81 protein-coding genes and 1 tRNA gene (1 of these 82 cut by a window edge) are annotated in these 90,232 nt (G+C 70.4%); 44 read left to right on the top strand and 38 right to left on the bottom strand.

Translation table 11 applies throughout. The features are described from left to right. The coding region (locus tag N1032_RS17270; protein ID WP_259540421.1) for a YihY/virulence factor BrkB family protein at positions 1–1,143 on the bottom strand (1,143 nt) is incomplete at its 3' end. Between the two features lie 52 nt (positions 1,144–1,195). Between N1032_RS17270 and N1032_RS17265 the strand changes: the two genes are divergently transcribed. From N1032_RS17265 to N1032_RS17250, 4 genes are all read left to right on the top strand, one after another. Then, the gene (locus N1032_RS17265; protein WP_259540420.1) at positions 1,196–2,038 is read left to right on the top strand and encodes an exodeoxyribonuclease III; all 843 of its coding nucleotides are present in this window, start codon (positions 1,196–1,198) and stop codon (positions 2,036–2,038) included. 103 nt (positions 2,039–2,141) lie between these two features. Continuing rightward, positions 2,142–4,136 (top strand): APC family permease, encoded by a 1,995-nt coding sequence (locus N1032_RS17260; RefSeq protein ID WP_259540419.1) that lies wholly within the window; start codon positions 2,142–2,144, stop codon positions 4,134–4,136. Beyond that, the gene (gene trxA / locus N1032_RS17255; protein ID WP_259540439.1) at positions 4,093–4,569 is read left to right on the top strand and encodes a thioredoxin; all 477 of its coding nucleotides are present in this window, start codon (positions 4,093–4,095) and stop codon (positions 4,567–4,569) included. Before N1032_RS17260 ends, trxA begins: the two co-directional genes overlap by 44 nt. Before the next feature lie 86 nt (positions 4,570–4,655). Continuing rightward, positions 4,656–5,279 carry a TetR/AcrR family transcriptional regulator gene (locus N1032_RS17250; protein WP_259540418.1) on the top strand — a complete coding sequence of 208 codons (624 nt, stop codon included), beginning with the start codon at positions 4,656–4,658 and terminating at the stop codon, positions 5,277–5,279. A 70-nt stretch (positions 5,280–5,349) separates the two neighbouring features. Here the strand turns inward: N1032_RS17250 and N1032_RS17245 are convergent, their stop codons facing one another. Then, a complete protein-coding gene (locus N1032_RS17245; RefSeq protein ID WP_259540417.1) occupies positions 5,350–5,886 on the bottom strand; it encodes a DUF6328 family protein in 537 nt (178 codons plus the stop codon). Between the two features lie 49 nt (positions 5,887–5,935). Beyond that, the gene (locus N1032_RS17240; RefSeq protein WP_259540416.1) at positions 5,936–6,439 is read right to left on the bottom strand and encodes a metallophosphoesterase family protein; all 504 of its coding nucleotides are present in this window, start codon (positions 6,437–6,439) and stop codon (positions 5,936–5,938) included. 422 nt (positions 6,440–6,861) lie between these two features. On the opposite strand from N1032_RS17240, the gene N1032_RS17235 reads away from it, so the two are divergent. Further along, a complete protein-coding gene (locus tag N1032_RS17235; protein WP_259540415.1) occupies positions 6,862–7,887 on the top strand; it encodes a hypothetical protein in 1,026 nt (341 codons plus the stop codon). A 192-nt stretch (positions 7,888–8,079) separates the two neighbouring features. Here N1032_RS17235 and N1032_RS17230 read toward each other — a convergent pair whose 3' ends face one another. Both N1032_RS17230 and N1032_RS17225 read right to left on the bottom strand, forming a co-directional pair. Further along, complete coding sequence (locus N1032_RS17230; RefSeq protein ID WP_259540414.1) at positions 8,080–9,003, bottom strand: AEC family transporter; 924 nt, start codon at positions 9,001–9,003, stop codon at positions 8,080–8,082. Between the two features lie 14 nt (positions 9,004–9,017). Next, entirely contained in the window at positions 9,018–11,123 is a 2,106-nt protein-coding gene (locus tag N1032_RS17225) for an acyltransferase family protein (RefSeq protein WP_259540413.1), read from the bottom strand. Between the two features lie 152 nt (positions 11,124–11,275). Between N1032_RS17225 and N1032_RS17220 the strand changes: the two genes are divergently transcribed. From N1032_RS17220 to N1032_RS17210, 3 genes are all read left to right on the top strand, one after another. Beyond that, on the top strand, positions 11,276–12,724 hold the full coding sequence (locus tag N1032_RS17220) for a DUF6421 family protein (protein WP_259540412.1): 1,449 nt from the start codon (positions 11,276–11,278) through the stop codon (positions 12,722–12,724). A 64-nt stretch (positions 12,725–12,788) separates the two neighbouring features. Beyond that, positions 12,789–13,559: an SDR family NAD(P)-dependent oxidoreductase gene (locus tag N1032_RS17215; RefSeq protein ID WP_259540411.1), complete on the top strand. Its 771-nt coding sequence runs from the start codon at positions 12,789–12,791 to the stop codon at positions 13,557–13,559. Positions 13,560–13,649: 90 nt separating this feature from the next. Beyond that, positions 13,650–14,075, top strand: coding sequence for a hypothetical protein (locus N1032_RS17210; RefSeq protein ID WP_259540410.1), 426 nt, complete (start codon positions 13,650–13,652; stop codon positions 14,073–14,075). A gap of 57 nt (positions 14,076–14,132) precedes the next feature. On the opposite strand, the gene N1032_RS17205 is transcribed toward N1032_RS17210, so the two are convergent. Next, positions 14,133–14,270, bottom strand: coding sequence for a hypothetical protein (locus N1032_RS17205; protein ID WP_259540409.1), 138 nt, complete (start codon positions 14,268–14,270; stop codon positions 14,133–14,135). A gap of 195 nt (positions 14,271–14,465) precedes the next feature. Between N1032_RS17205 and N1032_RS17200 the strand changes: the two genes are divergently transcribed. Continuing rightward, positions 14,466–15,530, top strand: a complete 1,065-nt coding sequence (locus N1032_RS17200) for a threonine aldolase family protein (protein ID WP_259540408.1) — start codon at positions 14,466–14,468, stop codon at positions 15,528–15,530. Here the strand turns inward: N1032_RS17200 and N1032_RS17195 are convergent. After that, on the bottom strand, positions 15,527–16,105 hold the full coding sequence (locus N1032_RS17195) for a hypothetical protein (protein WP_259540407.1): 579 nt from the start codon (positions 16,103–16,105) through the stop codon (positions 15,527–15,529). The two genes, N1032_RS17200 and N1032_RS17195, sit on opposite strands and share 4 nt — an antisense overlap. Positions 16,106–16,186: 81 nt before the next feature. Here N1032_RS17195 and N1032_RS17190 point away from each other — a divergent pair, with 81 nt between their 5' ends. Together N1032_RS17190 and N1032_RS17185 are read left to right on the top strand one after the other, a co-directional pair. Then, entirely contained in the window at positions 16,187–18,790 is a 2,604-nt protein-coding gene (locus tag N1032_RS17190) for an HAD-IC family P-type ATPase (protein ID WP_407933052.1), read from the top strand. A 2-nt stretch (positions 18,791–18,792) separates the two neighbouring features. Beyond that, a complete protein-coding gene (locus N1032_RS17185; RefSeq protein WP_259540435.1) occupies positions 18,793–19,140 on the top strand; it encodes a metal-sensitive transcriptional regulator in 348 nt (115 codons plus the stop codon). Positions 19,141–19,149: 9 nt separating this feature from the next. Here the strand turns inward: N1032_RS17185 and N1032_RS17180 are convergent, their stop codons facing one another. Beyond that, positions 19,150–19,980 (bottom strand): DNA alkylation repair protein, encoded by an 831-nt coding sequence (locus tag N1032_RS17180; protein ID WP_259540405.1) that lies wholly within the window; start codon positions 19,978–19,980, stop codon positions 19,150–19,152. Positions 19,981–20,044: 64 nt separating this feature from the next. Here N1032_RS17180 and N1032_RS17175 point away from each other — a divergent pair, with 64 nt between their 5' ends. Together N1032_RS17175 and N1032_RS17170 are read left to right on the top strand one after the other, a co-directional pair. Further along, positions 20,045–20,773, top strand: a complete 729-nt coding sequence (locus tag N1032_RS17175) for a DedA family protein (RefSeq protein ID WP_259540404.1) — start codon at positions 20,045–20,047, stop codon at positions 20,771–20,773. Positions 20,774–20,889: 116 nt separating this feature from the next. Next, positions 20,890–21,519, top strand: coding sequence for a nitroreductase family protein (locus N1032_RS17170; RefSeq protein WP_259540403.1), 630 nt, complete (start codon positions 20,890–20,892; stop codon positions 21,517–21,519). 144 nt (positions 21,520–21,663) lie between these two features. On the opposite strand, the gene N1032_RS17165 is transcribed toward N1032_RS17170, so the two are convergent. Beyond that, positions 21,664–23,907 (bottom strand): ATP-dependent Clp protease ATP-binding subunit, encoded by a 2,244-nt coding sequence (locus tag N1032_RS17165; protein WP_259540402.1) that lies wholly within the window; start codon positions 23,905–23,907, stop codon positions 21,664–21,666. Between the two features lie 130 nt (positions 23,908–24,037). Between N1032_RS17165 and mptB (N1032_RS17160) the strand changes: the two genes are divergently transcribed. Beyond that, complete coding sequence (mptB, locus tag N1032_RS17160) at positions 24,038–25,546, top strand: polyprenol phosphomannose-dependent alpha 1,6 mannosyltransferase MptB (RefSeq protein WP_259540401.1); 1,509 nt, start codon at positions 24,038–24,040, stop codon at positions 25,544–25,546. 45 nt (positions 25,547–25,591) lie between these two features. Then, complete coding sequence (mptB, locus tag N1032_RS17155) at positions 25,592–27,217, top strand: polyprenol phosphomannose-dependent alpha 1,6 mannosyltransferase MptB (RefSeq protein WP_259540400.1); 1,626 nt, start codon at positions 25,592–25,594, stop codon at positions 27,215–27,217. Here mptB (N1032_RS17155) and N1032_RS17150 read toward each other — a convergent pair. The 7 genes from N1032_RS17150 to N1032_RS17115 all read right to left on the bottom strand — a co-directional run bounded on the left by N1032_RS17150 (position 27,189) and on the right by N1032_RS17115 (position 34,260). After that, a complete protein-coding gene (locus N1032_RS17150) occupies positions 27,189–28,328 on the bottom strand; it encodes a class I SAM-dependent methyltransferase (RefSeq protein ID WP_259540399.1) in 1,140 nt (379 codons plus the stop codon). The genes mptB (N1032_RS17155) and N1032_RS17150 overlap by 29 nt on opposite strands. A gap of 46 nt (positions 28,329–28,374) precedes the next feature. After that, positions 28,375–28,794: a heat shock protein transcriptional repressor HspR gene (locus tag N1032_RS17145; protein WP_259540398.1), complete on the bottom strand. Its 420-nt coding sequence runs from the start codon at positions 28,792–28,794 to the stop codon at positions 28,375–28,377. Positions 28,795–28,813: 19 nt separating this feature from the next. Then, positions 28,814–29,812, bottom strand: coding sequence for a DnaJ C-terminal domain-containing protein (locus N1032_RS17140; protein WP_259540397.1), 999 nt, complete (start codon positions 29,810–29,812; stop codon positions 28,814–28,816). Further along, on the bottom strand, positions 29,805–30,386 hold the full coding sequence (locus tag N1032_RS17135) for a nucleotide exchange factor GrpE (RefSeq protein WP_259540396.1): 582 nt from the start codon (positions 30,384–30,386) through the stop codon (positions 29,805–29,807). Before N1032_RS17135 ends, N1032_RS17140 begins: the two co-directional genes overlap by 8 nt. 3 nt (positions 30,387–30,389) lie before the next feature. Beyond that, the gene (dnaK, locus tag N1032_RS17130; RefSeq protein WP_259540395.1) at positions 30,390–32,264 is read right to left on the bottom strand and encodes a molecular chaperone DnaK; all 1,875 of its coding nucleotides are present in this window, start codon (positions 32,262–32,264) and stop codon (positions 30,390–30,392) included. A gap of 187 nt (positions 32,265–32,451) precedes the next feature. Next, positions 32,452–33,843, bottom strand: a complete 1,392-nt coding sequence (locus N1032_RS28310) for a S1C family serine protease (RefSeq protein ID WP_310795960.1) — start codon at positions 33,841–33,843, stop codon at positions 32,452–32,454. Between the two features lie 36 nt (positions 33,844–33,879). Beyond that, positions 33,880–34,260, bottom strand: coding sequence for a hypothetical protein (locus tag N1032_RS17115; RefSeq protein WP_259540394.1), 381 nt, complete (start codon positions 34,258–34,260; stop codon positions 33,880–33,882). A gap of 145 nt (positions 34,261–34,405) precedes the next feature. Between N1032_RS17115 and N1032_RS17110 the strand changes: the two genes are divergently transcribed. Then, entirely contained in the window at positions 34,406–35,785 is a 1,380-nt protein-coding gene (locus tag N1032_RS17110; RefSeq protein ID WP_259540393.1) for an MFS transporter, read from the top strand. Between the two features lie 327 nt (positions 35,786–36,112). Then, entirely contained in the window at positions 36,113–36,286 is a 174-nt protein-coding gene (locus N1032_RS17105; RefSeq protein ID WP_259540392.1) for a hypothetical protein, read from the top strand. 287 nt (positions 36,287–36,573) lie between these two features. Here N1032_RS17105 and crcB read toward each other — a convergent pair whose 3' ends face one another. Both crcB and N1032_RS17095 read right to left on the bottom strand, forming a co-directional pair. Beyond that, positions 36,574–36,951 (bottom strand): fluoride efflux transporter CrcB, encoded by a 378-nt coding sequence (crcB, locus tag N1032_RS17100; RefSeq protein ID WP_259540391.1) that lies wholly within the window; start codon positions 36,949–36,951, stop codon positions 36,574–36,576. Continuing rightward, positions 36,948–37,526 carry a fluoride efflux transporter FluC gene (locus N1032_RS17095; protein WP_407933051.1) on the bottom strand — a complete coding sequence of 193 codons (579 nt, stop codon included), beginning with the start codon at positions 37,524–37,526 and terminating at the stop codon, positions 36,948–36,950. Before N1032_RS17095 ends, crcB begins: the two co-directional genes overlap by 4 nt. Positions 37,527–37,794: 268 nt before the next feature. Here N1032_RS17095 and N1032_RS17090 point away from each other — a divergent pair, with 268 nt between their 5' ends. The 7 genes from N1032_RS17090 (at position 37,795) to N1032_RS17060 (ending at position 44,731) form a co-directional block, all read left to right on the top strand. Beyond that, positions 37,795–39,702: a GAF domain-containing protein gene (locus tag N1032_RS17090; protein WP_259540390.1), complete on the top strand. Its 1,908-nt coding sequence runs from the start codon at positions 37,795–37,797 to the stop codon at positions 39,700–39,702. A 107-nt stretch (positions 39,703–39,809) separates the two neighbouring features. Then, entirely contained in the window at positions 39,810–40,670 is an 861-nt protein-coding gene (locus N1032_RS17085) for a class II fructose-bisphosphate aldolase (RefSeq protein WP_259540389.1), read from the top strand. 1 nt (position 40,671) lies between these two features. Further along, on the top strand, positions 40,672–41,541 hold the full coding sequence (locus tag N1032_RS17080) for an HAD-IA family hydrolase (protein WP_259540388.1): 870 nt from the start codon (positions 40,672–40,674) through the stop codon (positions 41,539–41,541). Beyond that, positions 41,538–42,200, top strand: coding sequence for a dihydroxyacetone kinase subunit DhaL (gene dhaL / locus N1032_RS17075; RefSeq protein WP_259540387.1), 663 nt, complete (start codon positions 41,538–41,540; stop codon positions 42,198–42,200). The genes N1032_RS17080 and dhaL overlap by 4 nt, the downstream gene beginning before the upstream one ends. Beyond that, positions 42,197–43,192, top strand: coding sequence for a dihydroxyacetone kinase subunit DhaK (gene dhaK, locus N1032_RS17070; protein ID WP_259540386.1), 996 nt, complete (start codon positions 42,197–42,199; stop codon positions 43,190–43,192). Before dhaL ends, dhaK begins: the two co-directional genes overlap by 4 nt. Positions 43,193–43,233: 41 nt before the next feature. Then, positions 43,234–44,001 (top strand): GAF and ANTAR domain-containing protein, encoded by a 768-nt coding sequence (locus N1032_RS17065; protein WP_259540385.1) that lies wholly within the window; start codon positions 43,234–43,236, stop codon positions 43,999–44,001. A gap of 4 nt (positions 44,002–44,005) precedes the next feature. After that, complete coding sequence (locus tag N1032_RS17060) at positions 44,006–44,731, top strand: GAF and ANTAR domain-containing protein (RefSeq protein WP_259540384.1); 726 nt, start codon at positions 44,006–44,008, stop codon at positions 44,729–44,731. Positions 44,732–44,910: 179 nt separating this feature from the next. On the opposite strand, the gene N1032_RS17055 is transcribed toward N1032_RS17060, so the two are convergent. The 3 genes from N1032_RS17055 to N1032_RS17045 all read right to left on the bottom strand — a co-directional run bounded on the left by N1032_RS17055 (position 44,911) and on the right by N1032_RS17045 (position 47,345). Beyond that, positions 44,911–45,678, bottom strand: coding sequence for a copper resistance CopC family protein (locus N1032_RS17055; protein WP_259540383.1), 768 nt, complete (start codon positions 45,676–45,678; stop codon positions 44,911–44,913). 131 nt (positions 45,679–45,809) lie between these two features. Then, positions 45,810–46,637 (bottom strand): YcnI family copper-binding membrane protein, encoded by an 828-nt coding sequence (locus N1032_RS17050; RefSeq protein ID WP_259540382.1) that lies wholly within the window; start codon positions 46,635–46,637, stop codon positions 45,810–45,812. Positions 46,638–46,715: 78 nt separating this feature from the next. Next, complete coding sequence (locus N1032_RS17045) at positions 46,716–47,345, bottom strand: hypothetical protein (protein ID WP_259540381.1); 630 nt, start codon at positions 47,343–47,345, stop codon at positions 46,716–46,718. 191 nt (positions 47,346–47,536) lie between these two features. On the opposite strand from N1032_RS17045, the gene N1032_RS17040 reads away from it, so the two are divergent. The 3 genes from N1032_RS17040 (at position 47,537) to N1032_RS17030 (ending at position 52,262) form a co-directional block, all read left to right on the top strand. Further along, a complete protein-coding gene (locus N1032_RS17040) occupies positions 47,537–48,511 on the top strand; it encodes a sigma-70 family RNA polymerase sigma factor (RefSeq protein ID WP_259540380.1) in 975 nt (324 codons plus the stop codon). Between the two features lie 151 nt (positions 48,512–48,662). Continuing rightward, positions 48,663–49,931, top strand: coding sequence for a hypothetical protein (locus N1032_RS28305; protein ID WP_310795959.1), 1,269 nt, complete (start codon positions 48,663–48,665; stop codon positions 49,929–49,931). Between the two features lie 108 nt (positions 49,932–50,039). Then, complete coding sequence (locus N1032_RS17030) at positions 50,040–52,262, top strand: beta strand repeat-containing protein (protein ID WP_259540379.1); 2,223 nt, start codon at positions 50,040–50,042, stop codon at positions 52,260–52,262. A gap of 77 nt (positions 52,263–52,339) precedes the next feature. Here N1032_RS17030 and N1032_RS17025 read toward each other — a convergent pair whose 3' ends face one another. Next, positions 52,340–53,638 carry an APC family permease gene (locus N1032_RS17025; RefSeq protein ID WP_259540378.1) on the bottom strand — a complete coding sequence of 433 codons (1,299 nt, stop codon included), beginning with the start codon at positions 53,636–53,638 and terminating at the stop codon, positions 52,340–52,342. Positions 53,639–53,707: 69 nt separating this feature from the next. Here N1032_RS17025 and N1032_RS17020 point away from each other — a divergent pair, with 69 nt between their 5' ends. Further along, positions 53,708–55,102, top strand: a complete 1,395-nt coding sequence (locus tag N1032_RS17020) for a DUF2252 domain-containing protein (protein ID WP_259540377.1) — start codon at positions 53,708–53,710, stop codon at positions 55,100–55,102. A gap of 3 nt (positions 55,103–55,105) precedes the next feature. Here the strand turns inward: N1032_RS17020 and N1032_RS17015 are convergent, their stop codons facing one another. The 7 genes from N1032_RS17015 to N1032_RS16985 form a co-directional block, all read right to left on the bottom strand. Further along, positions 55,106–56,575 (bottom strand): SGNH/GDSL hydrolase family protein, encoded by a 1,470-nt coding sequence (locus N1032_RS17015; protein WP_259540376.1) that lies wholly within the window; start codon positions 56,573–56,575, stop codon positions 55,106–55,108. A 74-nt stretch (positions 56,576–56,649) separates the two neighbouring features. After that, complete coding sequence (locus tag N1032_RS17010; RefSeq protein WP_259540375.1) at positions 56,650–57,513, bottom strand: prenyltransferase; 864 nt, start codon at positions 57,511–57,513, stop codon at positions 56,650–56,652. Continuing rightward, on the bottom strand, positions 57,510–57,839 hold the full coding sequence (locus N1032_RS17005; RefSeq protein ID WP_259540374.1) for a lycopene cyclase domain-containing protein: 330 nt from the start codon (positions 57,837–57,839) through the stop codon (positions 57,510–57,512). Before N1032_RS17005 ends, N1032_RS17010 begins: the two co-directional genes overlap by 4 nt. Further along, positions 57,836–58,168, bottom strand: coding sequence for a lycopene cyclase domain-containing protein (locus N1032_RS17000; protein WP_259540372.1), 333 nt, complete (start codon positions 58,166–58,168; stop codon positions 57,836–57,838). The genes N1032_RS17005 and N1032_RS17000 overlap by 4 nt, the downstream gene beginning before the upstream one ends. Positions 58,169–58,180: 12 nt before the next feature. Next, a complete protein-coding gene (crtI, locus tag N1032_RS16995) occupies positions 58,181–59,992 on the bottom strand; it encodes a phytoene desaturase family protein (protein ID WP_407933050.1) in 1,812 nt (603 codons plus the stop codon). Positions 59,993–60,018: 26 nt separating this feature from the next. Continuing rightward, positions 60,019–60,924: a phytoene/squalene synthase family protein gene (locus N1032_RS16990; RefSeq protein WP_259540370.1), complete on the bottom strand. Its 906-nt coding sequence runs from the start codon at positions 60,922–60,924 to the stop codon at positions 60,019–60,021. After that, positions 60,925–61,995 (bottom strand): polyprenyl synthetase family protein, encoded by a 1,071-nt coding sequence (locus tag N1032_RS16985; RefSeq protein WP_259540369.1) that lies wholly within the window; start codon positions 61,993–61,995, stop codon positions 60,925–60,927. Between the two features lie 45 nt (positions 61,996–62,040). Between N1032_RS16985 and idi the strand changes: the two genes are divergently transcribed. From idi to N1032_RS16945, 8 genes are all read left to right on the top strand, one after another. Continuing rightward, on the top strand, positions 62,041–62,565 hold the full coding sequence (gene idi / locus N1032_RS16980; RefSeq protein WP_259540368.1) for an isopentenyl-diphosphate Delta-isomerase: 525 nt from the start codon (positions 62,041–62,043) through the stop codon (positions 62,563–62,565). 30 nt (positions 62,566–62,595) lie between these two features. After that, a complete protein-coding gene (locus tag N1032_RS16975) occupies positions 62,596–63,225 on the top strand; it encodes a helix-turn-helix domain-containing protein (protein ID WP_259540367.1) in 630 nt (209 codons plus the stop codon). A 121-nt stretch (positions 63,226–63,346) separates the two neighbouring features. Beyond that, positions 63,347–64,084, top strand: coding sequence for an ABC transporter ATP-binding protein (locus N1032_RS16970; protein ID WP_259540366.1), 738 nt, complete (start codon positions 63,347–63,349; stop codon positions 64,082–64,084). Beyond that, the gene (locus N1032_RS16965) at positions 64,081–64,908 is read left to right on the top strand and encodes an ABC transporter permease (RefSeq protein WP_259540365.1); all 828 of its coding nucleotides are present in this window, start codon (positions 64,081–64,083) and stop codon (positions 64,906–64,908) included. The genes N1032_RS16970 and N1032_RS16965 overlap by 4 nt, the downstream gene beginning before the upstream one ends. A gap of 98 nt (positions 64,909–65,006) precedes the next feature. Then, entirely contained in the window at positions 65,007–66,155 is a 1,149-nt protein-coding gene (locus tag N1032_RS16960) for a hypothetical protein (RefSeq protein WP_259540364.1), read from the top strand. Next, positions 66,152–67,285 (top strand): mandelate racemase/muconate lactonizing enzyme family protein, encoded by a 1,134-nt coding sequence (locus N1032_RS16955; RefSeq protein ID WP_259540363.1) that lies wholly within the window; start codon positions 66,152–66,154, stop codon positions 67,283–67,285. Before N1032_RS16960 ends, N1032_RS16955 begins: the two co-directional genes overlap by 4 nt. Continuing rightward, positions 67,273–68,160, top strand: coding sequence for an NAD-dependent epimerase/dehydratase family protein (locus tag N1032_RS16950; protein WP_259540362.1), 888 nt, complete (start codon positions 67,273–67,275; stop codon positions 68,158–68,160). The genes N1032_RS16955 and N1032_RS16950 overlap by 13 nt, the downstream gene beginning before the upstream one ends. Positions 68,161–68,194: 34 nt before the next feature. Next, the gene (locus tag N1032_RS16945) at positions 68,195–69,634 is read left to right on the top strand and encodes an alanine--tRNA ligase-related protein (RefSeq protein ID WP_259540361.1); all 1,440 of its coding nucleotides are present in this window, start codon (positions 68,195–68,197) and stop codon (positions 69,632–69,634) included. A 315-nt stretch (positions 69,635–69,949) separates the two neighbouring features. On the opposite strand, the gene N1032_RS16940 is transcribed toward N1032_RS16945, so the two are convergent. The 3 genes from N1032_RS16940 to dinB all read right to left on the bottom strand — a co-directional run bounded on the left by N1032_RS16940 (position 69,950) and on the right by dinB (position 72,029). Beyond that, positions 69,950–70,165: a hypothetical protein gene (locus tag N1032_RS16940; RefSeq protein WP_259540360.1), complete on the bottom strand. Its 216-nt coding sequence runs from the start codon at positions 70,163–70,165 to the stop codon at positions 69,950–69,952. 5 nt (positions 70,166–70,170) lie between these two features. After that, on the bottom strand, positions 70,171–70,770 hold the full coding sequence (dcd, locus tag N1032_RS16935) for a dCTP deaminase (RefSeq protein ID WP_259540359.1): 600 nt from the start codon (positions 70,768–70,770) through the stop codon (positions 70,171–70,173). 62 nt (positions 70,771–70,832) lie between these two features. Continuing rightward, positions 70,833–72,029 carry a DNA polymerase IV gene (gene dinB, locus N1032_RS16930; RefSeq protein ID WP_259540358.1) on the bottom strand — a complete coding sequence of 399 codons (1,197 nt, stop codon included), beginning with the start codon at positions 72,027–72,029 and terminating at the stop codon, positions 70,833–70,835. A 104-nt stretch (positions 72,030–72,133) separates the two neighbouring features. On the opposite strand from dinB, the gene N1032_RS16925 reads away from it, so the two are divergent. Beyond that, positions 72,134–72,207: transfer RNA gene (locus N1032_RS16925), tRNA-Gly, on the top strand. 126 nt (positions 72,208–72,333) lie between these two features. Beyond that, on the top strand, positions 72,334–72,732 hold the full coding sequence (locus tag N1032_RS16920) for a DoxX family protein (protein ID WP_259540357.1): 399 nt from the start codon (positions 72,334–72,336) through the stop codon (positions 72,730–72,732). On the opposite strand, the gene N1032_RS16915 is transcribed toward N1032_RS16920, so the two are convergent. Next, positions 72,729–73,589 (bottom strand): hypothetical protein, encoded by an 861-nt coding sequence (locus tag N1032_RS16915; RefSeq protein WP_259540356.1) that lies wholly within the window; start codon positions 73,587–73,589, stop codon positions 72,729–72,731. The two genes, N1032_RS16920 and N1032_RS16915, sit on opposite strands and share 4 nt — an antisense overlap. After that, positions 73,582–76,359: a DUF4062 domain-containing protein gene (locus tag N1032_RS16910; protein WP_259540355.1), complete on the bottom strand. Its 2,778-nt coding sequence runs from the start codon at positions 76,357–76,359 to the stop codon at positions 73,582–73,584. The genes N1032_RS16915 and N1032_RS16910 overlap by 8 nt, the downstream gene beginning before the upstream one ends. A gap of 122 nt (positions 76,360–76,481) precedes the next feature. Between N1032_RS16910 and N1032_RS16905 the strand changes: the two genes are divergently transcribed. Genes N1032_RS16905 through N1032_RS16895 form a run of 3 tightly spaced genes read left to right on the top strand, consistent with a single transcriptional unit; the run spans position 76,482 to position 79,575 of the window. After that, a complete protein-coding gene (locus N1032_RS16905; protein ID WP_259540354.1) occupies positions 76,482–77,543 on the top strand; it encodes an alpha/beta hydrolase in 1,062 nt (353 codons plus the stop codon). A 44-nt stretch (positions 77,544–77,587) separates the two neighbouring features. Then, a complete protein-coding gene (locus tag N1032_RS16900; protein ID WP_259540352.1) occupies positions 77,588–78,559 on the top strand; it encodes a nucleoside hydrolase in 972 nt (323 codons plus the stop codon). Next, on the top strand, positions 78,559–79,575 hold the full coding sequence (locus N1032_RS16895; protein WP_259540351.1) for an MBL fold metallo-hydrolase: 1,017 nt from the start codon (positions 78,559–78,561) through the stop codon (positions 79,573–79,575). The genes N1032_RS16900 and N1032_RS16895 overlap by 1 nt, the downstream gene beginning before the upstream one ends. Positions 79,576–79,640: 65 nt before the next feature. On the opposite strand, the gene N1032_RS16890 is transcribed toward N1032_RS16895, so the two are convergent. Then, positions 79,641–82,154 carry a helix-turn-helix transcriptional regulator gene (locus N1032_RS16890; protein ID WP_259540350.1) on the bottom strand — a complete coding sequence of 838 codons (2,514 nt, stop codon included), beginning with the start codon at positions 82,152–82,154 and terminating at the stop codon, positions 79,641–79,643. Positions 82,155–82,403: 249 nt separating this feature from the next. On the opposite strand from N1032_RS16890, the gene N1032_RS16885 reads away from it, so the two are divergent. The 3 genes from N1032_RS16885 (at position 82,404) to N1032_RS16875 (ending at position 84,137) form a co-directional block, all read left to right on the top strand. Continuing rightward, entirely contained in the window at positions 82,404–83,057 is a 654-nt protein-coding gene (locus N1032_RS16885) for a dienelactone hydrolase family protein (RefSeq protein WP_259540349.1), read from the top strand. A gap of 40 nt (positions 83,058–83,097) precedes the next feature. Beyond that, positions 83,098–83,397 (top strand): DUF2470 domain-containing protein, encoded by a 300-nt coding sequence (locus N1032_RS16880; RefSeq protein ID WP_259540348.1) that lies wholly within the window; start codon positions 83,098–83,100, stop codon positions 83,395–83,397. Positions 83,398–83,483: 86 nt separating this feature from the next. Then, on the top strand, positions 83,484–84,137 hold the full coding sequence (locus N1032_RS16875) for a biliverdin-producing heme oxygenase (RefSeq protein ID WP_259540347.1): 654 nt from the start codon (positions 83,484–83,486) through the stop codon (positions 84,135–84,137). 27 nt (positions 84,138–84,164) lie between these two features. Here N1032_RS16875 and N1032_RS16870 read toward each other — a convergent pair whose 3' ends face one another. The 3 genes from N1032_RS16870 to N1032_RS16860 form a co-directional block, all read right to left on the bottom strand. Continuing rightward, the gene (locus N1032_RS16870; protein WP_259540346.1) at positions 84,165–86,126 is read right to left on the bottom strand and encodes a YhgE/Pip family protein; all 1,962 of its coding nucleotides are present in this window, start codon (positions 86,124–86,126) and stop codon (positions 84,165–84,167) included. Positions 86,127–86,225: 99 nt separating this feature from the next. Next, the gene (locus tag N1032_RS16865; protein WP_259540345.1) at positions 86,226–89,129 is read right to left on the bottom strand and encodes an MMPL family transporter; all 2,904 of its coding nucleotides are present in this window, start codon (positions 89,127–89,129) and stop codon (positions 86,226–86,228) included. A gap of 30 nt (positions 89,130–89,159) precedes the next feature. Continuing rightward, positions 89,160–90,232, bottom strand: partial view of an ATP-dependent DNA helicase gene (locus N1032_RS16860; RefSeq protein WP_259540344.1) — the 3' portion only. The gene runs 202 nt beyond the window's last position; 1,073 of the gene's 1,275 nt are visible here — the last part of the coding sequence; its start codon lies off the right edge, out of view; its stop codon occupies positions 89,160–89,162.

Genomic DNA, 90,232 nt, shown 5'->3' with positions numbered 1-90,232 from the left:
CTCGCGCGCCGCGTTCGCCCGCCAGCGCGCCGCCGGGCGCCGCCACCACGGGGCGGCGGCCAGCTCGGCCGTCGCGTCGCGCACCTGCGCCTCGGCCACCACCACGCGGGCGTCGTGCTCGAGCGCGGCGCGCTCGGCCGCCGACGGAACGTAGAGCGACTCGTTGCGGTCCTCGCTCGCGACAGCGATCCAGGATGCCGCCACCAGCGTGATCACGCTCGTCAGCCTGAACCACAGCAGCATCGCCACGAACACCACGAACGTCGACAGCAGCGGGTTGCGCGTCGCTCCTCCGAGCAGTTGCCCGCCGGCCACCTGCAGCACGACCAGCGCGATGCCGCCGAGCAACGCGCCGCCGAGCATCCGTCGCACGGTCAGATTCGCGTCGGCGAGAAAGCGGAACAGCACCATCAGCGCCCCCGTGTCGATGAGGAACACCACCACGAGACCCGCCGCCATCACCAGGATCGTCGACCAGTCGCGCAGCACGTCGCCGAAGAGCGAGAAGAACCAGTCGAGGGCCGCCGTGCTCAGCACGCTCAGCACGGCGGCGGCGAAGAGGGTGAGCCCGATGCCGAGCGACACCACGAAGTCACGCGCTTTCAGCAGCACGTAGGCCCGGGGATCCTTGGGCAGACCGAACACGGCGCGCACCGCCATCCGGGCGTAGCTGATCCAGCCGATCGCCGTCCAGACCAGCACCGCGAGCGCCGCCACGCCGGTCGCCGTCAGCACGCCGCGGCTCGAGGTGGCGATGGTCGTGAGCTCGGCCGGCTTGATCACCCCGTCGTCGCCGATCAGGCCGGGCACGTAGGTGTTGATGAGCCGGATGAGCGCGTCCATCGTGTCGGGCGACCCGACCAGCCAGATGCCGGCGACCGCGAACACGATGTAGACGGCGGCGAACACCGCGAAGATCGCCTGGTAGCTCATGCCCGACGAGAGCAGAAAGCCGTTGCCGGCAAGAAAACGGCGCCACACCCGAGTGGGGAACAGGGCGAGGGTGTCCTGCGTGATGGTGTTCACCCGCGCGAGCGGCTCCTCGAACCGCTGCTCGAGGCGGTCTCGCAGGCGCTGGTCGCTGCTCAGGTCGCCGCTCTCGGCGGTGCGGTCTGGCGACCGGCCGGGCGCATCCGGGGTCATCTGCACAGCCTAGCGACGCAGCGGTGACGGATGCTCCGGGTAGCGTTAGGGCATGCGTGTTGCGACCTGGAACGTGAACTCCATCCGAGCCCGAGTCGGCCGCGTGGTCGACTGGCTGGTGCGCGAAGACATCGACGTGCTGGCCATGCAGGAGATCAAGTGCAAGGAGTCGCAGTTTCCGTTCGACGCCTTCCACGACGCCGGCTACGAGGTGGTGCTGCACGGCCTCAACCAGTGGAACGGCGTGGCGTTCGCCAGCCGGCTGCCGATGACGGATGTCGCGAACACCTTCACCGGCATGCCCGGCTTCGGCAAGGCGCTCGACGACGGGTCGCTGCCGCTCGAGGCCCGCGCGCTCGGCGTGACCGTCGACGGCGTGCGGCTCTGGAGCCTCTACGTGCCGAACGGGCGCCTGGTCGACGACCCGCACTACGTCTACAAGCTCGCCTGGCTGCACGAGCTCGCGGCGCAGACGAAGGCGTGGCTCGCCGCGCATCCCGACCAGCCGCTCGCCCTGATGGGCGACTGGAACATCGCTCCCCTCGACTCGGATGTCTGGGACGTGGCGGCGTTCGAGGGCTCCACCCACGTGTCGGCGCCCGAACGCGCCGCGTTCGAGGCCGTCGAGTCGATCGGGCTCACCGACGTCGTGCGCCCGATCGTGCCGACGGGCTACACCTACTGGGACTACAAGCAGCTGCGCTTCCCCCGCAACGAGGGCATGCGCATCGACTTCATCATGGGCTCGGCGCCGTTCGCGGCGCTCGTCAGCGGCGCCCGCATCGACCGCAACGAGCGCAAGGGCGACGCCCCGTCCGACCACGTTCCCGTCGTGGTCGAACTCGACGTCGACACCGAGGGCGACGACGACGATCGCCCCATGATCTTCGGCTGAGCGGGCCGCACCGCTCCTGCACCGGCATCCGCTGGCTGATCGCGTTATGCACAACTGACACGACCGTCGCTCGGCGACACCGGATGCGTGTATAGATGGAGCCATGTCCTCATCGACGGTCGGCGCCGGCTCGCCCATCACCCCTGGCGAGCCGCGGCCTGAGCGGGTCGACAACCGCTCGGCGCTGCGCCGCTGGCTCACCGACGGGTTGACCGATCGCACCGGGCGGCATCCGGGCCCCGGGGCGGCCAAACCGGTGAAGACGCACTCGTGGTGGCGGGTGATGTGCCTCACCGGCGTCGACTACTTCTCGACCCTCGGCTACCAGCCGGCCATCGCGGCGCTGGCGGCCGGCCTGCTGTCGCCGTTCGCCACCATCGTGCTGCTACTGCTCACGCTGCTCGGTGCGCTGCCCGTCTACCGGCGAGTGGCTCGCGAGAGCTTCCGCGGCGAGGGTTCGATCGCGATGCTCGAGCGCCTGCTGCCCTGGTGGGGCGGCAAGCTGGTGGTGCTCGTGCTGCTCGGCTTCGCCGCCACCGACTTCATGATCACCATCACCCTGTCGGCTGCGGATGCCACGGCGCACGCCATCGAGAACCCGTTCGCCCCGTCGTGGTTCGAGGGCAACCAAGTCGCGATCACGCTGGTGCTGATCGCCGCCCTCGCGGTGGTGTTCCTGCGCGGCTTCAAAGAGGCGATCAACATCGCCGTCGTGCTGGTCGCGGTGTTCCTCGCCCTCAACGCCGTGGTGGTGATCGTCTCGTTCGTGCACGTGTTCGAGAACACGGTGGTGATCGACAACTGGTGGCAAGCCCTCACGGCGCAGCACGGCAGCCCGTTCCTCATGGTGGGCATCGTGCTGCTGGCCTTCCCGAAGCTCGCCCTCGGGCTGTCCGGCTTCGAGACCGGTGTGGCCGTGATGCCACAGATCACCGGGTCGCCGACCGATCGCCCCGACAAGCCGCTCGCGCGCATCCGGGGCGCCCGGCGCCTGCTCACCACGGCGGCGCTCATCATGAGCGCGTTCCTCATCACGTCGAGCATCGTCACGACGCTGCTCATCCCGCAAGAAGACTTCCAGCCGGGCGGACCGGCCAACGGGCGAGCGCTCGCCTACCTGGCGCACCAGTTCCTCGGCGAGGGCTTCGGCACGATCTACGACATCAGCACCATCGCCATCCTCTGGTTCGCGGGCGCCTCGGCCATGGCGGGCCTACTCAACCTCGTGCCCCGCTACCTGCCGCGCTACGGCATGGCACCGCACTGGGCCGGCCTGGTGCGGCCGCTCGTGCTCGTCTTCACCGTGATCGCCGTCATCATCACGGTGTGGTTCGACGCGAACGTCGACGCGCAGGCCGGGGCCTATGCCACCGGCGTTCTCGTGCTGATCACCTCGGCATCCGTCGCCGTCACCCTCTCGGCGCTGCACAAGAAGCAGCGGGCGGCAACCATCGGGTTCACCGTCGTGTCGCTCGTGTTCTTCTACACGACCGTCGCGAACATCTTCGAGCGGCCCGACGGCGTGCGCATCGCCGCCCTGTTCATCGTGGGCATCATCGCGGTGTCGATCGTGTCGCGGGTGCAGCGGTCGTTCCAGCTGCGAGCCACGTCGGTCACCCTCGACCCGACGGCGCTCGACTTCGTGCTCACCGATGCCGAGGAGTTCGACTCCATCCGCATCATCGCGAACGAGCCCGACGACGGGTCGGCGCGGGAATACAAGCAGAAGGTGGCCGAAGAGCGGCGCGACAGCGGCATCCCGCAGCGGTCGCCCGTCATCTTCCTCGAGGTCTATCCATCCGACTCGTCCGACTTCGAAGAAGACCTGATCGTGCGGGGCGAGGCCGTGCACGGTTTCCGGGTGCTCAAGGTGACCAGCGGAAACATCCCGAACACCATCGCCACGGTGCTGCTCGAGATCCGCGACCTCACCGGGGTGGTGCCGAACATCTACTTCGAGTGGACCGAGGGCAGCCCCATTTCGAACATGTTCAAATACCTCATCACCGGCACCGGCGAGGTCGCTCCCGTGACGCGCGAGGTGCTGCGCCGCGCTGAACGAGACCGCCGGCACCGGCCCGAGGTGCACGTCAGCTGAGAACAGGGAATCTGGGCGCTGGGAGGGCGTTAATAGGAGTATGTCCACGAAGACTCTGACCATTGACAACCATGACGAGACCGTCGCCGACGGCATCGTGCTGATCGACTTCTGGGCCGACTGGTGCGGCCCGTGTAAACAGTTCGCCCCGGTGTTCGAGAAGGCGTCCGACGAGCACAGCGACATCACGTTCGCGAAGGTCGACACCGAAGACCAGCAGCAGCTCGCAGCCTCTTACGGCATCACCTCGATTCCCACCCTCGTCGGCTACCGCGACGGCATCCCGATCTTCGCCCAGCCCGGCGCGCTTCCCGGCACCGTGCTCGAAGACGTGATCGCCCAGGTGCGCGCGCTCGACATGGAGACCGTGAAGAAGGACTACGCCGACGCCGTGGCCAAGCAGGCCGCTGCCACCGAGCCTCCGGCCGAGTAGTCGCGATCCGCGTGTTCGGCGCCCCCGGTGGCCTGTCGGCCGACGGCCCCTGGGGTGCGGTCGATCGCCCGTGCTATGGTCCGTGCATGACCGAGCCGATCCCGCTCACCGGCGTGGGCGGGCTGCCGCTCGGGCCGCCGCAGCCGGTGGAGCGATCGGATGCCGCCCGCAATCGCGCCCGCCTGCTCGACTCCGCCCGCCGAATCATCGACATCGACGGCGTCGCGGGGCTGACGATGGACCGGCTTGCCACCGAGGCGGGAGTCGGCAAGGGCACGATCTTCCGTCGATTCGGATCGCGGGCGGGGCTGTTGAGCGCCCTGCTCGATGACACCGAGCGCGAGTTCCAGGCCGCCTTCATCAGCGGACCGGCCCCGCTCGGCCCCGGTGCCCCGCCGCTCGACCGCCTCGCCGCCTATGGCCGAGCGCGCATCGAGCTGTTCTCCACCCAGGGCGACCTTCTACGCGCCTCCGAGGCGGGCGGCATGGCCGAGGAGCGCTACACGGTGCCGGCTCGCCGCATCTCCGAGGTGCACATCGCGTCGCTGCTTCGGCAAGCGGAGGTCGGCGGCGACATCCGCATCCTCGCGTTCAATCTGCTGTCGGTGCTCGAAGCGATTCTTCTGCTCCCGCCCGGCGCGAAGGCCGAGCTCACGCTGTCGCGCCTCGCGCGGGGGTGGGACGAGCTGGTCGACCGACTGCGGCTCTGAGAGCTCGGCGGGCTGATCGTGGTCAGGGCTGATCGTGACCGGGGCTGATCGTGGCCGGGGCTGACCCTGGTCAGGCGCGCAGCTCGATGTGGTGGTTGTGTCGCACGACCCGCGGCAGCACCACCCAGATGCCGATCACCACGGCGAGGATCAGCACACCGATCACGATGCCAGCCGCGCGTCCGAGCACGAAATCGAAGATGAGCATGCCGGTGCCGGCGAGCGTGAGCGCCACCCCGACCATCGTGAACTGCAAGATGCGATCGGTCACGTGCACCACCTGCGACTTCGCGCGCTGGCGGAAGAGCGCCCGGTGCAGGCTCACGGGGGCCAATCCGAACACCGTCGTCAGGATCGACGTGACGACGAGACAGAGGTACACAGCGCGCTGGTAGTCGTCGAGATCGTCGAATCGCGACTGGAACGCCGCCGCGAGCAGGAATCCCGTGAGAATCTGCGTGCCTGTCTGGATGACGCGCAGCTCCTGCAGCATCTCGTTCCAGTTGCGGTCGAGCCGCTCGTTCTCGGTCTCGTCGCGACCGTCGCCGGGGGCGGCATCCGGGCCTTCGGAGGCGGTCGGGAGGGGGGCGTCGTTGGTGGCGTCCATGGTTCATGGGTACCACCGTTGACTGGGCTGCACCAGGGAGCGCGGCGGCTCAGCCCGCCGCGTCGAGAAAGGCGACGTCGCGGAGGATGCCGGCATCGACGACGGCCGTGGCGAAGGTGCAGCGCGGCTGACGACGGCGATCGGTCGGCGAACCCGGGTTCAGCAGTCTCAACCCGCCGGGGGCGGTGGAGTCCCAGGGAATGTGGCTGTGACCGAACACCAGCACATCGGTCTCGGGGAACGCGGCTTCGGCGCGCCGCTCGCGCCCGGAGGCCGAGCCGGTCTCGTGAGTCATCGCGAACCGCACGCCCTCGAGCTCGACACGCGCCACCTCGGGCAGGCGCGCCCGCAAGTCCGCACCGTCGTTGTTTCCGTAGACGCCGATCATCCGGGCCGACCGCGCCTCGAGCGCATCGAGGGTGGCGACGTCGACCCAGTCACCGGCATGGAACACGACGTCGGCGGCATCCACCGCCGCCCACACCGCATCGGGCAGCCGCCGCGCGCGCTTCGGCACATGCGTGTCAGCGAGCAGCACCAACCTCATCACCACGCCCCCATCCTGGCACCCCACCCTCCCCCTCCCCTCCCCCATCCGCCGAGTTGCGCCAAACTCCCCTTCCCCGCCCCGAAAGTGGTCACTCTGGCGCAACTCAACGTCTCCCCTTTGCCGAGTTGCGCCAAAGTGCCCTTCTGGAGGCTCGGGATGGTCACTTCGGCGCAACTCGTCGGCAAGGGAGCGAGGGCCCGGCCACTCTTCTGTTGAGTTGCGCCATAGTGCCCTTCTGGGGGCGCGGGATGGTCACTTTGGCGCAACTCGGCGGAACGAGAATGTAGCCCTTCCCACTCTTTTGTTGAATTGCGCCATAGTGCCCTTCTGGGGGCGCGGGATGGGCACTTTGGCGCAACTCGGCGGGGAGGGGGGACGTAGGCTCGGGGCCAGACGAGGAGACGGGAAGGGAGGGTGGGAGGGACGTGGATTCGCTGGAGGAGGTGGCACACGAGCTGTACGGGCTGCTGCCCGGGGACTTCACTGCGGCGCGCAACCAGCGGGCGAGCGACGCCGGCAAGGGGGGCGACCGGCCGCTCGGGGCGAGCATTCGCCGGCTCGCGAAGCCCTCGGTCGCGGCTTGGGCGGTGAACGCCCTCGTGCGCCACCGCGCCGACGAGGTCGACGACCTGCTCGAGCTCGGCGAGCGCCTGCGCACGGCACAGGACGAGCTCGATCGCGACGCCATCCAGAGCCTCGGCCGCGATCGTCAGCGTTCGCTCGCCGCCATCGGCCGCTCGGCCCGAACGCTGGGCGATGAGCTCGGGGTGCCGGTGTCGGAGTCCGCGGCGATCGAGGTGCAGCAGACCCTGCAGGCCGCGATGGGCGATCCCGCCGCGGCCGCCGCGGTGCAGAGCGGCATGCTCGTGCGCACCTTCGCGGGCTCGGGCCTCGACCCCGTCGACCTCGAGGGTGCCGTGGCGCTGCCCACGGGCACCGGCGACCAGGCGACGGATGCCGCGGCCTTCGACGAGATCGGCGCCCGCCGGCGCCTCAAGAATCGCGCGTCTAGTGGCGGCTCGAGCACACGACCGACGTCGCCGTCCCGCGACTCGGCGCCGGCCTGGTCACCACCGGACGACGACGAAAAGCGCGCGGATCGAGCCACCCGCGAACAGGAGCGCGCCGACGCCCGCGAGGCGGCGCGCACGGAGGCACTCGCCGCCGCCCGACAGGAGGCCGAGGAGACCCGCCAGGACGCCGAAGACGCCGACGCGGAGGTCGCGACGCTCGATCTGCGCATCCGGGACCTGGTCGAACAGCGCGACCGGCTCTCGCAGGAGTTGCGCGACCTCAAGGATCAGGTCGAGGCGGTGCAGGACGAACTCGCCGAGACCGAGAGCGCCAGAGCGTCGGCCCGCAAGGAGCGCCTCGCCGCCCAGCGCACGGCCGACACCGCCGAGCGGACCGCCGCCCGCGCCCGCAAGCGCCTCGACGGTTTGGAGCGCTAGCCCGGCCGACGCCGAGCCGCCCGCGGCCGCGATGCACCCGCACCGTGGACGCCAAGTCGGCCGGCGTCAGGCGGACGCAGCGACGCACCCGCCCCGCCGCCGACGCAAAGCCGCCCCACGCGATGCACCCGCCCCGCCGACGCAGCGACGCATCCCCGCCGCCGCCCCGCAGCGCGACCGACCGCAACGCCCCTACGGCGCCAGCAGCGCCGCCACGAGCACCAGCACGGGCACCGATCCGATCGTCGTCACCAGCACCGTGTCGCGCGCCAGAATCTCACCGCGCCGGTAGCGCGACGCGAAGTTGTAGATGTTCTGCGCCGTCGGCAGCGCCGCGAGCGCCACCACGCCGAAGAGCGCGTCGGGTGACAGGCCGAACACGAACCGCCCCAGAAGATATGCCGCGAGCGGCATGACCACGAGTTTGATCGCGCTCGCGACCACGATCTCGGCCCGCCCTGAGCCCGGCTGCAGCGGCCGCTGCCCCACGAGCGACATGCCGAAGGCGAGCAGCACGAGCGGAATCGCCGCTCCCCCGATGAGTTCGAACGGCGCCAGGATCGGGTCGGGGATGGTGATGCCGAGCAGCGCCACCACGAGCCCGGCGAGCGACCCGAGGATCATCGGGTTGCGCAGCGGCTGCATCAGGATGCTCTTGACCGAGGCCGATCCCCGGGTCGTGATGTCGAGAATGGTCAGCGTGATGGGCGCCAGCACGATCAGCTGTAGCAGCAGCAACGGCGCCACGAGTTGCGGGCTGCCGAGCACATAGGTGGCCACGGGCAAGCCGATGTTGTTGGCGTTCACGTAGGCGGAGGCCGCCGCACCCACGGTGGTCTCGGCCAGCGAGCGCCGGAACCACAGGCGCGACGCCACCACGAACAGCCCCGCCGAGATGACGACCGCGAGCAGCGTCACGAGGATCGACGACGAGAACACGGTCGACGGATGCGATCGCGCCAGCACCGTGAACAGCAGCGCCGGCGTCGCCACGAAGAACGCCACCCGGTTCAGCGCGAGCAGCGAGTCGCGGGGCAGGATGCCGATGCGCTGCACGACATAGCCGACCAGGATGACGAAACCGATGATCCCGAACCCGGTCAGCACCCCCAGCATGTCGGCGGCGCCGCTCAGCCCGAGATCGCGGAGGTCATGGCGCGGGCGATGAACGGCTCGAGCGTGAACGCGAACGTGCGGGTCAGGTGGTCGACGTCGCGGTAGACGTTCGCACCCCCGATCACGGCCGAGCAGGTCGTCGCCGAGCAGTAGGTGTCGCTGAAGTCGAGCAGCGTCACGTCGAGCCCCTGGGTGCCGGCGCCCTCGGCCGCCAGGGCGATCGGGTCGAACTCGGCGAGCCCCTCGTCGCGCGGCTCGGCGCAGTCGGCGGCCGGCGACGTGCGCAGGCACTTGTTGGGGTCGTCCTCCCACGAGGGGTTGTCCACCACGGTCACGATCGGGGTGCCCTGGTCGAGCACCTGCTTCCACGCCTCGCCGTAGCCGATGGCGGCCGCCTGCTCGTCATCGGCGGTGCCGGGCACGTTGCGGTCGGTGAGGGCCGCGGTGAAGATCGCGTCGAACGGCTCGTGCGATCCGAGCTCGGCCGTGAGCGACTCGCGCCAGGTGTCGCACGACACGGCGAACGCGTCGCGGGCCAGCAAGGGGGTGGTGGTCCAGGGGCAGCCACCCTTGAGATAGGTGGTGAGGTGCCATCCGTTGTTCTCGGCCATCTCGATGAACGGGTCCATCAGCGCATAGGCGTGGCTGTCGCCGATCAGCGCGATCTGGGGGGCATCCGGGGCGTCGCTGCCGAACTGGCAGTCGCGCAGGGTGGCGTCGTTGAGGGTCGAGAGGCAGCCGGGGTGCAGCGGCCGGTCGGCGTTGCCGAACCCGGGGCTCGGAATGATCTCGCCGTCGAGCGCCGGGTTGACGCAGAGGGGCGTCAGCGGTTCGAGGCCGTCGGTGGGGCCGGATGCCGCGCCGAAGCACTCCGGCGGGTTCGCCAGCGTCTCGGCCAGCTGAGTGGCCTCGGCGTCGTACTTCGGCTGCTGCACCGCCCAGGCCGTTCCGACGAAGAGGCTCGACACCGCCATGGCCGCGACCACGCCGAGCAGCGTGACGCGGGGCCGGCGCGAGGTGAAGAACGTCCACCGACGCGCGGGGTCTTCGACGAAGCGCTTGGTGGCCCATGCGATCACGAAGCAGAAGGCCAGCAGCGCCAGCCGGTTCCAGATGCTGAGCCCCCAGCCCGGAATGTAGGGCGCGATGATGATGAGCGGCCAGTGCCAGAGGTAGAGCGAGTAGGAGATGTCGCCGACGAAGCTCACCGGCCGCACGCTCAGCACCCGCCCGGCATCCCACGGCTTCTCGCGGTGGTGGGCCACGATGATCGCGGCCGTGCCGAGCACCGGGATGACGGCGATCCAGCCCGGGAACGGCGTGGCCTGGTCGAAGAAGTAGCCGCAGCCGAGCACCACGGCGATGCCCCCGTAGCCGAGGATGTTCGACTGCCACGCGCGGGTGGGCCGCAGGCGCGGCAGCAGCGCGAGGGCGCCGCCCACCGCGAACTCCCACACGCGGGTGTAGGTCACGAAATAGGCCGACGCCGGGTCGGTGGCCGTGTTGACGATCGAGAGCACGAACGACGCCACGCCCACCACCGCGAGCACACCGATGAGTCCGACCCACTTGCGCCGCTTCAGCACCTTCACGGCGAGAACGGATGCCCCGAGCAGCAGCACCGGCCAGAACAGGTAGAACTGCTCCTCGAGCGACAGCGACCAGTAGTGCTGCACCAGGCTCGCCTCGTTGGCCGCGGCGAGGTAGTCGACCGAGTTGATGGCAAGCACCCAGTTCTCGACATAGAAGGTCGAGGCGATGATCTCGCGCACGTTCTCGGTGAGCGCCGAGAGCGGCATGATGAACAGCGTGGCGAGACTGGCGAAGATGAGCACCACGATGGCCGCCGGCAACAGGCGCCGGGCGCGTTTGGCATAGAACGACGGCAGCGCGATGCGGTCGGTGCGCTCGATCTGGCGGGTGAGCTGCTGCGTGATGAGAAAGCCCGAGATCACGAAGAAGACGTCGACGCCGATGTAGCCGCCCGTGAGCCGGCCGGGCCAGAAGTGGTAGATCACCACGAGCAGCACGGCGATCGCGCGGAGCCCCTGGATGTGCGGGAGGAAGTGGTCGGGCCGCGCCGTCGTCGCCGCGCCGGGCGCTGCCGTCTGCTTCTCCATCGCGTCCATGCTACCGGGCGGGCCGAGAGCGGGCCGGATGCCGGAATCCCGCGCCGAATCGCGCCCGCCACGCCGATTTCCGGCTTTCAACTCAAAGAAGCGCGGATGCCGTGCGCCTAGGCTCGTCTGAACGAACGATTGGAGGTTCCACCATGTCCGCACGCCCCGCCGCCGAGTCCGTCACCACCGGATCGATCATCGGAGAACCCGAGGTCGTCGAAGACTCCCTCGCCACGCCCGCGCTCGTGCACTCGGCCGCCTGGGTGTCGCTGAAAGACGCCGTCTCCCGGCTGCAGCCGCTGCAGACGAAAGACGGCTCGGTGCCCGACCCGGTCGATCACCCGGCCGCCCGCGAACTGGTGGCCCGGCTCGTGCACGACATCGAGCGGCTCGAACACCACTTCCCCTCCGATCACGACTACCTCGCAGCCGTGCGCGACGACTTCCGTCGTTGGGCCGACGAGGGCTTCGGCATCCCCGACTTCCTGGCGTCGCTGGTGGCCTTCCGGCCCGAGCTCAATCGGGTCGACGGCGCTCGTCACCTCGTGGTCTTTCCGATGTACACCCAAAACGGCAGCACCGACCGGCACGTCGAGGCGGTGCTGGTAGAGGTGGTGTGGCCCGAGTTCGTGGCCCAGCTCGAGGCCGGCGACTATTCGAACGCGCTGTTCGTGCCCATCCGCTTCCTCGACTTCACGGCGGGCTACGACACCAACTCGGCCGTGCTGTTCCCCGAGTCCGTCGCGACCTCGAGCATTCCGCAGTACACCTGGGGCGCGATCTTCGCCGACCGCGAGGCGGCTCGGTTCCGCCGGGTGGTGCGGGAGGCGGCATCCGTGACCCGGCTGGAACTGCCCGACGACGCGGCGCGGCTGCTCGACGACCAGGCCCTCACCGAGCGCACCTTCGTGATGTGGGACCTCATCCACGACCGCACGCACATGCGCGGCGACCTGCCGTTCGACCCGTTCATGATCAAGCAGCGCATGCCCTACTTCCTCTATTCGCTCGAAGAGCTGCGCTGCGACCTGACGGCTTTTCGCGAGTCGGTGCGCATCCAGCGACGGCTCGAAGCGGCCGAGGCCGAGAACGCCGGCCTCTCGGCGGCCGACGCCGAGTTGCTCGAACACGCGAGGCTCGTGCAGTACGCGGTGCTCTTCGACCGCATCTTCCGGTTCGCCATCACGGGCTCGCGGGTGCGCAACTACGACGGGCTCGGCGGTCAGTTGCTGTTTGCGTGGCTTCACCAGCGCGGGGTTCTGCACTGGACCGACACCAAGCTCACCATCGACTGGCCGGATGTCGCCGACGCGGTGGTGGCACTCGGCGACGCCATCGACGAGCTCTACTGGCGGTCGATCGACCGCCCGAAGACGGCGCACTGGCTCGCGGCCTACGCCCTGATCACCCAGACGCTCACGCCCCACCCGGCGTCGGTGTGGGCGCAGGGGCCGGGCGCGCTGCCGCTCGACGGGCCGCCGCGCGGGCTCACCGACGCCGTGCTCGACGACGAGTTCCCGCTGTCGATGTTCTATGAGGCGCTCGACAAGAAGATGCACGACGTGATCGCGTCGACGGCCGGCATCACGGGGCGCGACTGACCGCCTCGAGGATCGTCGCCCCGGCCTGGGTGCCGCGCGCCCTCACACGGGCCAGAATGAAGGCATGAGCGAGTCAGGCCGCGAGGGCCGCCCGGGTGGTGTCGAGGGCGCCGAGGGCGTCTCCGGCGTCAAGGGTGTCGCCGGCAGACGCGTCGTCGTCGCGGGCGCGACGAGCGCGTCGGGCACCGCCGTGTGCGGCGCGCTCGTCGAGGCCGGCGCCGAGGTGGTGGCGCTCGGTTCGAACGCCGGCCGTCTCGACTCGCTCGCCCTCGCCGTGCCCGGCATCGCCACCGAGGTGTGCGACCTGAGCGACAGCTCGGCCGTCGACACCCTCGCCCTGCGGCTCATCGCGTCGGGCCCGATCGACGGCCTCGTGCACCTCGTGGGCGGTTGGGTCGGCGGCCGCGGCATCCCGGGCCAGACGGATGCCGGCTGGGCCACCGTCGAGCGCTCCTTCCGCACCCTGCGCAACACCACCCGGGCGTTCTACCCCGCACTCGTCGCGTCGGAGGCCGCTCGAGTGGCGTTCGTGTCGTCGATCTCGGTCGACGCCCCCACGGCATCCGGCGCCGACTACACCGCGGCCAAGGCAGCCTCGGAATCGTGGATGCGCTCGCTCGCCCAGGGCTTCCGCACCGACCAGGCCGACGGCCCCCTGCGAGCCGCCGCCGTGGTGTTCGCCGTGAAGGCGCTCGTCGACGACGGCATGCGCCGCGCGGAGCCGCAGAAGACCTTCCCCGGCTTCACCGACGTGCTCACGCTCGCCACCGCCGTCGTCGGGCTCTGGAGCACCCCGGCCGCCGAACTCGACGGCGCCCGCATCCGCCTGCCCTGACCGGGCCGATCCGCGACGCGCGGCGCCGCGCACGCTCAAAGCTGATAAATTCTCTTCTTGCGCCATGTTCGGCGGTGGAAGGGAGTCACAATGGCGGTCGATCTCAGCGGGGTGGCTCTCGCACGACTCGATTTCGACGACGACCCGGTGACGCGGGTTCGGCTCGACCTCACCGCCCGACGGCTCGAGTTCGATGCGGCTGCGGCGACGTTGCTCGACCCGCGGTCGCCCACTCTCGTCGGCAGCATCCGGGAGCTCGACGGGCGGCCGACGTCTGAGCTCCGCCGCGTGCGCGTCACCGTCAGCGGGTGGCAGCTGCTGACCATGCGCGAGTTCGACCGCGACGACCAGGAGTGGTTCTCGTCGTCCGCCTTCGACCTCGTGAGCGTCGGCTGGCTGCGCGCCGAGAAGCGTGCGATCACGATCGCCGGCACAGCAGGAGGCAGCGGGCGGTGGAAGCACGTCGACCTCGCCGGGCCCGACCTCCGGGCCCGCGCCACCGCGGAGTTCGCCTGATCCGATTTGGCCGCGACGACTGCCGGTCCGAAGCGCTCGAGGCCGGCGCCGGCGGCGCTACTTCTTCTTGACGTTCGAGACGACGTCGGCCGAGTGGTCCTGCCGGTCGCTCTTGGCCTTCTTGTCGGCGCGCTTCTCTTTGAGTGAGCGGGCGGCGGGCTTCGCGACCGTCTTTCGAGCGGATTTCTCGGCCATGGTGATTCCTCCATCGCAAGCCACGATGACTCGGTATCCGAAGGGTATGCCCTGCGCGCACCGGTGCCGGCCGATTCGGGCGGATTGGCAGGCTCCTCCGTTTCGGGAGGAGCTGCGCGCACGAGCGTCGCACGCGGGCGCCTCGTGACGCAGCTCCTCCCGAAATCTCACGCGCGGGTTTGAGAGACTGGTGCGGTGACCGATATCGCTTCCGCCCCGACCCTGCACGACCGCGCGCTGCGCGGCTTCGCCTCTGACAACTACGCCGGCGCCCACCCCGAGGTGCTCGAGGCCATCGCGGCCGCGAACGGCGGGCACCAGATCGCCTACGGCGAAGACCTCTACACGGCCGAGCTGCAGAACGTCGTGCGCGGGCACTTCGGCGATCAGGCCGAGGCGTTTCCGGTGTTCAACGGCACGGGAGCCAACGTGGTGGGCCTGCAGTCGATGCTGCCCCGCTGGGGTGCGGTGGTGTGCTCGACAACGGCGCACATCCACACCGACGAGAACGCGGCGCCCGAGCGGGTGGCCGGGCTCAAGCTGCTCACGGTGCCGACCCCCGACGGCAAGCTCACCCCCGAGCTCATCGACGTCGAGGCCTGGGGCTGGGGCGACGAGCACCGGGCTCAGCCGCTCGCGGTGTCGATCACGCAGACCACCGAGCTCGGCACCGCCTACACGGTCGACGAGGTGGCCGCGATCGCGTCGCACGCCCACTCCCTCGGCATGACCGTGCACCTCGACGGGTCGCGCATCTCGAACGCGGCGGCCTCGCTCGGGGTGCCGCTGCGGGCCTTCACCACCGATGCCGGCGTCGACGTCGTGTCGCTCGGCGGCACCAAGAACGGGTTGCTCTACGGCGAAGCGGTCGTGGTGGTGAACCCGGCGGCGGCGACCGGCATCACCTTCCTGCGCAAGCTCGACATGCAGCTGGCGTCGAAGATGCGGTTCGTGTCGGCGCAGCTGATCGCGCTCTACGGCGGCGACCTGTGGCTGCGGTCCGCTACGCACGCGAACGCCATGGCGGCGCGCCTGCGCGAGGCGGTCGCCGACGTGCCGGGCGTGACGTTCACGCAGCCGACGCAGTCGAACGCGGTGTTCGCGGTGCTGCCGGCCGGCGTGGCCGATCGGCTGCGCGAGTCGTTCCGGTTCTACGACTGGAACACCGCGACCGGCGAGGTGCGCTGGATGTGCGCCTTCGACACCACCGAAGCCGACATCGACGCGTTCGTGGCGGCGCTCAAGCGCGAGCTCGGCTAACCGGCTTCGGGGTCGGGCGTGCACCCGGGCGGCTGCGAGTTGCCGCTGATGGCGAAGTCTTCGCAGGTGAGAAACTTCGACTGGTTGAGACCGAGCACGAACGACGCCACCGCGATCAGCAGCACCGACCCGATCACGACGAGCCGCCGCGGCCACGAGATGTCCTCGGCGAACTCGGGCCAGATGATGCGGGCCAGCACCCAGATCGTCGCCGGCACGGCGAGCAGCGCCACCACCAGCGCCAGGAGGTTGACGATGAGGTTCGCGATGTTGCCGTCATCCGCGTCGATCGTGAACGACAGGAAGAGCCACAGGCTCGGCACGAGCAGAGCGAGCGCGCGCCACAGCCGCGGCTTGCCCCGGGGCTGGATGAGCACCACGATGAGGGCGCCGGTGGCCGCCGCCCACACGGTGAGCATCTGATCGAAGAAGAAGTCGCCCCACGCACCGAGCGTGAAGGCGGGCCACCAGACGGCGACACTCATGCCCACGACGATCACACCCGTGATGCGCGAAGGCGCATCGGTGCGACGGGCGGCCGGCTGCGGTGCCGGGGCGGGCTCGGTGCCTGACATGGCCATACGGTACCGGATGAATCGACTGCGCCCCGCGCGAACACGCTTGCGCTGTACCCCCTGGGGGTATACCGTGGCGGCATGAGCACCGACCGCGATCCTGTGTCCCTCTCGCCCGCCACGGAGCACGGTGGGCATGACCACGGCGGGCACGCGGGCCACGATCACACGGGCCACGACCACTCCGGTCACGAAGAGCACGACCACTCCGGTCACGACCACGGCGCGATGGCCAGCCACGACCACAGCGACCATGCCGGGCACGCCGGCCATGGCGGGCACGGCGGCCACGGCGGCCACGGCGGCCACGGCGATCATGTCGGGCAGTTCCGGCGCTTGTTCTGGGTGATGCTCGTCATCGCCGTGCCGGTGGTGGGGTTCAGCTCGTTCAACATGATCGTGGGTTACCCGCTGCCCGAGTCGGGCTTCACCACCTGGATCTCCCCCGTGCTCGGCACCATCATGTTCGTGCTCGGCGGCCGCCCGTTCCTCACCGGTGGGGTCGACGAGTTGCGCGCCCGCAAGCCCGGCATGATGCTGCTCATCGCGCTCGCCATCACCGTCGCCTTCGTGGCGTCGTGGGGCGCGACGCTGGGGCTGCTCGACGAGCAGCTCGACTTCTGGTGGGAGCTCGCGCTGCTGATCGTCATCATGCTGCTCGGCCACTGGATCGAGATGCGGTCCCTGGCGCAGACGACGTCGGCCCTCGACTCGCTGGCTGCGCTGCTGCCCGACGAGGCCGAGCGACTCGACCCCGCTCCGGATGCTGAGGCGAACGGCACCGCCGAGCCCACCGTCACGACGGTCGCGCCATCCGCTCTTCGCCTCGGCGACCTGGTGATCGTGCGCCCGGGCGGTCGCATCCCGGCCGACGGCGAGATCGTCGAGGGCATGGCCGCCGTCGACGAATCGATGATCACGGGCGAGTCGCAGCCGGTCACCCGTGGCCCCGGCGACCACGTGGTCGCGGGCACGGTCGCCACCGACACGGCCCTGCGCATCCGCATCACCGCGGTCGGCGACGACACGGCGCTCGCCGGCATCCAGCGCCTGGTCGCCGAGGCCCAGAACTCCACCTCGCGGGCCCAGCGCATCGCCGACACCGCCGCGGGCTGGCTGTTCTGGTTCGCTCTCGGGTCGGCGGCGGTCACCGCCCTGGTCTGGTCGCTCGTCGGTAGCCCCGACGATGCCGTCATCCGCACCATCACCGTGCTCGTCATCGCGTGCCCGCACGCGCTCGGGCTGGCCATCCCGCTCGTCGTCGCCATCGCCACCGAGCGCGCGGCGTCGGCTGGGATCCTCGTGAAAGACCGGCTCGCCCTCGAGACCATGCGCACCGTCGACACCGTTCTCTTCGACAAGACCGGCACCCTCACCAAGGGCGAGCCGGTCGTCACCTCGGTGACGGCGGCGCCCGGTCACGACGACGACGAGGTGCTCGCCCTCGCGGCGGCCGCCGAGGCCGACAGCGAGCATCCGCTCGCCCGCGCGATCGTGGCGGCGGCCCGCCAGCGCGGCCTCGCCGTGGCCACGGCCACCGGTTTCCAGGCCTCCACCGCCGTCGGCGTCAGCGCCGTGGTGGGGGGCGCGACGATCAGCGTCGGCGGTCCCAACCTGCTCGAGGCGCACGGCGCCCAGCCGCTCGCGTCAGCCGCCGGCGCTCCCACGGGCAGCGTTCGGGAGGAGCATCCCGCGCACGACGCGCTCAGCGCCCCGGCCGGCCCCACCTCCTCCCGAGCCGCAAGCGGCAGCGGCACAACAACGCACCCCGAGACGCCCGCCGCCGCGGCTCCCGCGAGCAGCGTTCGGGAGGAGCACTCCGCGCACGACGCGCCCAGCGCCCCGGCCAGCCCCACCTCCTCCCGAGCCGCAAGCGGCAGCGGCACAACAACGCACCCCGAGACGCCCGCCGCCGCGGCTCCCGCGAGCAGCGTTCGGGAGGAGCACTCCGCGCACGACGCGCCCAGCGCGCCGGCCGGCGTCACCTCCTCCCGAACCATAAGCGGCACCGGCACCGCACCGCATTCTGAGGCGCCCGCCGACGCGTACGCGGGCCAGACCGTGCTGCACGTGCTGCGCGGCGACGAGGTCGTCGGGCTGATCGCGCTGGCCGACGAGGTGCGCGCCGAGTCGCGCGACGCCGTCGCCGGACTGCGGGCCCGCGGCGTCGAGGTCGTGATGATCACCGGCGATGCGGCTTCCGTCGCTCACGCGGTGGCCGCCGAGCTCGGCATCGAGCGTGTGTTCGCCGGAGTGAAGCCGGGCGACAAGTCGGCCAAGGTGGCTGAGCTGCAGTCCGAGGGCCGCAAGGTCGCGATGGTCGGCGACGGCGTGAACGACGCACCGGCGCTCGCGCGCGCCGACGTGGGCATCGCGATCGGCGCGGGAACGGATGTCGCCATCGCCTCGGCCGGCGTCATCCTGGCCAGCGACGACCCCCGGTCGGTGCTCTCGGTGATCGACCTCTCGAAGGCGAGCTACCGCAAGATGACCCAGAACCTCTGGTGGGCCGCCGGCTACAACCTGCTCTCGGTGCCGCTCGCGGCCGGCGTGCTCGCACCCGTCGGGTTCGTGCTGCCGATGGCGGTCGGGGCGATCCTGATGTCGCTCTCGACGATCATCGTGGCCCTCAACGCACAACTGCTGCGCCGCATCGACCTGCGACCGGCGAGAATCGGAGCATGACCATGGATGCCGCCCCCGCACCGGATGCCGCCTCGCCCGACACGCCCGCCCCGGCCGACGCCCACGCCCACCACGGCTACATCTCGAACAAGGACGACTACCTCAAGCGCCTTCGGCGCATCGAGGGGCAGGCCCGCGGGCTGCAGAACATGGTGACCGACGAGAAGTACTGCATCGACATCCTCACCCAGGTGTCGGCCATGACGAGCGCGCTCGAATCCGTGGCCCTCGGGCTGCTGAACGACCACCTCAACCATTGCGTGGTCGAGGCGGTCGCCGAGGGCGGCGAGGTGGCACAGGCGAAGCTCAAAGAGGCGTCGGATGCGATCGCGCGGCTGGTGAAGTCCTGACGGTGGTGGTCAGCCGAGCGAGCGGTAGTGCCGCCTCTGCTCGGCATCGAGATGCTCGGTGGCGTAGCTGAGCATCGTGCGCGGCATGCGGGCGGCGTAGTCGTCGAGAAAGCCGAGCAGCAGGGCGCGGTCGACGCGTTTGCCGACTTCGCGCAGCATCCAGCCCACCGCCTTGTGCAGGAGGTCGTGCGGGTCGTCGAGCAGTAGGGGTGCGATCTCGAGGGTCGTCGTGGCGTCGCCGCTCTTGATGAAGGCGAACGTGGCGAGCACGCCGACCCGGCGCTGCCACAGGTCGTCGCTTCGCGCCAGCGCGAACAGCTCGTCGCGGGGCGCGCCGGTGAGCAGCAGCCATCGGCCGAGGATCTGGTCGGCGGAGGAGTCGACGAGATCCCAGTTGTCGACCCGCCCCCGGCGCACCGCCCTGCGGTACTGGTCGACGACCCGCCGCTCGTCGGCCTCGTCGCGCGTGCGCGGGGCGACGGCTCGGTCGAGGTCGGCGATCAGCAGGAACAGGCCCACCAGGCGGTGCTCGTGCACCCGGCTCTCGAGCAGCGCGTCGATCTCGGCGGGCGCCAGCCGGTTCGCGAACCGCTTGGCCACGGCGCGACTCGCCGGCACCCGCACCCCGATGAACTCGTCGCCCTCGCCGTATTGCCCGGGCCCGGTCTTGAAGAACCGGCGCAGGTTCACCGCGTCGGCGGCGTCGGCGATATCGGCGAGCGCCGCCTCCACTTCGGCGGCGGTCGCGCGCGCGGCGGGGGCGGCTCCCGCGACAGGGGCGTCGCCCCTGGCGGTGCCCGCTCCCGCGGCAGGGCCGGTGCCCGCGGCACGTTCGTTCACGCGCCCACCCTAAGCCCCCCCCGGCGATCAGGGTCACCCCAGCCGAAGCCCCTACCGTTGAGGCATGAGCCTGGCCGCAGCCGACCCATCCGTCTCCCTTCCCCACTTCGCCGTTCCCCGGGCGGCTTCCGAGAGCTCGGGCCTCGGAGCGATCGGCGACTGGGTCGTGTCGCTCATGCAGACGCTCGGCGCCCCCGGCGCGGGCATCGCCGTGGCGGTCGAGAACCTCTTCCCGCCCATTCCGAGCGAGGTCATCCTGCCACTCGCGGGGTTCACCGCGAGCCGGGGCGACCTCGACCTCACCGCGGCGATCGTGTTCACCACACTCGGCTCGCTCGTGGGCGCCCTGGCGCTCTATGGGCTGGGTGCCTGGCTGGGGCGTGACCGCATGCGCAGGCTCGCCCGTCGCATGCCGCTCATCGACGTCGACGACATCGACCGCACCGAAGCCTGGTTCCAGCGGCACGGCAGCAAGGCGGTGTTCTTCGGGCGGATGGTGCCCATCTTCCGCAGCTTCATCTCGATTCCGGCCGGGATCGAACGGATGCCGCTCTGGCGGTTCGCCCTGCTGACCACGGCCGGCAGCCTCATCTGGAACTCGGTGTTCATCGTCGCCGGCTTCTTTCTCGGCGAGCAGTGGCACGTGGTCGAGGAGTACGCGGGCATCTTCCAGGTGGTGGTGATCGTGGTGGTCGCCGCGGCCGCGGTGTGGTTCGTCGCGAAACGCGTGCGCCGGGCGCGGCAGCAACGGGGCCGAGCGCCCTCGACGAGCCCGGTCGACGACGCGGAATAACTGCGGCGGGGAGTCGGTTGCATGAAGCGGACCGCAGTCCGATTCGATCACTGCCCGGCCCGACTCATCCGCTGTCCAATGGCGTGCAGAACACCGCTCGATCCCTTGGAGTCGTCATGACCATCACCGCAGACCCCCGCACGTTCGACGCCCCCGTCTCGCGAGGCTCGTTCGACCGCAGCGCTGAGACCAGCGCCCCCATCCACCCCGTTCTGGCCGACCGCTGGAGCCCCCGTTCGTTCGACGCCGCCGCGCCCATCGACGAGACCGCGCTGACCGCGGCTCTCGAGGCCGCCCGGTGGTCGCCGTCGGCCGCCAACTCGCAGCCCGCGCGATTCATCGTGGCGCGCCGCGGCACCGAGGCGTTCGACAAGGTCGCCGCCACCCTGATGGGCTTCAACTCGGTGTGGGCCACCTCGGCCGCCGTGCTCGTCGTGGGCGTCGTCGCGACCACCGGCGCCGACGGCAAGCCGCTGCGCTGGGCGGAGTACGACCTCGGGCAGGCCATGGCGCACCTCTCGGTGCAGGCCCACCACGACGGACTGCACGTGCACCAGATGGGCGGCTTCGACGTCGCCGCGATCGCGCAGGCCTTCGACCTCGACGACACCCTCACCCCGGTGACGGTCGCGGCGATCGGCACCCTCGCCTCGCCCGACGCGCTGCCCGACGAGATTCTGCGCACGCGCGAGTCGGCGCCGCGCACCCGTCTGCCGCTCGCCGAGCTGCTGCTCGCCAACGAGTGAGCGCGGAGACGGCGGCGGCCTCGGCGTTGGCTTCGCGCTGAGCCGCCTGACACACCGCCGAACAAGCCGCAATCCGCCCACAACACAGAACGCCGGGCCCCCGAACGAATCAGGGGCCCGGCGCGTTCTCGCGTGTGCGCTCGGCTAGCTCTGCACCTCGTCGTCGAGCTCGTCGAGGGCCTCGGCCACCCCGAGCTCGTCGGCCACCCCGAGCTCCTCGGCCGCCGCGGCCTCGTCGGCCCCCGCACCCACGACCAGGCCCTCGCCCGTCGGGTCGAGCCCCACGAGCACGGTGTCGCCGTCGCGCACCGAGCCCGAGAGCAGCGCGGTCGCCAGCCGGTCGTCGATCTCGTGCTGCATCAGGCGCCGCAGCGGCCGCGCACCGTAGATCGGGTCGTAGCCGCGCTCGGCGAGCCAGGCCCGCGCATCCGGAGTCACCGCGAGCGAAAGGCGCCTCGACGAGAGCCGGCGGGCCAGCCGGTCGATGTAGAGCGACACGATCTGCGCCAGGTCGGTCTCGGAGAGCGCCTGGAACACCACGATGTCGTCGAGCCGGTTCACGAACTCGGGCTTGAACGCCTGCCGCACCGCCGCCTGCACGAACTCCTCGCGCTGCTCGGCGGTCAGCGCCGGGTCGACCAGATATTGCGACCCGAGGTTCGAGGTGAGGATGAGGATCGTGTTGCGGAAGTCGACCGTGCGACCCTGGCCGTCGGTCAGCCGCCCGTCGTCGAGCACCTGCAGCAGCACGTCGAACACCTCGGGGTGCGCCTTCTCGACCTCGTCGAGCAGCACCACCGAGTAGGGCCGCCGGCGCACCGCCTCGGTCAGCTGGCCGCCCTGCTCGTAGCCGATGTAACCGGGAGGGGCTCCGAGCAGCCGGGCGACGGAGTGCTTCTCGCCGTACTCCGACATGTCGATGCGGATGAGGGCCTTCTCGTCGTCGAACAAGAACTCGGCGAGCGCCTTGGCGAGCTCGGTCTTGCCGACACCCGTCGGGCCGAGAAACAGGAACGACCCCGTCGGCCGGTCGGCGTCGGCGATGCCGGCCCGCGAGCGGCGCACGGCGTCGGCCACCGCGCGCACGGCCTGCTTCTGGCCCACCAGCCGGCGGCCGAGTTCGCCCTCGAGGTTGAGCAGCTTCTCGGTCTCGCCCTGGGTGAGGCGGTCGAGCGGGATGCCGGTCCACGCGGCGATCACGGCGGCGATGTCGTCGCTCGTGACCTGGTCGTTCACCATGCGCTCGGAGCCGTCGTCGGCCACCTCGGCGGCCTCGGCCTCGGCGAGCGAGCGCTCGAGCACCGGGATCTCGCCGTAGAGCAGCCGCGATGCTTGCTCGAGGTTGCCCTCGCGCTGCGCCCGCTCGGCCCGCATGCGGGCGCTGTCGAGCTTCTCTTTCAGCTCGCCGACGCGGTTGAGCGCGGCACGCTCGCGATCCCAGCGCGCCTGCAGCTCGCCGAGCGTCTCGGTGCGCGAGGCGAGCAGCGTGCGCAACTCGGCGAGGCGCTCTTTCGAGGCCTCGTCTTTCTCTTTCTTCAACGCCAGCTCTTCGAGCTTCAGCCGGTCGACGCTGCGGCGCAGTTCGTCGATCTCGACCGGGGCCGAGTCGATCTCCATGCGCAGGCGCGAGGCGGCCTCGTCGATGAGGTCGATGGCCTTGTCGGGCAGCTGGCGGCCCGGGATGTAGCGGTTCGACAACGCGGCGGCCGCGATGAGCGCGGAGTCGGCGATCGACACCTTGTGGTGCGCTTCGTAGCGCTCCTTCAGGCCGCGCAGAATGGCCACCGTGTCTTCGACCGACGGCTCGCCCACGAACACCTGCTGGAAGCGCCGCTCCATGGCGGCGTCCTTCTCGATGAACTCGCGGTATTCGTCGAGCGTCGTCGCACCGATCAGGCGCAGTTCACCCCGCGCGAGCATGGGCTTCAGCATGTTGGATGCCGCCACCGAGCCCTCGCCGCCGCCCGCACCCATCAGGGTGTGCAACTCGTCGATGAACGTGATGATCTGGCCGTCGGCCTCGTTGATCTCTTTCAGCACCGCCTTCAAGCGCTCTTCGAACTCGCCGCGGTATTTCGCGCCGGCCACGAGCGCCGCCAGGTCGAGCGACACGATCTGCTTGCCCTTCAGCGAGTCGGCCACGTCGCCGGCCACGATGCGCTGGGCGAGCCCTTCGACCACGGCCGTCTTGCCCACGCCGGGCTCGCCGATGAGCACGGGGTTGTTCTTGGTGCGGCGCGTCAGCACCTGGCTGACCCGCCTGATCTCGGCGTCGCGGCCGATCACCGGGTCGAGCTTGCCGCTCGCCGCGATGTCGGTGAGGTTCACGCCGTATTGCTCGAGGGCGCTCTTCTGCTCGTCGTCGCCCGCGTTCGACTGGTTGACCATCGGTGGATTCGACTCCTTGTCTTCTGCTTGCCGGTTCCAAAGTTGAGTTGATCTGACTCAAGTTTAGCAGAGCGGCGGATCTTGTGCCAGCGTTCGCCGCGCATTCAACTGAGGGTGGTAAGACAAGATCGTGCCTGTCATCCCCCCTCGAGTGCGCCTGCTGCTCGGAGTTCTCGGCTCCGTGGCGATCGCGGTCGGGTCGCTCGGAGCAGGGTGGCTCGGACCGGCATCCGTTCTTCGCACCTGGCACCTGTTCGTGCTGCTGCGCGACTACCGCGGAGCCGTGACGATCTGCGGCCTGCTCGTGGTGGCCGGCGCCGTGATGCTGCTCGTGGCGTGGATCGCGCTCGGGATGTCGCTGCTCGAGCGCCGCTCGGGCCCCAAGACCGACGCGCGCAAGAAGGCGGCGCAGGTGCGCCAGGTCGCGCTCTCGGCGGCCGCATGGGCGGCGCCGCTGCTGTTCACCCTGCCGATGTTCAGTCGCGACATGTTCGCCTACGTCGGCCAGGGCCGGCTGATGGCCGCCGGGCTCAACCCCTACACGACCGGGATGGCCGATCTGCCGGGCTGGTTCGGCCTCGGCGTCGATCCGCTCTGGGCCGACACGCAGACCCCCTACGGACCGGTGTTCGTGTGGCTCGAGCGGGTGGTGGTGATGTCGACGGATGCGCTGCCGGCCGAGGTGGCGGTGTTCGCGTTCCGCGCGCTGGCGGTGGCGGGCCTGGCGATGCTCGCCTACTACGCGTGGCGCATCGCCCGCCTGCGCGGGCTCAACGAGGCCGGCGTGCTCTGGGTCGTGGCCGCCAGCCCGCTCGTGCTGATGAACTTCGTGGTGGCGGGCCACAACGACTCGCTGATGCTGGGGCTGATCGTGGGCGGCGTCTACTACGCCCTCAAAGACCGCCCCGTTCTCGGCACCGTGCTGGTGGCCCTGGCGATCGGGGTCAAACCCATCGCGCTGATCGCCCTGCCGATCATCGGGCTGATCTGGGCGGGCCGCGAGGCCGGCTGGGGGGTCGTCGTCCGCCGCTGGCTCGCGGTCGCGTCGATCGCGCTCGGTGGCATCGCCGTGCTCGGCTGGGGCATCGGGGTCGGTGTCGGCTGGATCGGCGCGCTCGCCACGCCCGTCACCATCTCGTCGTGGTACGCGCCCGCGAACATCCTGGGCATCGGCATCGGCGGCCTCGCCAACGGGGTCGGTCTCTCGGGCGACGTCACCCAGAGCGTGTTCAAGCTCGTGCTGCTCGGGCTGGGCGCGGCGGCCGCCGCCGTGCTACTCATCGCGCGGCGCCGGGCCGATCCGGTGTGGCTGCTCGCCGGATGCTTCGCGGTAGTGATGCTCGCCTCGCCCGTGCTGCACCCGTGGTACGGCCTCTGGCTGCTCACCTTCTTCGCGGTGGCCGGCGTCGAGCGGCTCTGGCGCATCCGGGTGGTGCTCTACTCCACCGCCTTCTTCATGCTGATCGGGCTCGCGGAGCCGCTCAACCTCGAGCAACGCCTCGAGGGCGACACGATGATCCCGGTCGCCGTGATCGGCGCGGCGCTCGTGGGCGTCACCGCGGTGCTCGTCGCCACCGAATACCGCCTGCGCCGCACCTTCCCGGCCCGCGTCTTCGCCGCGTCGTCGCTGCCGGGTTAGCCCGCGGCGCACGCCCCGCCCAGCCGGGTCGTGATAAGACATACTGTGCTCTCTCTCCCCCCGCCGCTGCGCCTGGTCATCGGCCTGGTCGGGTCGCTCGCAATCACCGCGGGATCACTGGGGGTCGGCTGGCTGGCGCCCGGCTCGTCGCTGCAGACGCAGCCGTTCATCGCGCTGCTGCGCAACAGTCACGCGGCCGCGTGGGTGTGCACCCTGCTCGTCGTGGCCGGAGTGCTGCTGCTGCTCGCGGCGTGGCTCTCGCTCGGCCTGTCGCTCCGTGCGTCGCCCCGCCTGTCGCCCAGCCTGTCGCCCCGCTTGTCGCCCCGCGGCCGAACGGATGCCGCCGGCACACGGGCTCCGGATGCCGCAGCCGCCCGCCGCGCGAGCACCCGTGCTCCCCTGCGCCAGGTCGCCACCTCGGCCATCGTGTGGTCGGCCCCCCTGCTGTTCGCGCTGCCGCTGTTCAGCCGCGACATCTACGCCTACCTCGGCCAGGGTCGGATGCTCGTGGCGGGTCTCGACCCCTACACCGACGTGATGGCCGACGTGCCCGGCTGGTTCGAGGCGGGCGTCGACATCAAATGGTCGACCACGGTCACCCCTTACGGTCCGCTGTTCGTGCTGCTCGCCCGGATCGTGGTGGTGGCGACATCCTGGCTGCCGATCGAGGCGAGCCTGTTCGGCATGCGGCTGCTCGCGGTAGCCGGACTGGCCATGCTCGCCTACTACGGCTGGCGCATAGCGCGGCTGCGCGGGTTCAACGAGGCGGCGGTGCTCTGGGCGATTGCGGCGAGCCCGCTGGTGCTGATGAACTTCGTGGTCGCCGGGCACAACGACGCCCTCATGCTCGGGCTCATCGTCGCCGGTGCCTACTGGGCGCTGCGGCAGCGCCCGGTGCTCGCCACCCTGCTCGTCACGGCGGCCATCGGCATCAAGCCGATCGCACTCATCGCGCTGCCGATCATCGGCATCATCTGGGCGGGCTCCACCGCGAACTGGGGTGCGCTCATCCGGCGCTGGGCCGCCGTGGCCGCCATCGCGGCCGGCAGCATCGTGGCCCTCGGCGTGGGCCTGGGAGTCGGCGTGGGCTGGATCGCCGGGCTCGGCACCCCGATCGAGATCGGCTCGTGGTATTCGATCCCGCGCATCCTGTCGCTCTGGTCGCGTGATCTCGCCGACGGCCTCGGCGGCGACGGCGACCAGGTGCGCTCGATCGTCGTGCTCGCCTTCCTCGCCATTGGCTGTGCGATCGCGGCGTTCCTCGTGACGGTCAAGCGGCGGGCCGACCCGCTCTGGCTGCTCGCCGGGGTGTTCGCCGCCCTCGCGCTCTTCTCGCCACTGCTGCACCCCTGGTACGGCCTCTGGCTGCTGAGCCTCTGCGCGGTGGCCGGGCTGCGGCGGCTCTGGCAGGCGCGGCTGTTCGTCTACGCCACTGTCTTCTTCGTGCTGATCGGCATCAGCGGCGAGCAGGTCGACCTCATCGACCGGCTGCGCGCCGACCCGGCGATCCCCACCGTCTACGGCCTCACTGGACTCGTCGGCGCGGTCGTGCTCGTGGCCCTGTTCGAGTGGACGCTGCACCGCCGCTTCACGGGCCGGGGCCTGGCGGCCCCGATGCTCGCCCTGCCGGCCGCCGAGCGTGTCAACGCTTCGTCGACACCATCACCGTGAACTTGGCGTTGCGGTCGACCTGACGGGTGGCGCCGACGGCACGCTGCAGGGCGGCGCGATACGACAGGTGCGAGTTGAACACGGTCCAGAGCTCGCCGCCCGGGGCCAGCACGCGGCCGGCCGCCTCGAACAGCTTGAGCGCGATGCCGGCGTGCACGGTCGATCCGGTGTGGAAGGGCGGGTTGAGCACGACGAGATCGGCACTGCCGTCGTCGAAGCCGCTCAGGGCGTCGTCGCGCACGACGTCGACCCGATCGGCGAGGCCGTTGGCCTCCATGGTCGCCGTGGCCGACTCGACCGCGGCCAATGACTGATCGGTCGCGATCACGGCGAGGCCGGGCCGGGCGCGCGCGAGGGCTGCGGCCAGGGCACCGGTGCCGCAGCCGAGATCGATGGCGGTGGCGGCATCCGGTTTCATCTCGTCGAGATGCCCGAGCAGAAAGCGGGTGCCGATGTCGAGTTTCGTGCCGGCGAAGGCGCCGCCCGAGGCGCAGATCCACAGTCCGACGTCGTCGTGGAACTCCCGCCGGGGCAGCGCGACACCGACCCCGGGACGGGGTCCGCTCGCGATGAGCACCCGCGACTTCTGGCGGGCGAGCCGCGCCGTGACCGAGTCGAAGGATGCCGCGAGCACCTCGTTCATGGCGGTCGTCATGTGCTTGACGCGCCCGCCGGCATAGACCGTCACCGAGGGGTCGGCGTAGGCAGCGATGGCACGCGCGATGTCGTCGAGCGCCGCGAGGCTGCGGGGCAGCTGCAGCAGCACCACGGTCGCATCCTCGAGCAGCTGCTTCGAGAGCGGCAGGTTCACGAACCGGCCGCTCAGATCGAGGTCGGTCACCCGGCGCGCGTTGGCGGCGAGAGCGAGCTCGCCGGCCAGGGCGTCTTGATGCACCCGGATGCCGTGCAGCTCGAGCACCGCGGCGGCACCGAGCGTGAGGGCGCCGTAGTTGTCGCCGATCACCACGACCCGACCCGGGTCGCCCACGGTCTCTTCGAGCGCGGCATCCGCCTGGTCGAGGATGAGCCGGTCGCTGGCGTCGACCGCGAACAGATTGTCGGCTTCGACGTCGGGCGCACGCCTCAGCGCGTCGAACGAGAACTCGGTCACGCCTCAACCGTACGGGACGCGGGGCCACCGCCGGGCGAGCGACGGGTCAGTCGCCCTTGCCGAGCGGGCGCCACACCACGAGTTCGGTGCGGCGCTGGGTGCGGGTGCCGTGCTTGAGCGAGATGATCTCGCCCTCGACCCCGGCGGCGAAAACCCGGCGCCCCGGGCGGTTGAGCAGCTCGTCGGCGAGCGTCGACTCGAGCTCGCGCACGCGCGACTCGAGGGCGTTGACCTGGTTCTCGAGCTGCAGGATGCGGGCGATGCCCTCGAGCGACACCCCCTCCGACGAGAGGCGGGCGATCTCGCGCAATTGCACGACATCGCGCATCGAGTAGCGCCTCGACTTGCCCGACGTGCGGTTGGGGCTCACGAGCCCCAACCGGTCGTACTGGCGCAGGGTCTGCGGATGCATGCCCGCGAGCTCTGCGGCGACGGCGATCGCGAACAGGGGCGACGACTCGTCCATCAGCAGCGTTCCTCTCCTGCTACTCCCGCGCCTTGGCGAGCAGTTCGGTGCGCGGGTTCTCCTGCGGCTCCACCTGGTGGAAGTGCTCGAGCGCCTCGCGCTGTTCGGCGGTGAGGTGCGACGGCACCGCCACCTGAACGACGGCGAGCAGGTCTCCCTTGCCCTTCGACGACTCGACTCCCCGGCCCTTGACGCGCAGCACGCGCCCCGACGGGGTGCCGGCCGCGACCTTGAGCTTCACCGGAGGGCCACCGAGCGTGGGCACCTCGATGGTCGCCCCGAGGGTGGCCTCGACGAAGGTGACCGGCACGTTGACGCGCAGGTTGAGGCCGTCGCGTTCGAACACCGGATGCTTACGCACCGACACCGTGAGCACGATGTCGCCGGGCTCGCCGCCGTCGGGCGAGGGCTCGCCCTTGCCGCGCAGCTTGATCTTCTGCTGGTCGGCCACGCCGGCGGGGATCTTCACCGTGATCGGCTTGCCATCCGCTGTCTGCAGCTTGATGGTGTCGCCCTTCACCGCGGTGATGAAGTCGATCGTGGTGCGCGCGGTGACGTCGCGACCGCGCGTGGGACCGCCGAAGCCGAACCCCGCGCGCTGCGAGCCGAAGCCGCCGCCCCCGCCGAACATGCCGCCGAGGATGTCGTCGAAGCCGCCGGGAGCCTGCTGGTAGCTGTAGCTCTGCCCCCGAGCACCCCCGCCGCCCTGACCGAACATGCCGCCGAACACGTCTTCGAAGCCGCCGCCCTGACCCCCGCCGCCCGCGGTGAAGCGAGCGCCGGAGCCCATGGCGCGGATCTGGTCGTATTCTTTGCGCTGCTCCTCGTCGGAGAGCACCGAGTAGGCCTCGCTGATCTCCTTGAACCGGGCCTCGGCCTTCGCGTCACCCTGGTTGGAGTCGGGGTGGAACTGGCGCGCGAGCTTGCGATAAGCCTTCTTCAGGTCGGCCTGCGTGATGTCTTTCGACACCCCGAGCACTTTGTAGAAGTCTTTGTCGAACCAGTCCTGGCTAGCCATTGGGCACCGCCACTACGACCTTGGCGGCGCGTAGCAGCGTGGAACCAAGGTAGTACCCGGATTCGACCACGTCGGCGATCGTCGGAGTCTCGACGTCGGCACTCGGCTGCTGGAAGATCGCCTCGTGCACCTGGGGGTCGAAGAGATCGCCGGCCGCACCGAAGGGCGTGAGCCCCACCCGCTCGACGCCCGACCGCAGCTTCGCCGCGATCGCCGTGAACGGGCCGCCCTCTTCGAGGTCGCCGTGCTTGGCGGCCCGGTCGAGGTCGTCGAGCACCGGCAGCAGAACCTTGACCACGTCGCCGACGGCGCGCTCGCGCTCGACTTCGCGGTTGGCCTCGGTGCGCTTGCGGTAGTTCGCGTATTCCGCCGTCACCCGCTGCAGATCGGCGAGCCGCTCGGCCGCCAGCTCGTCGGCCGTCGTCTGCCCCGAGAGGAACGACAGGTCGGCGTCGGTCAGCGAGGTCTCGACATCAGGTCCTTCAGCCTGGATGAAGGCCGAGTCGGGCGTCTCTTCGGAAGAGGCGCCCGACTCGTCATCAGGCTGACGACCGTTGGTGTTGTCGTCAGTCATGGATTACTTGTCCTTCGGCTCGTCTTCGTCTTCGACGACCTCGGCGTCGACGACGTCGTCGTCGGAGGGCTGCGTCGACTCGGTGGGCTCACCCTGCTCGCCCGCACCGGGCGCCGCAGCATCTGCCTGAGCAGAAGCATAGATGGCCTGGCCGAGCTTCTGCTGGCTCTCGTTGAGCTTGTCGAACGCGGTCTTCACGGCGTCGTCGTCTTCACCCGCGAGGGCGGACTTCAGAGCGTCGACGTCGGCCTGCACGTCGGACTTCACGTCGTCGGGCAGCTTGTCGGCGTTGTCTTTGATGAGCTTATCGGTCGAGTACGCGAGCGTCTCGGCCTGGTTGCGCACCTCGGCGGCCTCACGGCGCTTCTTGTCTTCGGCCGCGTGCTCCTCGGCCTCGCGCACCATGCGGTCGATGTCTTCCTTCGGCAGCGACGAGCCGCCGGTGATGGTCATCGACTGCTCCTTGCCGGTGCCCTTGTCTTTCGCCGACACGTGCACGATGCCGTTGGCGTCGATGTCGAAGGTCACCTCGACCTGCGGGATGCCGCGGGGGGCCGGCGCGATGCCGGTGAGCTCGAACGTTCCGAGGTTCTTGTTGTCGCGGGTGAACTCACGCTCGCCCTGGAACACCTGGATGGCGACCGACGGCTGGTTGTCGTCGGCGGTCGTGAAGGTCTCGCTGCGCTTGGTGGGGATGGCCGTGTTGCGCTCGATGAGCTTGGTCATGATGCCACCCTTGGTCTCGATGCCGAGCGACAGGGGGGTCACGTCAATGAGCAGCACGTCTTTGCGCTCGCCGCGCAGCACGCCCGCCTGCAGGGCGGCGCCCACGGCGACGACCTCATCGGGGTTGACGCCCTTGTTGGGCTCCTTGCCACCGGTGAGCTTCTTCACGAGCTCGACGACGGCCGGCATACGGGTCGATCCACCCACCAGCACGACGTGTGCGATGTCGTTGACCGACACGCCCGCCTCGGCGATGACGTCTTTGAAGGGCTTCTCGGTGCGAGCCAGCAGGTCTTGCGTGAGCTCTTCGAACTTGGCGCGCGTGAGGGTGACGTCGAGGTTGGCCGGGCCGTTCTCGGTCAGCGACAGGTAGGGCAGCGTGATGCTGGCCGACATGCCCGACGAGAGCTCCTTCTTGGCCTGCTCGGCGGCCTCCTTGAGGCGCTGCAGGGCGATCTTGTCCTTCGACACGTCGACACCGGTGGTGTCTTTGAAGTTCTTGATCAGGTAGTCGACGACCCGCTGGTCCCAGTCGTCGCCGCCGAGCCGGTTGTCACCGGCGGTGGCACGCACCTGGATGGTGGAGAAGTCGTCGTCTTTGCCCACTTCGAGCAGCGAGACGTCGAACGTGCCTCCACCGAGGTCGAAGACCAGGATGAGCTCGTCTTCCTTGCCCTTGTCGAGGCCGTAGGCGAGAGCCGCAGCGGTGGGCTCGTTGATGATGCGCAGCACGTTGAGGCCCGCGATCTCGCCGGCCTCCTTCGTGGCCTGACGCTCGGAGTCGTTGAAGTAGGCGGGAACGGTGATGACCGCGTCGGTCACCGCGTCGCCCAGGTAGCTCTCGGCGTCGCGCTTGAGCTTGCCCAGGATGCGGGCCGAGATCTCCTGCGGGGTGTACTTCTTGCCGTCGATGTCGGCGGTCCAGTTCGTGCCGATGTGGCGCTTGACACTGGAGATGGTGCGGTCGACGTTGGTGACGGCCTGACGCTTGGCGGTCTCTCCGACGAGAACCTCTCCGTCTTTGGTGAATGCGACCACTGACGGCGTGGTGCGGAATCCTTCCGCGTTCGCGATGACGGCGGGCTCCCCGCCCTCGAGCACGGCGACCACCGAGTTGGTGGTTCCGAGGTCGATACCTACTGCACGAGCCATTCGGCTGTTCTCCTTCTGTTGTGGATGTTCTGGTAGTACGAAGCTTGTCAAGACTTGAGCCTTGTGACTTCAAGTTTTCCATCCGGCGGCATCGCCGTCAAGTCCTGTCTGAAAAACTTGAGTCACTATGGCTCAACTCTCAGCTTCGCTCCTCTATTCCACGCGGAAGGAGAACAGCCGAACCCGATCAGGCCGCGGGGCCGTCGACCAGGGTGACGGTGGCCGAGGCGGCGGATCCGGCCGAGGTGGTCCAGCTGAGCGACACCTGCTCGCGCGGTTCCATGGCGCCGAGCACGGCCGACAGCTGGCTGCCGGAGGTCACCGCCGTGCCATTCACGGCGGTGATCACGTCACCGGCGGCGAGGCCGGCATCCGCTGCGGGTGTGCCGTCGATCACGCCGGCGACGCCCGCTCCGGCCACGGTGGCGTTCGACGCGACCTGGATGCCGAGGAAGCCCGGGTAGCCGATCTCGATGGTGTCGGTCTCCTGCCCCTGCTCGATCTGCGCCGCGATGTCGAGCGCCGTGGCGATGGGGATGGCGAACCCGACGATCTGGGCCGAGCCCGACGACGCAGCGGTGTCGATGCCCACCACGTCGCCGTCGGCGTCGAGCAGCGGGCCGCCCGAGTCGCCCGAGACGATGTCGGCGTCGACCTGCAGCATGCCGGTGAGGGTCTCGCCGGCCACGCTGCCCTCGGCCTGGGTGGTGACGGGCTGGTCGGTGGCGACGACGGTTCCGGATGCCGCCACGAGGTCGCCCGTGCCCTCGGCGTTGCCGACGGCGGTGACCGCGTCGCCGGTGGTGGCCGGGTCGGCGGACTCGATCGAGGCGGGGGTGAGGCCCTCGGCGTTCTGCAGCTGCAGGAGGGCGACGTCGTGGGTGGCGTCGGTTCCGACCACGGTCGCGGTGTAGGCCTCGCCGGTCGACTCGTCGGTGACCTGGATGCTGGTCGAGCCCTCGACGACGTGGTTGTTGGTGAGGATCAGCCCGTCGGAGGTGAGGATGATGCCCGTGCCGGCGGCGGCCGCGTTCTGGTAGGCGAGCACGGTGTCGATGGTGACCACCCCGGAGGTCTGGGCGGCGGTTGCCGGGACGGCGTCGGTGGCGGTGGAGCCCGAGGCTGAGCCGGAGGAGCCTGAGCCGGAGGAGCCCGAGCCGCCCGAGCCATAGCCATAGCCGTAGGGCGACGATGAGCCGGAACCCGAGCCGTAGCCGTAGCCGTAGGGCGTGACGCCCGACCCCGAGCCGAACGAGTAGCCGGTCGAGGGCAGGCCCCCGGTGACGTCGGTGACGGCGGACGAGTCGCCGGTGCCGGTGCCGGCCAGGGCCGAGGCGGCCTGCGTGGTGGCGAAGGCGGCGGTGCCGCTCGCTCCGAGGGCGGCGACGAGGGCGAGTCCGGCGACGCCGGCGATGAGGCCGGTGCGACGCCGACGGGAGCCGGGCCGGGTGAAGGCGGAGGAGGCAGCGGGGGCTGGTTGCGAGGGGCTCCCGGCGGGAGCCTCGGAGAAGTCGATCATGGTGAGTCCTTGGAATAGGGGCCGCGGATGCGCCTGGCTGACGCGGTGCGACCCATCCATTGCAACTCCCCCAGTCAAGGGCTCGCTGGGCGTTGGCTATGAGCGGGCTATGATCGCGTCTCCCGCGGCCCGCAGCGCTCCGCTGTGAGCGATCTCGAACGGAATCCGGGCCACTACCTCGCCGTTCCGGCGAACTCGCAGGCCGTAGACGCCCGGCGCCAGCGCCCGCACGCCCAGTACCCTGGCCCGGTAGTGACCGAGCCCGTCGCGATCGGCGCCGCGACGGTCGACCCGGATGTCGCCGTGCTCGGCCCCGGTCGTGGCCACGAGCTCGCGCCCGTTGCGGTGGAGGGTGGCGAGCAACTCGGCGGTGCCGTCGGCCGCGTCGAGCGGCATCCGGAACCCGATGGAGAGCACGGTCGCGCCCTCTCGGCCGCGCGCGTCGAAGCCGACGGTGGTCTCGATGATGGCGTGCATGGCGTCTCCGTTCTCTCGTGCGGGATGTGGGCGTGAGTTTTGCTCATCATAAGCAGCGGAGGGCAGGAAGCGTCGTGAGTAATTCGGCGCGGATGCGGGCCCGGCGCGGCGCCGATTGTTCACCCGCTGCCGTTACTGTGGCTGCATGACCGACGGCCCGACGCCCACCGCCTCGACCCCCTCACCGCTGCGCCGGCACGTGCTCGCCTGGGGTCTGTGGGACTGGGGTTCGGCCTCGTTCAACGCGGTCATCACGACCTTCGTGTTCACGGTCTATCTCACGAGCGATTCGTTCGGCGGCGAGACCGCCGTCTCGGCCCAGCTCGGCATAGCCATGACCATCGCGGGCGTGCTGGTGGCTCTGCTCGCGCCGATCACCGGGCAGCGTTCCGACCGCCGTGGGCGCCGTAAGCTCTGGCTGGGTGTGAACACCTACATCGTGGTGCTCATCTCGGCGCTGATGTTCTTCGTGGCGCCCGACCCGGGCTACCTCTGGCTCGGGTTGTTCCTGCTCGCGGCCGGCACCATCTTCTACGAGTTCGCCACGGTGAACTACAACGCCATGATCACCCAGGTGTCGACGCCGGCCACCATCGGCAAGGTCTCGGGCTTCGGCTGGGGCATGGGCTACGTGGGCGGCATCGTGCTGCTGCTCGTGGTGTATTTCGGCTTCATCGAGCCCATCGGCGGCACCGCGTTGTTCGGCGTGCCGGCGAGCGACGGACTGCCGGTGCGGGTGACCGTGCTGGTGTCGGCCATCTGGTTCGGGCTGTTCGCGCTGCCCGTGCTGCTGTCGGTGCCGGAGTACCGCTCGCCCGATCAGCGGTCGGGAGCGGCGGTGCGCATCGGCATCGTCGAGTCGTATCGGGTGCTGTTCCGCGACATCCGGTCGCTGTTCAGGAGCGATCGGCAGACCGCGTACTTCCTGCTGGCGAGCGCCGTGTTCCGCGACGGGCTGACCGGTGTGTTCACGTTCGGCGGTGTGCTCGCGGCGGGTTCGTTCGGGTTCTCGTCGGGCCAGGTCATCATCTTCGCGATCGCGGCGAACGTGGTGGCCGGGGTGTCGACCATCCTGGTCGGTCTGCTCGACGACCGGTTCGGGGCCAAGCCCGTCATCGTGGCGGCGCTGATCGGGCTCGTGGTGTGCGGGCTGGCGGTGTTCGTGCTGCACGACGGAGGCCAGGCCGTGTTCTGGACCTTCGGCCTCGCGCTCTGCGCCTTCGTGGGCCCCGCGCAGTCGGCGAGCCGGTCGTTCCTCGCGCGCCGCATCCCCGAGGGCCGCAACGGCGAGATCTTCGGCCTCTACGCCACTACGGGCAAGGCCGCCACGTTCCTGGCCCCGGCCATGTTCACCCTCTTCATCGGCATCGGCGCGGCCATCGGCGGGCCGGACGCGAACGTGCAGTACTGGGGCATCCTCGGCATCGTGCTCGTGCTGCTCGTGGGCCTGCTGCTCATGCTCGGCGTGCGCGGCGACCGCCGCCCCGCCCCGACGTCGCGCCCCGGCGCGGTCGCGTCGCGCTGACGCCCGCGCCCTCGGGAGGACGTCGCGACACCCGCCCCGAATAGCTGGGCGAGTGCGCGGAGGTTCGCCCGAAGCGGTCGCCCGGGTCAGGGGCGGGTCGGCAGCACACCCCGACGGCGGGTCGGGCGCGTCGCGCTGACGCTCCGCGTACGGGAGGACGTCGCGCCAGGTGGCCCGAATAGCCCGGCGAGTGCGCGGAGGTTCGCCTGAAGCCAGTGCCCTGGGCAGGGGCGGCTCGGCAGCACGCCCCGACGGCGGGGCGGGCGCGTCGCGCCGACGCCCGTGTACGGGAGGACGTCGCGCCAGGCCGCCCGCATGGCGGGGTGAGTGCGCGGAGGTTCGCCCGAAGCGGTCGCCCGGGCCGGGCTCGGCGCGGCAGCACGCCCCGACGCCGGGCCGGGCGGGCGCCCGCCGCCCACCTCCGACGGAGCGCCCCGGGGCGGGCGCGTCGTGCTGACGCCTGCGCCTACGGGAGGACGTCGCACGAACCGGCCTGAATAGCGGGGTGAGTGGGCAGAGGTTCGACCGGGGCCGGTGCCTGAGGCAGGGTCAGCATGGCGGCACGCCCGACGCCGGGCCGGCGGGCGACCACTGCCCCGCCCCGACGGCGCGCCCTGGGCGGGCGCGTCGCGCTGACGCGTGCGCGTACGGGAGGACGTCGCGCTAGGCGGCCCGCAGGGCGGGGTGAGTGCGCGGAGGTTCGCCCGAAGCCGTTGCCCAGGGCAGGTGCGGCGCGGCCGCACGCCAAGACGTGAGCGGGGCAGCGCGGCAGCACGCCTCGAGGTCGGTCAGAGCAGGGAGGCGAGCCAGAGGCCGAGGGTCGCGGCTGCCACGGATGCCACGAGCATGCCGACGCCGTTGGCGAGCGCCGCCCAGGGGCGGCCGGTCTGCAGCAGGCGAACGGTCTCGAAGCTCGCGGTGCTGAAAGTGGTGTATCCGCCGAGGAATCCGGTGCCGAGCACGAGCTGCCACTCCACCCCCACCAGGTGGCCGAGCGCCACGCCCGTGACGAATCCGAGCAGCAGTGACCCCGAGACGTTGATGATCGTGGTGCCGACTGGGTAGGGCCACCGGATGCGCGCCTTGACCGCGCCGTCGACGAAGAAGCGGGTCGCGGCCCCGACGCCCCCGGCCGCGGCGAGCGCGACGAACACGAGGGGGGTCATGAGGCCACCCCCCGCTGCCGTTCCCGGCCCCACCGCATGCCGAGGGCGATTCCACCCCAGGTCGCGATCGCGCCGAGCACCACGGTGAGGCCGGCGTAGAGCGCCGCGGGTGCGGCGCTGCCGTCGCCGAGCAGGAGGGCGGTGTCGGTGGCGAGGGCACTGTAGGTCGTGAAACCGCCGAGCACCCCGGTGCCCACGAACAACCGGATGCGCCGACGCCGACCCTCGTCGGGGCCGCGGAGGGCGAGCGCCTCGAGCAACGCGCCGAGCACGAAGGCGCCCACCACGTTGATGCCGAAGATCGCGATCGGGAATCCGCCGAGCGCGGGCGTGGCCAGCGAGATGGCCTCGCGGAGGCCCGTGCCGATCGCACCGCCCAGGGCGACGAGCGCGAGGTAGGCCGGCCGGAGGTGCGCCGGCCGCGACCCCGCCGGCGCAGGCGGCGCCACCCCGGGCGACAACGCCCCGGGCGACAGAGCACCGGCCGACGACCCAGGCGACGACCCCTCGCCGGCGCCGAGCTCCTCGACGTCGCTGTCCATGGGTAGTTCGGCGTTCGGGTCTGGGCTGTTCATCGGGCTCCTATCTCCGGGCGCGCCGTGGGCACGCAGAACTCTTGAGATAGGGACTGTTGTCGGCCGCCGCATGCGGCCTGGCCGAGGTTGGTTACGGTGAGCCCCACCGCCGTAGCGCCCCGGGAGCATGCGGACGCTGCCATCAGCCTATTCGCGACCCGCCCGCCGACGCGACCTCGCGCATGCGGCCCCTGGTGCCCGCGACCGCGCCGATGAAGAATAGGCGTGCGGGCGACGACGTGGTCACCGCGGAACCCGAGGTCTCACCATGGATCAAGACGCGTCACACGCGCGGCGCCAAGTCGACACCCTCGCCGCGATGGCGAACGACCTGGCCGGGCAGTTCGCGCTCGAGCCGCTGCTCGAACGCATCCTGACCCACACGATGGAGCTGCTCGGCTGCGAGAGCGGATCGATCTGCACCGTCGACGAGGTGGCCGGCACCTACCGCAAAGAGGTCGACCTCGGCGTCGGCTGCCAGTCGGGCCAGACCTTCCCGCTCGACGAGGGCGTCACCGGCGCCGTGGTGAGGCAGCGCAGCGCCGTGATCTTCGACCGCTATGCCGATGTTCCCGGAGCCCACATCGCGCCGCCCGAACGCGACCTGCTGCACGGCGTGATCGGGGTGCCCATCCGCTGGAACGGCGCCGTCATCGGCACCTGCGTCGTGTTCAGCCGCGACCCCGACCGCCGCTTCACCGACGCCGACAGCGGCCTGCTCGAACTCTTCGCCACGCACGCCGCGATCGCCATCACCAACGCCCGACTGCACGCCCTCGCGGCCGAACGCGCCAGCGAGGCCGCGACCCTCGGCGAGCGCGAGCGAGTCGTCCGCGACGTGCACGACACCGTGGGCCGCGGCCTCGCCGCCATCCTGCTGCACCTCGACTCGGCCGAACGCGCCCTCGCCACGCTGCCGGATGCCGCCACCCCACAGCCCCCGGATGCCGCCACCCCGCCGCCCCCGGACGCCGCCGCCCCACAGCCCCCGGATGCCGCCACCCCGCCAGCCCCCGACGCCGAGTCCGCCCGCGCCGCCGTCGCCCAGGCGCGCAGCGCCGCGAACGCCGCCCTCACCGAGACCCGCCGCACCGTGCTCGGCCTCGGCCCCTCGCTGCTCGACGGCCGCTCGCTCGGCGAGGCCATCGCCCTCGAGCTCGGCTGGGTGGAGTCGACCGCCGGCGTGGCCACCCGGTTCGTGGTGATCGGCGAGCCGCGCGCGCTCGCGCCCGAGACGGCGCGCCAGCTCTTCCGCATCACCCAGGAGGCCCTGACCAACGTGCTCGAGCACGCGCGCGCCCGCAGCATCCGGGTGGGGGTGGTCTACGGCGACGAGAGCATCGCCGTGCTCATCGACGACGACGGGCGCGGTTTCGACATCACCGAGCTGACGCACCCAACACGACCGCGCGCGACCTCCCGGCCCCGTCCCGGCCCGGGGCTCGGCCTGCGCGGACTCGTCGCCCGCGCCCAGCATCTCGGCGGCTCGGTGCAGGTCGACTCCACACCCGGCTGGGGCACGCGGCTGCGCGTCGAGCTGCCCTACCAGGCGCCCACCCACCTCGACGGATCGTCGCGCTCCCGCTGGCGCGTGCTCGTGGTGCACGACAGTCCCGTGGTGCGCGCCGGACTCGTGCGCATGCTCGCGCTCGTCGAGCCCGACATCCAGGTGGTGGGCGAGATCGCCGAGTCGTCGCAGGTGGTCGACGCCTACCGCCTGTTGCGCCCCCACGTCGTGCTCACCCACCTGCGGATGCCGCACATCGACGGCGTGCGGCTGACCTCCTATCTGCGGGCGATCGACCGCGACGCCGCGGTGGTGCTGCTAGTCGACACGGTCTCCGACGACGGCGTGCGCGAAGCCGCCCAGGCCGGCGCCGTCGGCTTCGTGAAGCACGACGTGGATGCCGCCGGGCTCGCCCGGGCCGTGGTGGCGGCGGCCCGCGGCGACTCGTTGATGACCGTCGAGCTGTTCACGAGCTCGACCGGCGTCGACGGCCCCGACCACCTCACCGCGCGGGAACGCGAGGTGCGGAGCCTGGTCGAAGACGGCCTGCCCTACAAGCAGATCGCCGCCGCCCTCGACATCTCCGTGAAGACGGTCGAAAAGCATGTCGGCGCGATCCTGCGCAAGACCGGTGCGCCCAACCGGCGCGCCCTCGCGGGCCACTCCTGACGGCGAGCGCCGCCCTACCCCTCCCCTACCGGCCAGGTGGGGGAACCCCCCATTCCCCACCGTCGGCGCGCTGCCTAGCGTGAAGGCAGGCGAATGAGGAGGTTCCCGTGGCGGTCGTGTCATTGAAGCAGATCGTCGATCGGGCGTTCCAGGAGCGTTACGGCGTGCCCGCCATCAACATCGTCAACGACCTCACGCTCGAAGCCGTTCTGGCCGGTGCCGTCGAGGCTCGCTCGCCGCTCATCGTGCAGACCTCGGTGAAGACGGTGAAGCAGATCGGCTACGACGTGCTGTTCGCGATGTGGACGTCGATGACCGAGGGCATCGACGTGCCCGTGACGCTGCACCTCGACCACTGCCCCGAGCGCGAGGTCATCACGCAGTGCCTCGAGCGCGGCTGGAACTCGGTGCTGTTCGACGCCTCCACCCTGCCGGTGGAGGAGAACCAGCGGCAGACCGTCGAGGTGGTAGCCGAGGCGCGGCGGCACGGGGCGCACGTCGAGGGCGAGATCGAGTCGATCACCGGCGTCGAAGACGGCATCGGCAGCGACACCGTCGCCCACCGCCAGTCGCTCGACACCGCCGTGTCGTTCATCGAGACCACGGGCGTCGACGTGTTCGCGCCGTCGATCGGCAACGCTCACGGGGTGTATTCGCAGAAGCCCGAGCTCGACTTCGAACGCGTCACCGACCTGGTGGAGGCCACCGGGGTGCCGATCGCCCTGCACGGCGGCAGCGGCATGAGCGACGACCAGTTCGCCGACCTCATCGCGCGCGGCTGCGCGAAGGTGAACATCTCGACCGACCTCAAGATCACCTACATGAAGTCGAACCTGGCCTTCCTCAAGACCGCCGAAGAGAAGAACAAGTGGGACCCGCCGTCGCTCTTCGCCCACGTGCGCCGCGACGTCGTCGACCTCACTACGGGGCTCGCCGCGAAGTTCGGCAGCGCCGGCAAGGCGTGGTGACATGCCCTCGCTGATCTTCGACTGCGACGGCGTGCTCGCCGACACCGAACGCACCGGGCACCTGGTGGCCTTCAACCAGACCTTCCGCGAGTTCGGCGTTCCCGTGCAGTGGAGCGATGCCGACTACGCCGAGAAGGTGACGATCGGCGGCGGAAAAGAGCGGATGGCGAGCCTGCTGACCCCCGAGTTCGTCGCCGCCAACGGCCTGCCGACGGATGCCGACGGGCAGCGGGCCCTGCTCGCCGAGTGGCACCGGCGCAAGACCGCCATCTACACCGAACTGGTCGACGAGGGTCGGCTGCCGGCGCGACCCGGGATCGCGCGCCTGGTGGCCGAGGCCGCGGCATCCGGCTGGCTGCTGGCGGTGGCCTCGACGTCGGCCGAGCCCTCGGTGCGGGCCGTGCTCGAGCACGCGGTGGGGCCCGAGCTGGCCTCGCGGTTCGAGGTCTACGCCGGCGACGTGGTGGCGCACAAGAAGCCCGCACCCGACATCTATCTGCTCGCCCTCGACGGCCTGGGCTTCGCCGCCGACGATGCGGTGGTGGTGGAGGACAGCGCGAATGGCCTGCGGGCCGCCCTCGCGGCGGGCCTGCGCACCGTGGTGACCGTGAGCGCCTACACGGTCGACGAGGACTTCACCGGCGCGTCGCTCGTGGTGACCTCGCTCGGCGACGCCGATCAGCCCGCCGGCGTGCTCGTCGATCCGTTTGGCATCCAGCCACACGGCATCGTGGCGCTCGACGACGTGGCCGAGGTGCTGCGGCGCCCGCTGCCCGACACCACCGCTGTGCCGGAGGCCGCGCCCGCCCCCGCCGGCACCAACGCTGCGTCCGGCGCCCCCGCGCCCGACCGCCCCCAGGAGGAACGATGACCAGTCCCAGCTTTCGCGACACCGAATTCGTCGTGCGCGAGATCGCGCAGACCTGCCTCGACAACGAGAAGCAGTTCGGCGACCTCGACTCCGTGGTCGGCGACGGCGACTTCGGCTACTCGCTCGCCCGCGGCTTCGAGGTCGTGGTGAACGACTGGGACTCCTACGACCGCAGCGACATCGGCACCTTCCTGCAGAAGATCGCCGTCGCCATCACCGGGCGCATCGGCGGCACCTCGGGGCCGATCTGGGGCACCGCGTTCATCCGTGCCGCCGGGGTGGTGAAGGGCCGCGACGAGATCTCGGGCGACGACGTCGTCGCGATGCTCCGCTCCGCGATCGAGGGCATCAAGGCTCGCGGCAACGCCGACGTGGGCGACAAGACGCTGCTCGACGCGCTGGTGCCGATGACGGATGCCGCCGAGCAATCGATCGCCTCGGGCCAGGATGCCGCCGCCACGATCTCGGCCGCGGCATCCGCCGCCCGTGCCGCCGCCGACGCCACCACCTCGATGATCGCCAAACGCGGCCGCGCCAGCTACAGCGGCGAGCGCAGCATCGGCTCGCCCGACGCGGGAGCCGTGGCGGTGGCCGTCATCCTCGAACGACTCGACACCGACTGGCCGAACAGGATCACAGAAGAAGTGGAGACACCATGAAGAAGTTCGTCAACGACCCGCAGCAGTACGTGCCCGAGATGCTGAAGGGGCTCGCCCTCGCCAACCCCGACACGCTCACCTACGTTCCCGAATACAACCTGATCATGCGCAAAGACGCGCCTCGCGACGACAAGGTCTCGATCATCCAGGGCTCGGGTTCGGGGCATGAGCCGGCGCACGTGATGACGGTCGGCAAGGGGATGCTCGACGGCGCGTGTCCGGGCGACGTGTTCGCCGCGCCGCCGATGGACTACGTCTATGAGACGACGAAGCTGCTGGCGGGCCCGAAGGGCGTTCTGCTGCTGGTCAACAACTACACCGGCGACCGGATGGCGTTCGACATGGCGCAGGAGATGAGCCAGGCCGACGGCGTCACCGTCAAGACGTTGTTCATCGACGACGACGTGTCGGTGCAGGACTCCACCTACACGGTGGGTCGGCGCGGCGTGGCCGGCAACTTCTTCGTGATGAAGGCCGTCGGCGCCGCCGCCGAAGAGGGCGCCGACCTCGACGAGCTGATCCGCATCGGCGAGAAGGTCAACTCCGTCACCCGCACGATGGGGCTCGCGCTCACCGCCTGCACGCCTCCCGCGAAGGGGTCGCCGCTGTTCGAGCTCGGCGACGACGAGATCGAGATCGGCGTGGGCATCCACGGTGAGCCCGGGCGGCGCCGGGCGAAGATCGCGCCGGCGAACGACCTCGTCGACGAGCTGCTCGACCCGGTGGTGGCCGATCTGCCGTTCGAGAGCGGCGATCGCGTGGCCCTCATGGTCAACGGTCTCGGCGGAACGCCGATCAGCGAGCTCTACCTCGTCTACGGCATCGCCCACGAGAAGCTCGCGGCGCAGGGCATCACGGTGGCGCGCAGTTACGTCGGCGAGTACTGCACGTCGCTCGACATGGCCGGCGCGTCGATCACGCTGGTCAAGCTCGACGACGAGATCGAGCGGCTGCTCGACGCTCCTGCGGAGATCGGCTACCGGATCTTCTGAATCGTCGATCCGCATCGACCCGCGACGGGTACCGTGGGGTCATGGGCACACGGAGCGGGTTCGATGCGGCGATGGACGCGCTCGCCAACGCCCATCGGTCGCGGGCGAGCCTGTGTGATCCGTTCGTCGACGTGCTGCCGGTCACCGGGGCGTCGATCTCGGTGCTCTCGCGTGACTTCGGCACCCAGACCATCTGCGCGAGCGACCGCCAGGCGGCGCGGCTCGACGAGCTGCAGTTCGACCTCGGGGTGGGCCCGTGCTGGGATGCCGTCTCCCGCCACGTGCCCATCATCGAGCCCGATGTGCGCAACACGACCACGGCGGCGTGGCCGCCCTTCATCGAGGCGATCCAGCACGACGACGTGGGCGCGCTCTACGCCTTCCCGCTGGTGATCGGCGCGCTCGACGTCGGCGCGGTCGACCTCTACTCCACCTCGACCGGCGGGCTCTCGCCTGCCGACATCCGCCACGCGAGCTCGCTCGCCTCGGTCGCGGCGCGCCAGGTGCTGCGGCGGGTGGTGGCGACGGATGATTCGGCCGAAGCTCAGGGAGACGCCGCCCTGGTCGACGAACTCGACGCCGCCGGCGCCGGCGCATCGGACTTCGCGTCGACGGGGTTCGGGTCGTCGCGGCGCGAGATCCATCAGGCCACCGGCATGGTGCTGGCGCAGCTGTCGATCTCGGCCGAAGACGCCCTGCTGCTGTTGCGCGGCCGGGCCTACTCATCAGGCCGGTCGCTGAGCGAGGTGGCCAACGACGTGGTCGAACGGCGCCTCTCGTTCGCGCCCCGCGAAGACGGGGAAGGCTGACGGCATGGGTGACGGTTCGGGTGACGGCACGCGGGAGTCCCAGCTCGTGCACACGCTCGTGAGGCTCGCCGACACCCTCGTCGACACCTATGACGTGGTCGAGGTGCTGCAGACGCTCGTCGAGAACTGCGTCTCGCTCGTCGACGCCCAGGCGGGAGGCATCATCCTCTCCGACCAGGGCCGCCCGCTGGAGGTGATCGCCTCGACGAGCGAGGAGACCCGACTGGTCGAGCTCATCCAGCTGTCGGCCGGCGGCGGACCCTGCGTCGACTGCATCACGAGTGGCGTCGTCGTCTCGGTGCCCGACATCGCGACGCTGCCGGATCGCTGGCCGCTGTTCCGCGAGCGCGCCGAGCAGGGCGGGTTCGCGGCGGTGCACGCCGTGCCGCTGCGCTCGCGCGGCACCATCCTGGGGTCGCTGAACGTGTTCTGGAGTGCTCCGCTCCGCCTCGACCCCGAGAGCGCCGCTGTGGTGCAGGGTCTCGCCGACGTGGCGACCATCAGCATCCTGCAGGAACGCTCGCTGCGCGAGTCGGAACTCGCGCGGGAGCAGTTGCAGCATGCGCTGCAGAGCCGCATCGTGATCGAGCAGGCCAAGGGCGTCGTCGCCTTCCAGCTGGATGTCGGTGTGGAGGAGGCGTTCACGCTGCTGCGCGATCACGCCCGGTCGCACGGCGAGCGGCTGAGCGACGTCGCCGCACGAGTGGTGGCGCGCGAGCTCGACGTCTGAGGCGCGGTCGCGTTCCGGCGCCTGGCGCGCACGAGGCGGGTGGCGGCGGTTCCGTGGCATCGACGGAGGGCGGCGGTTCGGTGGGATGGCGGAATCGGGCGCGGGCTGCCCCGGTCGCGTCCTCCGGCCGTGCCACGGCGGGCCGGAGGATGACTCGTTCGGGACAGCCCGCGCGGGCCTCAGGCCCTAGGCGGTCGGCCGGCGTCGGCAGCACCGGGGCCTGCCGCGGGCGGCGGGTTCGTGGGATCGCCGGCGGCCGCCGCTGCCGGCGTGGAACGCCGACGACGGCCGAGCACGACCGCAGTGACGACACCGACGACCACGATGACGGCCGCGGCCGAGCCGACGCCGATGAGCAGGAAGGGCAGTTGCACTCCCCCGCCGGTCGACGCCGGTGCGCTGGTCGTGCTCTCGGCCGTCGGTGGCACGCCCGAGGCGGACGCGGCCGCCGAGGGGGTGGTCGGCGTGGCCGGCCCCTCCGTCGCCGCCGGCGTCGAGCTCGGTGCGCCCTCCCCTGATCCGGGCGAGCCCGTGGGGGTCGTCGCGCCCGACCCGCCCGCCGCGCCCGGCACTGCGCCCTCGTAGTCGAAGACGAACTGGCCCGACACGGCGTGCCCGTCACCCGACACCGTCTGCCAGAGCACCGTGTGCGGCCCGGTCGACACCGGTGCGACCGACGTGGTGAGGGTGCTGTTCACGATCGACACCGAGCCGACGGCGATGTTCGCGCCGCTCGGGTCGTGCACCTCGACGGCGATGGCGGCTCCCGCGTCGTCGAGCGGAGGCTCGTTGAACGTGAGCGACACCTCGGTGAGCGTGTCGGTCACCGTCGAGTCGGCGGCCGGCGAGGTCGACACCAGGAAGTCGTGCGCCGATGCGCCGCTCACCGCCCCGATGGTCGCCCCGCCGACGAGTCCCGCCGCCGCAAGGCCGGTCGCCCCGATCACGAGGAGCAGCCGGCGCGCGGCCGCAGCAGCGCGAACCCGACGCGACAGTGACGGTGACAGCGACGGCGATGGCGACGCCCCATGCGCCCGACCCCCCGACCGCGCCCTCACCGAGTGGACCTCACCGCGCATCATTTCGAGCCCGCGATTCGTCCCGCCGCCGGGCGACGCAACAGCGCCACCGCCGCGACCACGAGCGCCAGTGTTCCGAGCACCAGGCCGCCGAGGCCGAGGCCCAGGGCCGCCGATGCCACACCCGCATCAGCGGCCGCATCAGCCGCCGCCGCGACTCCGTCGGTCGAGGCCGTCAGGCCGTCGGCCGATGAGCCGGCATCGGTCGATCCATCGGCGCCCGCGCCGGCCGCGGCATCCGTCGTCGCCGCGCTCGTTTCGTCGCCGGCCGGGGGCGCGTCGGTGATGTAGAGGATCGGCGCCGGGTGCTCGGGCTCGTCTCCCGAGGCCGGAGTCGCGTCAGACCAGTCGACCGTCGTGCCGTCGGAGTAGCCCTGGTGCGCCGCGAGCGCGACCTGCCCGGTGTCGGGCACCGGCCCGAGCGACAGCGGGAACTCCTGGAACTGCCCCGGCGCGATGCCCGACCCCGGGTCGGCCGTCCACACCACCGAGACGGGGGCTTCGGTGACGGTCGCGTCGCCCGAGACGACAGGGGCGGACAGGGTGGCGGTGATCACCCGGGTGGTCCAGCCGGGCACGGGCTGGTAGCTCACGCTCGTGAACGGCGTGTCGGTCGGCAGGTCGACGGTGAGGCTGATGGTGCTGGCGGTCGCCGATTCGGTGGGCACCTTGAAGGTGACCGTGGGGTAGGTTCCCGGCGCCGCCTGACCGGGGTCGATGTGCACATGGGCACTGGCGGCGAGGGGTGTGCCGAGCGCGACCGAGGTGGCGACGGCGAGTGCGGCGGCAGCGGTGGCGGCCGCGCGCGCGAAGGAGTTCTTGTTCACAGGGGTCCTGTCCGGTTCGATTCGGTGGGATGCGGTGCGCGCACGCACGAACGCCCCACCGGCGTCGACCGATGAGACCTAGGGGTGCGTGGCCACCGCCACCGGCGGACCGCGGTGCCGAAGGGCACCGAACAGCACCCCGAGGTCGCTCAAGTGGTCGACCACGGCCAGACCGTCGGCACGCACCGGCGATCGCGGCGGCACGGGCTCGACGAACGCGAGCTGCGGCATCGTCACGAGCGACCGGATGCCGCCACGAGCGAGTCGGCGCAGGCGCGCGAGCGCCCGCTCCCCCCACTGCAGCAGCGCGATCGTGATCACCGCCGAGACACCGTGCGCCACCCACATCAGCGCCGGATCGTGGGCCGGGTGCACGGGCGCGGCGGCGGCATCCGGAACCGTCGCGAGCATCAGGCGACCGTGGTGACCGGCGGTCTCGACCAGCGAGGTCGACCCGTCGCCGGCGCCGACCCCGAACAGCAGGTGGAACGCGAATTGGCTGATCAGCACCGAAATGGAAAGCCTCGGCAGCGATATTCTGCGCCCCGCGAGCAGCACGCAGACCATGGCCGAGAGCGCGAGGGCGACGACGAGGCCGACCCCGCCCGGAGCGCCCCCGCCGGCCGCGACGTGCGAGAAGGCGGCGAGGAAGGTGGCGATGCCCGCGGCGCGCAGACCGCGCGCGGTGCGCGACCACCTGCTGCTCATGCGTGCGCCTTCCGACCGTGTGGGGGCTTCCAGTCTAGAAGGCGCGGCAGCCGCCATCCGGCGACGAAGCCGTAGAGCATGGCACCTTGAGCCGGGTCGTGTCAACCCCCCGTTCCCCCATTAGGGGGGTGCCCTGGTGCGGCGATAGCCTTCGGAACAACCGGGATACGGACTGAATAACGGAGATGAAGATGTCACGCACAGTTGTAGCTTCAGCAACCGAAATCGATGAGAGCGAGCCGCAGGCGCGCTTGGCGAACATCCGCGGTGCCTCAGAGGACCCGGTGAAGGACTACCTGCGCCAGATCGGTCAGACCGCGTTGCTGACAGCAGAGGACGAGGTCGATCTCGGCCGCCGCATCGAGGTCGGCGTGCTCGCCGACGCGAAGCTCAAGGAACAGCCGGTGATGGATTCGAGCCTGCAGCGCGAGCTGCAGTGGCTCGCCCGCGACGGGCAGGCCGCCAAGCGGCAGCTCATCCAGGCCAACCTGCGTCTGGTCGTCTCGATCGCCAAGCGCTACCTCGAGCGCGGGCTGCCGTTCCTCGACCTCATCCAGGAGGGCAACATCGGCCTCGTGCGTGCGGTCGAGAAGTTCGACTACCAGGCCGGCTTCAAGTTCTCGACCTACGGGTCGTGGTGGATCAAGCAGGCCATCAACCGGGCGCTGGCGGACAGCGGCCGCATCATCCGCATCCCCGTGCACACGTCGGAGAAGATCAGCTCCATCACCCGCATGCAGCGCCGGCTCGTGATCGAGCTCGGCCGCGAGGCGACCATCGACGAGATCGCGAGCGCCGTCGACCTTCCGCCGGCGAAGGTGCAGGAACTGCTGCGCCACGGTCGCGACACGGTGTCGATCCACACGCCCGTCGGCGACGACGACGCCGAGCTCGGCGACCTGATCGAGGACTCGACCCAGCTGCAGCCGTTCGACGCCGCTGCCGCATCATTGCAGCACCACGACCTCGAGGTGGCCCTGGCCACCCTGCCGCCCCGCGAGGCGCGCGTCGTGTGCATGCGATTCGGCCTCGACGGGCAAGACCCGATGTCGTTCGACCAGATCGGCGACGCCCTCGGCGTGAGCCGCGAGCGGGCGCGTCAGATTCAGCGCCGGGCGCTCGGGATGCTGCGCGACGAAGCACTGCACGACTACCTCATCGCCTGACGCGAGAGTGTTCGAGAGGGGCCGGTGCGCGAGTCGCACCGGCCCCTTTTTCACGTGAGAATTGCCCAATTCGGTAGTCAAAAGGCTTGACACGTGTCGAAAACGGGAGTTGTGTCGGATTAAGAAACGTCCAGCACAGGGGGTGACTGTCGTGGATCGTTCAATTGAAAAGCCGTCCCGACGGTGGCTCGCCATCGGTCTGGGCGCGTCGGGCCTGGCTGCCTGCTGGATCATCGCGGGCGCCGTCTTCGGCTCATCCTCTGCTTCTGCCGACGAGGCCGACTCCCCCGTCGGATCGCTGCTCGGTGGCGTGACCCAGTCGGTCTCGCAGACCGTCGGCTCCCTCGACGACACGGTCGGAGCCGTCACCGGGGGCGTCGGCGACATCGTCTCGGGCGCCACGTCGCAGGTCGTCACGCCCGCCGTCGACGAAGTCGTCGCACCCGTCGTGGACGAGGTCGTCGCCCCTGTCGTGAGCGACGTGGCGGTGCCGGTCGTCGACGAGGTCGTCGCACCCGTGGTCGACGAGGTGGTCGCACCCGTCGTCGAGAGTCTTCCCGAGCCGGTCGCGGCGCCGGTCGGTCAGGTGGCCGAGGTTGTTCCGGCCGTGACGGATGCCGTCACCGGGCTGGCCGCATCGGCACCGGTCTCGCAGCTGGTCGACCCCGTCGTCGACGCGGTCGACGGAATCGTGGCCGGTGTTCCGGTGGTGTCCGACATCGTCGGGCCGGCGCCGGTCGGCACGATCACCGCCCCCGTCACGAGCGCGGTCGACACGGTGCTCGAGGGCACGGCGACTGCCGTGACCCCCGTGGTTGCAGCCACGAATGACGCTCTGACGCCGGTCGTCACCGGCGGTGGCGCGCCGGGCGGGATCCCCGGAATTCCGGGCCTTCCCGGTTCCGGTCTTCCGGGTTCCGGCATTCCTGGCCTTCCCGGCTCGGGATCCGCTGGCGGATCGGGCGTGGGTTCCCCCGGCGGCCTGCCGCTCGGCCCGGCTGTGCCGACGAGCCCCAGCGCGCCTGCGTCGTCGGCCCCTGCGGCCGTCGTCGGGGCCGCCCTCATCTCGACCGGCTCGTTCTTCGGGTCGGGCGCCTCCGAATCGGCGGCACTCCTCGGCATCGCCGCGGCCGCCGCGGTGGGTCTGGCCGGCCTGGCCGGCTCCGGTGGTCTGCCGTTCCGCCCGGCGGCTCCGGGCGGTGCGTGGGGCCCGCTCGGCCCCGCCAGCGGTGGGGCGCTGCCGACGTCGGGTTCGTCGAGCGGTGGGGCTTCGTCGGGACCCGCCGCCGCGGCATCCGTCGCTTCTGATCTTCTGCTGGGCGCGGTCTTCGCGTCCGCCTTCGCAACACTCTCGGGTCGGGCGGTGAACGACGAACTGCCGTCGTCGCCTGTTTACGACACCGACACCTCTCCTGACTGAGTGAGGCCCGCTCCGCCTGCGCGCGGAGAACGGACCGAAGTCTCCTGCCGCGGCGCTGTGCCGTCGCATCGGAGCATCCTCATTCAATCGTTATGGAGAGTTCAACTCATGAATAAATTCGTCTCGCGAGGGCTGTGGACAGTCCTCATCACCGGGGGCCTGTGCGCTCTCGGCGCGGGCGTCGCGAATGCCGCTGAGACCAGCGGTGACGACGGCGCAGCAGCCGGCAATCAGGCGATCGTCTCGATCGACCTGCCCATCGACCTGAGCGGCAACGCCGTCTCGGTGATCGGCGACTCGGGCAGCTCCGACTCGTCGGCGTCGACCGAACAGGCGGCCTCGGTGCCGGTCGAGCTCTCGACCTCCGGTGCCGACAGCCTGCTCGGCGGCAATCAGGCGGTCGTGGATGTCGACATCCCCGTCACCGTGGGCGGCAACGCCGTCTCGGTGATCGGCGACTCGACATCGACCGACGCCACCAGCACCATCACCGACGACGCTCCGGTGGCCGACCCGGCTCCGGCGACCGACCCGGCTCCGGCCGCGAACGCAGAGGCGCCCGATGCCGCTGCGCCCGCGACCACGTCGGGTGACGACAGTGTGGCCGGCGGCAACCAGGTTCCGATCGATGTGTCGGTTCCGGTGGTCGTCGGCGGCAATGCCGTCTCGGTGATCGGCGACTCGTCGTCGACGGATGCCGCCAACTCCACCACCACGGATTCCGCCGCGGCGGGCTCCGAAGCCGCCCCCACCACCTCGGGTGAGGACAGCGTCGGCGGTGGCAACCAGCTGCCGATCGACCTGGGCATCCCGGTCACCGTCGGCGGTAACGGCATCTCGGTCATCGGCGACTCGTCGTCGAGCGACTCCGACGTCAGCACCACCGACGGCGGCGCCGGCACCTCGGGCTCCGGCAGCACCAGCGCCGGAGACGGCTCCAGCACCAGCGGAGAGGACAGCGTCGCCGGCGGCAACCAGATCGCGCCCGTCGTCGACCTACCCGTCACGGTCGGCGGTAACGGCATCTCGGTGGTCGGCGACTCGTCGTCGAGCGACTCCGACGTCGCCACCACCACCGGCAACGGCTCAGGTGGTGGCGGCGGATCGACCACCACGGGGAGCGACAGCATCGCCGGCGGCAACCAGATCATCCCCGATCTGGGCATCCCGGTCACCGTCGGCGGCAACGCCATCTCGGTGATCGGCGACTCCTCGTCGAGCGACTCCGACGTCACCACCACCGGCAACGGCTCAGGTGGCAACGGCGGATCGACCACCACGGGTGACGACAGCATCGCCGGCGGCAACCAGATCATCCCCGATCTGGGCATCCCGGTCACCGTCGGCGGCAACGCCATCTCAGTGATCGGCGACTCCTCGTCGAGCGACTCCGACGTCACCACCACCACCGGCAACGGCTCAGTTGGCAACGGCGGATCGACCACCACGGGTCACGGCAGCATCGCCGGCGGAAACCAGATCATCCCCGATCTGGGCATCCCGGTCACCGTCGGCGGCAACGCCATCTCAGTGATCGGCGACTCCTCGTCGAGCGACTCCGACGTCACCACCACCACCGGCAACGGCTCAGTTGGCAACGGCGGATCGACCACCACGGGTCACGGCAGCATCGCCGGCGGAAACCAGATCATCCCTGATCTGGGCATCCCGGTCACCGTCGGCGGCAACGCCGTCTCGGTGATCGGCGACTCGGAGACCGACGGTTCGACCGTCACCACCGAGACGGGTTCGGGCACCGGAACGATCGTCACCGACGGTGACGGCAGCATCGGCGGCGGAAACCAGATCATCCCGGGCATCGATCTTCCGATCACGATCGGCGGCAACGCCGTCTGCGTCATCGGGGACTGCACCACCGGGGGATCGACGGTGACCGTTCCGACGGATCCCACCGGCCCGACGGACCCGACCGATCCCACCGACCCGACCGACCCTACGGACCCTACGGACCCTACGGATCCCACGGATCCGACCGATCCCACGGATCCCACCGATCCGACCGATCCCACGACGCCGACGGATCCCACCGACCCGACGACGCCGACCAACCCCACCGATCCGACCAACCCCACCAACCCCACCGACCCCGGTGAGCCGACCACGCCCGGCGTGACGACGACTCCGGGCACCACGGTTCCGTCGGGCTCGACCAGCACCCCGCTGGCCGCGCAGGCGGGTGGCTCGGGCAACTCGGGCAGCCTCGCGCTGACCGGTGGCAACCCGTTCCCGCTCGTGGGTGGACTGGTGCTGCTGGTGCTCGCGGGCTTCGGACTGATGCGGCTGACGCGCCGGACGACACTCGAGAAGTGACATCCGGTCGCTGACGCGGCAGCAGTGCTGATCTGAGAACAGTGTTGAGCGGGGCGCCCTTTCGGCGGCGCCCCGCTTCAGCCTGCCCGCCGCGCGAGTCGCCGGGCCACGAGCCGCACGACCACCCCGACCGCCAGCACGCCCACGCCGACCACGATCGCGACCGGTGGCAGCGTCACCACGAGCACGAGGCATCCGATCGCCCCCAGCACCGGAAGCGGCCGCCAATAGCGGCGGTGCTCCCGCGGCTGCGTGAGGGCGGCGGTGTTCGCCACGAAGTAGTAGAGCAGCACGCCGAACGACGAGAATCCGATCGCTCCGCGCAGGTCGACCGTCAGCACCAGCACCACCACGATGGCACCGAGCACGAACTCGGCCCGACGCGGCACCGAATATCGCGGATGCACCGCGCTCAGCCAACGCGGAAGATCGCCCTCGCGCGCCATGGCGAGCGTGGTGCGGCCGACCCCGGCGATGAGGGCGAGCAGCGCGCCGAGCGAAGCGAGCGCCGCGCCGACGGTGACGACGGGAACCGCCCACGCCCAGCCGTTGGCCACCACCGCCGATGCCAGCGGATCGCTCGCGGACGCCAGCCCCGCGGGCCCCAGGGCGGCCAGGGCGGTGACCCCGATCGCCGCGTAGACCACCACCGCCACCCCGAACGCGATGCCGATCGCCCGCGGGATGGTGCGGGCGGGGTCACGCACCTCCTCGCCCATGGTGGCGATGCGCGCATACCCGGCGAACGCGAAGAACAGCAGCCCCGCGGCCTGCAAGACTCCGTAAACGGTGACGGATGCCGCGCCCACTGCTGCCCCGGATGCCCCGTCGGAGGTGACAGCCGTGACAGCCGTTGCCGCGGCATCCGCCCCGCCGCCCCAGAGGCCCGATGCCACGACGATCGCCAGCACCGCGAGCACCGCCACCACGATCACCCGCGCCACGAAGGCCGTGCGCGTGACCCCGAACGAGTTCACCAGCACCAGCGCTGCGACGGCCGCCGCCGCGACCGGCCGGCCCCAGGCATCCGGAACCGCGTAGGCCGCGAACGTCAGCGCCATCGCCGCGCAGCTGGCCGTCTTGCCGATGACGAAGCTCCAGCCGGCGGCGAACCCCCACCAGGGGCCCAGCCGCTCACGCCCGTAGACGTAGGTGCCGCCGGCGGCCGGGTAGACCGCCGCGAGCTGCGCCGACGACGTGGCGTTGCAATAGGCGACGACCGCGGCGATCGCCAACCCCACCAGCAGGCCCGCGCCGGCCGCGGCGGCCGCGGGAGCGAAGGCCGAGAACACGCCGGCGCCGATCATGGCGCCCAGCCCGATGAATACGGCGTCGCCGAGGCCGAGCCGGCGCGCGAGGGGGGTCGAGGCGGTCACGCCCGCAGAGTACCGCGGGCCGGTGAACTGCGGATGTCGCGGCCCGCCCCCGGCCGATAACGTTGCGCCATGAGCACCCACTTGAGCCGTCTGCAGCACGAGCACGGCCGTCACCTCACGATCGCGGAGGCCACGGCTCGCGGACGGGCACTCCGCGACTCTGTTCCCCGTTCGATGCACCGCGAGGGTGGCCGGCCGACGGCATCCGGTCGCGATCCGCTCGCGATCTTGGCCGAGCAGAACGCCGACCGGCTCGAGCACCTGGTGCCGCTGCGACGCGAACGCATGCTGCAGAGCCCGTTCGCGTTCTACCGCGGAACAGCGGGCATCATGGCGGCCGATCTCGCCGGATCGCCCACGACCGGCATCGACGTCGTGAGCTGCGGCGACGCGCACCTCAGCAACTTCGGGTTCTTCGCGTCGCCACAGCGCAGCCTCGTGTTCGACCTCAACGACTTCGACGAGGCGGCGCCGGCGCCCTGGGAATGGGACGTCAAACGTCTGGTCACCAGCGCCGTCATCGGCGCGCGCGACGCGAGGCTCGGCGAGAAGGCGGTTCGGCGCGCGGCGCTCGCCACGGCGACGGCCTACCGCACCGGCTTGCGCGAAATGATGCGAATCAATGCGCTCGAGCGCTACTACACCCGCATCGACACCGACGAGCTGCACCCCGAGCTCGACTCGGCGGCACAGAAGGTGCTCGATAAGGCCACCCGGCAGGCCAGGCGGCGCACGTCGAGTGCTTATGTCGAGAAGATCTCCACCCGGCTCGACGACGGCACCCTGCTGATCGTCGAAGACCCGCCCGTGCTCACGCACGTGCCCGAGGCAGTCGAGACCGAGGTGGAGGAGCTCTTCGAGCGCTACCGCACGACCGTGCCCGCCGACATCGCGCTGCTGCTGTCGCATTTCGTGCTCTCCGACCTGGCCATGCGGGTCGTAGGGGTCGGCAGCGTCGGCACGCGCTGCTACATCCTCGTCCTCACCGGGCCGGCCGGCGAATCGCTCGTGCTGCAAGTGAAAGAGGCGCAGACCTCGGTGCTCGAGACCTACGGCGGCACAGGCGCCCGCGCCGCCCGCATCGTCTCGCGCGCGATCGGGGGTGACGAGCGGAGCCGCTGGTCGGAAGGCCGGCGCGTGGTCGACAATCAGCGCATCCTGCAGGCCGTCTCGGACCCGTTTCTCGGCTATCTGCGGTTCGGCGGGCGCGACTTCTACGTGCGGCAGTTCCGTGACATGAAGGGATCGATCGACACCGCACGACTCGCGGCCGAGCAGTTCATCACCTACGCCAGAGGGTGCGGCACGGTTCTCGCTCGCGCCCACGCGCAGAGTCTGGATGCCCCCGTCGTCGCCGGTTATCTGGGCGCGTCGCGGGAGTTCGATCGGGCCGTCGCGGACTGGGCGCTCGACTACGCCGACCAGTCGCTCGCCGACTTCGAGGCGTTTCGCGCGGCGGTGTGACGGTCAGTTGCCGTCGGTGTCGCTGTCGCTCTCGTTGTTGCTGTCGGAGCCGCTGTCGCTGCCGGTGCCGGTGCCACCGCTGTCGGTGCCGGTGCCTTCGTTGTCAGCGTCGGTGTCGCCGCGGTCGCCGTCGGAGCGCGGGGCCGGGATGAGGCCGGCCACCAGGGAGTGCCCGCGAGCGGTGAAGTGGATGCCGTCGGCGTTCACGTCGGGCCGCAGGGTCGAGGGCGCCAGCGGGTCGCGCAGCGCGTAGTCGGCGTCGAGCACGCGGTCGACGCCGAAGGGGCCGAGCGAGAGCCACGCGTTCCAGGCCAGGCGGGTCTCCTCTTCGGCGCCGGTGAGATTGCGCGGCGGCTCGGTCATGGCGTACACCACGGCGTCGGGCCACAGGGCGTGCACATGGGTGACGATCGAACCCCAGTCGCGCTGGATGTCGGCGAGCGGCCGGCCGTGGGCGATGTCGTTGGATGCCGCCCAGATGGTGACGATGTCGGGATCGAGATCGCCGAACTCGCGCCACTTCGCGGCATCCCGGGCGAACACGGGAGTCTCGGCTCCCGGCGACGCGAAGCTGATCGCGGCCGCGTCGTTGCTCAGCGCCCATTGCTGCGACCATGCGGTCTGCTCGCCGTGGGTGGGGAACTGTGCGGTGTCGTAGCTGCCCGGAGCGTTGAGCGAATGCCCGATGCTCACCATCAGCGGAGCGTCACCCGAGTAGCGGTACTCGATCCAGATGTCGAAGTAGCTGACCTGGCCGGCCACTCCCTGCGCCGCGGCGGAGCCGGCGAGCGCGGAGGCTCCGTCGGCGGTGGAAAGCCACGACAGGCCGGGGTTCGTCGCGAGCGTCGCGCCGGCCGGTGCCGTGAAACCGAGGGAGAGCAGGTAGCTGGTGTGGGCGTCGAGTTCGGTCTGTTCGGGGGTGATCCAGTCCGACACGAACCCGGCCGTCGAGAGGTTCGCGGTGCCGGAGACGCCGATCGGGGTGTCGGCGAACGAGCCCGTCTGGCCGGCTTCGCCGGTGACGACCTGCTCTCCCACGTAGACGCCGGTGAGCGTGACCGGGGTGGGGAAGGTCTCTTCGCTGTTGTACTGCCAGTTGCGCACGTGCACCCGGAACGAATCGGCGTCGACACCGAGCTCGAACGGCATGCGCATAGCGGCGTCGAGGCGGCGATCCGGGCTCGGCACGGCGCGATCGGTGGTGTGCCCGAAGCTCAGGGCCGCTTCGGTCTGGGGTGCGCCGGCCTGACGGGTGAGCCGAAGCCCGGGGCCGGATTCGACGCCCGACCCGGATGCCCCGGCCGCGGCATCCGGTGACAGCACCATGGTCTGCGACGCACCGGCCTTGTCGTTGGTGAGAGCCCAGACCGACACCGTGGCCGCGGCGAGGGCGATGACCGCGCAGGCCGCTGCCGCCGCCAGCAGAACGCGCGGGCGGTGCTGCGCGTTCGTGAGCCAGGTCGGGCGTTTCATCCACCGATTCTAGGCAGATCGAATGCGCGCTCAGCGCCGCGCAGGCGGGCACCGCCCGGCGAGCGGCCGCCTCGCTAGTACGAGGTGAGCAACCAGGTGAAGATGAGCAGCAGCGTCACGAGGAACCCGCTCACGAAGTTGAGCAGCAGGAAGCGGCGCCAGCCGGCGTTGGCGCTCTCGGCATCCGCGTCTCGAACTGACCAGAACGGCACGATGCTGAGCGCATAAGGGAGGGCGAGCACGGCGGCGAGCGGGCCGGGCCAGGGGGTGACGAGCAGGAGCACTCCGGCGAGCAGGTAGGCCGCGAACGCGAAGCGCACGGTGGCCGGGCCGCCGATCACCGTGGCGATCGAGCCGATGCCGCCCTCGCGGTCAGCCACGATGTCTTGCACCGCACCGAAGGCGTGGCTCGCGATGCCCCAGAGGAAGAAGGCGCCGAGCACCGCCCAGAGCCCGGGGGTGAAGACGGCGCCCGCCAGCACGAGACCGTAGACGGCGGGGCTCACGAAGTGGGTGCTGGAGGTGAGCGAGTCGATGAACGGCCGCTCCTTGAACCGCAGGCCGGGCGCGCTGTAGGCGATCAGGGCGAACACGCTCACGGCGAGCACCAGCCACGACAACGGCGACCCCACCGCCACGAGGAACACCAGGAAGGGCACGTTGGTGATCACGACGGCCCACAACGTCACGCGATGCAACGACCGGTCGAGCACGGCGCCTTCGACCCCGCCCTTGCGCGGGTTGCGCAGGTCGGACTCGTAGTCGAACACGTCGTTGATGCCGTACATCGCGAGGTTGTAGGGAATGAGGAAGTAGAGCGTGCCGAGCACGAACACGAGGTCGACCTCGCGCGTGGTCATCAGGTAGCCGGCCGCGAACGGGAACGCGGTGTTCACCCACGACAGCGGGCGCGACGAGAGCAGCAGTTGGCGGATCACTGGTTCTTTCCGTCCCGCCGCCCGAGCAGCAACCACAGCGAGGGCAGCAGGAACACGGCCGCCAGCGCGTAGGCGAAGTCCTCCAGCGGCGCGATGCCCACGAACGCCCCCGAGATGCGCCCGGCGTCGTAGCCCACCAGCCCGATCGCGATCATCACGTTGTCGAAGATCGCGGTGAGCACGAGCAGGATGCCGAGCGTCATGCCGAACACTCCGGCGGTGGTGCGCCGCAGAGCCGCGTTGCGCCGCACGACGACCACCACCGCCACCACGGTGACGATCACGACCAGCGCGAGGAACACGGCGTTCAGAGCCCAGTAGGTCACGCGGCATCCTCTCGCCGCAGGCGGCCGACGAGCAGCTGTGCGCCACGGAACACGTTCATCGTCAGATAGCAGAGCAGGGTGAGGAAGAAGAGTTCTTCGAGCGGCAGCTCCGCACCGATCAGGATGCCGGTCATGAACGACGTCTCGCCGCGGAAGAAGATGCCGAGGCCGATGCCGAGCACGTCCCACACCAGGAAGAACACGACACCGACCACCAGAACGATCGCGGCCCGCCGAGGCCGATCGAAGAAGAACAGGCCGAAGCGCCGGTCGAGCACCACCATGCCGCCGAGCGACACGAGCAGTGCGAGCAGATAGAGGATGCCCATGGCCGGCCCGCGCTACCGCGGGGGCTCGGGCAGAGCCGTGGTCGTGGTGTCGCCGTGCAGGCGCTTGATGACCAGCTCGGCACTGATCAGGCACATCGGCAGGCCGATTCCGGGGGTCGTCGAACCGCCGGCATAGTAGAGGCCATCCACCTTCGAGCTCACGTTGCGCGCCCGGAACATGGCGCTTTGCCGCAGGGTGTGCGCCGGGCCGAGCGCCGTGCCCTTCCAGGCGTTGAGGTCGTCGGCGAAGTCGGCTGGGCCGACCGTGCGGCGCAGCACGATGCGGTCGGCCAGATCGGTCACACCCGACCATTCGGCCACCTGCGCGATCGCCGCATCGGCGAGCGCCTCGACCCGGGCGTCGCCGGCGCCGTCGACCCCGCCCGATCCGATCGACGGGTCGGCCGGCAGCGGAACGAGCACGAAGAGGTTCTCGTTGCCCTCCGGCGCCACGCCTGCATCGGTGGCGCTCGGCTTGCAGACGTAGAGAGATGCCGGTTCGGGAATGGATGTCTCGTGCGACGGACCGGTGCCGAAGATCTGCCCGAAGTCGGCCTTCCAGTCCTTGGTGAAGAAGAGGGTGTGGTGCAGCAGCTCGGGCAGCTCGCCCCGCACGCCCAGCATCACCAGCAGCGCGCTCGGGCCCGCGGTCTTCTTCTGCCAGTAGCTCTCGGGGTAGGTCTGCAGCTCGGGCAGCAGCATCGAGGTCTCGGTGTGCCAGAGGTCGGCGGTCGACACCACCACGTCGGCCTCGAGGGAGTGCGCCCGGCCGCCGTCGTCGGTGTAGTGCACGCCACCCACGCGCGGCTTTCCGGCATCCGGTGCAGCCGCCTCGGCGACGGCGATCTCGGCCTGGGTGGTGGGCGCGGTCGAGGCCTCGCCGGCGAGAACGCGCCGCAATTCGTCGCGGTCGATCACGTTGGTGTCGAACTCAGTGGTCTCGTAGTCGTAGACGTCGACCGCCACCGGAACGGGCGTCGGGCCGCCCTCGACCGCCATCACGATGCGCGACACCTCGGCGCCCGTGACGATCTCGACGCCCTGCGCGAGCGCGACGCGCTCGACCGCGTCGATGACCGTCGAGAGCCCGCCGCGCGGGTAGAGCACGCCTTCGGCGAGGTCGAGATGGCTCATCAGGTGATACATGCTCGGAGCGGCATATGGAGACGTGCCGAGGAAGACCGCGGGGTAGCCGAGCACCTGCTGCAGGCGCGGGTCGCGCACCGAGCGGGCGGCGAAGGCGGCCAGCGGTTCGGTGAGCAGGCGCACCAGACGCGGCAGGCGCTTGAGCACCGGGCCCGCGAACAACGGCGACACCTTCTCGAAGGTGGAGTAGAGGAAGTACTCCTTGGCGAGCTCGTAGGTCTTGGCGGCGGAGTCGAGGTAGCCCGACATCCGCACGCCCGACCCCGGCTCGAGCGACTCGAACAGCTCGAGGTTCGCGTCACGCGTGGCGGCGAGGTCGATCGAGGCGAACTCGCCCTCGAAGTAGACGCGGAAGCCCGGGTCGAGCTTCACCAGGTCGAGCTGCTCGTCGGCGCTCGTGCCGAAGAGGCGGAAGAAGTGGTCGAACACCTCGGGCATCAGATACCACGAGGGCCCGGTGTCGAACCGGAACCCGTCGCGCTCCCAGACGCCGGCCCTGCCGCCCACCCGCTCGTTCTTCTCGAGCAGCGTGACGGAATAGCCGTCGCGGGCCAGGAGGGCGGCGCTCGCCAGGCCGCTGATGCCGCCGCCGATCACGATCGCCGTCTTGCCGGCCCGGGGCGTGGTGCCCGAGCCGTCGTCGGTCGGGGAGACGTTTGTCGGGGAGTCGTCTGTCACGGAGTCATCTGTCGGGGAGTCGTCTGTCACTGTGTCGTCCTCTGCTGCGGGAGCCTGCCGAGAGCAGCCCCTGCCGCTATTCTCGCCTTGACCGGGTTCGGAACCCGGATGCGCGTGACGGCGAGTACGACGGCGGGCGTGTCGCGCAAGCGGTCGGCGAGCTCGTCGAAGAGCCCCTGGGCGAGCGCCACGGCCCGGCGGCTGGTGGAGGGCAGGCCCGGCAGGCTCGCGCGCGCGATGCGCAGGTCGTCGTCGATGTCGGCGATGATGCGGTTCTTCTCCTGCTCGGTGAACGTCTGCACGTCGATGCCCGGAAAGTAGCTGCGGCCGAGGGTGCCGAAATCGGCGGCGAGGTCGCGCAGGAAGTTGATCTTCTGGAACGCGGCGCCGAGATGGCGGGCGCCGTCGACCAGACGCGCGCGGTCGGCATCCGTCACCGCCTCGCCGTGCAGGAACACGGCCAGGCACATGAGGCCGACCACCTCGGCCGAGCCGTAGACGTAGTCGTCGAACGACTCCGGCGTGTGCCGGGTCTCGGAGATGTCGGCCCGCATGGAGCGGAAGAACGGTGCCGTCAGGTCGTCGCCGATGCCCACCAGGCGGGCAGTGTAGCCGAATGCGTGCACGACGAGGTTGGTGCTGTAGCCACACGCCGTCGCCGCCCTGGTCTCGCGCTCGAGGGCGTCGAGCCGGTCGCAGATCTCGGTGCGCGTGAGCGACGCCGACTCGGCGACCCCGTCGACCACCTCGTCGGCCAGGCGCACGAGGGCATAGATGTTCTCGACGTGCTGGCGCACGGGCTGGGCGAGCAGGCGCGAGGCGAGTCCGAACGAGGTCGAGTAGCGCCGGATGACCACCGACGACGTCTCCATCGCCACGCGGTCGTAGAGGCTCGTCTCACCGCCCCAACGCGCCGCCTGCCTACCGCTCATCTATCGAACCCTACCCAGCACCGACGCCACGACGGGCTGAAACTCCGCACGGGCGGCATCGGGCAGGGCGGGGTTCACGAGCGCCTCCCAGGCGCGGTTGGCGAAGTCACGGGCGAGGGCCTCGGCGAAGCGCCGCGATCCGGTGCTCTCGAGCACCTCGCGGATGCGCCGGGCATCGGCGGCGGTGAGGTCGGGCGAGCCGAACAAGCCCTCGACCGCGGCCCACTCCGGATGCGTGACCGCGTGGGCGAGCAGCACCGTGCGCTTGCCCTCGCGCAGGTCGCCGACGGTGGTCTTTCCGGTGTCGTTCTCGTCGCCGAAGACGCCTAGCAGGTCGTCGACGATCTGATAGGCGATGCCGATGTTGCGGCCGAAGGCGCCGAGCGCATCGACGGCCTCGCCCGCGGCGCCGGCGAGCACGGCGCCGGCCTGCAGCGGGCCCTCGAACGAGTAGCCGGCGGTCTTGAGGCGCTCCATCTCGACGATCTCGTCGACGGTGGGCGGCTCGGCGCGGATCGAGAAGTCGACGTCGTAGAGCTCGCCTGCGGCCGACACGAACATGGCCTCGTCGAGGATGTCGTGCAGGCGGGTGCGCAGGATGCCGTCGGCGCCCGAGCGGTCGATCAAGCGGTAGGCGTTGAACAAGGCGAGGTCGCCGGCGATGATGGCCACCGACATGCCCCGGTGCTCGGCGATCGGCAGCGGGATTCCGGCCGTGGTCGCGATGTCGCGGTAGCTGCCCGACACGTTGGGCCCGCCGCGCCGCACGAAGTCACGGTCGATCACGTCGTCGTGCACGATGAGGGCGGTGTGCAGCAGCTCGAAGGCCGCGCCGACGTGGGCGGCGGCATCCACGTCGGTGCCGCCGAGCGATTCGTAGGCGGCCATGACCATGCGCGGGCGGAATCGCTTTCCGCCCGAGGTGTTGCGCTCGAGAGTCTGCCAGAGCGCCGAATACGGCGCACCGAGCTTCTCGGCCCGATAGCGCGAGTCGCTGAAGAACGCCTTCAGCACGCGGTCGACCTGCTGCTGACGGCGGTCGGATACCGCGACCAGATCGTGCGTGTCCACGTCTCCACGTTACATGGCAACCAAGTAATAAAGCACAATAGTGAAATGACCACCGATACCGAGCAGGTGATTCTGCTCTCCGACGACGGCACTCCGATCGGGGTCGCGGGCAAGATCGAGGTGCACACCGAGAACACTCCGCTGCATCTCGCCTTCTCCTGCCACGTGTTCGACGACGCCGGCCGCGTGCTCGTGACGCGGCGAGCGCTGACCAAGCGCACGTGGCCCGGGGTGTGGACGAACTCGTTCTGCGGGCATCCGGCACCGGGGGAGGGGATGACGGATGCCGTGCTCCGTCGTGCCCACGACGAACTCGGGCTCTCGCTGTCGGGTCTGGAGCTCGCGCTTCCCGACTTCCGCTACCTGGCGATCGACGCATCCGGAATCGTCGAGAACGAGGTGTGCCCGGTCTACACCGCGCGCGCCGACGGACCGCTCGCGCCCAACCCCGCCGAGGTGGCCGAGTGGCGCTGGGCCGACGCCACCCAACTGCAGCTGGCCGTGTCGCTCACGCCGTGGGCGTTCAGCCCCTGGCTCGCCCTGCAGCTGCCGCAGCTCGCCACCGCCTGAGGCCGCTCCGACGTCGGATATCGTGGCGTCATGGCCGAAATCGATCCGGATGCCGCCGACGCGATGATGATGTCGGAGCTCGGCCGCAAGATCAGTACTCGCCGCAAAGAACACGGTCTCACCCTGGTGAAGCTCGCCGGTCTCACCGGCCTGTCGCAGCCCTTCCTCAGCCAGATCGAACGCGGGCGCGCTCGGCCGAGCATGGCGTCGTTGCACCGCATCGCGCAGGCTCTGGAGACGGCCACCCCCGTGCTGCTCTCCTCGGCGGGCGGCACCGCCGACACGACCACGCACGCCGAGGTCGAGACGGAGCGGGTGAGTCTGGTGCGCGCCGACGAGGGCGCGATGGTGAGCCAGGACACCGGTCAGGCGAAGGCTCTGGTCGCCGGGGCTCGCGCCATGTACCCGATGGAGTTCGTGACCCGGTTGCCCGACTTCGAGGAGTACTACGAGCACCCGCATCCGGAGTTCATCTACGTCATCGCCGGCTCGATCGAGGTCGACCTCGCCGACGACGGCGTGCACGTGCTCGGCCCGGCCGACACGCTCTACTTCGCCGGGGGTGTGCGCCATCGCTGGCGGGTGCGCGGACTGTGGCCGGCGCGCCTGCTCGTGACGCAGGCCGGGGGCTCGCCCGATCGCCACAGCGACTTCGGCTGACGCCGGGTCTCGACGAGGAATATCGTCCCGAGTAATATTTCTTCACGCCAGCGAAACACTGCAGCAATAAACTCCCCCCAGAGTATTGAGCACATCAATATTTTCTCTGAGGAGCTTCATCGTGTCCGCACCCCTGGTCACCTTCGACGACGTCACGATGACGTTCCCCGACGGCACCGTCGCACTCGCCGACGTCGACATCGCCATTCAGCCGGGTGAGTTCATCGCGCTGCTCGGCCCTTCGGGCTGCGGAAAGTCGACCCTGCTGAGGTTGGCCTCGGGGCTCGAGACCGCCACCGGCGGACAGACGCAGGTCGGCACCCGGCAGATCGGCTACGTGTTCCAGGATGCGACTCTGCTGCCGTGGCGCACGGTGCGCAAGAACGTGGCGCTGTTCGCCGAGCTCGACGACCTGAGTGCGGGGGAGACCCGCGAGCGCGTCGACCACGCGCTGGGCGTGGTGGGCCTCACGGCGTTCGAAGACCACCGGCCTCACCAACTGTCCGGCGGTATGAAGATGCGGGTGTCGCTGGCCCGCGCCCTTGTGAACCGGCCTAAGCTCTTTCTCTTCGACGAGCCGTTCGGCGCACTCGACGAGTTCACCCGCGAACGGCTGAACGACGACGTGCGCGGCCTGTTCCTGCGGGAGCGCTTCACCGGGGTGTTCGTGACCCACTCCATCCCCGAGGCGGTCTACATGGCCACCCGGGTGATCGTGATGGGCGCGCGCCCGGGGCGGGTGATCGGCGAGTTCGCGGTGCCGTTCGGCGAGGAGCGCGGCGAGGCGGTGCGGTACTCGCCGGAGTTCGCCGAACTCGCCAACGAGATCTCGCAGTGCCTGAAAGGGGCGATGGCATGACCGCCGGCGTCGGCACGCCTGTCCCGCGCAGGCCGCGCACCTCCCGCCGCTCGCTGACCGTCATCCTGCCCATCGCCTTCGGCATCGCCTTCATCGGGCTCTGGTATCTCACGAGCACCCTTCTGCTGTCACCGTCGCGCCGATTCATCCTGCCGATGCCCCACGAGGTGCTCGTCGAGGCCTTCCTCACCCCGAAGAACCTGCTCGCGCTTCTCGGTCCGCTCGGCACCTCGAGCGTGATCGCGATGCTGGGCCTCGCGATCGCGACCGTCATCGGCATCGTCACGGCGGTGCTCATGAGCCAGGCGAAGTGGGTGGAGATCACGCTCTTCCCCTACGCGGTGGCACTCCAGAGCATCCCGATCCTCGCGATCGTGCCGCTCATCGCCTTCGCCATCGGCTACGGCTTCGAGAGTCGCATCCTGGTGGTGGTGCTGATCAGCCTGTTCCCCATCATCACGAACACGCTGTTCGGGCTGCAGTCGACGAGCCCCCAGATGCGCGAACTCTTCACCCTGAAGCACGCGAACCGGTGGACCGTGCTCACCAAGCTGCAGTTCCCCGCCGCCTTGCCCGCCCTGTTCACCGGGCTCCGCATCTCGGCGGGAATGGCGGTGGTGGGCTCGATCGTGGCCGACTTCTTCTTTCGCAAGGGCGAGTCGGGCATCGGGCTGGTCATCGACACCTATCGCAACCAGTTGAACGGCGAGATGCTCTACGGCGCCATCATCCTGGCCTCACTCCTCGGGCTCGTCGCCTTCTGGGTGTTCGGTCTGCTCGGCCGACTCTTCGTCGGCTCGTGGTATCGGCCGGATGCCCGCTGAGCCACCGGCTGATCGCCCCCCCTCTTTTCCATACCGCACTACCGCACCGCCCGTCCGGCACCACCACCGAAATCCCGACACCCTCCAAGGAGACATCCATGTCCCATCCCACCCGCATCGCGGCGGTCGCCGCCGCCTCCGGCCTGCTGCTGCTGTCTGCCTGCAGCAGCGCCGCGCCCGCCGCCCAAGACGCCGAGGCGGCCGGCGGAGACGGCGCGCTCAGCGCCTGCCCTTCGACCGTCGTGCTGCAGACGAACTGGTTCCCCGAGCCCGAGCACTCCGCCGCCTATGCGCTGATCGATCCCGCTGAGGCCACCATCGACGCCGACGCCGGAATCTATTCGGGTCCGGCGATCGCCGATCCGAACATCACCATCGAAGTGCGCGCCGGCGGCCCGTTCATCGGCTTCCAGCAGTCGACCGCACTGCTCTACTCCGACGACTCGATCATGCTCGCCATGATCGACACCGACGAGTCGGTGAAGCTCTCGAACGACCAGCCCACCAAGGCCGTGTTCACGCCGTTGCAGAAGAACCCGCAGATCCTGCTCTGGGACCCGACGAAATACGACTTCTCCGACCTCTCCGAGGTCGCCGCGAGCGACGCCACGGTGCTCTACTTCCAGGGCGCCACTTACATGGACTACCTGATCGCGCAGGGCGACGTGCGCGCCGACCAGGTCGACGGTTCGTTCGACGGCTCGGTCACCCGCCTCGTGGCCGGCGAGCCCGTGGTGCTGCAGGGTTACATCACGCAGGAGCCTTACCGCCTGATGCACGAGTTCACCGACTACGGCCGCGAGGTGGACTCGTTGCTGATCGCCGATTCGGGCTACGACATCTACCCGGCCGCCTGGTCAGGCAAGCCCGATGTCGTCGCGGCGCAGTCCGACTGCCTCGCCCAGTTGGTGCCGGCCATGCAGCAGGCGCAGATCGACTACATGGAGTCGCCGGATGCGGTGAACCAGGCCATCTCCGACTACCTCGTGAAGATCGACCAGTTCTTCCAGATCTCTCCCGAGGCCGCCGCCTATGTGCACGACGTGATGCAGGACGACGCCCTCGTGACCAACGGCACCGACGGCGTGTTCGGCTCCTTCGACGCCGACCGGATGAAGCGGATGACAGACCTGCTCGAAGGCATCTACGCCGGCACCGATGTCGAGGTCGCCGACGGCCTCACCGCCGACGACATCTACACCAACGAATTCCTCGACCCCTCCATCAGCTACACCGAAGGCAAGTGACCCACGTGCGCATCCGCTCCATCACCCCGCTCCCACTACGCATGACCACCGACTATTCGTCGATGACCTATTTCACCGTGAAGATCGAGACCGACGACGGCCTGGTGGGCTGGGGTGAGAGCTGCGACTGCTTCGGCATCTCCTACCCTTCGATCCTGCAGGCGTTCGTCGACGACGTCTACGCACCCGCGGTGGTAGGGCGGGAGCTCGGTGAGGCGCGGAGCGCACTCGACGACGTGCATCGCGCCACCCGGCGCACCCTGGGCGACCAGTTCAGCGCCTCGCAGTCCCGCAGTGCGATCGACATCGCGCTGCGGGATCTGGAGGGGCGCGCGTCCGGAACCTCCTTGTCGAACACCCTGGGCAGGGTGAAGGACTCGGTGCGGATCTACGCCGGCAACAGCCACTTCCTCGACTCCCAGGAGGCGCCTGACCACCTGGCGATGCTCGCGCCGCTGCTCGACCGGGGTGTCTCGATCGTGAAGCTGCGGATCGGCTCCGACTGGCGGAACTCGCTGCGGGTGCTGCGCGAGCTGCGGCGCGAGCTCGACCGCATCGACGAGACCATCGAGATCACTGTGGACGGCAGCGAGCTCTTCACAGTGGCGGAGTCCATCGAGATCGCCGCCCGGCTCGGTGACTTGCGGGTCGGCTGGTTCGAGGAGCCGGTGCAGAGCTACCGACTGGGCGCGATCGCGCAGGTCGTGCGCGCCTCCCCCGTTCCGGTGGCCTACGGCGAGCACTTCTTCGGCACCGAATACGCGCTCGACGCCCTGGAGCTCACCGGCATCTCGGTGATCCAACCCGACGCCTCCATCTGCGGCGGGGTCGACGAGGCGCGAATGCTCGCGCGCACGGCGCTGCTCCGCGGGGCCAGGGTGGTCATGCATCTGCACGGCGGGCCCATCTCGTTCGCGGCCAACCTGCACGTGGCCGCTTCGGTCGCCGGGGTCGAGGTCATCGAGTACCCGTTCCACCTCTCGCCCGTGATGAATCGGGTTGCCGCCGACGCCGGGTTCGGAATCGACGCCATCGTCGACGGACGCATCGCGGTACCATCGGGGCCCGGCCTCGGCATCGCGGTCGACGAATCCGTGATCGAGGAGGCGCACCGCGCATGGCTGGCCTGAACGTGCTGGTGACCGGCGCCCGTGGGAAGGTGGGCCGCGCGGCCGTGACGGCGCTCGTCGCCGCCGGGCACGTCGTGCGCTCGACCGACATCGTGCGACCGGTCTATGACGCCGACGAGTCGAATGAGGTGCCCTACGTGCAGGCCGACCTCACGAACGGAGCGGATGCGTTCGCCGTGGTGCGCGGAATGGACGCGGTCGTGCACGCGGCCGGCATCCCGGAGCCTTCTAAGAACACCCCGAACACCGTGTTCCTCACCAATGTCACGGCGGCGTTCAACGTCGTCGAGGCGGCCGCGCACTCGGACGTGCGACGGTTCGTCAACCTCTCGAGCGACTCGGTGTCGGGCATGACGTGGGCCTCGCGCCCGTTCACCGGGCTCGCCTGCCCCATCGACGAGTCGCACCCCGACCTCGCCCACGACGCCTACGGCCTGTCCAAACGGGTCTCGGAGGTGCTGTGCGACGGCCTCGTCGGGCGATCGGATGCCACGGCCGTGTCGATCCGGCCCACCTGGGTGCTCACTCCCGAGAGTTACGAGGCGAACCTGCGACCGTTCTTCGACGACCCCGACCTCACGAGCGCCGTGTTCTGGGCCTACATCGACGTCGCCGATCTCGCCGACCTGATCGTGCTCGCGGTCGGATCGTCGACTCCCGGTCACGAGGTCGTCTACGCCGCGGCCGCCGACAACATCGGCGGCCGGGACCTCGCCGACGCGATGGCGCGCTTGCACCCCGAGGTGCCGGTCGGCCCGCTGGAGAGGGTCGACGCATCCGGAATCAGCTCGCGGAAGGCCCGGGAGCTGTTCGGGTGGGCGGCGACCCGCTCATGGCGAGACCACCTCGACGAGAGCGGCCGCCGACGCGGGTGACCACGGCCCATGCGGGCTCTGGCATGCTGATGGCATGGACGCCCACGAGATCCGCAACTCCTACCTCGCCTTTCTGCAAAGCAACGGTCACACGGTGATCGAGCGGGCGCCCCTCGTGCCCCGCGGCGACACCAGCACCCTTTTCAACGGCAGCGGGATGCAGTCGCTGCTGCCCTTTCTGCTCGGGGCGGAGCATCCGGCCGGCAAGCGACTCACCGACAGCCAGCCGTGCGTTCGGGCGCAGGACATCGACGACGTGGGCGACAACCGCCACACCACGTTCTTCGAGATGCTCGGCAACTGGTCGCTGGGTGACTACTTCAAAGAGACGCAGATCAGGCAGTTCTTCACGTTCTTGGTCGACATCGTGGGGCTCGATCCGCAGAAGATCTACGTGACCTGCTTCATCGGCGACGCCGAGAACGGCATTCCTCGCGACGACGAGGCCGCGGCGATCTGGCAGACGGTGTTCGCCGAGAAGGGCATCACGGCCGAGGTGGCCGAGATCGGCAGCCAGGCCGACGGCGACGCGCGGGGCGTGCGGCCGGGGGAGCGCATCTTCTTCTACGACGGCGGTGAGAACTGGTGGTCGCGGGGCGGGTCGCTCGCCGGCACGCCGATCGGCGACCCGTGCGGGCCCGACAGCGAGGTGTTCTACGACTTCGGGCCGGAGTTCCAGGATGCGTCGTTCGGCCTCGCGCACCCGGCCAGCGACGGCGGGCAGTTCATGGAGATCGGCAATCAGGTGTTCATGCAGTACCGGCGGCTCGACGACGGGTCGTTCGAGGAGCTCGCCCGGCGGAACGTGGACTTCGGGGGTGGGCTCGAGCGCATCGCGGCGGCATCCATCGGGTCGGATGACGTCTTCCGCATCTCACTGCTGTGGCCCATCATCGCGGCGCTGCAGAACCTGACGGGCCGCTCCTACGAAGACGAGACCTCGTCGATGCGCATCATCGCCGACCACCTGCGCGGCGCGACCTTCTTGGCGGTCGACGGGGTGCGCCCTTCGAACAAGGAACAGGGCTACGTGATGCGGCGGCTGTTGCGCCGCGCCATCCGGCTGGCTCTGTCGCTCGGACTGACCGAGAACTTCTTCGCCGAGATCGTGCCGGTGATCGCGGATCTCTACGCCGACGACTACCCCGAGGTGGCGGCGTCTCGCGACGAGGTGATCGCGGTGCTGGTGAAGGAGGAGAACTCGTTCCGGCGCACGCTCGAGGGCGGGCTGCTCGCCCTCGCCGACTACCAGGGGCAGACGTTGACCGGGGCGGACGTGTTCCGGCTGTCGGACACCCACGGGTTTCCGAAGGAGCTCTCGGTGGAGGAGGCCCGCCGGCTCGGCATCGCCGTGGCCGACGACTGGCAGGCGGAGTTCGCGCTGGCCCTCGAGGAGCAGCGGGCGCGGTCGCGCGGCGCCACGCGCCTCGGCGCGGCGGGCCTGCCGGGTGGTGCCCCCGGCGCGGGCGCCTGACCCGGGGCCGACCATCCCGCGGCTTCGGGAGGCCGATCGGCCCTCGGGAGGCCATAGCGGCCTCCCGAGCTCGACCCGCGCCCGAATGGCCTCCTGACCACAAGCTCGCACCCGCCGGGCTTCCCCGCCGGAGTGGCATGGTCGGCCCCACAGGAGCGGTTCGCACCCGCTCGGGAGGCCGATCCACCTTTCGGAGGCCACCGCGGCCTCCCGAGGGCGGGTGCCGGCCGGGTCGGCCTCCCGAGGAGGGGGGCAGGCGGCATCCGGGCCGCAGCACGATCCAGCGGGCGGCGAGGCGGCATCCGGGCCCGGAGGCTAGCGCGAGGAGCGGATGCCGCGCAGGTCGGCGAGCACGTCGGCCGGCACACCGTCGACGGGCGGCCCGTGCAGGGCGAAGTCGTCGAGGGACTGCTCGAGCGCCCCGCCGCCGGCGAACGAGACGGCGCCGAGGTTCTCGTACCAGAGCAGGGTGGTGCCCGACAGGTCCACCCCGCCGTTGCCCCATTGCCAGCTGCGGTCCATCGATCTCACGGCCCTCAGGCGTCGGGGCTGGTGCCCTCCGACACGTCGCTGCGGTGGAAGTTGAGGTGCGAACGCGACGCGGTCGGCCCCCGCTGCCCCTGGTAGCGCGAGCTGTAATCGCTCGACCCGTAGGGCCGCTCGGTGGGGCTCGAGAGCTGGAAGAAGCACATCTGACCGATCTTCATGCCCGGCCACAGCTTGATCGGCAGCGTCGCCACGTTCGACAGCTCGAGCGTCACGTGCCCCGTGAACCCGGGGTCGATGAACCCGGCCGTGGAGTGCGTCAGCAGCCCGAGCCGGCCGAGAGAGCTCTTGCCCTCGAGGCGCGCGGCGATGTCGTCGGGCAGGCTCACCCGCTCGAAGGTGGAGCCGAGCACGAACTCGCCCGGGTGCAGGATGAACGGCTCATCCGGCTTCGTCTCGATCAGCCGCGTGAGCTCGGGCTGGTCTTCGGCGGGGTCGATGAACGGGTATTTGTGGTTGTCGAACAACCGGAAGAAGCGGTCGAGCCGCACGTCGATCGACGACGGCTGCAGCATCGCCGGTTCGTAGGGCTCGAGGCTGACGCGGTTCTCACGGATCTGGGTGCGGATGTCGCGGTCGGAGAGGAGCACGCAGTCAGTGTAACGGCGCTCCCGCCGTTGTCACCCCGGGCGGCCGCCCGGGGCCGCCGCCGTCACTCGTGTTCGGGCAGCAGCGGTGTCGACACACCCGCATCCCGGCCCAGCTGCGCGGCGCGACCGACGGATGCCGCGCCGAATCGATCCCGCACCGCGTCGAGCACGGTGTCGAGTCGGGCCCCCTCGTTCCAGTCGATCGGCAGCTCGGGCTGCAGGGCGTCGACGCGGCCCAGGTGCGACAGCGAGATGCCGATGAGCGTGATGCCGCGCTCCGCGATCTCGGGCAGCGCGGCCGCGAGCAGCCCCCGCGCCACGGCGAGCAGCACCGCGGTGCGATCGGTGGGCGTGCCCATCGTGTGCGACCGGGTGGCCTTCACGAAGTCGCCGTAGCGCAGGCGCAGCACGACCGTGCGGCACACGCGGTCGCCGTCGCGCAGGCGCCGGGCGAGGCGATCGACGATCTGCGTCAGGAACAGGTCGAGCTCGTCGGGCGAGCGCGGCCGGCTGCCGAGCGCGCGCTGCGAGCCGATCGACCCGCGACGACGGGTGGTGTCGACCGGGCGCGGATCGCGCAGCCGGGCCAGCGCGTGCAGGTGGGCGCCGACCGCCTTTCCGAGCAGCTGCTCGGCGGTCGCGGCCTCGAGTTCGGCGAGCTGACCGACCGTGGTGATGCCGAGCCGATGCAGCTTAGACGCCGTGACGGCGCCCACTCCCCAGAGCCTCTCGACCGGCAGCGGCAGCAGAAACGCCTGCTCGCCATCGGGCTCGACCACGAGCAGACCGTCGGGCTTGCTCACCGCACTCGCGACCTTGGCCAAGAACTTGGTGCGCGCCACGCCCACCGAGATGGCGAGCCCCACCTCGGCGCGCACGCGCTCCCGCAACCGCACGGCGACCTGCTCGGGACTGCCGGCGATGCGCCTCAGCCCACCGACCTCGAGAAAGGCCTCGTCGATCGAGAGCCCCTCCACGAGCGGTGTCGTGTCGCGGAAGATGTCGAACACGTCGCGACTCGCCGCCGAATAGGCCTCCATGCGCGGCGGCACGACCACGGCATCCGGGCACAGCTCACGCGCCTGCCGGCCGCCCATCGCGGTGCGCACCCCGCGCGCCTTCGCCTCGTAGCTCGCGGCGAGAACGACCCCGCCGCCGACGATCACCGGGCGACCGCGGAGCGCCGGCGCGTCTCGCTGCTCGACCGACGCGTAGAAGGCGTCGAGATCGGCGTGCAGCACGGTCGCCTCGTTCCGCATCGGCCCTCCCGCCGGTCGTCGTCGCCGCTATCGTCGCACGCACCGGCGACATGCGCCGCCCGGTTCGGCTATCCTGCTGAAGACGCCTACGACGTAGGCGGCGCGCGGATGTAGTTCAATGGCAGAACTTCAGCTTCCCAAGCTGATAGCGCGGGTTCGATTCCCGTCATCCGCTCCACGAGACCGCCCTGAGCCGAGCGCTCCAAGACCACGCGACGCACGACGCGATGCGTCGTGGGGTTCGATTCCCGTCATCCGCTCCACGAGGTTCTTAGGGCAGCCAGCCCGGGTGCAGGATGAGCACATGACTCAGAAGCGCTCGGTCGCCCGCACCATCGCCCGCATCCTGCTCGGCCTCGCTCTCGTCGGCGCCGGCACCACGCACCTCACGGTCGCCCGCAAAGACTTCCAGGCGCAGGTGCCCGACTGGGTGCCGCTCGACAAAGACACCGTGGTGCTGGCATCCGGAGTCGCCGAGATCGCCCTCGGCACCGCCCTCACCGTGCTGCCGAAGCACCAGAAGGCGGTCGGCGACATCGCCGCGGTGTTCTTCACCGCGATCTTCCCGGGGAACATCTCGCAGTGGCTCAACGGGCGCGACGCGTTCGGCCTCGACGACGACCGCAAGCGCGCGCTGCGGCTGCTTTTTCAGCCCCTGCTCGTGGCGTGGGCGGTCTGGTCGACCCGACCGGCTCGCCGCTAGACGGCAGCAGCCGTGCGCCGCCGGTCGCAATAGAGGTAGAAGCCCGCGAAGGCCAGCAGTGAAACCACGATGCCGCCCACGAACAGCGGCGTCGCGGGCCGCGACCACAGCAGGTCACTCCCGCGGATGGCGAGCGCCGCCGCGATGAACACGAGGCTCACCAGTTCGGCCTGCACCACCCAACGGAACGCCGACCACCGCGCGTCGACGAGCATCCACACGTTCACCATGCCGGGCAGGGTCAGGATGGCGCCGCACACCCTCGCGGTGAGCGGCGTGAGTTGCCACGCCCACCCGTCGATCGCGAACTGCGGCACCACGAAGAGCACGACACCCGTCGCAAGCGCCGCGAGACCGATCACCGCGAGCACGACGCGCAGCCACAGCGGCAGCAGGAAATCGCGCAGCTCGGGCGCGCCGCGGTCTTCTCCGCGCTGCACGACGACCGCCGCAGCCACCAGGAACGGCGTCGTCACATAGAGCGTCACCCACACGATGAACGAGATATGCCCGAAATGGAATCTGTCCCAGTGCAGGAAGGTCGAGATCGACAGCAGCGAGGCGAACACGATCACGGCGGGAAAGCCCCAGCGCACGCGATGCCACGCTCGCTGCCGGATGACGGTGACGAAGAACCAGATGCCGCCGATGTAGGCGCACGCCAAGAACATCGCCGACAACGGCGGCGTGATCGTCCAGGCGAAGAGCTCCTCGGTGCGCCCTGGCAGGATGTGGAGCAGCACACTCGCCACCACGAGGAACGGCACGATGAGCAGCCCCACCCCACGGGTGTAGCGACGGATGCGATCGGTCGCCACCCCGGCGCCCGCCCCCGGTGTGGCCGTGCGGTCACTCACCGCCCTGCCCCTCCCGAGCCGGCACCCCTTCACCCAGCGCCACGGCGACCGCGGCTTCGGGGGTGAGCGCGCGACCTTCGGCGAGCGCCGACTCGAACACCACGGCCGTGTCGCCGGGCTGCGCGCCGGACTCGGCCGGCGGGGCCGGAGCTGCCGGAGCTGCCGGCGACTCGCCCGCCCCCGCCCCCGCCAGCATCCGGTCCACCAACGGCTGATGGAACGAGAACACCGGCGCGTTGTAGAGCCCCGCCCGCCGCCGCAGCGTCTGCGAGGCGCCGAGCAGCAACCCGGCGCGGCGCGCGTCGCCGAGCATGGCCGCCACCGCCACCATGCCCTCGAGCCCGTAGGCGACGCCGTCGTCGTGCCCCAACCGGGTCGAGATCGCCAGGTTCTCGGCGAAATCGGCGTTCGCCTTCGCCGGCTCGCCGAGCAGCAGCTGCGCCCAGCCGAGGTGGTTCAGGGCGATCGTCTCGCCGAGCTCATCGCCCTGCCGACGGGTGAGCTCGAGGCTCTCGTCGAACCGGTTGAGGGCCGCATGCACCTTCTGCTGCAACAGGGCGACCCGACCCAGAGTCACGAGCACCAGCGCCTCGCCCCACACGTCGCCGCTCTCACGGAAGAGCCCGAGACTGGTTTCGAGCGCGTCGTCCGCCCTCGCGGCATCCGGTTCCGCCGCCGCCAGCACGGCCAGCGCGAGTGACACGAGCGCGAGCGCCTCACCGGCCGGCTCGCCCTCGCGATGGAACAGGTCGGCACTCTCGGTCAGCCCCTGCACGACCGTGCCGTCGGGATCTTGCCAGAACGTGATCGCCCGGGTGAAGTACAGCGCGATCGCCCGAGCACGGTCACTCAGGTCGCCCGCCGCCAGCACCTCGTCCATCCAGCCGCGCACTTCGCCGAGATGGCCGTCGACCCACCAGTAGACGTAGAGCGTCCACGCGAACGACGCCACCCGGTCCCACTCGCCCCGATCGAGCAGGTAGCGCGCCACGGACCGCAGGTTGTCATGGTCGTCAGCGAGCTCCTGCATCAGCCGCCGTTGCTTCGGACCCTCGAGATCGAGCTCGGCAGCGACCCCCACGCCGATGAAGTAGCTCGCGTGCCGCTCGCGCATGTCGTCGAGCAGCGCGTCATCGGCGAGCTGCTCGAGCGCGAACTCGCGCACCGTGGCGAGCAACGAGAACCGCGAGCGATCACCGCTGTCGTGCTGGCTCACGAGGCTGCTGTCGACCAGGGTCGCCAGCACGGCGAGGGTGTCGGATGCCGCGTCCGCGCCACTCGGCCCGGTGACGGCCTCCGCGGCCTCGAGCGAGAACCCGCCGTCGAAAACCCCGAGGCAGCCGAGAAGTCGGCGCTCGTCGGCGCCCAGCAGGTCGACGCTCCACTCGATGGTGCTGCGCAACGTGCGCTGGCGGGCCGGCAGGTCGCGCGCGCCGCCCACCAGCAGGGGCAGCTGCCGGTCGAGCCGCTCGAGCATCGCGGCCGGGGTGAGCAGCCGCACCCGGGCGGCCGCGAGCTCGAGCGCGAGGGGCACTCCGTCGAGCGCGGCGCAGATGCGCACCACGGCCGCCACGTTGTCGGGCCCCACCTCGAAGTCGGGGCGCACGGCGTGCACCCGCTCGACGAACAGCGCCACCGAGGCGATGCGGGTGATCGCGTCGAGATCGGAGTAGTCGGCCGACCGCGGCAGCCCGAGCGGACCCACCTCGTAGGCGTACTCACCCGAGATGCGCAGCAGCACCCGGCTCGTCACCACCACGGTCAGCCCCGGCGACGACGTGAGCAGATGCACGATCGCGGGCCCGGCACCGACGACCTGTTCGAAGTTGTCGAGCACCAGCAGCATCCGGCGGCCGCGCAGCGCGGTGAGCAGCTTGTCGCCGATCGGGGCGTCGCCGGTGTCGCGCACGCCGAGGGTCTGGGCGATGGCGCCGAGCACGAGGTCGGGTTCGTGCACCGACGAGAGGTCGACGAAGGCGGTGCCTCCGGGATAGTCCGGCGCGAGCCGGTCGGCCACCTCGATCGCAAGACGGCTCTTGCCGATGCCGCCGGGGCCCGTCAGGGTGACGAGCCGCGTGCCGGGCCGCCGCAGCATCCGTTCGACGTCGTCGACCTCGTGCTGCCGGCCGATCAACGCCGTGAGCGGCACGGGCAGGTCGGCGGGGGAGAGGGGCGCGGGCGCTCCGCCGGGAGGGGTGGCCGCGGCATCCGGCGTCATCGCGGTGAGGGGGCCGGATGCCGCCGCGGCGGGCTCCACCGAGGCACGACCGCCCCGCACGAACGCGCGGCTCTGGTCGAACCGCTCGGCCAGCAGCGTCGCCAGATCGGCCTCGAGCAGCTCGCCGAGCTCGGCGGCATCGCTGAAGTACTTGAACGAGGCGGTGTCGTCGCTGCGCACCCGGTCGAGCAGATCGACCAGGCGCGACTCCCGCGCGTCGGCGGGGTCTTTGATGTACATCAGCTTCGGCAGCGCCGCCGGTGCGAGCACGTACTCGTCTTCGAGCCCCGAGATGCTCTCCTCCGGCGCCACCCAGCCGTAGCGCTCCCAGTAGATGCCGACGAACACGTCGCTCTGGTCGAGGTAGGCGCGATAGAGCTCGCGGGGCGGATGCGGTCGGGCACCGAGCTCGAACATCACGGGCGCGAGGTGAAGTCGCTCGATCGCGGCGCGCGCGGCTTTGCGCTCGGGCGCGAGTTCTTTGAGAGTCGAGCTCACGAACACACGCAAGCGCTGGTCGGGGGTGCGGATCGTCGTAGGGAACGAGTCCATGCCTTGATTGTGTTGGGGCACGCCGTTCAAGTCCAGTCCCCCGAGCAGGGCCCAGCGCCCGTGCGGCCGCTTCACGGGTGGCTCGCAGGGTGGTCTCAAGCGCCGCACGTAGCCTGGCGCGCATGAGTTCGGTCAGCGTGAACGCGGTAAGCACCGGCGGCACGGGCGCGCGACGCTGGAGCTGGGCCTCGGTGAAGAGCGGCAGCGGCCTGGTGCGACGGCTCCCGGTGTGGGCCTGGCGGCTGCTGATGCACACCGTCAGCCGCAGTGAGCGCGTGCGCTTCAACGCCGACCCGATCACCGAGGTCGACTACCGGCTCGACATCGACTTCGTGGGCGACGGCATCCGGGCCCACCGGCTCGACGTGATCTCTCCGGTGCCCTCCGATGGCCGGGCGGCCGGGCCGCTGCCCGTCTACATCTACTTCCACGGCGGCGGCTGGACCTCGGGCGACAAGGGCGCACTCACCAAGTACTGCGCGAGCCAGGCGCTCGGCGGCATGGTGGTGGTGAACGTCAACTACCGGCGCGCCACCCGGTTCACCATGGCGCACATGCTGCACGACGCGAACGCCGCGCTCGCCTGGGTCGACCGCCACATCGCCTCGTTCGGCGGCGACCCGCGGCGCATCGTGCTCGGCGGCGATTCCGCCGGTGGTCAGATCTCGGCCCTGCTCGCCGCCGCGCACTTCCGGCCCGAGCTCGCCGAGCACTACGACCTCGAACCCGCGGTCGACCGCCGGAGCCTGCGAGGCCTGGTGCAGCACTGCAGCGTGGTCGACTTCTCGGTGATGTTCGAGCGGGGATTCATCCTGAGCCTGAATTTCGTGCGCATGCTGCTGCCCGGCGCTAAGGGGCGGGCGGGGTTGCGGCCCACCGAGTTGCGCCGTGCCGCCCGCGTGCTCTCGCCGATCGAGTGGCTCGACGGATCGTTCCCGCCCGTCTTCGTCACCACCAGCGAGCACGACTACTTCTACACCGCGAACCTCAACTTCATCCGCCGCCTGCGCGAGCACCGCGTGCGGGTCGACGCGCTCATCTACGACCGCAACGCCACGAACACCCTGCACACCTGGCAGCAGAACGCCCGCTACCCCGAGTCGCAGGAGGTCTACCAGCGCCTGCAGCAGTTCGTGCACGAGGTGACGACGGATGCCGCGGCCCTCGCACCCCGCGCACGCTAGAACGCGCCTCCGCACGCGATCGCGTCCCCGCTAGATTGGATGGCGTGACGCATCCTGTACTGCTCGACGTCGACACCGGCATCGACGACGCCATGGCCATCCTGTTCGCCGTCGCCCACCCCGACATCGAGGTGCTCGCGATCACATGCGTCGCCGGCAATACGTCGCTCGAGAACGTGGTGGCCAACACGCTGAAGGTGCTCGACATCGCCGACGCGCCCGCCATTCCGGTCGCCGCCGGGTCGCGACGCCCGCTGATCGAGCCCGCCCGGTCGTCGCACGTGCACGGCGTCGACGGTCTCGGCGACCTCGGTCTGCCGGTGTCGGAGCGCACCCCCGACCCCCGTCACGCCATCGACCTGATGCGCGACACCCTGCTCGCCGCCACCGAACCCGTGACGATCGTGGCGCTGGCCCCGCAGACGAACATCGCCCTGCTGCTGCGGCAATACCCCGACGTCGTGCCGCACATCGCACGCATCCTGTTCATGGGCGGGTCGGCGAGCGGCGGCAACGCCACCCCGGTGGCCGAGTTCAACGTGTGGCACGACCCCGAGGCCGCCGCCATCGTGCTCGACTCCGGCGCGCCGGCGTTCATGTACGGCCTCGACGTGTTCAACCAGGTGGTGATCGCCGAGTCCGACGCCGACGCCCTCGCCGCGAGCGGCACCGCATCGGGCCGGCTCACCGCCGCCCTGCTGCACTCGCAGATGGCCGACCCCGAGGAGGAGCAGGCGACGGATGCCGCGGGCCCGGTCTATGGCGGGCACATCGGCGACGCCGGCGCTCTATGCGCCCTCGTCGATCCCGAGGCGCTCCGCATCGGCCGCCATCCCGTGCGGATCGAGCTGGCCGGGGTCGGGCGGGGCCAGACCATCGTCGACCGCCGGCGACGGGTGGGCGAAGACGTGCACCATGGCGGCGGTGGGGAGGCCGCCGTGATCGACGTGGCCCTCGACGTCGACGCTGCGCGCTACGCCCGCCTCTTTCTCGACACCATCGCCCGCCTGCCGTGATGCTGGCCCTGAGCCAGGCGGAATACGACGCCGAGACCACCGGCGGCCGCGCACCTGAGCCCTCCGCGGCTCGCGACGGGCTCTGGGTGGTGCCGCAGCCCATGCCGGGCGAGCACTCACCGCTCTACACGCTCACCTACCTGCTGCGCGACGACCGCGGAGGGCTGCACCTCATCGATCCGGGCTTCGGCTCCGACGCCAACCACGAGCGGTTCGTCGCGTTCCTCGCCGGGCTCGGTGCAAGCCCGGCCGACATCTCGTCGATCACCGTCACGCACCTGCACCACGACCATCTCGGAGCCGCCGAGCGCCTCCGCCGCGACTCCGGGGCGCCCGTCGCCGTGCACCGCATCGAGCAGGCGGCGCTCGTGGCCGTGGCCGAAGAGACCAGAGCGCGGTCGGCGACCCGCCCCGAGCGGCTCGACGCGTGGGGCGTGCCGGCCGAACGCCGGGCGGAGCTCGAGGCCGTGTCGGAGCGGGCCGCCCAGCGCGAACCCTCGGCGCCGTTCGAGGCGGATCGGCTGCTCGAGACCGGAGACCTGCTCGACATCCCCGGCCGCGACATCCGGGTGCTGCACACCCCGGGTCACACTCCCGGCCACATCAGCGTGGTCGACGCCGATTCGCGGGTGCTCTTCACAGGCGACCACCTGCTGCCCACCGTCTTCCCCGGCCTCGGGCTCGGGGGCCCCGCCGCCGACCCGGTGGGCGACTACCTGCGCTCGCTCGACGCCATCGACGCGTTCGGCGATCACGAGGTGTTTCCCGGCCACGGCTACCGCTTCACCGGGCTCACCGAGCGCGTCGAGGTCACCCGGCAGCACCACCTCACCCGTTCGGCCGAGATCGCCGAGATCGTGCGCCTCGACCCGCACGCGCCGATCTGGCGCATCGCGGAGCGCGTGCACTGGAGCGCCGGCTGGCACAACCTGCGCGGGTTCTACCTGCAGTCTGCCCTCGCCCAGACCGAGATGCACGTGAACCACCTGCGGGCGCAGGGGCTCGCGGCATCCTGACCCGCCGCCCATGGACGAGCTGAGACCGGCGGTCATCGCCATCCTGCTCGGCGCTTTCGTGCGCGTCAGAGCACATCCCGGAGGTCGGCGCGACCGCGCACACCCAGCTTCCGGTAGACCGTCTGAAGATGCGTCTCCACAGTGCGAACCGAGAGCACGAGCCGCGCGGCGATCTCCCGGTTGGGCATGCCCGATGCCGCCAGCCGGGCGAGCTCGAGTTCCCGACTCGACAGTTCCTTGGCCGGCGCCGCCGCGATCAGAGGCATGCTTTTCAAGCCGACGAAGGCGATCCGTTCATCACGCAATCTCCCGGAGGCGGCAGCGTGCCGCTTGTCGCCCGCCCGAAGGTGGAGGGTCGCGGCGCGGTCGTATGCTTCCGCGGCGATGAACTGATGGCCGCTGACGGCCGCGGCCGACCCGACGCTGTCGAACTCGGCCGCGAGCGACCTGGTCTCTTCGAGCTCGGTGCGGTCTGAGGCGTCCGACACCTCGCGGGCTGCCGTCGCTCGCGCGAGGCTCAAGGTCATGTCGACGTAGTCACAGTCCATGTCGGCGCCGAGCTGCTCGATGCGCTCGAGCAGATCGTGTGCCGGCCCGACTCGGCCGGCATCGATGAGGGCGGCGAAGCTCGAGAACAGGAAGCCACCGCCGGCGTACGTGTCTGCGGCCTGGATCATCCGTTCTCGCGCGTGCTCGAGGTCACCGGATGCGGCCAGGATCCATCCTTCGATCAGAAGGATCTGGCCAGAGACCGCCGGTTCGGCGCCGTCGTCGCTGTCGCTGGTGACCGGGAGCGCGGCCCGCGCCCCCTCCGCGTCACCCGCTTGGGCGAGGGCGGCCGCGAGGTCCGCCTGCACGCGCGCGAGTGTGCGATCGACACCTGCGCTCTTCAGCACGGCGATGGCCGACTCGAACTCCGCGACGGCATCTTCGACCCGGCCGCAATGCATCAGCAGCGTACCGATGCCCCATCCGCACAGCGCCTGGGCGACGGGTTGCCCGAACGCTCCGGCCGCTTCGCGGATCGCGAGGAGCACCGGAAGGGACTCGGCCGCGCGGCCCCGCAAGACATTGAGGCTCGCACGAACCATGTGCACGTGTGTCGCGTCGGCTCCCTCCGCGGTGTAGGCGGCCTCGGCCTCGTCGAAGGCGTCGGACGCTCGGGCGACATGGCCGAGCATGAGCTCCGTCGCGCCCACGTGAAAGTACGCCTCCGCTCGCTCGACCCCGGCCAGTTCGGGCAATGCGGCCGTGATCAGCGCGGCCGCCTCGAACGGTCGGCCGAGGTTGTAGAGCTGGAGGCCCCGGAGGATGTCGCGGCGCGCGTCCGAGAGGGCGAGCTGGCCCAAGACCTCTCCCGGGATGAGTTCCGCCGCCTGCCTCGTGCTCTCGCGGGCATGGCGGCTGAGAGCTTGAAGGGCTTCCGCGCGCTGCTCGTCGTCGCCCGCCTCGGCGGCCAGGCGTGTGAGTCGCGCCAGAGCCTGCTCGGAGAACCCGGCCTGCACCTCCGCGGCGGCCAGCACGATCTCGGCATCGAACCCTCCTCTGGCATCGACCGCTGCGGTTGCGATCCGGTAGGACTGCAGTGCGCTCGGTGTCCGCAGCGAAGCGCGGGCCGCCCGCGTGAGTGTGGCGGCCGGCAGAGACAGACCGAGGTCGAGGCTGTGCTGCGCCACAGCGACGAGTTCTCCCTCGGTGAGCGTGTCGGCCGACTTCGCCGAGAGCGTCGCGGTGATGGCCGACGCGATCCGCCACCGTCGGAGAACGGCGATCGCAAGCGTGGTGATGAGCTCGTCGACTCCGTCGCGAATGTGCAGCTGCGGATGGGAGAGCACAGTGACATCGACCATTCCGGCTTCTTCGAGAGCCTCGAGTTCCCGTTCGGCGCTGACCCGAGGAACGTCGAGCCGCTCGAGTATCTCCGTGGCGGCGGTCAGGGTCAGGCCCGGCGCGAGACTGAGCACGTCGAGGATGGTCTCGGCGTGCGGATGAAGCAAACGGACGTCCTGGCCGGTGCTCCGCGAGAACACAAGGCTACGGAGGGCATCGTTCTTCGGCACCGGTCCGGTGAACGTCCACACCCCGTCCGTGTCGGTCAGCGCCCCGGCACGGGTCGCCACTGCCAAGGCTTCACTGAGGCCGGCGACGTGGTCTCCGCCTCGAGCAGGGATGAACACCGGAATGCTTCCGGCATCCAGTGGGCCGCCGAGGCGGAGCTCCGCGATCGTCAGCAGCTCGCGGGCGGCCAGCGCTTGAAACGTGATCTCCACCAGGAGGCCTTCGCTGCGAAGGTGCTCGATCGTTTCGGGCAGGCGGAGTCCGGCCAGGGCGGAAGCGAGGGGAACGATCTCGCCCGCGCGCACGGCGCGACCGAATCGAACGAGCTGCGCCTCATCGAGCTGGTGCACGTCGTGTCCCACCCAGAGATTCGACGGCACCTGGTCGCCCAAGCGATCCGCGACTTCGCGCATGAAGCGGGTTCGCCCCGACCCGATGGTGCCGGTGACGATCACCCCTACTCCCGCGCGAAGCGCAGTCAGCGCTTGCTGCAACTCGCTGCGTCGCCCTACGTATGGCACTGGCTCGTCCACCACGGCGTTTCCCATCCCCTACGGTTCACCCGGAGCTCGACGTCGAGATCCGGTCTCGGGAGACCATTCCTACACCGACCCGCCGACGTAGTCACTACGTAGCGCTCACCCTGCTATTACTGAACTTTGCTCGGGTTGGCTCGGCTGCCGTGGTGCCACGCATCACTCGCCCGCGGTCTGGGGCGGCGGTATATGCGGTCGCCGTGCCAGAATTGACCCAACCGACCGGAGGATGACGTGGCCGAATTCGTCGACATCCCCTCCCCGGGCTGGCCGCTGGAGTTCGGTGAGCCGGGCCGGCCGGCCATCGTGCTGGTGCACGATTCCTACGGGCGGCTGCCCTACCTCGAGGCCTATGCGAAATCGCTCGCCAACCAGGGCTTCTACGTGGCGGTTCCAGACCTCTTCGACGGTCTCGCCACGGTGCAGGCCGAGGGCGCGGCAGATCTCGAGGCGCGCGCCGACGACGGCTTCGCGCTCGCCACGCTCGACGACGCGGTCGCCCTCGGCCGGGGCCACGGCGCAGCCCGAGTGGGCCTGATCGGGCTCGGGCTCGGCGGCAGGTTCGCCTTGAGGCTGGCCCAGAGCGGGGCCGCGGATGCCGTGGTCGCCTACTACGCGGTGCTCGGCGACGACGAGGCGGGCGTCATCCCGTGCCCGGTGCTGCTGCATCGGCCCGCGAGCGGGGAGTGGGCCCAGCGCGAGGAGGCCGACGCCGACGCCTTCGTGAGCCGGCTGAAGGAGCACGGAACACCGGTCACCCAACACACCTATGCAGCGGCCGCCGAGGGGTTCGCGAACGCCACGATGCTCGAGCTGCTCGACAAGAACGCCGCCGCCCTCGCCTTCGTCCGGTCGACCTACTTCCTGCAGGCGCAACTGCTCGACTAGCGGCGATTCGGCCGACGCGCCGCCAAGTAAGGTAACCCTCATGAGCACTTTCGCACCCGAGGTCGTCGAGGCGATCCTGCGTCACATGAACGGCAACCACTCCGACGACAACCTGCTGATCGCCCGCGCCTTCGTCGACCCGGCCGCGACGGCCGCCACGATGACCGGTCTCGACGGCGACGCGGGGGTGTGGAACGTGACGGTCGGCGAGCGCACGACCGCGGCATCCGTCACCTGGCCCGCCGGCGCCATCACCGAGCGGGCCGAGGTCAGGCGCGAGATCGTGGCGCTCTACGACGAGGCCTGCGCGGTGCTCGGCGTCGAGCCGCGCCCACACTGACGATCGATTCATCGGGAACCCCTAGATTGCCGACCGGCTCATGCCGCTAAAGTTAGGTCACACTAACTTCGTTTTGGAATGAGCGTATGGCTGCAGTGATCCCTTTCTCGCAAGCTCTTCGTGAGCGCACCTGGACCGGCCACAGCGACAGCGAGGGCGCCGGTTTCATGACCGACCTGATGAGCGGCAAAGGCACGCGCGACGATTACATCGCGCTGGTGGCGCAGCATTTCTTCATCTACGACGCGCTCGAGGCGGCCGCCGATCGCATGAAGAACGACCCGGTCGCCGCCGCCTTCATCTCGCCGAAGCTCACCCGGCTGCCGGCCATCGAAGAAGACCTGCGCTTTCTGATCGGGGAGGACTGGCGCGATCAGATGACCCCGCTGCCCACCACGGCGCGTTACGTGCGGCGAATCGACGAGGTCGCGGCCACCTGGAACGGCGGCTTCATCGCCCATCACTACACGCGCTACCTCGGCGACCTGTCGGGCGGCCAGATCATCCGCACGCTCATGCAGCGGCAGTTCGGCTTCGAGACCAACGGGGTGGGCTTCTACCTCTTCGGCGACATCGCGAAGCCCAAGGAGTTCAAAGAGACCTACCGCTCGCAGCTCGACGCGGTCGGCTGGGACGACAAGGAGCGCGACCGCGTGATCGACGAGGTGATGGTGGCCTACCGGTTCAACACCGAGCTGTTCCTCGACCTCGCCGACGCCAAGGCCACCGCAGTAGCCTGACCCCCCCCTTCGCCGAGTTGCGCCAAATTACCCTTCAGCAGCGCGGGGAAGGGCACTTTGGCGCAACTCGGCGAGAACTATGAGGCTTTGGGAGCGACGCCTGGTCACTGCGATGAGGCTCAGCGCCAGCCCGATCGCGGCGAACACGAGCAGCACCAGGGCCTCCTGGCCGGCCACGGATGCCGCCGCCGAACCACCCCCGATCAGCGCCTGCATGCCCGTGATCGCGTGCGACAAGGGCAGCAGCGTCGACAGCCCGGTGTAGAACGGTGAACTCAGCCCGTTGGGGATGATGACGGCCGCCGCCGCCACCTGCACCAACACGAGGGCGAGCGAGAGCAGGCGCCCTGCTTGCCCGAAGAGCGCCACGAGTCCCTGGTGCAGGGTCACGAACGCGAACGACATGAACAGCGAGAACGCGATGCTCCCGGCCACGTGCGCGGGAGCCGCGCCCACGAAGAACAGCACCAGCGCGACGATCGCCGCCTGCACGAGGCCCAGCACGACCGCCGGCACGAGCGACCCGATCACCACCCGCACGGTCGACGCGCTCGACGCGAGCGCGCGCCGCGTGAACGGCGTCAGCATGAGGTAGATCGCGAACGCGCCGATCCAGAGCGCCATCGGCACGGCGACCGCGGCGATGGCGGCCGCGGGGCTCGGCAGGGCCGCGATGTCGGACTGCCGGGTCACGATCGGGGTCGAGACCACCGTCGAGATGGCAGCCTGCTGATCGGTCGTGTAGGTGGGGATGGCCGCCGTCGCCTGGTGGAGGCCCCCGGCGAGTTGCGCGGTGCCCGAAGCCAGTTGCGCCGCTCCCGGGGCGAGTTGCGCGGTGCCTGACGCGAGCTGGGCGGCTCCGCTCGACAGTTGCCCGAGACCCGTGGCGAGCCCGCTCGTGCCGACCGCCAGTTGCGCCGCCCCCGACGAGGCACGCGCGAGGCCGTCGGTGAGCTGGGGCAGGTCGTCGGCGAAGGCCTGCTGCCCGGTGCGCACCACCCCGGCGCCGTATTCGAGCGCCGCGCCGCCGAGGGTGTCGAACGCCAGCCCGAGGGTGAGTCGATCGGCCGTGTCGCGCACCGCCGCTGCGTTGCCCTCGATGCGCAGCAGCTCCGCCCGGATGGCCTCCGGGTCGTCGGGCAGGTTCTCAGCCAGTGCCCGGATCGGGTCGATCACGGTCGTGCGCTGATCGCCGGCCATCGTGCCGGCGCGCACCGCCTGCTCGCCCACGTTGACGCGCAACAGGCCGATGCCGCCCTCCACGAGTCCGGTGCCGTCGGCGAGCTCCTGGGCGTAGGTGGGCAGATCGGTGGTGGCGGCGCTGATGGTCGCGAGGCCCCCGGCGAGCGATTGCGCCCCCGTGTCGAGCTCCGCTCCGCCGCGCGCGGCGGTGGCCATGCCGGTCGCCAGTTCGGCGCTGCCCGTGGCGAGCTGGTCGGCGCCGGTCGACAGCTTGCCCGCACCGCCGGCGAGTTCGTCGGCCGCCGTCGCCGCCTGCCCGATCGAGGCGTTGAGAGTCGTGAAGGCGCCCAGCGTCGTCGACACGAACTGCTTCGTCGCCTGGGTCGACAGGGCCGCCTGCAGATCAGACGACAGGGCGCTGGCGAGCATCTCGGTGACGTAGCTGTTGGCGCCGTTCGTCTGCACCTGCAGCTGCGCCTGCACCGGGTCGGTGCTCGAGATCGACACGTACGACGCCGAGAACGCGGGCGGAATGGTCACGACGGCCGCGAACCGACCCGATTCCAGCCCCGACGACGCGGTGTCGGCATCCGTCACGTTCCACGTGAAACCCTGCCCCGAGGTTCCGGAGGTGAGTTCGCTCACGAGCAGCTTGCCCGCCAGGAAGGGCGTCTCGGTGCCGTTCTGCTCGACCTGCACCATCTGGTCGAGGTTGACGACGGCCGCCGGCAGAGCGGGGCCGGTCGCCGAGGCGGCGGACTGGCTGGGCGTCACCAGGGCCGTCACCGCCACACCGGCGATGAGCAAGGGGTCAGCACGGCGAGCGCGATGGCGACGCGCCGGGCGACGGGCGACAGGGTGCCGGTGTCACCGCGGCGCACCAGGGAGGACAGGCGGGTCATGCGGTCACCTCTTCTCTGGGCTGGGAGACGGATTCTCTGGGCTGGGAGACGGATCGTCGGGGATGTCGCCGATGGGCGGTGGGGAGACGAGCTCAGCCGGCTGCAGCACGGGCTCGGGCACCGCCGGCGTGGGCCGCAACTCCACCACCACGACCGGCCGCACGCCCATCTCGAGGCGTGCTCCGTGGTGGGCCACGGCCACGGTGGTGCCGAGCGGCAGCGCCTGGTTCACGATGCTGAGCGCGTGCTGCAGGTGGGCGGTCGGCAGGCCGGTGCCGTCGATCGCCACGATTCTCGCCCTCGAGACCGCCGCGAGCGCGACCTGGTAGGTCCACTCGGCAGCCACAGCGGCGCCCCACAGATCGTCGAGCTCGTCACCGAGGTCGCGTCGGAGTCGTTCGAGCACGCTGAGGGCGCCCGGCGGCAGCGGCAGGCGCGCCGCCGCGGCCGGGTCGTCGGCCCCGACCGGCCGCACGACCAGCACGCTCTGCCGCCGGAGCGCCGATGCCTCGAACGGCAGCGGGCGATCGAGCACGCGAAGATGGCCCGAGAGCACACGCTGGCGGCCGGCCAACGCGGCGACGACGGCATCCGGATTCGTCGTGGCCGCGCCCGTGACGAGCACCAGGTCGCCCGCCCGCGCCTGCACGGTGACGGATGCCGCGGCGGCGGCGTCGACGACCGCTCGCTCGGCGGCCACCGCGAACGGCTGCCCGGCGTCGTCGAGCGGGCGCCATGCGGTCGCGTCGAGCATCTCGCGCACGCCCTCGCCCTCGAGGTCGACGTTCGGCAGCACGCGCCGAAGCGGCCCCGGCAGCGCCCACCCGATGCGCCCGAGCACCATCATGAGCGCCGGGATGAACGTCATGCGCACGAGGAACGCGTCGACGAAGACGCCGGCCGCGAGCCCGAGGGCGATCGGCTGCAGCACCGCGTTGCCGCCCGGCACGAACGACGCGAACACGGCGAACATGATGCAGGCCGCCGCGGTCACCACGCGCGCGGCCCCGATGAAGCCATGGCGCACGGCGACGTGCGGGTCGCCCGTCTTCACGAACTCCTCGCGCATGCGCGACACCAGGAACACCTGGTAGTCCATCGCGAGCCCGAACAGCACGGCCATCAAGAGGATGGGGAAGAAGCTGATCACCGGCCCCACCTTCGCCACACCGAACAGGTCGGCCAGCCAGCCCCACTCGAAGATCGCCGTCACGATGCCGAACGAGGCGCCCACCGACAGCAGGTAGCCGATCGTGGCCGAGATCGGCACGGCCAGCGAGCGGAAGACGATGGTGAGCAGGATGATGCAGAGCCCCACGACCACGACCGCGAAGGGCAGCAGGGCGTCGGCGAGCCGGGCCGACACGTCGATGCCGAGCGCGGTCGTGCCGGTCACCTGGTAGGTGAAACCGTTCTTCGCGTCGAACGCCGCAGCCTCGGAGCGGATGGTGTTCACGAGGTCTTCGGTCTGCACCGAATCGGGCGCGCTGGCCGGGATGATCGACACGATCGCCATGTCGGCGGTGGCGTTCGGCACGGCCTGACTCACCGACACCACGTCGTCGAGCCCCGTGAACTGGTCGTGGAGGGCGGTGAGGGCGCCATTGATGTCGAGGGTCTTGCTGATGTCGGCGGTCACGAGCAGCGGGCCGTTGAAGCCGGGCCCGAACCCCTCCGCCAGCAGGTCGTAGCCCTCGCGCGACTGCGAACCGACCGGGTCGTAGCCGGCGTCGGGCAGCGTGAGCCGCATCGACCCGGCCGGGAGGGCCACGATCACGAGCCCCATCACCACGACCGCGATGGTGATGACGGGTTTGGCCGTCACGAGCGCCACCCAGCGGGCGCCGAGGGTGCGGTGCGTGCCGTCGGCGGCGAGCTCTCGCTTCGCGGCCCGCGACGTGGGCTTCGGCGTCATCCGGCGGCCTAGCAGGCCCATGAACGCGGGCAGCAGCGTGAGCGCGACGATCACGGCGATCACCACCGAGATCGCCGCCCCCACCCCCATCACGGTGAGGAACGGGATCTGCACCACCGAGAGGCCGAGCAACGCGATGATCACGGTGAGCGCCGCGAACACCACCGCGCTGCCCGCGGTCGACACGGCCACCGCGGCCGATTCTTTCGGATCCATGCCCCGGATGAGCTGGGCCCGGTGTCGCGACACGATGAACAGGGCGTAGTCGATGCCGACCGCGAGGCCGAGCATGGTCGCCAGCAGGGGAGCGGTCGACGAGATGTCGACGAAGCCCGAGGCGATCGTGATGGCCGTGGTGGTGAGGCCGACGCCGATCACGGCGGTGACGAGGGGCATGCCCGCCGCCAGCAACGAGCCGAAGGTGAGCAGCAGCACGATGAAGGCCACGACGAGGCCGATCACCTCGGTGTAGTCGATGCCGGCCTCGGGAGGATCGGCCACGTTCGAATAGGCCACCGTCACGCCGCCCGTCGCGGCGGCGTCGCCGGCTGCGACCACGGCCTCGTCGTCGGCGGTGGTGAGCGAGGTGGTGGGCACGTCGTACTGGATGGTGGCGAACGCCATGCCGCCGTCGTCGGAGATCTGATTCTCGTCGCCGGAGTCGAACGGGCCGGCCACGCTCGTGACATGGTCGAGGGTGGTCAGGCTGGCGACGGATGCGTCGATCTGCGGTTCGAAGCCGGTGATGCTCTCGCCGTCGGGGGCGACGAAGATGACCTTCGCCGAGCCACCACTGGCCTGGGGAAAGCGCTGGTCGAGCATGTCGATCGCCTGCTGCGACTCGGTGCCCGGAATCTCGAACGACGTCGAGAGGGTGCCTCCGAGAACCTGCGCGCCGGTGATCGCGAGCCCGAGGATGACGACCCAGCCCACGATGACGGCGATGCTCCGTCGGGCGGCGAATCGTCCGATTCGATACAGCAGCGTTGCCATGAGCTCCCTCTCTTGTGAGAAGAGTAGTGGCTAGGCCGCCCCGCGCCTTCGCTGCATGAACTGCAGCACGGCCTGATCGACGATGATGTCGCTCGGCCGGAGCGGCCGCGTGAGATAGAGGCCCTCGAGCGAGGTGAGCCGGCTGAGCGCCACGTAGGTCTGCCCGGGGCTGAACACGCGTGACCCGAGGTCGACGATCGCCTCGTCGTAGGTCTGCCCCTGCGACTTGTGGATGGTGACGGCCCAGGCCAGCCTCAATGGGAACTGGGTGAACTCGCCGATCACCTCTTTGCTCAGCTGCTTCGACTCGGGCGCGTAGGAGTAGCGGTATTTCTCCCACGCCACCGGATCGACCTCGTGCACCTCGCCGTCGACGTCGACGAACACCGTGGAATCGATCTTCGTCACCGTGCCGACCGTGCCGTTCACCCAGCGCTGATCGGCGTCGTTGCGCAGGAACATCACCTGGGCGCCGACCTTGAGCTCGAGGTTCACGTCGGCCGGGTAGGTGCGGCCGCCGAAGTCGCCGCTGATCTCGGCCTTGGCACTGAGCACGCGGCCGGGCAGGCGGGCGAGCGCGCTCTGGTTGATGCGGTTCACGGCGTCGTTTCGGGTGGCCAGGGTGATGGCTGTCTCGGGAGCGGGGGATCGTGCGCCCGCGCCGTTCAGCGCATCCGCGATCTCCTTCGTGACCATGCCGAAGCGCACCGCGTTGAGCATGAACTTGAAGTCGTCGTCGTGCTGGCGATGGATCTCGGTGAGCTCGACGATGGCCAGGTCGGTCTCCTGCCAGACCTTGGCGTCGAAGAACCACATCGAGCGGTAGTGGTCGGCGAAGTAGGCGCGCTCGTCGCCGTCGCCCGGCACCGGCGCCAGCTGGTAGGGGTCGCCGAACAGCACCACCTGCACCCCGCCGAACGCCTCGAGCGGCCGCTGCCGGGCCTGGCGCAGCGACCGGTCGATCGCATCCATCAGGTCGGCGTTCACCATCGACACCTCGTCGATGACGAGCGTGTCGATGGTGTTCAGCAGCTTGCGCACCTCGGCGTTCTGCTCGATGTCGTGATCGGCGATGACCCCGATCGGCAGGCGGAACAGCGAGT

Source organism: Herbiconiux daphne (assembly GCF_024979295.1).
GTDB lineage: Bacteria > Actinomycetota > Actinomycetes > Actinomycetales > Microbacteriaceae > Herbiconiux > Herbiconiux daphnes.
This window is presented reverse-complemented; position numbering and strand designations above follow the sequence as displayed.

Bases quoted from the DNA above. Each gene is read 5' to 3' on its own strand.
- N1032_RS17225 (WP_259540413.1), bottom strand. From the start codon at position 11,123: ATGGAGAAGCAGACGGCAGCGCCCGGCGCGGCGACGACGGCGCGGCCC.
- N1032_RS16960 (WP_259540364.1), top strand. From the start codon at position 65,007: ATGTCCCATCCCACCCGCATCGCGGCGGTCGCCGCCGCCTCCGGCCTG.
- N1032_RS16880 (WP_259540348.1), top strand. From the start codon at position 83,098: ATGAGCACTTTCGCACCCGAGGTCGTCGAGGCGATCCTGCGTCACATG.
- N1032_RS17175 (WP_259540404.1), top strand. From the start codon at position 20,045: ATGAGCCTGGCCGCAGCCGACCCATCCGTCTCCCTTCCCCACTTCGCC.
- N1032_RS16950 (WP_259540362.1), top strand. From the start codon at position 67,273: ATGGCTGGCCTGAACGTGCTGGTGACCGGCGCCCGTGGGAAGGTGGGC.
- dnaK (WP_259540395.1), bottom strand. From the start codon at position 32,264: ATGGCTCGTGCAGTAGGTATCGACCTCGGAACCACCAACTCGGTGGTC.
- N1032_RS16990 (WP_259540370.1), bottom strand. From the start codon at position 60,924: ATGAGCGGTAGGCAGGCGGCGCGTTGGGGCGGTGAGACGAGCCTCTAC.
- N1032_RS17065 (WP_259540385.1), top strand. From the start codon at position 43,234: ATGGGCACACGGAGCGGGTTCGATGCGGCGATGGACGCGCTCGCCAAC.
- N1032_RS17110 (WP_259540393.1), top strand. From the start codon at position 34,406: ATGACCGACGGCCCGACGCCCACCGCCTCGACCCCCTCACCGCTGCGC.
- N1032_RS17245 (WP_259540417.1), bottom strand. From the start codon at position 5,886: ATGGACGCCACCAACGACGCCCCCCTCCCGACCGCCTCCGAAGGCCCG.
- dhaK (WP_259540386.1), top strand. From the start codon at position 42,197: ATGAAGAAGTTCGTCAACGACCCGCAGCAGTACGTGCCCGAGATGCTG.
- N1032_RS17195 (WP_259540407.1), bottom strand. From the start codon at position 16,105: ATGTCAGGCACCGAGCCCGCCCCGGCACCGCAGCCGGCCGCCCGTCGC.
- N1032_RS17000 (WP_259540372.1), bottom strand. From the start codon at position 58,168: ATGGGCATCCTCTATCTGCTCGCACTGCTCGTGTCGCTCGGCGGCATG.
- N1032_RS17190 (WP_407933052.1), top strand. From the start codon at position 16,187: ATGAGCACCGACCGCGATCCTGTGTCCCTCTCGCCCGCCACGGAGCAC.
- N1032_RS17020 (WP_259540377.1), top strand. From the start codon at position 53,708: ATGAGCACCCACTTGAGCCGTCTGCAGCACGAGCACGGCCGTCACCTC.
- N1032_RS17095 (WP_407933051.1), bottom strand. From the start codon at position 37,526: ATGAACAGCCCAGACCCGAACGCCGAACTACCCATGGACAGCGACGTC.
- N1032_RS17265 (WP_259540420.1), top strand. From the start codon at position 1,196: ATGCGTGTTGCGACCTGGAACGTGAACTCCATCCGAGCCCGAGTCGGC.
- N1032_RS17140 (WP_259540397.1), bottom strand. From the start codon at position 29,812: ATGGCTAGCCAGGACTGGTTCGACAAAGACTTCTACAAAGTGCTCGGG.
- N1032_RS16875 (WP_259540347.1), top strand. From the start codon at position 83,484: ATGGCTGCAGTGATCCCTTTCTCGCAAGCTCTTCGTGAGCGCACCTGG.
- N1032_RS16975 (WP_259540367.1), top strand. From the start codon at position 62,596: ATGGCCGAAATCGATCCGGATGCCGCCGACGCGATGATGATGTCGGAG.
- dhaL (WP_259540387.1), top strand. From the start codon at position 41,538: ATGACCAGTCCCAGCTTTCGCGACACCGAATTCGTCGTGCGCGAGATC.
- N1032_RS16945 (WP_259540361.1), top strand. From the start codon at position 68,195: ATGGACGCCCACGAGATCCGCAACTCCTACCTCGCCTTTCTGCAAAGC.
- N1032_RS17260 (WP_259540419.1), top strand. From the start codon at position 2,142: ATGTCCTCATCGACGGTCGGCGCCGGCTCGCCCATCACCCCTGGCGAG.
- N1032_RS17230 (WP_259540414.1), bottom strand. From the start codon at position 9,003: ATGCTGGGGGTGCTGACCGGGTTCGGGATCATCGGTTTCGTCATCCTG.
- N1032_RS17115 (WP_259540394.1), bottom strand. From the start codon at position 34,260: ATGCACGCCATCATCGAGACCACCGTCGGCTTCGACGCGCGCGGCCGA.
- N1032_RS28310 (WP_310795960.1), bottom strand. From the start codon at position 33,843: ATGGATGGGTCGCACCGCGTCAGCCAGGCGCATCCGCGGCCCCTATTC.
- N1032_RS17080 (WP_259540388.1), top strand. From the start codon at position 40,672: ATGCCCTCGCTGATCTTCGACTGCGACGGCGTGCTCGCCGACACCGAA.
- N1032_RS17210 (WP_259540410.1), top strand. From the start codon at position 13,650: ATGGCGGTCGATCTCAGCGGGGTGGCTCTCGCACGACTCGATTTCGAC.
- idi (WP_259540368.1), top strand. From the start codon at position 62,041: ATGACCACCGATACCGAGCAGGTGATTCTGCTCTCCGACGACGGCACT.
- N1032_RS17215 (WP_259540411.1), top strand. From the start codon at position 12,789: ATGAGCGAGTCAGGCCGCGAGGGCCGCCCGGGTGGTGTCGAGGGCGCC.
- dinB (WP_259540358.1), bottom strand. From the start codon at position 72,029: ATGCGGAACGAGGCGACCGTGCTGCACGCCGATCTCGACGCCTTCTAC.
- N1032_RS17030 (WP_259540379.1), top strand. From the start codon at position 50,040: ATGAATAAATTCGTCTCGCGAGGGCTGTGGACAGTCCTCATCACCGGG.
- N1032_RS16920 (WP_259540357.1), top strand. From the start codon at position 72,334: ATGACTCAGAAGCGCTCGGTCGCCCGCACCATCGCCCGCATCCTGCTC.
- N1032_RS16965 (WP_259540365.1), top strand. From the start codon at position 64,081: ATGACCGCCGGCGTCGGCACGCCTGTCCCGCGCAGGCCGCGCACCTCC.
- N1032_RS17090 (WP_259540390.1), top strand. From the start codon at position 37,795: ATGGATCAAGACGCGTCACACGCGCGGCGCCAAGTCGACACCCTCGCC.
- N1032_RS17250 (WP_259540418.1), top strand. From the start codon at position 4,656: ATGACCGAGCCGATCCCGCTCACCGGCGTGGGCGGGCTGCCGCTCGGG.
- N1032_RS17015 (WP_259540376.1), bottom strand. From the start codon at position 56,575: ATGAAACGCCCGACCTGGCTCACGAACGCGCAGCACCGCCCGCGCGTT.
- N1032_RS17060 (WP_259540384.1), top strand. From the start codon at position 44,006: ATGGGTGACGGTTCGGGTGACGGCACGCGGGAGTCCCAGCTCGTGCAC.
- N1032_RS17145 (WP_259540398.1), bottom strand. From the start codon at position 28,794: ATGGACGAGTCGTCGCCCCTGTTCGCGATCGCCGTCGCCGCAGAGCTC.
- N1032_RS16910 (WP_259540355.1), bottom strand. From the start codon at position 76,359: ATGGACTCGTTCCCTACGACGATCCGCACCCCCGACCAGCGCTTGCGT.
- crcB (WP_259540391.1), bottom strand. From the start codon at position 36,951: ATGACCCCCCTCGTGTTCGTCGCGCTCGCCGCGGCCGGGGGCGTCGGG.
- N1032_RS16865 (WP_259540345.1), bottom strand. From the start codon at position 89,129: ATGGCAACGCTGCTGTATCGAATCGGACGATTCGCCGCCCGACGGAGC.
- N1032_RS17045 (WP_259540381.1), bottom strand. From the start codon at position 47,345: ATGAGCAGCAGGTGGTCGCGCACCGCGCGCGGTCTGCGCGCCGCGGGC.
- N1032_RS17205 (WP_259540409.1), bottom strand. From the start codon at position 14,270: ATGGCCGAGAAATCCGCTCGAAAGACGGTCGCGAAGCCCGCCGCCCGC.
- N1032_RS17170 (WP_259540403.1), top strand. From the start codon at position 20,890: ATGACCATCACCGCAGACCCCCGCACGTTCGACGCCCCCGTCTCGCGA.
- N1032_RS16905 (WP_259540354.1), top strand. From the start codon at position 76,482: ATGAGTTCGGTCAGCGTGAACGCGGTAAGCACCGGCGGCACGGGCGCG.
- N1032_RS17135 (WP_259540396.1), bottom strand. From the start codon at position 30,386: ATGACTGACGACAACACCAACGGTCGTCAGCCTGATGACGAGTCGGGC.
- N1032_RS17040 (WP_259540380.1), top strand. From the start codon at position 47,537: ATGTCACGCACAGTTGTAGCTTCAGCAACCGAAATCGATGAGAGCGAG.
- N1032_RS17185 (WP_259540435.1), top strand. From the start codon at position 18,793: ATGGATGCCGCCCCCGCACCGGATGCCGCCTCGCCCGACACGCCCGCC.
- N1032_RS16895 (WP_259540351.1), top strand. From the start codon at position 78,559: ATGCTGGCCCTGAGCCAGGCGGAATACGACGCCGAGACCACCGGCGGC.
- N1032_RS17220 (WP_259540412.1), top strand. From the start codon at position 11,276: ATGTCCGCACGCCCCGCCGCCGAGTCCGTCACCACCGGATCGATCATC.
- N1032_RS17165 (WP_259540402.1), bottom strand. From the start codon at position 23,907: ATGGTCAACCAGTCGAACGCGGGCGACGACGAGCAGAAGAGCGCCCTC.